Raw genomic sequence first — 115,343 nt, forward strand, 5'->3', positions numbered from 1 at the left:
CTAAAGTAAATCCGGTTGCTGCATTTTCTATCCAATTGACCAGACGGATGATGGTCTTCAATTGAAATGTAATGCTCTGATAGATGAAATTTGCATAATCAAAATTAATCACACCTTCCATCAGATCTTCCATGAGTTCCAGAAACATCTCACCGTATTCTACTTTATTATCCGAAATATTTTTCATTGCAGATACTGCTTTAAAAATAAAACCTATTATGGAAAAAAGCCCTGCAATGATGTCGATAATACTGTTGTAAATACCACATAAAAAAGCATTGGCAATTTGAAAACTTCTGTAAATAACATGTTGCATACCGGTTAAAGGATCAACCAGAAATTTTTCAATTTTATCAATCTGTCCAAAAAACAGATTAAGTGCCTGATTCATTCTTTTGAAAATAAAATCAGGAAAGAAGCTTTCTGCTGCATTCAACAGATTTTGAAAAAATGTTTTTGCTTCATCTATTTTTTCAAATAAAGTTTTTACAATTTTTGAATTGATTTTCTTTTGTCCTTCTAGATTTTCATAAGGATTTTTAGAATTTTCATGTTCATAGAATTTTTTAAGTTCCTTATAAAGTATCTCAGGAATAAAAATAGGATTGTATTCGCCTTCTTTCGGAGACGGATTCCAGCTGTTTTCAACTACTTTCAGCCCCGAAATTCCCGTTGCGATACCATTGAAAAATTTTTCTGCACTTACAAATATCTCTTTAGTGAAAAAATTAAAAACCCTACCTACGGCAGCATCTTTTAATCCCAAAAACCAGCTGATAAGACTTACTTTATTTTTGTAAATTCCCTGTTGAATCAGCTTTTTAAGCGCGTCAGGTGTTACTGTTACTTCATGTTTTCTTGAGAAATCAAGTATATCTGCAAAAGGAATATCTTTTTTATTAGTGAGATTTGTACCTGCAACTGACCGAAGTACAGTATTGTAATTATATTCATCATTTATTTCCAAAAAAAGAAGTAATTGATTACTATCAGCAAGAGCTTCCATATAGCGTTGAAGAAGAAAAGCTCCATTTTTACTTGCGAAAAGAATAATATCGATCCCTCCAATGGTCTTTGCGAATTTGTTATTATAAACCCTCACTTCCTCTATGTCTCCTCCGAAGATGGGTTCATCAGAATAGATTTTAAATCCGTTACCTTCTGCTACAGGTTTGCCATCATAATAAGTATTGGCGATTTGTTTTGCTGTTTTTTGTTTGGATTCTGTTGGAGTTTTTAAAACAGGGGAAGGTGGGGGTGAAAGATTAGGGCTATTTCCTCCCAAAATCTTATCAAAAGAATTTCCAAGAAGAGGATTATTTAATATTTCTAAACTCATTGTGTGATTTTTTGGTGTTAGATAAAAGGCAGAGTTTTTAGGCTCTGCCATTACTATTTAATGAATTAACCTTTATGGTAATATCATAGATTTACAATTTTACATACTGAGTACTTATAAAAACAGTAACATTAGTGCTAGCCGGGAGAGAATCCATTAAACTAATTTGCCCATTGGATGCTTCTAAAAAAAATGATGTAAGTTTGCTAACCCATTGGGAATTTTCAATATATCTTATTTGCCCCATAATGAGGGTATTATCTTTGGGTCTGTATTCCGAAGGTATAATTCCCAACATATAGGCAGAATTGCTACTTAGACTACCTATCGATAAATCTAGATATAATGCAATAAATGAACTTTTCTTGGATAGCATGTTTTTGTAGGCATAGATGTTCGGATAGGATGTTGTATTTAATGAAACAATATTCTTATCTATAACTGAATTCGATGTATCTTCCCATCCTATTGTACCATCGGGTCTTGCAACTATATTTTTGGTAAAAGAACCGTCTCCTGAGACATCTGGTAATCCTGCAATGGAGTAATTAAATCCGGATGTATATACTGCCCAGTCAGCTCCTAATGTAAGGGCTGCTCCTTGAACAGATGTTAAAGAGGAGTTTGCAATATTTTTCCCTAGATCTTCAACAGAAAGTTTAGCTGTATCTCCGTAAGCATTAAGAGCGATAATTTTGTTATACTCCTGAATATTTCCATCAAAATAAGGTTTATCTAGTTTATTGTTTAGTTTGTCTCTTGTGTTGACATTAAAATTTGCCTGAGTTGTAATTCCTTCTCCAATTAAATTAAAATCAGAAATACTTACATAACCATCAACTACTGCATGGGTTTTTAAATCTCCATTGGCATCAATCGCGTAGTCTGTGTAAGTAGCTGCACCTGGTGCAGCTACTTGGTAAATTACATTTAGTTCTCTTTCTCCAGCCGGAGGCAATGCATTTACTCTTATAATTTTTCCTATGTTGGACATTTTATTGTTTTTTAGTTAATGATTTTATTTAAAGCCAGTCTCCGGTAATTATTTTTTCTTCCTCACCAGGTTGAATGCCAAGAAGGTTTTCATTCGTTTCAAAATTGAATTTATCTTTAGTGATCACTTCTGAAGGAACTTCAAAATCATTAGGATTTTCTGTTGTAAATGGTAAAGCGTGAGCTACTTTTAGTCCGATACTTTCTGCCTGAAGAATATTTAATGTTGTTGGAAGTCTTGTTAACCATGCTTTTCCTTGTTTAATACCTTTTGGTTCTTTCATTTCATCAACAATAGATAGATACAGTTCATCACCAATTACAGGAACTTCGCCACCATTCCAAATTTTACCTGTTGCCAGATAGAATTGTACGACATCTTCAAAACCTGGTCGAACGGTTGCTACCACTCTTGCCATACCACTTTGTAGAAAAGCTCGGAATAGAGGATCTGTATTTTCTGATTGGTATAGATCCGTCCAGTTTTGTTTATTCCCCCAATAATAAGGGTACAGATAATAAGAAAGGTTTTCCCATTCAAATGCCTGTTCCATGAATTTCACAAAAGCAGTGTATTTATCTAATTTAGAAGTTAGGTTAGTTTCATAATCTGTAAACGTACTTCCTTGAGTTAATCCTTCTAAACCATATCCATGAGTAGAACCAACAGCTCTATCTGCCATATAAGAAATACAGTTTTTACGTAATACTGTATTTTCAATCTGTCTGTAGAAGTTAGGGTTTGAGTCCTTGATTACTACGGCTTTGCTTTGTTCTTCGGATATTTTATTATTGTATTCTACTAATGCTTCTTCATAGGCATCGATGATGGCTTTGAAAATCTTTTGTTGCCATGCGTTTTTTGCCTCTTGAGTTAATTGGAGATCTACTACACAATTGGCAGTTCCTGAAAATAAATCGTAAAAAGTAGCAGAGATAGGAATCGTTTTTGAATATGGTTTTTTAAACTGTCTATCCTGTTGTGTTCCTATTTGAGACCAACGTCCCGAGAAATGAAAAATTTCATCCCCAATTATGATACCGACACCACTAACAGCTCCATCATTAGCCGCACTAAACCCCGCAGAACAGCTGGTTGCTACATAATTATCAGGAACCTGGATTTCATCTTTAGTTGCAAAATTTTCGATACCATTGAGAGCATCGGAATAGTGCCCGCTCATTGATTTTCCAATGCTATAATTTAGTGCTGGCTTATCTTCAATATCAATATTATATTTACTTGACCAATATTTTAAGACCAACTCATCTGTTAATGATGAATAATCCTTCATTTGAAGATTTTTAGAAGTTCTAGGATCTTCAGGCTTTGCGATGTTAACTTGATCCACAGCTTTAATATTTGCCATTCCTAAAAGATGCAATTTGGCAGGTTCAGGAATCATAAACTCAAAAATCATACGTTTACCATAGTCGTAAATCTGATTTTTCATCAATTTATCAACCCATCTGTAAACTCCAACTACGTGCTTATCGCCTTTTCTGTTATCAAATCCGTGAGAATTGTTTTCTTCAAATTCTTCAATGATTTTCTCAATTCTTTCTTCGTGTACTTTAGTTACAATTCTGTCCATTGCTCTTGAAGTAATATCCTGAGCTTCAGTAACTGCTTTTCTAGTACTTTCTTCCTTAGAACTGTGGCTAGCATAATTTGCACCCGCATTTAATGTAAATGATTTATTAGGACCATTATAAGTTGCATTTGCATAGGCACCGAAATCTTTTGCTTCCTGCATCATTTTTGAAATCTCACTCTGCATTTCAAAACGATTAGCAGTAGTAGTATCGTTGATTTGCTCTCTTTCAGTATCAGAAGATGTAGTTGAGGTGTTTTCACTTCTCCTTAATCTTCGTGTAGATTTTTCACGATACTCTCTGGCCATCACATTTTCGATGTGAGCTACTTCACCCTCCACATAGGCATGAGTGCTTTGCTCTACTTTTAAATAATCGGCGATACCAATTTGCTTAAAACCAAATCCTGATGGGATGAAGTCTTTTCCATCATCAATAATTTCCGGGTTTTCATTTTCGTCAACCTGAAGGGCAAAATCTCCGGTTACACAATATCTAGTACTGATTCCAGATGTTCCAAACTCCGTAACTTGACCATTTGTAAAGGCAACTTTAATTCGAATCGCTGAATCCTGAATAGTATTAAAATCTAAGCCCTGATTATACATGTCTTTTAAAAAGATCGTATTGCCGGTTTTGGATTTTACATAATAATCTCCAAAAATCTCTGAATTTGTATTATTTGGTGTTAAAGCATACGAAACATAGCTAATATCCCAAGATGCATCCGGAATAGTTAATGATAAATCAAGGACGTATGATTTGTAGAACGGTCTCGTACAGATCTGATAAATAAACGGAAAGGTTACTGTTTTTGCAGTAGGTATAATTATTCCTCCAATACTTGTATAGCTTTCTTCATTAGCTGGTGTATTTTCAACAATAATATTATTTAGCTTTTCTACATTTTCATTGATAACAGATGTTAGCTCTAAAAATGTATTTTTGCCTTCCAATAGATCATCTAGATCGCTTATATCATCTCCGGCAGCACGTCCTGCAATGTTTTGTGGGTCAAATTTATGTCCTAAAACATCAAGAAGTGTTTCAACGCTCTCTGGTTTTAAAGATGTGACGAGGTTTTCTGCGCTTACTTCGTCTCTAAAGTTAAAATCAAATTTAGGAAGTGTAGGGTAGGGAATTGTTTTAGGTTGTTGGCATGGATCTTTTGGATCGTACTCTGTTCCCGGAGGTCTTACTCCGCAATATTCCTCCCTAGCTGCTTCAACGGCTTCGTTGTAGGCGGTGATAATAGGGGCGATTTGTCTCTGATAAGCTTCATCCTGAGCCTGGTATTCTGCCTGATATTCTTTATTATACTTTTTTTCTGTGGCAGATAAGTTCTTTTTTAAGCTTTCAATTCTACTCAATTTTATTTTTGCAGAAGAGATTTCCTGCTGTTGTCTCATTTCCTCGCTCGGATAGCTTTCTTTAGGCTCGTTGGAAGCCATTCTTGAAACTGACTGAGAAACAGGAAGCGTTTCTTCATCCAACATTAATTCTTTGGGAAGAACAACTCTTGCATTTAATAAAATTTTAGTTTCATCTTCATTGGTTGAAGGATTGCGAAGAGTATGCAAAGCTAAAATGACCTGCATCATGACTTCTTTAATGTAGAAATCTTTTTGAGTAACAACTTGATAAATAAGGTTATTCCATAATACAACATCACTTGGAGCGGTGTATTGGGCTGCAAGTACTTCGTCTCTTTTGCTTACAAATTCCTGATATGTGCAAGTGCTCTTATTTCTGGCCAGCCAAGATGCGAAATCATAAATAACTTTATAAGATCTTTTAAATGAATCTAAGTTATTGGTTGGTTTATCCTTAGAAATACATTCTGTTGTTGGTTCATAAGCGGTTGCGCGTTCCTGTAAAAGTTTTCTTTTAGTTCCGGTTCCTTCTGTAACAGGTTTATAAAATTTGGTATCATCTTTTAGCTCTTCAGGAAGAAGTACAAATCTTTTGTCTTGTCCTTTTTCATCTGAAAGCTGAGGACTTCTTAAGCTTACAAATCTAAATAAAGTTTGTGTTGGTGTGTTTTCTGCCGGCTGTCCGGTAGGGTTTTCAATGTCTGCCATTCTGCAATTTTGGTTTTGATTAATTAAAAGAATATTAGAAGACTCTTTTTATTAGAGTTACTTCAGATTTTCGCCTTATTTTTAGTGGTTTCCGGCGAAATTTTCCACACGGATTTTTAATTTTTCATCTTTATTGTAATTTTTAGTTGATCGGGATTTTTTAAACACAGTTCTGGCTGTTCAACATTTTGTGAATGGTGAATTCAAAGGTGTTTTGCGAACTTTAAATGATTGTTTGCTTGTGTTTTATTATTACTTCAAAAGTAGTGTTGAGAAGCGACAGAACTTGACGTGTTTAAAATTTTTATTAATAAATTTCTTCTTCTAAAATGTCATTCTCGAAATCTTCTCTGAAAAAATTTTCAATATCATCGAGATAGTTTTCATAGTCTATCTCTGCATTTTCGATGTCGCTCCATTCTACGGTGTAGAGCTCTTCATCAAAGGTTATATCTGGATTGTGATTTGGTGCTTCCATGTCTTGTGTTTTGGTAATTTGGTTAAAATTTGAACATGTTTCTGGCTGTCCAGCATTTATAAATGTTGAATTCAAAGGCGTTAAAAAGTTTTTAAATGATTATGTTTTGTGTCTTTGTTTATATATCAAAAGTAGTACTCAAAAGCGACAAAACTTGACGTGTTATTTAATCTTTTTTAAATTTTTAAAATATAATTTAATTTGCTTATATTATACAATTATAAGTAAAAAAGCTTATATTTTATTTCTGATCAGTTTCTGAACAATTTGGTTTAAAGTTTCTCTGTTATCATCAATATAACTTAGTCCGGCTTGGATAAGATTTTCGATATTTGACCTTCTTACATTGTCCATTCCCGGAGAAGCATTTTTTAAAGATGGATTTAATCGGTAATAGTTTTTCTGATTTCTTAAACCTAATGTTTGGAACATCTGGCAAAGTTGATAATCAACGGTTTCTGCATTAGCAGACATTAAGATGTCAATAATTGGACTTACCCAACCTATTTTTCCTGCCTTTTCCAGTTTTTTGAAAGAATAGGGTCTTGCTTCAATTCCTGTCCCGATAGACACGAAAATCATGTCATTTACCATCGGATGATTGGCTTTCTGGTGATTTTTCAAAACTTCTGCAAACGGTATTTTTCTCGCTTCGGCATAAGCGCAAAGAGCAGGATTATTGGCGAACATTCCGCCATCAATTAAGCTGAATATCTGCCCGTACATCGATTTTATCTGAACCGGACTGAAATAAGTCGGTGCCGCTGAGGTTGCTCTGCAAACATCTTTTACATAAAAATTATCTGTGCTGAGATTGGCTTCCCAAGAATTAAAAAGTTTGGCTCTTCTGTTTTCTATGTCATAACTTGTTATTAAACAGGGTTTTATTAACTCTTTTAATTCAAGGTGGCCAAAAAAGTCATTTAAGTTTTTTTCAAGAGCTTCCTGAGAGATCTTTTCATTAAGCAAACCGAATGGATTGATCAATTTCTCCCAAAAAGAAACCTGAAATATGTCACCACCTTTTTCTGCATATAATTCCAGCCCTTTTTGGATAGAATATTTTGCTTTTCGGTGTTCATCGGGGCATAGAATAATAGACGCAATCAGCCCCCCTGTACTGCTTCCTGCAACAAGATCAAAATAATCTCCAAGTTTTGCGCTTGGCTTATCATAATACTGAAGCTGCTCTTCTATGTAGCGTAGAATAATACAGGTGATAATGCCTCTTATTCCACCTCCGTCCAAAGAAAGAATTGTTGTCTTTTTCATGATGTTTTTGGTTGTTTTTTTTAAACTTATTTACAATTTTAGATAACGAAACCAACAGTTTTTTATAATTAACTGTTGGTTTTTGGCATTAAAATATGATTGCTTTTAATGTTTTTCTTGTAAAGTAAAGGTAGACGGAGTAAGCGACAGAACGTGTCGTATTAAAAATTAATTTCAAATAAAAGAGAATTAAAGTATGATATAATTTGATTTATCCCGAGCCATTTTAGCAAGCATTCTCCAGCTCGTTTTTACAATGCCTTTTTTAGTGGAAATGTTCTTTTTTTCGAAGTGAGGAAGGTCTTTGAAGGTTTTCCAGTTTCCGCCCCAATCCCAGCCGTATTTGGCGAAAATTTTCACACACTCGTACCAATCGGCTACCTTGTCGTTATCCCAGTCTTTTACGGTATCCCAACTTGCTGTTTTTCCGTCGATCATTAAGCAAATATCAACAGCAAGACCATAATTGTGAATACTTTGTCCGGCTTTGGCGTTGGTTACTTTTTTCCCGCTTGTAATTCTTCCGATAGCGTATAGTTTTTCCTGTTCTTCAAAGCTTCTTAATCCTTGTGTGATTCTTATTTTTGCTCTTCCCGTAAGGGCTTCATCGCATTCTTTAATGATTTGTTTTACTTCCTCTTGGACGACGGGGTGAAGTTTTTCTATTCTCTGTAAAGTCACTTTATCCATAATGTAAATTTTGTGGTTTTGAAAAACAAAAGTAGGCTTGAGGTACGACAAAACTTGACGTGTTTTTTATAAATATTATTTCATTGAATTGGTATTAAAAAGAAAAGGCTACTCAACCGAGTAACCTTTTTTTGTATAAATTAATATTAAATATCTTTTACAATGAGGGTCGTTTCATTTGTTGTAGAGTCGTAGTACCATTTGGCTTCTATCAGCACTCCATGTACGTAGTTAGTATTAGAACTCCAGCTGCAAAAATTTTCACCCATCGGAAAATCAGAATCGGGAGTTACATTATTTGTTCCGGCATATCTTGCCTGAAACCAATAGAAATGCCAGCGTGTAAGATTTCCCATGGTAATAAGTAATCCCGAAGGTACGGTTTGATTTGTACTTCCTCCACTTGCAGAGGTTCCTACTGACCATACGTTAATCGGCGGATAGCTTAAATTACTTGTATTAAATGATTTTATATCCACCAAAGTTCCTGCGGGAACATTATAAGACGTAAAAACTGTTGGAAGGCAGTTTGATGAGCTTGGTGCATTAGCAAATAATCTGCCTGCAAGATCATAACTGGAATAATTGTAAATATGCAAAGGACCTTGCGCGAAACTTGTAAAACCTAAGAATAATGCAACAAGATATATTAGTTTTTTCATATAAATAAATTTAGTAATTATTGATGTTTTACCTTCTGAATTAATGTAAAACGTTTGATGTGATTGATAAATTAATTTTCAGATTTAATTTTTTTCTGAATGTCATTATACTTTTCAAAGTATATCTTTTGGGCTAACGAAATTGCTTGTTCTTTGCTGTTGGAAGTTCTGGAAGCGAGTTCCTGTTCGGAAATCCCGTTGGCGGAGATTAATTTTTTTGAAGCTAAATAAAGGATCTCTTTGCTTCTTTCATTAAGCTCTGTAGAATTTCCATTTTTGGCTTTCTCTTCCGGAGTAGACAGGTTTTCTGGGTTCATAAGACTTTTCATAGCTTTGTCGAAGTTTACCATTTCATCAGACTTCATACTTTCAACATTGTTCACTGCCATATTCTCAGTTGAACAGGAAAGTATGCAGAATCCACATAGTACCAACGATAAAATTTGTTTTTTCATAATTATTTTTGATTTTGTTTAACAAGTCTAAAATTAATATATTTTTCATCAAATGGTGATATTTTGTGATTGTTTTTTTTAATAAATTATTAATGATCTTAAAATTTTACATTTGGTGTAAAGAGTGTGTAGATAAGAGGTACGACAAAACTTGACGTGTTTTTTATAAATATTATTTCATTGAATTGGTATTAAAAAGAAAAAGGCTACTCAATCGAGTAACCTTTTTTTGTATAAATTAATATTAAATATCTTTTACAATGAGGGTCGTTTCATTTGTTGTGGAGTCGTAATACCATTTAGCTTCTGTAACTACGCCGTGTATGTAATCCTGAGAAGTTGTGTCGCCACAAAAATGTTGGTCTCCCATGTTAAAATCAGGATCACCGGAATCGAGTGAAGTTCCTGCAACTTTGGTTTTAAACCAGTAAAAATGCCAACGTGCAAGATTGCCCATAGTTATTAATAAACCTGAGGGTGCATTTACATTTATTGCGGTTGAGGTAGTAGACGTTCGAACTGCCCATGAATTGATTGGTGGAGTAGCCAAGTAGCTAAGATTAAATGATTTTATATCCACCATGGTTCCTGCCGGAACTTTATAAAAAGTAAATACTTCAGGAGTGCAGTTCGTAAGAGAATTAGCAAATAATCTGCCTTCAATATCATAACTGGAGTGGTTATAAATATGCAAAGTACCTTGCGCAAAACTTGTAAAACCTAAGAATAATGCAATAAGATATATTAGTTTTTTCATATAAATAAATTTAGTAATTATTGATGTTTTACCTTCTGAATTAATGTAAAACGTTTGATATGATTGATAAATTAATTTTCAGATTTAATTTTTTTCTGAATGTCATTATACTTTTCAAAGTATATCTTTTGGGCTAACGAAATTGCTTGTTCTTTGCTGTTGGAAGTTCTGGAAGCGAGTTCCTGTTCGGAAATCCCGTTGGCGGAGATTAATTTTTTTGAAGCTAAATAAAGGATCTCTTTACTTCTTTCATTAAGCTCTGTAGAATTTCCATTTTTGGCTTTCTCTTCCGGAGTAGACAGGTTTTCCGGGTTCATAAGACTTTTCATGGCTTTGTCGAAGTTTACCATTTCATCGGACTTCATACTTTCAACATTGTTCACTGCCATATTTTCAGTTGAACAGGAAAGTATGCAGAATCCGCATAGTACCAACGATAAAATTTGTTTTTTCATAATTATTTTTGATTTTGTTTAACGAGTCTAAAATTAATATATTTTTCATTAAATGGTGATATTTTGTGATTATTTTTTAAAACAAATTATTAATAATGTGAAAATTTTACCTTTTAACAAAGTGGATGCTGATGAAAAGCATTTAGTCTAAGCGTAATTTTTAATACTTAAAAGCTGTATTTTATAGCTTATTAAAACCATAATAATTTTTTATTATAGAAATTAATTGATGGTCAATATTTTATATTAAATTTTCCTTATTTTTTATAATTAATGTTGAAATTTTTTTAAATGCGACAGGTTTTGACGTTTCCCATATTCATCTTTGCTTCAAGAAAAACATGAGGTCTTATACACAGGATAGACGAAAACAGATACCCATATAATTCTGGAAATTTCTATTAAAAAACATAAAAAGCACCTTACAAAATACCTTATCAACACAATATTAATCTGAATTTAAAAAAACATGGAAGTCATTAATTATGAAAATTCTACCCTCGCTTTAGACAGCATCTATAATGTCTTAAGCTGGTACGACAGGGTATCGTTACATACCTATATGCAAGGGAAAACTTTAGTAACACAAAAAGCTACAAAACTTTTAAAATTTGTCAAAAAAACCGAATGGTATTCTCCAAAGATGAGGTACAATCAAAATAATATGTTAGAATATTACGATGCTAAAACCGAAAATTGGTTGCTCGCTTCACAATATATTAAAAATCATCCGAGATTAACCACACAAATACAGGAATACCTCAATCATTAATTCTTATAAACTAAAAACCTAGTTATCAAAAAAAATATAAATATGAAAGGCACAAAACAATCTTTGGGAGCGCAGAGAAATAAACTACTTCGATATCAGCAGGTCATGGATGAATTCAACAAACATGACTGCAGATATACTCCCATTACCGTTATCTGGAGGGAGTTTATTTATCCTAAGTTTCACATTAGCAGAGATACCCTGTATCGTATCCTGAATACTCCAATAGAAGAGGAGCTTGAAAAAACAAATGCTCCTCATTCTTTTTCCTGATGAATTAAACATTAGTCACTTCAAAAGTATAGATTATTTTATATACAATCATTCCATTCGTGCGTTTTAAACGTTTATAATTCTTTCTTTTAAGAACGGAACAATTTTCAGCAGGGGAATAACCGTGTAATAAAGTATGTACTTTTTCCATAAGATCATGCTCGTTCCAGTTTTCAGCAGTTACATCCAGTCTTGGATTTGCGATGTTGAGTTTCAGTCTAAACATTCCGGTTTGCCTGTTTTTAGGTGTTTTCGTTTGGTCTCTACCGAGGTCATTATAAAATGCTCTTGATAGATTGAACAGGCAACAAGGCCAAGTCATGACCACCTCCGGATCTGTATTTAATTGTCCCCAATCTTCTCCGATATAATTGAATTCCGTGATGGTGGAAAGGCGAGTCTGAATGCTCTTTAAAATTGTCTTCATAATATATATGTATTGTTTTGAATGATGCAAAGCTCTGCTAATTTGATTCGGGATAAAATATTGAATATGAGAATCGTACAGCTACGTAAGAACGTCTTACAGATGTGTCTGCAAATCTGACAACTCTTTCCATATGAAGATTTAACGTCGCAACTTTGCCTCAGAAAACAAGAGATAATTATCAAAATTTAAATTTTTAAAAATGCTCAAATTTCAAAACGCAACTGTAAATAAGTTGCACAATTCTGTAAATAATAATTTAAAAAAACTCGTAAAAACAAAGTAAATGAACGGAGTAAAATTTGTAAGAGAAAATGGAGGTCTAAACAGATTATTATCTGGTGAAGATCACATTTCAGGATTAGTAGTTATCGGCGAAGGGGCTCTTGAAAGCCAATTAATACTATCAGTTGAGGAGCTGGCCGAAAAAGGGATCACGGTTGAAGAAATGCCGGTTACCTTTTATCAGATCAATGAATTTTTCAGGATCAACCCGGGATCAAAATTGTATGTAAAAGGAGTAGCGACTTCCGATGGAACGTACTCAGAAGTAAAACAATTACAAAATTTTGCCGAAGGTAAACTGAGAAGAGTTGCTGTATGTGACTTTAAAAGAGCAGCTTCAACACTTTCTGCAGCAGTAGGCAGTCTTAATCAGGTTGCAAAAGATCTTAGAGCGCTGAATATTCCTTTAAGTACTTTCTTGTCTGTAAAAGTTACAGATCTGGATATGCCAACATTGCCATCTTTACATACACTGAATGCTGAAAATGTAAGTGTCGTATTAGGTCAGGATATGGGAGGATTAGGACGTTTCTTATCAGGTACAAATCCTTCTTTAAGTGCTATCGGAGCTGTATTGGGAGCTAGTTCAAAAGCAAAAGTGCATGAATCTATCGCTTGGGTAGAAAAACAAAATCTGGTTTCAGCAGCATATTCAAAATTATTGGCTGATAATAACGAATTGGCAAGAGAGATGGATGTTTTAGGATTCTGTGACGGATCTTTATTAAGCTCTTATACGCCCCAGCAAATTCAGGCAATGAATGAGAAAGGATACATTTTCGGTATTAAATATTCAGGACAAGCGGGATCTTATTTTAATGACAGCTTTACGGCAACCAAAATGGATGAAGATTTTGCCTATATCGAAAACAATACGACTGTTGATAAGGCTATCAGAGAGATCAACAGAGTTTTAACACCTAAAATTTCTTCACCGGTATACATCGATCCGGATACCGGATTCCTGGAAAACTCATCTGTATCTGCTTTGGAAGTATTGTGTGACGACGTTCTTGACCAAATGGTAAGAGACGGAGAGATCAGTGGATATAAAGTATACATCAATCCTGCGCAACAGGTTTTGAGAGATTCAAAACTCGAGGTTGTACTAAAAATTGTTCCTGTAGGAACGCTAAGAGAAATTACTGTAAAAATAGGTTTAACATTAACAACTAACTAAAAATGGCATTAGAATTAGAACCATTAATCAATGGAAGAGAATATGGCTGGAGTGATATCGTAGTAAATATCGGCGGAGTGCCGGTAACAGGTATCAGAGCTGTAAAATATGAAGAGGAACAGGAAAAAGAAAACATTTATGGTGCAGGCAGAAACCCCGTAAGCAGAGGATACGGAAGGGTAAAAGCTACAGCATCTATAACATTACTGTCGGGGACACTTTTCGCCCTGAAATCTAAAGCTCCCAAAGGACAGCTTCACAGAATCGCACCATTTAGTGTTGTGGTAAGCTATCAGCCGGAAGCAGGACCTGTTGTAACGCATGTATTAAAAAATGCAGAGTTCAAAAAAACAGCTTTTGACTGGAAAGAAGGAGACATGAGCAAAGAAGTAGAATTAGAACTTTTAATCTCTCACATCGTAGATAAATCTTTATAAAAAATGAGTACAGAAAAATTAATTTGTGGGCTTACAGAAGCTCAAATTACCGAATTAAAAGCCCAACACGGGCTTTTAATTGAGGGAACAGTGAAACAAGGCGATAACGAATACAAGGCGATTTTCAAAGAGCCCAATTTCAAAACACTGGAAGCAACAGGTGCAATCGCAAAAAATAACGAAATCAAAGGAACAAAAGCTCTTTTTGACAATTGTATTGTTGCTGCAGATGACGCTATTAAACAAAGAGATTTTCTTCAGTTGAAAGCGGTGGAGTGTGTAGCCAATCATATGAATTCTTTTAGTGTTTCAGTAAAAAACTTATAAGCTCGCTAAATGGCGAGCAAAGTGAATACGAACGCTGGAAAGGGGATGCTCTTATACGATCCAATTTTCATATGGATCCTGAGGAGCTGAAACTTTCTCAATGGGCAAAACTTTACGCACAAGCTATGTGGCTGGAAAAATGGAAATTAGAAAATCAGGCTGAAATTTTAAGCAGCCTGTTTGGTAAAGAATAATAAAAGAATTTATGATAAAAAAATGGATACAATATTTAATTTAGAGTTATTACGGAGCGTATATGTTTTTAAGGACTTAAACAGTTCTATTAAAGATGTCAATACTTCCCTTGAAAAAACTACAAGCAGCATTCGGTCTTTATCTGATTCTTTTTCTTCTTTTACCAAATCTTCTGTTGAAAAAGTAAAAGATCTGTCGACTGAATTCCGAAAGTTAACAAAAAATATAACTGAACCTAAGATTGCTAAAATATCTTATAATACTACAGGGGCAATAAGTGAGATTACAAAGGTAAGTGCTGCTGCTCAGAATTTTTCTCAGATATCATATAAGGAGAATCTTAGTAAATCTACAAAGATTACTCAGCCGAATCAAGATGCTTCAGGACAGGAAAAAGATACAAAGGAAGAAGGCGATTCGTCTTTCTTATCTAAAGCTCAGGAAGTTATGTTGAAAATAAAAGATGTAGCAGATACTTTTAATTCAGTTTATGATGTTTTAGACAAACTAAAAATTATAAACAGACAAACTGCTACTTCATTAATTCCTGAAATGTTACCTGCCGCAGCGGAAGGAGGAGGACTTACGCTGATGCAAAGAATCTTACCTAGAATTATGCCCATGATTACGTCGATAAGCACGGGGTTAGAAGGGATAATGGCGTCTGTAGGTGTAGCAGGAGAAGCATTATTGGCCATTCCGGGTGTAAACGTAATCGTTGCTATTGCGGCAGCTATTATAGCACTGATTATTGCGGTGAAATTACTTATGGAGCATTCACGAAGTTTCAATCAAATGTTGGGATATATCGGAGGTGCAGGAAGAGCTGTTTTCCATAATATTGGTGTATATGCTACCAGAATTTGGCAATTGGTAATTAAGCCGATTATAGAATTTATTGTTTCAGGCTTCCAGTCGATATTTTCTACTATATGGGAAGTCATAGTTGCTATTTGGGGAGGTATTGTTTCTATCGTTAGCGGTATTTGGGAATTTATTGTGGGAGTTTACAACGCTGTAGTTGAGTTTACAAAAACAATTTGGGAAGTATTTGTTTCTATATTCCAGGGTATTTGGGATTTTATTGTGGGAGTCTGGGGTAATATTACAGAACTTTTTTCAGGATTTAAAACATGGATATATACCAATTTGCTCGAACCTCTTATGGATGCATTCAGCGGTGTTTGGGATTGGATTAAAGGCCTTATAGATGGAATTATTAATCGCCTTAGTAGCTTGTTTGAACCTGTGAAAAAATTGTTGAGACAAATATTCTCATCAAAAGGCACTCTGAATATTCATCAGGAAGGATTGAAAGGCGCTGAAAAGGCAGAAAAAGATTTCGATGTCAGAAAGGGCAAAAGAGATGCGGAGAAGCTTCTTGAAGAAAAAAAAGATGCTGAGAATAAAAATAGTAAATCTAAAACAGATAAAACTGCTGGATCTTCCTCTGTTTTCAGTAATCATACAAAACAACTGGATTTCAAAAACTTTGGAGCTTCTGCTTTAAGTAACGTTCAGTCTAGAAATTCTGCCTTCGGAGGAAAAGGAAGCATGAGCGGAGACTCAGGAATGGGCGGACAAAAATCTGTAGGAAACCTTAACATCACAAAACTAATTGAGAACATGAATATCTACAACCAAAACAGTACGATGAGCAAAGATGCAATCATCCAAATGGTAAGAGAAGCATTATTAACAGCGGTTGCAGATTTTACACTGGCTCAAAAAGATACTTATTAATATGGAAAAGTCAATATCATTTCAGTTTCCACCATTGGAACAAACGGTTAAAAGTGCAGGCGTAAATCTGGCCTATAAATTTGGGATGCAGACCTCAAAGCCTCTTATCCCAAAAGATAAAATGGAACCTTATTTCAGTGAGATTTCTGATAACATGGGAGTTCCTACATTATCCAGTCTTATTATTACGAATAAATCCGGAAAATCATTTGAGTTTGTAGACTGCATTATTACTGTAAATCAGGAAAAAAATATTGTATCAACAGCTTTACAGGGTAGAGACGGAACCATTAAAGAATATATAAGTAAAGGTGATTTTAATATAAGTATCATGCTTGGTATTGTAAATTATGCCGATATATACATTCCTAATGTTATTACAGGGCTGGCTACGGAAGCAACATACGCATCAGCAGAATATCCATTAGAGAGAATAAGAGAATTTCATGAGATTTTGGCATCAGATGAAACGCTTAGTATTTCTTCAGCTTTTTTATCAATTTTTAAAATAGAATCTGCTGTTGTCAAGTCTTATGCTTTAGAGCAGGAAACTTTTGGTAACAGGCAGAGTATCAAGATAGAAATGCTGTCTGATTATCCTTACGAAATACAATTAAAAGAGCAGAAGGATGTTGAAGTTAAGCAGTAAGATTACAATAGAAGGAGAAAAGACATGGGAATTTTATTCTCTTAATAATTGCTCTATCGTTCAGGATATTACAAGTCTTACGGATACCTGTGAACTTATCTTACCTAAAAAAATAGTTTGGCAGGGATTAGCGAATGATAATTTCAAAACACCTCTAAAAAGAGGAGATAAAGTAACGGTTGAATTGGGATATGACGGAAAACTGAAAACCAGATTCACCGGATTTATCAAAACAGTGGATGCCAAAACACCTGTTGTCATAAAATGTGAAGACAGTATGTTTCTTTTAAAACAGAAAAAAGTAATTCCAAAAGCTTTTAAAACAGCTCTTTTAAAGGATGTTATGAAACATATATTGGCAGGAACAGGAATCGATTTTAAATTGGTTGATGATACCCTGAAAGTAGGCAATTACAGAACCTCAAAACCAACCATCGCCGATGAGTTGCAGGAATTGAAGGAGAAATATATGCTTAATTCTTATTTCAGAACAATTGACGGGAAAAATGTTTTGTATGTAGGATTGATTTATCCGCTGGATAATCGTGAAAAATACAAATTCGTTTACGGAAAAAATATTATTTCCGAAAACTTTGAATATCAGGATCGAGACGAAATAAAAGCTAAAGTTGAAGCTATAAGTTTCGATGCCAAGCATCTGAAAAAGACTGTAGAATTGGGAGACAAAGATGGAGACGTCATTAAGATCAGAATTGACGGATTAACCGAAGCGGAACTCAAAAAATACGCACAGGAATCGCTGGACAGATATAAACAAGGAGGTTTAAAAGGATCTTTTGAAACCTTCGGCCAGCCTGAAGTCAATACATGTGATATCGTTGAAATATTTCCCAGTGAAGAAAAAAACGGAGTTTATTTAATTAAAAAAAATGAGATCTCATTCGGTGTCAATGGCTATCGCCAGAAAATCGAATTGGGACAACCATTATCACCATGAAAGATATAATTCAGGCTTTGGCCGCGACAGGAGATGAGGTATACGCAAAAATCTGCGAAGTACTTGAAGTTGATGAAGAAAATAAAACTGCAGATCTGAGACCTTTAGACGGATCTGCAGATATCCTGGACGCCTATCTGGTAACCGACGACGCAAACGGATCAATGTATCTTGAGCCCGCTAAGGGCTCTTTAGTTTGCGTTGTCTTTATCAGCAAGCAGATTGCATGTGTTGTGAATCCTTCTGAGCTTAAACAGTTTAGAGTTAAAATTAAAGGCGTTGAATTTCAGATGGATAAAGGAGGTTTTTTACTGAAAAAAGAATCCGAAACATTAAAAGCATTAATGACAGATCTTATCAAAGAGATCCGAATGATGAAGTTCACCACCAATACAGGAAGTACGATACAGCTGATCAACGAACCTCAATTATTAACCATTGAAAACAGATTTGCAAAATTTTTAAAAGATTAAAAAATGGCTATTTCAGAACAAAGACTTAAACAAACCATAAAAGAGGCAATGGAAACATGTCAGCTTGAAGAAAACGATCCCAACGGTTCTCTTGATAAAATAGCCGGAGCAATTGCAAAAGCTGTTATCGAGGAATTAAAAGCAGCGATCGTTACAGGTACATGTCCTTCCGTCGGTGGCCCATTAACTCTAGGAAAAATAACATAAGATGAAGGATTTTATTTTAGAAGACTATGATCTCAACATATCAGGAGGAGATTTTGAGATTGGCGAAAGCGACTCTCAAACCGTAGAGTTTGTATTGATGAGCAAACAGGGTGAATGGAAGCAGTATCCCGAAACAGGATGCGATATCGCAAAAGCCCAACACGGAAGCATCAATGTACTGTTGGAACGTAACATCAGAGTACAAATGCAGGCAGACGGATTCAATATAGAAAAATTGAAAATAATAGAAACAGGAATAGAAATTAATGGAAAATACAGCTGATTTTAAAGTATACGATCAACAGATCTGGGAAGATATTTCTATCTATCTGTACGGAAGGGCAGATTATGCAATGGACTTGGCAATATTAAACGGAAGTTCTGTTACTGATGATATTATGCCCGGAAAAACGATCAAAATATTTACAGATAAAGAACTTAATAGGTTGGTTCTGTATAGTTTGCAGAGTAATAATTCTATTCCCGCCACTGCGGTAGACGTTTCACAGATGGTCGTTGAGCCCGAAGGTATCGGATATTGGATAATCAAGAAAAATTTTATAGTAAAATAATGGCACGTAAAATAGAAGAAATACAACAAAGCATCCTTTTTGCCAAAAACACAGAAAAGGAATTGGATGATCTTACAACAAATAGTAAAACGGCTATCTGGCAACTTTGGATCTATATCGTATCTGTTGCTATATGGACTCTCGAAACACTTTTTGATAAACATAAAGCTGAGGTTAATGATGCATTGGCTCAATTAAAGCCACACTCTCCAAGATGGTATCGCAACAAAGCGTTGGCATTTCAGGATGGGTTTGATTTGATTGAAGATAGTGATATTTTCCGAGATGATTATTACGTTGTTCAAACAGATTCATGGGTAAAAGCAACAGAAGAGCAGATAAGAAATTCAAAGATCATAAAATACTCTGCAGTGACGGAGTCTACGGTTGAAAGTAGATTAATTATCAAGATCGCCACAGAAATAAACAATGAACTAAGCCCGATTTCAAATGACAAGAAAGATAATTTTGAAAAATATATCAATGAAATTAAGGACGCCGGAGTTAGAGTTACCGTTGTGAATTATGAACCGGATATCTTAAAACTTCAATTAAAAATATACCGAAATCCTCTTGTATTAGACGGAAACGGAACTCTTGTATTAGCCGGAGCAGGAGTAGGAGGCAATCCTGTAAAAGATGCCATCAGGCAATACATGAAGGATCTTCCTTTTAATGGAGAATTGATTTTAGCTCATTTGGTTGATAAACTACAGAAAATAGAAGGGGTAGAAATTCCTCACATCGAAGGAGCTTCCACGAGATGGATAGATTCATCATCAGGAGTTTATGGGAATTTTACAGGAGTAGATGTCAAGAAAATACCTAGTTCAGGGTACTTCAAAGTAGTATTTGCAGATGAACTGAATCCTGATGATCCGGAATATCCACAAAAATTTGAAAACTCAAGTACAATAGAATATGTGGTATAATGTAGATTTTGAGAAATTACCTGTCCGCTTTTTACCAACGTTTTTACGTAAAGCGAGAATGGTAGCTTGGGTAAAGTCATTATGTTATCCGATTGAAGAATTATATATTTTATGGAGTACTAATCGTAACGATAATTTATATAAACTCGGACATAATGGGCAGATCTGTTATTTACGGGGAGCGCTTAATCTAAAGTTTGATACCGAACAAAAACGTATAAGAATTGTGGAAGGAAACCAATATAAGTATCAATATATTTATTTGGATAACATCCAGCCTCGATTTTTAGGAACAATGTTTCTCTATCAGGACTCAGATTACGGAGATACAGGAGTAGATTTTATTGTAGAAGTTCCGATTGGATTAAAATACGATGACTACTCGATGAGAACAATGATAAATTTTTATAAACTGGCGTCTAAACGCTATAAAATTCAGGAGTACTAATGAATAAATTTGATTTTAATCAGATAGGAGGATTTCCTCTTTCAACAAATATATTGGATGGCATGCAAACAGCTTATTCGTTGTTTAATGCCTTGGGCGAGATTGCGGGTAATTTTGCCATTATTTCAGGATGTAATATCAATGGAAGCACAGTTTCCGATGGGGTAGTATACATTAATGGTGAGGTATTGGCTTTTAAAGGAGGACTTTTAGGCAGTACCGTTATTATTTCAGAAGACACGGAAAACAGGTTTTTCGAAAGTGGAGAAAGCAAAACGGTCTTACGTAAACGATTTGCTACTTTCGGATCAAGTGTGACAAACTATCCGTGGGTAGATTTTAAAAGAGTTTTCCCTTCTGTGCAGATACAAAGCTTTAAAGACAGTTTTGAGGCGAGATTAGTAGCTCTGGAAAACAGACCATCGCCAATTCCTGCCGGAATGATCGCTATTTGGAATAAACCGGAAACAGTACCAATCCCTACAGGCTGGCAAGAATGTGTTGACCTTAAAGGACGTGTTCCGGTAGGTTGGGATAATAATGATAACGATTTTGAATTTGTAGGGAAAATAGGTGGAGAGAAGAAGCATAAACTATCTGTTGCGGAAATGCCAAGCCATTCCCACAGTTTTGTAAGAAATTATGGAGAATCCAGAGGTGGTAAGTCTGATGGAACTACAGCACCACGAGATGGTGGAGGAGTTCTGCAATTAAATCCAACTGGTGGCGATCAGGCTCACAACAACCTTCAGCCTTATCGTGTCATTCGTTTCATTGAATATGTAGGATAAAAACCATGAGTACAGATAAAACAATATTAAAAAGCTGGTTCGTTACAGGCGAAAAACCTACACAGGATCAGTTCTGGGCGTGGATGGAAAGCTACTATCATAAAAACGACCAACTTCCCATGAACGCTGTTTATGGACTGGAGAATGCTCTGGCTAATAAAGCAGAAGCTTCATCTTTACAATACTTTGCCATTAAAGATGGAAGTAATATCACAAACATAGAAGATTGGAAAGATAAATTAGATATCAATCAATTAGATTTAAAAAAAGCTAATAAAGATGCTTCAGAATTATCGCAAGACAACATAAACGCGTGGAAAAGCGCCCTTAATGTAGGAGAGCTACCTGAAAATATTGCAACCAACGATGGAGAAGATGAGAATGGTGATCCCATTTCAGGAACATCTTACACCAAAGACCAAAGTGACGAAAAATATTATGAAAAGGTAGATTCTCAATATTTTAATTCAAATTATGTTCTGCTTGCAGATGGAACTCCAAAAGCAGCGGGAGATCTTGGGAAAAACATTGCCAATTCATCTCTTACTTCAATTGCTGGAGCAGGAATGACATTGGGTTCTGCTTATACGTGGAATACGGCAGCTCAGAATTTCAATATTACAGGTCTTGCCAATAAAGTGAATGACTCTTCTTTTACGAATATGTTGGTTCAAAACAACTCCGGACAGGTAGGATATGCAAATCTTTCTCAATTGTTTATGAAACTTCCTGAATATATGACTGTAACACAGAGAAATGATTGGATTTCAAAAATGAACGTTGATATTGCCAATACTTATCTACAGCTGATTACAGTAATTGACGGAAATTTTATTAACGGGACTCAAGATCATGTCATTACAATTTATGGGTTAAACATTAACAAACTTCAGGGGCTCGATCAGGTTACAATGGAATTAATAGGACCAGACGGAAATCCTGTTCCTGATAATATGTTTGATGTTACATCTTATTCTGTAAACAGTAACAGTGAATTGGCTGTAAGTTTTCATTTTGAGCCTTCTTACACTTTTATGACAGGAGAATATACTTTAAAAGTTATTCGAAAGCTTATTGTTCTTGGGGAAGTTGGCATTATAGCTTATAATAGTTTTTCAGATCAGGTAATTCCGGATGATGAGTTTATCTTAACGAATAACGGGATGGTAACTGCCACTTATGCAGGTGGAACATTTACTGTATCAGGTGTAAATTCTGGAAATACGGCGAAAATAGTAAGTACAAATCCACTTTCAGCATCTTCAGATTATGATATACGATTTACTGTCTCAGGGGTATTTACGGGACAAAATTCAGGTGCATCATTCTTAAACCGAGCAATTATATTTGGAGCAGGACTGTCTCTGGATGGCACCAATGTTCATGTTGGTGCTGGTGGCGGAGTTCAAAGTGAAGGTCTTGGGTTCATATATGGTAATGCTCTTAGAATTATGACGGGTGCTGCCAATACTGTTGGATATACTGTTTATTCAGATTCCGGACAACAGCAGTCGGTAACGGTTAAAGTATCATTGCAAAAACGAGGAAACAGATACAAAACTATTTTATATAAAGCGTCTGATAATAGTTTATTGTATGCGGGAACATTCAATAATTCTTCTATGGATCCTTTAAAGATTTTAATCTCATTTACTAAAACGGGAGTTGGTTATGGTTTAACAACTACAGCAACGGGAATAGCAAGGAGAACTTATATCTAAAATTTTCACAACAAAATATCTAATCAATACATCTGATTTAATTTTTATCATCCGTTGCTTAATGTAAAGTAACGGATGATAGATCTTACATTTTAATAAAAATAGGAAATCAGAGTATAACATAAATAAAAAAACATGAGTACAGATAAAACAATATTAAAAAGCTGGTTCGTCACCGGAGAAAAACCAACACAGGATCAGTTTTGGGCTTGGATGGACAGCTACTATCACAAAAACGAACTTCTTTCCATGAATGCTGTTTATGGATTAGAGAACGCTTTAGCCAATAAAGCAGAAGCTTCATCCTTACAATATTTTGCTATTAAGGACGGAAGTAATATCACGAACATAGAAGATTGGAAGGACAAATTAAATATCAATCAATTAGATTTAAAAAAAGCAAATAAAGATGCTTCAGAATTATCGCAAGACAACATAATCGCTTGGAAAACTGTGCTTAATGTAGGAGAACTTCCGGAAAACATTGCCACCAATGACGGAGAAGATGATAATGGTGATCCTATTTCCGGAACATCTTACACTAAAGAACAAAGCGATGAAAAATATTACCAAAAAGTAGCTCCTCAATATTTTGATTCTAATTATGTTCTGCTTGCTGACGGTACCCCAAAAGCGGCAGGAGATCTGGGAAAAAATGTTGCGAATTCTTCTTTGACTTCCATTGCAGGAGCCGGGCTTACGTTGGGTGCCGATTGGGCAATGAATACGGCTGGATTACCATATTCAATTACAGGCTTAAGTGATGTTTCAAATAATTCAACTTTCAATACATTATTGTCTCAAAACGCAGCTGGACGTATCGGAAAAACAAATGGAAAACAACCTTTCTTAAATCTTCCTACGATGCTTTCTGATGCAGAAAAAACAGCATGGAAAACAGAAATGAACGGAGGATGGACGACCAATACGATGAGTGTTGCCAATGTATTTCCAAATGTAATTAAATCAGTTGATTATGGTATTTTTGTTACCATTAATGGGGCTAATCTTAATATCAGCCCTAGTTCTGCCATAATCAGTCTTATTAATACTATTTCCGGGGCCGAAACAATTATTCCAAACTCGCAGATTACATATGGTGACCCGAATTTAATTTCTATTTGGTTTAAGCCTAATACTTTTGCAGATGGTGAGTACAGCTTTAAAATATTTAATGGAATTGCTACGGTTCAAACGAGTGGACTCAACAATATTATCATCACCAATAATGCTAATTCAGTTGATGTAAATGCACTTGTATGGGATAGAATGGCTTATACACAGTCAGAAGTAGGAAATGTAATCCAAGTTAATGGAGGTACGCTAGATTTTTTAACAAGTGCAAACAACAAACCCTTAACCGGTGATTTGCTGGTAGTAGGGTCAGCAAAATCAAATCAAATATTTGCAGGGACAGATAATTTTTCACTTAAAGGATATGTTATTTTAACTGGAAATTTACACTTGATTGGAGGAGGTTTAATAGGATTAGTGAATGCCAATAATAATAATAGCTTAACGATTGACGCTTTATCGTCCTTGAAAGTTACGATTGAAGGTAATAGCTGGGCTGATGTTAGAAAGTATCTTAATGAGCAGTCATCAAGCCGTATTTATGAGCTCCCAGGTTTTAATCAGGTGCGTGTAGATTTTGTGATTTCAAAAAGAAACAATATGGTTAGTATGAGTATAAATCATGGTACTGCTTATAATAATACTGCTCAGATATATCAAACCATTCAAAAAGTAATTCCGGAAAATACACCTTTATCAATTGCTTTCAAAGGGCTTAATGCTAATAGCTCAGGAGTGACAATAAAAGTAGTGCTGGAGGAAGCCTATAAATTTTAATTGAATAAAAAAATAAAACTATAATCAAAAAGCCAATCTATAATAGTCTCAGTATTACTGGGGCTTTTTTACTGAAATTATGTTATAAAAATAAGCAAAAATAAATTATTAATACGACAAAACTTGACGCATTTTAAATTTTTAATACTTTGAAAATTAATAATTTATATCTTGTGTTAAAGTCTCAATTAAACATAATATTCCATTTTAAAAGTTATAATTTTGTGTATTCAAATGTTCATTATTAAGTCATGTACGCTTTAGTAGATTGCAATAATTTCTTTGTTTCCTGTGAGAGAACTTTGGATCCTTCACTTGAGAACAAACCCGTTGTGGTGCTTTCCAACAACGATGGATGTGTTGTATCTCGAAGTAAAGAAGCGAAAGATTTGGGAATTCCAATGGCTGCCCCGGCGTTTAAGTACAAAGAGCTTTTTAAGAAATATGATGTTAAAAGTTTTTCTGCGAAATTTGAGTTGTATAATTTTAAAAGCCAGCAAGTTATTGAGGTTGCAACCTCTTATGTTGATAAAATGGATTTTGAAGTTTATAGCATCGATGAACTTTTTTTGGATCTAAAAAACTTTAAATACATTAACCTTTATGATTATTGTCTAGAAATCAGAAATGACATTAATAAAAATGTAAATATCCCTGTAAGCATAGGGATTGCACCCACAAAAACTTTGTGTAAAGTTGCCAATAGAATTGTAAAAGATTTTCCCGAAAAATTTAATGGAGTTTATGTTATGGATACTCCCGAAAAAATTGAAAAAGCCTTAAAATGGCTCAATATTGGAGATGTTTGGGGAATAGGAAGAAAACTTACTGCAAAAATGAATGACAGCGGAGTTTATAAAGCATGGGATTTGCTTCAAAAGCCTGAAATGTGGGTTCGAAAAGTAATGGGAATTCATGGTGTGCGAATGATTAACGAGTTGAAAGGAATCCGTCAGCTTGAGCTGGATTTTCCTTCTCCGAAAAAATCAATCGCGGTTACCAGAAGCTTTATGGAAATGCTGACGAAAAAAGATGAGGTGAGAGAGCGTGTGGAAACATTCGGGATGCATTGTTCGGAAAGATTAAGAAAACAAAATACCTGCTGTAAAATGGTTACGGTTTTTGTCCAGACCAATCGTTTCAGAAAAGATTTGCCGGAGTATAGAAATGCAATCACCAAAATTCTTCCAAATCCCACCAATTCTTCCATTATTATCGGTCGCGTTGTCAAAGAACTTTTCGAAGCGATTTTTAAAGAAGGTTTTCATTATAAAAAAGCCGGAGTTATTGTTAATGATTTTGTTCCTGAAGATCAAAGGTTGATCAGTCTTTTTGAGGAAGATACTCAAAATCAGCATTTGCCCGTGATGAGGGCGATGGATGCAATGAATAAAAAATACGGAAAAGATAAAGTTCGTTTGGGAAGTATGAGTGGAGAAAATACTTTCGGACGCGCACAATTATCTCCAGAATACGAAGCTTTCTTAAAAAATAATACGTTGAAGGAAGCCAACTTCAGATTCCACTAAAATTTTAGTTTTAGAAGTGTTTAAGTTATATTGTCTGAAATAATTTTACAGTTTCATTCACAAGAAATTTCGCCTGATCTGGTCTTCCTCTGTCATTTTTCGGATTATTGTTGAAGCTTCCCGTTCTTACGATCACCATATCATGTTCAGGAACCATAATAATGTATTGACCTTGAAGTCCTAAGAAATAATAATGTTTAATAGGATTGTCATGATTAATCCAAAGTCCCATTCCGTAAATTTCTTTAGATTTTTCAGTTGGAGTTCTCATTAAATTAATAAAATCTAAATTTAATAACTGAACATCCCCAATCTTCCCGTCATCCAAAAATAACTGCCCCAATTTTGCAAAATCTCTCGCATTGGAATGAATACAGCAATAGGTTTTCTCCATTCCGCTGTCGTCAACGCTCCATTCGGCATTTTGTTCCATTCCAAGAGGGATCCAGAATTTTTCGGATAAATAACTTGATAAAGACTGATCAATAGCTTTTCTAATTGCAAAACCTAACAATTGAGTCGATCCGCTTTGATACTCATATCTTTCTCCAGGTTCTTCTTTAAATCTTCTAGAAAAAACCGCTTTGGCGAGACTTCTTCCGTAGTACGCTTTAGCATTTGGACGAAAAGGATTGGCATAATCCTCATCCCAATCAAGCCCCGCTTCCATCTGAGCCAGGTTTTTTAGGGTGACGTTATTTCCAAATTCTTTGGTTTTAAACTCTTCATAGAAATCTGAAAATTTATCATCGATATTCTTGATCTTTCCTTCTTCTAAAGCTTTCCCTAAAAGCATCACCGTTACAGCTTTGGCCATCGAAAAAGAATTGGTTTTTGATAGCTGATCGTATCCGTCCCAATACTGCTCGTGAAGAATTTTCCCATGTTTAATGACTACAAATGCTGCGGTGTGGGATTGTTTTAAATCTTGAACGATATTTTCGGGTAACTCTTTTTTATTGTATTCCGAATCTTCTTCCCAAAGCTTGGGTTCTTCTGAAGCAATCGTATTTCTCGGGAAGAGTTTTCCATCATCAATATTAGCACTCGTTTTTCCTTTCAGATACGTTTTGGAAATCCCGCTGAATAAGTAATCATATCCGAAAATATAGGCTGCAGCTACTGTAATGGCTGCTCCGCCAATGATATATTTTAGTGCTTTCATTGTGAATTGGTCTTAAACAAATTTAAAATAAAATTGATAAGAAAATAAAAAAGCCTTGAAAAAATCAAGGCTGTATTTAAAAAAAGTAATAGCTTACTTATTATACTCGGTAAGGAATGTGTGCGAATTTGTAGGAAATAGTGTGCTTGTATAAGTTGTAACCGTTTTTGTAGGGAAATTGTTACTATTATAAGTGTGCACTGATGTATTACTAGTTTGCCCGTTGGTTGGACCACTATAAATACTACTTACTTTTAAAAGATTGTTGCTGGCAACGTCTCCCTCAGGTGATAACAGAAGATTTATCTTTAAAAATCCTTTTATATTTTTAGTTGGATTATTTTGCCCGTCATAAGTGTAGGTGTAGTTTCTTATATGTCCTTCATAGTTGGATGTTCCAGTAATAAGATTACCATTATTGGAAATGTAAACATCATACTGAGTAGATTTTATATCTGTATGTACTCCGGTTGCAGGATTGTATGTAGACGATGTGTATTCATTGTATTTCACATGATTATCACTTAGATACTGGAAGTTTTTTGTATAAACCAACGTTCCTCCAGAATGTTTGTTTGTTATTTTTTCAGCAGTAACTCTTCCGTTGGTGTAAGTGAATTCTCTTGTGTAAACTATCGCAGTACCCTCAAAATCCTCAGTTTTTACGATATTGTCTCCACTGTAAGTATACACTGTTTTTTCATTGGTACCGGCATCGTTTGTTTCTACTAATTTTGTTCCGTCATATTTAAAATTAACCACATAGGTTTGGTTATCCTGAGTAATTTCGGTAAATTTTGTTGGAAGGATGGTTGTTGGATCAATTGGTTGGTTTTCTTCTACAATATCAACCGAAGAGCTACAACTTGCCAGGGCAAATAATGCCAAAGACGAAATAATTAATTTTTTCATAGTTATTATTTAGAGTGTTAAAAAATTTCGCCAAAAATAATAATTTCTATGAGATAATTAGTGAATGTGGTATAAAAATAAAAAAGCCCTGATTTCTCAAGGCTTTCCATTTATATTTTTGAAAGTAAATTTCTAAAATTCGTTTTCTCGTCGATAATTCGTCTTAGTTCTGATACCGGAACTCTTTCCTGCTGCATCGTATCTCTGTCTCTTATCGTTACTGTGTGATCTGTTAGAGAATCGTGGTCTACAGTGATACAGTAAGGGGTTCCGATCGCATCCTGTCTTCTGTAACGTTTTCCGATCGCGTCTTTTTCTTCATAGAATAGGTTGAAATCGTATTTTAAATCGTTGAAGATATTTTCTGCATATTCTGCCAAACCGTCTTTCTTCATTAATGGAAGAATAGCTGCCTTAATTGGAGCTAAAGCCGGAGGTAGAGATAGAACAGTTCTTTCTGAGCCATCCTCCAATACTTCGTCTTTTAGGCAAGTTGAGAATATGGATAGGAATAATCTGTCTAAACCTACAGAAGTTTCAACAACATAAGGAACATAGTTTTCATTTCTTTCAGGATCGAAGAACTGTAGTTTTCTTCCTGAATGTTTTTCATGAGCTTTTAAGTCGAAATCTGTTCTTGAGTGAATACCTTCCAATTCTTTAAATCCGAATGGGAAATTAAATTCGATATCAGCCGCAGCATTCGCATAGTGAGCCAATTTCTCATGATCATGGAATCTGTAATTATCATTTCCTAACCCTAAAGCTAAGTGCCAGTTTAGACGTTTTTGCTTCCACTTTTCGTAGAATTCAAGTTCAGTTCCGGGAGCAACAAAGAATTGCATTTCCATTTGTTCGAATTCACGCATTCTGAAGATGAATTGTCTTGCAACGATCTCATTTCTAAATGCTTTTCCGATTTGAGCGATACCAAAAGGAAGTCTGTGACGTGAAGTTTTTTGTACGTTTAAGAAATTAACGAAGATACCCTGAGCTGTTTCTGGTCTTAAATAAAGATCCATCGCAGAATCTGCAGAAGCCCCTAATTTAGTTCCGAACATCAGGTTGAACTGTCTTACCTCAGTCCAGTTTTTAGAACCGGTGTCAGGATCAGCAATTTCAAGCTCTTCAATTAAAGCTTTTACATCAGCAAGATCTTCATTTTCCAATGATTTTGCCAATCTTGAAAGAATAGCCTCTCTTTTTGCTCTGTATTCCAAAACTTTTGGATTTGTAGCTTCAAATTGAGCCTTATTGAAAGAATCACCGAATCTTTTCGCTGCTTTTTCGATTTCTTTGTTCTCTTTATCTTCAATTTTCAAACAGTAATCTTCCACCAAAACGTCTGCTCTGAAACGTTTTTTAGAATCTTTATTATCAATCAATGGATCGTTGAAAGCGTCTACGTGGCCCGATGCCTTCCAAGTTGTTGGGTGCATAAGGATCGCCGAATCGATACCCACAATATTTTCGTTAAGCTGTACCATCGCTTTCCACCAATATTGCTTGATATTATTTTTTAGTTCGGCACCGTTTTGTCCATAATCATAAACTGCGGATAAACCGTCGTAGATCTCACTAGAAGGGAAAATAAAACCATATTCTTTAGCGTGAGAAATCACTTTCTTGAAAACATCTTCTTGCTTTGCCATAATTTTTTTAACGTCTGAAGTGCAAAAATAATGTTTTTTATTGGGAAAATATTAATATCGGTAAGAACCTACATTGGATATAGACATTAAAAAGTATCCGCCCAAACCGGCAATCAACAAAATACCGGCAATAATCAATAATAATATTCTTATTGTTCGGTGTTTTTTAGGATCTGTAGAGGCTAAGGTAAGGGCACCTGCAATGATAGAGATGATTATCAGTGATTTGAAAAAGCTAAAATAGTCTATCATAATTTGTAAACTTCCTGTTTTACGAATGTAAAGAAATTTGATGAAGGTTTTATTAAAAATTGGGTAAGAAGTTTTTCAGGAGCCGGGAACCTGCTTTCTCTACTCGCTATTTTTTGTAGTTTCGGGGCGGCGGCTCCGCCGCCGCCCCGAAACTACAAAAAATGAGCTCAAACATGCCGTTCAATCAGGGCTAAAATCAGTCGAAAATTTCTACTTTTGTCCCATGTTAGAAATTCTTTATCGCGACGAACATCTTATTGCCATCAACAAACCCAGCGGATTATTGGTTCATAAATCTTTTTATGCAGGAGAAGCCGATACTTATGCTATTCAGGAATTAAGAAACCAGATTGGACAAAAAGTTTATCCTGTGCATCGTTTAGACCGAAAAACTTCTGGTGTTTTGTTGTTCACTCTAGATAAAGATACATTGAGAATGATGAGTGATCAGTTTGCATCACGAGAAGTCGAAAAGAAATACATCGCAATTCTTCGTGGCTGGGCAAAAGAAGAAGAAACCATCGATTATGATTTAATTAATGAAAATGAAGTCAGGCAAAACGCAGTTACCTATTATCGACGTTTACAGACTTCGGAAATAGATTTGCCTTTTTTAAAACATCAGACTTCAAGATATTGTTTAGTAGAAGCCATTCCTGAAACGGGAAGATTTCATCAGTTGAGAAAACATTTTAAGCATATTTTACATCCGATTTTAGGCTGTCGAAAACATGGATGCAATAAACAGAATAAATTGTGGCTTCAAACATTTGAAATCACAAAAATGACGCTTCACGCCCATCAATTGATATTTAATCATCCTATTTCTAACGAAAGAATTATGGTAAATGCCACTATAGATGATGAATTCAAAAGAATAGGAGATATTCTGAAGTTTGATTTGAGTGCGTATTCGTAGTTTTTACATTTTTGTTACCCAAAAGTTTGTCATCCTGGAAGGATCTAAGCATAGTATTAGAAAATCAGATGAAAAATTTGAGTCTAGATTCCTGCGGAATGACAAAATTTGTTGTTATTCACAATGTTGAAATAAACGACTGTGACCCTAGCCCCGATTGAAATGAAAATCCTTTTTTACAAAAAAAGATTGTAATGGAAAGCGGGAAAAAGCTCCTTAAAATTTAAAATAAAAACTTCGTGTCAAAAAATTATCTCACTGATTTTACATTTTATAGATGATAGTTATAAAACATTTTTACATAAAATATCATACGTTAATCAACCATTAATTTTAAAATGAGTATTTTTGTAAAACTTTTTTTCAATGTACAAATCGCTTATTCGTCCGATTCTTTTCAAATTTGATCCTGAAGAAGTTCATCACTTTACTTTTTCGATGCTAAAGAATTTCGGGTTTCTCACTAAATTATTTTTCCCTAAACCTATTGAAGATAAACGTCTGGAAAGAGAAGTTTTCGGATTGAAATTTAAAAATCCAGTAGGATTGGCAGCCGGATTTGATAAAAATGCAGTGTTGTTTAACGAATTGGGAGATCTAGGTTTTGGATTTGTAGAAATCGGAACAGTAACCCCAAGAGCGCAAGTCGGAAACCCTAAGAAAAGATTATTTCGTCTGATAGAAGATGGTGGAATCATCAATAGAATGGGTTTCAACAACGATGGTTTAGAAGCAGCGATTGAAAAACTGAAAGGCAACAAAGGAAAAATCATCATCGGTGGAAACATCGGAAAAAATACAAATACAAGCCCGGAAAATTACACACAGGATTATCTTGATTGTTTTGAAGGTCTTCATCCTCACGTAGATTATTTTGTACTGAATGTAAGCTGTCCGAATGTTGGAAGTCATGCAAAACTGGAAGATGTAGAATATTTACGAGAGCTAATCACAGAAGTTAAAAAAATTAACCAGTCAAAATCTGTACAGAAGCCGGTATTACTGAAAATTGCTCCGGATTTGAACAATCAGCAGCTTGATGAAATTATAGAATTGATTGCAGAAACAAAAATCGACGGAATTGTAGTTTCCAACACATCGGTAAACAGAGAAGGACTGAAAACTTCGCCTGAAGTGTTAGAACAAATAGGAAATGGCGGTTTGAGCGGAAAACCTATTCGTGAGAGAAGCACAAAAATGATCAAATATCTTTCCGAAAAAAGCAACAGAGCATTCCCAATCATCGGCGTTGGCGGAATTCACTCTGCAAAAGATGCGATCGAAAAATTAGATGCAGGAGCGACTTTAATTCAATTATACACAGGATTTATTTACGAAGGTCCGGAATTGATCAACGAAATCAACAAAGAAATTTTAAAAAGAGCAAGCAGATTGCCGAGATAAATTAAAAGAGAGTTTTTAAAGCTCTCTTTTTTATTTTGACTTTCTAACAGATGCATTTTTTATATCAACCGTAAAAGTATAAGCTGATGTAGATTCCGTTTTGTTTATTGTAAAAGTTAACATTTTTCGGTCTTTGGATTTTGTTTCTTTGGTGTCATACATGTTTTCAAGACAGCTTTCTGTGAGAAATTCTTCGTAGTTTTTGTAATTCCAATCTTTTGTAAAGTACAAAACTCGGTAACCTTTCTCGCCTTCACTTGCGCCACATCTTCCACATGCATTGAAATTTGATGATTCTTCAAAATATAACAAAACACGATTCCCGTTTACTCCGGAAGCGTAAGATATTAATTGATTTCCGCCATGTTTGTTAATAAAATCAAATGTGTTGATCTTTTTGTTATTAGGCAAAATCAGGTAATTATTATACCGATAAATCATAGTATTACCGGTGAATAATTTTGCAGGCTGAATTTTTTCATTCAAATAAAAATTACCCAAAATAGGATTTTCTTTATCTTTTTGCTCAAAAAGAATAGATTCTTTAGGTTGTAAATTTTCTGCGATTTCTGTAGTTTTTTCTACTTTTTGGGGAGAAGTAATTTGATCTCTGAAACTTTTAGAATTCTGCTTTTGCCTGGTTCCAAAATTATACAAAGACAATTTTCCATAATCGTAAATGCCTGTTAAAGCAATTTTCTTTTGATATTTATCGTAATAATACCATCCGTCCACAAAATATTGATAGAGACTGCAGTCCGCAATTCCTGCAAAATAAAGTTGCATCGTGACAGGAACTCCCGCAATTTCTCCCTTGAAAACCTGAGATGAATCTGTTACTTTTTTTAATTCAACTTTCTGACAGAGAAATAATGGTAAGCTTAAAGAAAATAAGAGCGTTAAAAGTTTTTTCATGGTTTGGTTATCATTAGTTTAATTTTTTCAGAGGAAGAAGTGTGAGATCGTATAGATGATCAAGCCTACGAGTCCGCCGACCAATGTTCCGTTGACACGAATAAATTGGAGGTCTTTTCCAACTTCTAATTCCAGTTTTTCACTTAATTCTTTACCTTTCCAGTTACCAACGGTTGAACTGATGAGGTCTCCGAATTGGTGGGTGTTTTTAAGAATGTATTTGTAAGCGGTGACACGAACCCAGTGATCGATCTTATTTTGAAGATTTTCGTCAGTTTTTAAATTTTGCGAAAATTCATTCAGGTTTTTAGAAAGGTAGTTTTTTAATGAAGATCCGTCATCCTGAAGTTCTTTTACCAACGTTTTTTTAATAGAAGACCAGATGTCATTAGAATATTCATCCAGTTTATCATTTTTAAGAAAATTATTTTTAATGTCTTTAAATTCATCTTCCCATTTCGGATCTTCTTTTAAGTCTGTAGAAAATTCATAGATCTTTTTTGTGATCAAAGCTCTGATATCATGTTCAGGATCTTCCTCCACTTCTTTGAAAAAGTCTGCAAGTCCGCTTGCAATCTTATCTGCAATTTTATTGTCAACAAAAGACGGAATAAAAGAATAACTTCCTTCTTTTACGCGTTTCTGGATCATTTCATCATTTTCAATGATATAATCTTTAATCTGTTTTGATAGGTTAGTGATAATTCTTTGATGATCGTTTTTGTCTAAAAGATAATTGATTCCGTTTCCGATGATCTTGTTCAGTTTAATATCATCTGTCATTTCAGAAACCTTTTTACTGATGAAACTGCTTACGGTAGAATCATCTAATTTATTGAGAATGTCCAAAACAATATCCGAAAGATTTTTAATTAAAACTTCCTGGTTTTTCTCCTTATTAAGCCATTCTCCGACAAAATTGGAAACTTTTAATTTTTGAATATAAGGACGTATATTTTGAGGTGATAAGAAATTAGAAACCACAAAACTTCCCAAATTATCACCCAGTTTTTGCTTACTGTTTTCAATCAAATTGGTATGTGGAATAGGCAAACCAAGCGGATGGCGGAATAAAGCGGTCACCGCAAACCAATCTGCCAACGCACCAACCATTGCTGCTTCAGAAAAAGCACGGACATAGCCTATCCAATGAGAATCATTTGATTTTTGTAATATAGTGGTAATAATAAAGACAATGGCCATCAACACAAAGAGTCCTGTGGCAAATGCTTTATATTTTCTTAACTGTTTTCTTTTTGCTTCATCATTCATATTCTCAAATTTACTAAATTTGGTTATGAAATTTTTAATTTCAATTATATTAATCATTTTTCTGCAATCATGTTCGCAGAATCATCAACCTATCAAAAAAACTCCTATGGAAAATACAGAAGCAAAAAACAATCCATATTACTCAAGAACAGATACTACAAAACTTGATATTTCTAATGACGAATGGAAAAAGATCCTCGCTCCGGATTTATACGCCATCGCCAGAGAAGCCGCAACAGAAAGAGCTTTTACCGGAAAATATAATGAATTTGACGAAATGGGAGAGTATTATTGCGCCGTTTGCGGAAACCATTTATTCCGTTCTACTTCAAAATTTTCGAGCAGTTGCGGATGGCCAAGTTTCTTTGAAGCAGATAAAGAAGGCGTATATTATAAAAAAGACAACGCATACGGAATGGAAAGAGTAGAGGTGCTTTGCAAGAGATGTGACTCGCATTTGGGTCACGTTTTTGATGATGGTCCAAAGCCTACAGGACTGCGTTATTGCATGAATTCCGTAAGCCTGGAATTTGTTCCGGATTCACAAAAATAAAGCCTTTAATTCACGAAATCAGGAAGTTAAAGTTTCTTAAATTGAGTTAAACTTCTTTCATTTTTAACTGCTTGGTAATTATGTTTTTATAAATTTGTCTACTAATTTGAATTTAACATAATATTGAATGAAAGGATTTTATAGCGTATTAGGTATTGTTTACATGGTTACGACTTCATTTTATCTGTCTCCAAAAGAAGCGGTAGTAAAGAATGAAATCAGTACAAAAATTGAAAAATTAAACGACACTAAAACTGAAAAAATCACTACAGTATCTTCATCAGAAGCATTGTACAAATCAATTACATTTGAAGCGGGGCACGAACTTAACGAAGAAGTTTTCTTTAAAGCTTTAACAGGTTTTGAGAATTTAAAGAAAGCTGGTTTGCTTAATCAGGATGCTCACTTATTAACGGTATGCGATTTTTCTATGTCTTCTAACACGAAAAGACTTTGGGTGATTGATACAGAGGAGAAGAAGGTTTTATTTAATTCACTTGTAGCTCACGGGAAAAATACGGGTGAAGAATTTGCCACCAACTTTTCGAACACCAACAGTTCGCTTCAAAGCAGCTTAGGATTTTATATCACAGATGCTACTTATAACGGAGACAACGGGTATTCTTTAAGATTGCTTGGAATGGATAAAGGCTTTAATGATGCAGCTTACAAAAGAGCCATCGTAATGCACGGAGCAGATTATGTAAGTGAAGATTTTGCGGCAACACACAAAAGGATCGGAAGAAGTTGGGGATGCCCAGCTGTTCCAAGAGATTTGACACAACCGATCATTAATACAATAAAAGGAAGAAATTGCCTTTTCATTTATTATCCCGATCAGAATTATCTTTCAAAATCGGAATGGTTAAAAGCATCAGTTTAAGATGATTGATGCTTCGGAATTTGTTTTTGCAGTAAGATTAATGAATAATCCTGATGGGGAAAGTACGTTTGAAAATGGGAAAATTCCTGTTTTAAAACCTATGAATACAACCACTTTTTGGATAAGCAATAAAACTGAAGAATGGGAAAAGGCTGATCATCCGGCTCCAAGAAGGCAATATGTAGTGACTTTGAAAGGAAAAGTAAGATTTAAGGTAAGTGATGGTTCAACATTTCTTATAGAACCCGGAATTATACTCTTGGCGGAAGATGTAGAAGGAAAAGGACACAGTTGGGAGATAGAAGAAGGCGAAAAATGGGAGAGGCTTTACATTCCAATTGCTGAAAATGCTGAAAGCTTTTTTATTCCGGATCCGAAGTAGAGGATTATTTCGAATTAATTTTATCTGAATTAATATTATAATGCAAAAAGCAGTCAAAATTTGACTGCTTTTTTATTTTGGTTAAAATTTTCCAACATATCTGTCATTCTGACGAAGGAAGAATCTAAACCATTATCTTTAATCTGCGAGAGAATTTTACGAAGTAAACTTCTTAAAAACCAAAGTAGCATTATGTCCTCCGAAACCAAAAGCATTGCTTAAAGCGAATGTAATATCCTTTTCTTTAGCTTCACCGAAAATAATATTCACCTCTTTCGGGATATTCTCATCAATATTATGAAGATTGATCGTTGGTGGGATAATTCCATGTTGAATAGCTTTGATAGAAAGAATCGCTTCCGCTGCGCCGGCTGCTCCCAATAAGTGCCCTGTCATCGATTTCGTAGCGCTGATGTCCAGGTTTTTGCTTCCTTTGAATAATTTATTAATACCTTTTAATTCAACCAAATCTCCCATTGGAGTAGAAGTTGCGTGAGGATTTAAATAATCAATATCTTCTATATTCGCTCCTGCTTCATTAAGCGCCAGTTGCATCGCTTTAATTGCTCCAACACCATCAGGATGAGGTGCTGTCATGTGATACGCATCGGCCGTCATTGCTGCTCCGACTAATTCTGCGTAGATTTTTGCACCTCTTGCTTTGGCGTGCTCATATTCTTCAAGAATTAACGCTCCTGCACCTTCACCCATGACGAAGCCATCTCTGTTGGCGTCATAAGGACGGCTTGCGGTTGCAAAATCATCATTTCTGGTAGACATTGCTTTCATGATAGAGAAACCTCCCACAGAAGCCGGAGTAATGGCTGCTTCGGAACCACCACTAACGATTACCTTCGCTTTTCCTAATCTGATATAATTAAAAGCATCCATTATCGCTGTATTTCCTGTAGCACAGGCTGAAATGGTCGTATAATTGATACCCTGAAGGCCAAATTTCATAGAAATCATTCCTGATGCCATGTTGGCAATGAATTTCGGAACGAAAAACGGATTAAACCTTGGCGTTCCGTCGCCTTTTGTGAATTCCATCACTTCACTTTCGAAAGTCCACATTCCGCCTTGTCCTGTTCCCCAGATAACGCCCGTGTCAAACGGATCCATATTTTCTAATTCCAGCCCTGAATCTTTAAGCGCTTCTGCACTAGAATACATGGCATATTGTGAAAATAAATCACTTCTTTTAATTTCCTGATGAGTTAAATGTGCTTTTGGATCAAAATTTTTAACCTCACAAGCAACATGTACTTTAAATTTTTCTGTATCGAAATGGGTAATTAAGTTGGCCCCACTGACACCATTAATACTGTTTTGCCAAAAATCTTCGACATTATTCCCCAAAGGTGTAACTGCACCTAGTCCTGTAATGACAACTCTTTTCATATTAGTTATTGATTTTAAATAGATTAGAGGTTCCTCTTGCAATTAAACGCGTCTTGTCTGCGTTCCATATTTCGCATTGTGCATTTACAAATTGCTTACCTCTTTTAATGATTTTCGTTTCGGCTACAATATTATCATTTTCTTTTGCTGTGGAGAAATAATCTATGACATTATTGATGGTTGTGATAAAAGAATTTTCGTTTAAGGAAAACATCGTGGCTCCGATAATGTCATCAACAATTGCTGCGGTAACTCCACCATGAAGATTTCCTATCGGATTCAGCCATTCGGGTCTTACTGTATATTGAAACTCCAACTGTCCTTCCTCTACAGAAAGAACGGTGGGGTTGAGCCATTTCATAAAAGGAGAAGGAGATTGTGTAAATTCCTTTCCGATGAATTGTTTTAGTTGTTCTAATCTATCCATACTTTTATTTTTCTAAGATCATCGTTACGCCTTGTCCGCGTGCGGCGCAGATTGAAATAAATCCTTTGCCGCTTCCTTTTTCATTGAGTAATTTCGCTAAAGTTCCAATGATTCTTCCGCCGGTAGCGGCAAAAGGGTGAGCTACAGCAAGACTTCCGCCTTTTACGTTTAATTTATTTCGATCGATTTTTCCTAATGCTTTTTCTAATCCGAATTTCTTGGCCAGATCATCATTTTCCCAGATTTTTAATGTTGCTAAAACCTGTGCTGCAAAAGCTTCATGAATTTCATAATAATCAAAATCCTCCAAACTCATTCCTGCCTTTTTAAGCATTCTGTCTGTTGCAAAAACAGGAGCTAGCAATAGGTTTTGTTTATTTTCAACATATTCAATTCCTGCGACTTCTGAAAAAGTGATATAAGCTAAAATGGGTAGATTATTTGCTTTTGCCCATTCTTCACTCGCTAATAAAACCGCAGATGCTCCATCGGTAAATGGAGTTGAATTTCCGGCTGTTAGCGTTCCGTTTTGTTTATCAAAAGCGGGTTTTAATGAAGCTAATTTTTCTAAACTTGTGTCTCGGCGAAGATTATTATCCTTATCTAAACCAAAAGCCGGAGTGATCATATCATCAAAAAATCCTTCATCATATGCTTTTGCCATATTTTGGTGACTTTTAAAAGCTAATTCATCCTGATCTTCACGGGAAATTTGATAATATTTTGCGGTAATTTCTGTGTGACCACCCATTACCAAGCCTGTTTTCGGTTCCTGACCTTTGTAAGGAATCGGCATCCAGTCTTTCAGTTTTGGACTTAACAATTGTTTTAATTTTCCAAAAGCTGATTTTTCTTTGTTGGCCTTTAATAAAGCTTTTCTTAATCTTGGTGAAGATTCAAAAGGAATATTGCTCATGGCTTCAACACCGCAGGCAATTCCGCTTTCGATCTGACCTAAAGCGATTTTGTTTGCGATGTACACTGCTGCTTCAATTCCTGTGTCACAAGCTTGTTGAAGGTCACATGCAGGGGTTGCAGGATCTAGTGAAGTGTTCATAACGGTTTCTCTGATGAGATTACTTTCAGAAATGTGTTTGATCGTCGCGCCTCCGGCAACTTCACCGAGAAGTTTTCCTTTAAGGTTGTAACGATTGATCACGCCATCCAGAGCGGAAAGCAATAAATCCTGATTTCCTTTGTCTGTGTAAGCGGTATTCATTCTGGCAAAAGGGATTCTGTTGGATCCTACAATTGCCACTTTTTTTGTTTCCATATTGATGAATTTTTATGATGGAAGGTGTTTTAGTTCTTTATCAATAATTAATAATATTCTGTCTAAAGCTAGATTGAGATATTTCTCGTCGCCTGTTGTTTTGGAAAGCAAAATTCCGCCCTCAACAAGCATAATAAATAACGATCCGAATTCATCAGCATTAATATTTTCATGAATTTCACCATTTTTTTGACCTTGAATAATGACTTCTGATATATTTTTTATCCAGCCTTCGAAAGATTCTGTTACCCTTTTTTTTAAAGTAGGAAATTTGTCGTCGGCTTCGGTTGCAGCATTCATCAATGGACAACCACCAGTTTCAAAAACAATTTTCCAGTTTTTTCGATAGAAATTAACAAATGCATTGAGTTTATCTATGGTTGTTGAAAATTCTTCACCAAGAGACCGCGACATACTTTTCCCCAATATACCTGAATTGTATTTATAAACTTCAAGAGCAACTTCATCTTTATTTTCAAAATTCCCGTAGATGCTTCCTTTCGTTAATCCTGTAGCTTCCGTTATGTCAGAAAGCGACGTAGAAGTATACCCTTTGGTGTTAAACAAAGATGCCGTTTTTTCGATAATAAATTGTTTTGTCTTTTCTGCTTTTGACATTTCTTTTAATGAAAATAGGGTACAAAGATACAAAAATATACCGATTGGTATATTTTATTTCAAAATTAAATCTGAACTGTTGAATAAGCTCAGATTTAATTATTTATTTAATACTTTCTATGCATCCGCTTTGTCATTCCGTAGAATCTAAACAAGGATTTTTACAATTCTATATCTACAGAGAAAGCATAGATTCTTTCAGAATGACAAAAATGGTGTTTTACTTTTGGTAAATGCTTCTTGCGGCTTTTTAAGCCAAAGTAGCATTCAAAGTAATCTCAAAATTAAAAGCTGCACTTACAGGGCATCCTTCCTCTGCAATTTTAGCATATTTTTGAAAATCTTCTTCTGAAAGTCCGGGAACTTTTGCAGTCAACGTCAATTCAGATTTTGTAATTTTTCCGATGTTTGGATCTAAAGTAATTACTGATCTTGTAGTCAATTCTTCAGGAGTAAAACCAGCTTGAGAAAGTTCTGCGCTTAATTTCATGGTAAAGCATCCTGCGTGAGCTGCTGCCAATAATTCTTCTGGATTTGTTCCTACTCCGTCTGCAAAACGGCTGTTGAAAGAATATTGAGTTTCGTTCAGCGTTGTGCTTTGAGTTGTCAAGTGTCCTTTTCCTTCTTTAATGTTACCGTTCCAAACGGCTGTTGCGTTACGTTTCATAATGTTTTGTTTTATTTAATGTTATTTGTTTTTTATGATACAAAGATATGTCGGTTATAAGTTTAAATAAATAGATAAAAAGACTTAACTATTGTACTTTTTTCCCGAAGTGTAATTTTTCTTGAAATTTACAGGAGTATTTCCAATTTTATTCGTAAAAAGTCGGTTGAAATAAGCCGGATCTTCATAGCCCAAATCATATGCAATCTCCTTGACAGGTTTATCAGTGTAAAATAATAGTCTTTTAGCTTCCAGTAAAATTCTGTTGATGATAAACTGATTGGGCGAATCTAGGTTTAAGCTTTTAAATTTATGGGTTAATGTTTTCGGAGCGATATGAAGCATTTCTGCATAATCTGCAACATTGTGCTTTTCTCTGTAATGAATTTCCAGATACCTGCTGAAATCTCGGAAAACATCCAATTCATTACTCGGAATTTTTACGGTGTCATTGTCGAGGTTTTGCTTCTTCCATTTTCTGGTGGCGCGGATGATGATCTGTTTTAAATAGGTTCTTATCATTTCTTCGCTGGAAGATTCTTTCCATTCAAGTTCTTCGTTGATGTTTTGAAATAAGTTTTTAATAATAATTGTTTCAGAATCATCAAGGTCAACTTTTGGAATTTCAAAAATATTATGAAAAAGCAAACCGTCACAGGCGACTTCTTTATCATGAATCTGAATACAGTAAAAATCTCTGTTGTAATAGAGAAGAGATGCAGCGTCAGAGTTTCCATTTTTAATATCAAAATATTGATAGGTAAGAAAAAATAGAGTAGGAGCTTCTGTTTTGTAATGATTAAAATCTACGGTAATTTCGTAATCTGCAGGAACAAAAAGTATTTTTATATAGGGTTGAGACTTTATTTTGTTGACGGTTTCGAGGTTTTCATGAGAGAATACACTGACCCCGCACTTTTTATAATTGTCTTCAAAAACAAGCTCTTGTAATCCCATACCTTAACTTTAGTTTAAAGATACAAAAAAGCATGATTTCAAGATATTAAATTATTGAAATCATGCTTGGATTTTTAATTTGAATGAGATTCGTTGCTTTACTCAAACTCTATAATTCTCAAATTCTCAAACTTAGAATGTAACATCCAATCCAACGTAAAAATTAGCTTTCATGATTGGAGCGTACACCATTCCGCCATCAAAATAATTTCCGAACGGATTTTTGAAATCTACGATTGCATTTTTTTGATAATAAGAAGTCAAATTCTCACCACCCAAATACGCTCTGATCTTTTTATTGAAATTTCTTGAGATCTGAGCATTCAATACCGCGTAAGATTCTGAATATGTAGGTAATTGAAACGCTTCAGGATTGCTTGATGTATTGGGAAGCCTTTGTTTTCCGACCCAATTTAAAGTGGTATCAAAACTCCAAAATGCGCCATTGTTATTTTTATTGGTTGCATACGCCAAATTCACAAATCCTCTGTGTTTCGCCATAAAAGGGATTTCTCTTCTTCCATCAAGATAATCAGCCTGAACATCATAATATTTATAAGCCAATCTTACATCAAAGTTCTTAAAAGGCGTAAAATCCCACTGTGTTTGAAAAGAATTAGCGAAAGATTTACCTTCTAAATTATAGAAAGTTAATTGTTGAGGTGAACGGTCTAGATCCACCAAAACCTGATTCTGGAAATCTGTTCTGAAGAAATCAGCGATAATCGAGGATTTTCTTCCAAATAACTTGAATTCCTGCTGTAAACTTACTCCGTAATTCCACGCAATTTCTGGTTTTAAACCATAAATATCTCCATTATTTTGTAAGATCTGAATACTTCTGTTAGAAGCAAAATACTGTTGATTTTCAGCAAAAACATTCGCAGTTCTGAAACCTCTTCCTGCAGAAAGCCTAACAATAGTCTGTGGTGTGAAATCATATTTAAAATTCAATCTCGGCGTAAACTGAGTTCCTGCCAAATTATGGAAGTCTGCTCTGGCTCCGGCAACTAAAGTATATTTTAAACCTGTCAACGTATATTCAGCAAAAATTCCCGGAACGATTTCATTTCTTTTGAAATTATCAGTCAAATAAGTTTCATCGTAACCGTCGTACATAAAACTTGCACCCGCTTTATATTTGTGGTTGGTATTCCCTAAAATACTTTCAAAAATTAAATTAGAATAATACGTATGCTGTTTTCCCGAATAATTTCTAAGACCGAAAAAACTGTCCTGCTGGTGATAAACATATTGGTTCATCCAGCCTAAACTTTGGTAAGGTTTTCCTTTAAAAACGTATCCTGTTTTATTCCAAACTTGAAATCTTGAGATGTCAATTCCAACGCCATAAGCGGTTTGTTTGTCTTGCGCCAATTGCTTATTGAAATCAGTTTGTCCTGCCGTTCTTTCGTCTTTGATGAAATTAATTCCAAAATGCGAACCGAATCCTGACTTATCTAAATCGTTGTAATTCAACAAATAAGCTGCGTTAATCTGCGTTCCCTTTGGCCGGTCAAGAAAACCGTCATCATTCATATCGGTATTACCGAAAGTTCCGTTTCCGTGAAGTAAAAAAGTCTGAGACCATTTTTCATTGATCTTAGAAACGCTGGTAATATTGGCTTCGGCTCTTCCATTAAAATCAGAAAAGAGATTTAATGAAGTTTCAGGTTCTTTAGCGTTTTTTAAAAGCTCCGTATTGATCTGTCCTGTAATGCTTTCGTACCCGTTGGTAACGGTGCTTCCTCCTTTGGTTAACTGGATGCTTTCAATCCATCTTCCTGGAATGAAGCTTAATCCATACGCAGAAGCCAAACCTCTAATTTCGGGCAATAATTCTTTAGTTAAGCTCGTATATTTCTGATCTAAGCCTAACATTTTCAACTGTTTTGTTCCTGTAACGGCATTGCTGAAAGAAACGTCAACCGTTGCATTGGTTTCAAAACTTTCGGATAAATTACAACAGGCTGCTTTTAATAATTCTTTTTTATCAATATTAAAAACCAACCCCGCTTCTTTTTTGCTTAAAGAAGTTGCAGCTTTTCCGCCTGTTACAACAACGCCTTCAATGTTTTTTTCATGATCGTCGTGACTTTCATGGTTTTCATTTGAGGCATTTTGATCAGCGTGTTCTGAATGTTCAGATGTTGTACCTTCTTCATAATGTACCTTAGGATTCTTTTCTCCTAAGGCGATTTCTCTGTAATACAGACAACATGAGGGCAAGTTTTTATAAGTGCTGTCATTGGATTTGTATTTTTCGTTATCATGACCAACGTCTGCAATTTTCTTTAAAATTTTGTCAGCTGAGGTTTTTGTTGAATCAAAGTCTAATGTAACGGTTTGTTTTTCTGCATTCCAATCCGCAGAATTGGCGCCAGCGTCTTTGGCTGCTTTTTCAATTCTTGCTTTACAAGACGCACAGTTTCCTTTTACATAAAATTCATTATCTTTTTTGTGCTGATGATCGTGGGCTTCTGCAGTTGATGGCTGAGGATCTCTTTCGTAATGACAACATCCGGGAAGACTTTCATAGGTCTCATTTGATGCTTTGAATTTTTCATTGTCATGTCCCGCTCCGGCAACTTTCTTCAAAATTTCATCAGTTGAAACGTTGCTGTCAGTTTCTAAGGTTAAAGTTTGAGAATCAATAGAATATCGTGCTTCTTTTGCACCTGCTTTTTTAGCGATTGTTTCAATTCTTTCTTTGCACATTTCGCAGTTTCCTTTAACTTTAAACTGACTTTTAGAAAGATTTTGAGCGAAAATAATTTGGGTAAATAGCAAGAATGCACCAAGAATTACCTTGGAAATATATAATTTCATTTTGTTTAAAATTTAGATTAATTAAAAATCAGTTCATCATAAATAATGAACTATTTGATAGATAATTAACCCAGTTTGGGCGGCTGCCAGATATCTTTTAAACTATCTGAAACATAAGGATCAGAATATTGAAACTGTAAGTTTTTAGTAAGATTAAAATTTGAAAAGTCTAAAGACAACAAGCTTTTAGAAGAAGTGATTTCTAAAAATGGTGCGCAAGACACGCAAAAAGTGCAGCAGTCATCGTTACAAGATGATTTACTTTCTTTAGAATGATTGTCTTTTGATGAAGTGTGGTGATTTTTACAGCAATCGTCTGATTTAGACTCCTTTTTGCAGCAATTTTCCTGTGAAGCCTGAGCATAGAAATTATCCTTAGGAATCAAAAAAATCCCAAGGCAAAAAATGATCGTCAAAATCTGAACTAGCTTCACGAGTGCAAATTTACAAAAATTATGGCAAAGGATCTCCTACTTTTAACGAACAGCTGTGAAAAGGCTGGCCGTGAGGAGGATTCAATTTTGGTTTTTCACCAGTTGCCAAAGTTTGTTGAGGTGCCGGAGCCGGAGTAGGTTGAACTACATTAGCTGGCGTTGTTTGTGGCGCAGATTTGCTGTTTAAAGGTTGTCCAACAGGGATGTCGCATCTATGTCCGGGTTCTCCGTGGGGAGGATTCATTCCTGGAGCTGTTTTTACTGCTTGTTTCTTGTCGGGAACAACAAATTGTCCTGCAGGTAAAGTATTCGGATCGATCTGAACAGCATTTGGAACGTTATTTACAGGCGTAGTTGGAGCTGTTGGCATAGGTTTACTATTCAAAGGTTGTCCGACAGGGATATCACATCTGTGACCGGGTTGTCCATGCGCAGGATTCATTCCGGGTGCAGAAGCTGTTGCTACATTTTGATTGGAAATTCCTGCTTGATCTAAAAGAGATGTTTGAGGGGAATTAGCAACTGCGTTCGATTGTACGCTAGCTTCCTCTTCTATATACGTTGCTCTTTCGTCTTTTTTACAAGAAACGATTACTATGGAAACGGCAATTAAACCTAAAAATATATTCTTCATATCCAAAATGGTATGAAGCAAAATTAGCAAAACATTTTTAATTGTTTTGCTAATTTTATATTTATAATCTTAATCTGGAATTAATTCTTAACTAAAAGTCTGAATCCTTCTCCGTGAACGTTGATAATTTCCAATCCTTCGTCGTCTTTTAATAATTTACGAAGTTTTGCGATGTAAACGTCCATACTTCTTGCGGTGAAGTAGTTTTCTTTTTTCCAGATCTTTCTTAATGCTAAGTCTCTCGGCATGAAATCGTTTCTGTGGATACAAAGAAGTTTCAGCAATTCGTTTTCTTTTGGAGAAAGTTTGTATTCTTTATCACCAACTCTCAATTGTCTCAACATGGAGTCAAAGAAGATATTGCTGATTTTGAATTGCTCCTGTTCTTCATTTTCCAATGTAGAACTTCTTTGAAGAATTGCCTTTATTTTGTATAAAAGTAATTCAGTATCAAATGGTTTCGTGATGTAATCATCAGCTCCCAATTGATATCCTTTCAATATATCTTCTCTCATATTTCTTGCTGTCAAGAAAATGATTGGTGTATTTTTATCAATTTTTTTAACATCTTCTGCCAAAGAGAATCCGTCTTTTTTAGGCATCATGACATCGAAAATACAGATATCGAATTCGTTTTCTGTAAATTCTTTTAATCCCTGTTCTCCATCTACAGCCAGCGTAACTTCAAAGTTGTTTATCGTTAAATAATCCTTCAACACTGCGCCGAAACTCTGATCGTCCTCTACTAATAATATTCTGTTGCTCATAATTTCAAGTAATTAATAATTAATAAATTAAGAATGAACTAGCTATTCCTTCTTTTTTTGTCCTATTTTATTTTGTGATTTAATATTTATTTTAACTCATTGGAAGTTTGATTGTAAACGTGCTTCCCAATTCTTTCTGAGAATCTACAATAACCTGTCCTTTATGTAGTTCTACAATTTTTTTAACGTAAGAAAGTCCTAAGCCTTGTCCTTTCACATTGTGAATATTTCCGGTTTCCTCTCTGAAGAATTTGTCAAAAATTTTCGTTTTATTCTGGGTTTCCATTCCCATTCCTTTGTCGGAAATTTCAATAACGTAGAAATTGCCTTCGTTTCTTGTTTTTACATGAATTTCAGGGGTTTCCGGAGAATATTTGTTGGCATTATCCAATAAATTCACCAACATATTTGAAATGTGAAATTCATCAATTTTAAAAATATATTTATCTGCGTTGAACTCTTGTGTTAATGAACCGTTTCTTTGTTTCACGATCAGGTTAAAAGATTCTGTAGTTCTTTTGATTAATTCTCTTACGTTTGTTTCTCTTAGGAATAAGTTGACTTCGTTTCTCTCCAGTTTAGACATGTTGAGAACGTTTTCTACCTGCTTTTTCATCCTTAGATTCTCCTGTTTTATCAGTTCTGAATAATATTTAACCTTATCAGGATTGGTGGCAATTTTATCATTCGCCAACGAGTCTGTTGCTACCGAAATTGTTGCAAGAGGCGTCTTAAATTCATGCGACATATTATTGATGAAGTCTGTTTTTACTTCAGCCAATTTTTTCTGTCTCATCATATAATTAATGGAAATAATATAAATTCCCAAAATCGTCAATAACGAAAGGAAAGTCCCTAAAAGCATTGGCCAGTTGTTCATCGCCAAAGAATATTCTTTCTTAGGAAAAACTAAGGCTAATGAATATAAAGTACGTTCTTTATTGTCCGTAAAAAGAGGGTAACTGTAAGGCGTATTGTCTTTTTTCTCTTTATAATCTTTGTTTACAATGCTTGTGAGGTTGTTGTTTTTGTCTGTGATTCCATAGCCAAACTTCGCCGAAATACCTCTTATTTTAAGCTCTTTAGAGATAATAGAATCAAGCACTTTATCATCAACTCTTTTGGTGATGGGTAAATTATTACCATAAATTTTTGCAAATTCTTTTATGGTATAATCTCCGTTTTCAATCTCATTATTAAGTTCTGAAGTAAGCTGTTGAGGTTTTGTGGTATCTCTTTTTATCTTGTAAGCAGCTTCATCGCTGTAAAGTGTCGTCCATTTTATAGAATCTCCACTTTGAGAAATTGGAAGCTGACTTCTTTCAATAATATTTTTAGAATAAATAATTTGTCTTTGAGTACCGGAATCTTCTACCTGCTGAATCGTAGTAAGTGATGGCTGCTTACCGTTGGCAACGATATTGTTTCGAAAATTTTTATTGTTTTCATTCATGTATTTTTCCACCTCGATCTCTGAAACGCTTTTTGCGGTGCTTTCTAAGGCTGTATATACTTTGTTTGAAAAATCCTGTTCAAGAGCACCGTAATAACCTTTCAGCCAATAAAATTGGAGCGTAACAAAGACAATCAGTGAGATTGTCATAAACACTGAAATTATTGGGATGAATTTATTATTCATTATTTTATTTTAAAAATTTTAGAATTATGAATGTTAAAATTAATTATTTTAAGACTTCATAAACAAAAAACGAGCCAAAAAATTGTGTAATTTTTCTTAAAACTACGTTTTTTAACATTTTATTATAAATATTTAAATATTTGTCATTGGAAAATCCGTGTCAGAGATTAATACATTAAGTTTGTTAAAAATAATTACTTATGAAATCTAATATCGTTTTTAACAAAGATTTTGACTCAAACACGGTTTATGTGATGAAAATTTTTAACGCAGATGTGTCAAAAGTGTGGGATTATTTTACCAAAGCAGAATTGTTGGATCAATGGTGGGCTCCCAAGCCTTGGAAATGTGAAACAAAAAGTCAAGATTTTAAAGAAGGTGGAATTTGGTTGTATTCAATGGTCGGTCCGGAAGGAGAGAGACATTATGCTCAAGTAAAATATGGGGAGATTATGGAGCATCGAAGCTTTGATGGAACGGATACTTTTTGTGATGAAAATGGAAATGTAAATCCGGATTTTCCAGAAGCGAAATGGCTGTTTGGCTTTACAGGAGTGGAAGAGGGCTTGAAAATTACCGTTAATATTCATTTTCCTACCACGGAATCTTTAAAACAACTGCTGGAGATGGGTTTTGAAGAAGGTTTCAAAATGGGTCTGAATCAGCTTGAAGAAATTTTAAGATAATTTAACTATTAAAAGTGAGGTAAGCTGTTAAAAATATTAAGTATAATTCGTTTAAGGCTTAAAAATTAGAATTATTTTTCTTCATTAAGTTTAATTCATAAATTAACCTTGATAGTTTAAAAAGTAAAAAGCTTGGAAAAAATTATCCAAGCTTTATTTTTATATCAATTCTTCATCCTGAAAATATTGAATAATCGCCTTTTTCATAAGCAACGATTGCTCGTTGGGTCTTAATTCCGGCAACCCTTCCAGTTTTTCAAAATGAGGCCATCCATCTTCGTAATGCGTGAATTTATAGTACCCAAAAGGCTCTAATAATCTGCAAACAGCGATATGAAGAATATTTAATTTGTCGTCTTTCGTATATTTTTGTTGACCACTTCCAAGTTCCTGAAGACCAATCAGAAATAATATCGTCTCGATTGGCGGATTTTTTTCAGTCTCAAAGTTGTCCTCGAAAAATTGTTCTACTTTTTTCCAGTATTCAGCTTCGTTGATCATCCTTTTTCATTTTCTAATTTTAATAGAAACGCATATTCCAGCGCATCTTCTTTTAATGATTCAAATCTTCCGCTTGCGCCTCCGTGTCCGGAACTCATGTCGGTTTTGAATAATAAAAGATTGTTGTCTGTTTTTAACTCTCTTAATTTCGCGGTCCATTTTGCAGGTTCCCAGTATTGAACTTGAGAATCATGAAGACCTGTTGTAATCAGCATATGAGGATATTCTTTCGCTTCTACATTGTCGTAAGGCGAATATTCCTTCATATATTGATAGTATTCTTTGTCGTTCGGATTTCCCCATTCGTCATATTCCCCTGTGGTTAATGGAATGGTTTCATCCAACATGGTTGTCACCACATCCACAAAAGGAACCTGAGAAACAATTCCGTTGAATAGTTTTGGTTCGTAATTGATAACGGCTCCAACCAATAATCCTCCGGCACTTCCGCCCATCGCATATAAATGCTTTGATGAAGTATAATTTTCTTTAATTAAATATTTTCCGGCATCAATAAAATCAAAGAAAGTATTTTTCTTAAACAGCATTTTTCCGTCTTCATACCATTCTCTTCCTAGATATTCTCCGCCTCTGATGTGAGCGATCGCATAAATGAAACCTCTGTCTAAAATTGACAATCTTACATTCGAGAAACTTGCATCAACTGTGTGTCCATAACTTCCATAGCCATATAAAAGTAGAGGAGTGTCTGCAGATTTTTTTGTGTCTTTATGATAAACTAAAGAAATTGGAATTTTTGTTTCTCCATCTCTTGAATCTGCCCAAATTCTCTCAGAAATATAATTTTCAGCGAAGAATTTTCCTCCCAAAACTTCTTGTTGCTTTAATAATTTTGTGGTTTTGGTCTTCATGTCATACTCATAGGTAGAACCTGGCTGAGTTAATGAAGTGTAACCGTAACGCAAAATTTCTGTGTCGAATTCTAGATTGATTCCGATATAAGCGGTATAAGTAGGATCAGAGAAAGGTAAATAATAAGATTCTTTCGTTTTCTCTTCGATTATTTTTATCTGTAAAAGACCTTCTTCTCTTTCTTCAAGAACAAGATAGTTTTTAAATATTTCAAAACCTTCCAATAAAACTTCTGCACGGTGTGGGATTACGTCTACCCAGTTTTCCATTCCGCAATTGTCGATTTTTGCCTTTACAATTTTAAAATTGATGGCGTCGTCAGCATTGGTGATAATGTAAAATTCATCTTCGTAATGTTCTACCGAATATTCAAGATCATCGATTCTTGGCTGAATGATTTTCCATTCTGCAAAAACATCGTCAGCAGGAATAAAACGGTGTTCGTCTGAAATAGTGCTTGAGCTTGCTAAGAAAATATATTCTAATGATTTTGTCTTAAAAACATTTACATCAAAAGTATCGTCCTCTTCATGGAAAATTAAAATATCCTCCGAAGGATGTGTACCTAATTTATGTCTGTAAACCTGAAATGCACGTAAACTTTCATCTTTTCTGATATAAAAAACATGCTCGTTATCATTCGCCCAAACAGCTTTACCTGTGGTATTTTCTATTTTATCAGAAAGAATTTCTTCTGTTTCAAGATTTTTGAAATTGATATCATAAATTCTTCTTCCAACATTGTCAGATGAAAAAGAAGTCAGTTTATTATTCGGACTTACCGCAACGCTTCCCACTTCGAAAAATGTTTCACCTTCTGCAAGAATATTTACATCAAGAATGATCTCTTCTGTATTGTCTAAACTTTTATGTTTTCTGCAAAAAATAGGATATTCTTTTCCGTCTTCATAACGTACAATGTACCAGTATTCGTTGAAGAAATAAGGTAGAGACTCATCGTCTTTTTTGTAGCGGGCTTTCATCTCTTCGTAAAGCTCTTCCTGAAGCTCTTCGGTATCTTTCATCATAAATTCTTCGTAAGCATTCTCTTCTTCAAGATATTTTATGACTTCGGGATTTTCTCTTTCATTGAGCCAGAAATAATTGTCAGTTCTTTTGTCTCCGTGTATTTCTAGTATTTTTTCTATTTTTTTTGCCTGTGGAGCTTTCATTCAATATTAATTCTTGTTCAAATTTAGTTAAAAAAAAGCCATCTTTCCTTGAATTGAAAAGACGGCTGATTTATATTTTATATCAAGGGCTATTTATGAAGAGCTTTAATATACTTTTCAAGTGCCATTGTCATTGATGGTGTTTCTTTTGTAGGTGCCATTAGATCTACTCTTAATCCTGCTTCCTCGGCTGCTGCTAATGTTGTGTTACCGAAAACGCCAATATTAGTTTCATCCTGTTTGAATTCCGGGAAATTTTGCTGTAAAGATTTAATTCCTTGCGGACTGAAGAAGATCAGCATGTCGTAATCTTTAATCGTGATATCCGTTAAATCACTACAAACTGTTCGGTACATGATCGCTCTTGTCCAATCTATGTTTGCCGTATCTAAAGTTTTAACGATATCAGGACTTAAAACATCTGAAGACGGTAATAGATACTTCTCAGTAGGGAATTTTTTGAAAAGCGGAGCTAGATCCGAGAAGTTTTTCTCCCCAAAACTGATCTTTCTTTTTCTGTACACAATATGCTTTTGAAGATAGTTGGCTACAGCTTCCGACTGGCAGATGTATCTCATCGTATCCGGTACGCTGAAACGCAATTCTTCTGCAAGTCTGAAATAGTGGTCAATTGCATTTTTGCTGGTAAAAATAATCCCAGTGTACTGCGTTAGATCTATTTTCTGTGTTCTAAGTTCTTTGTTGTCAACTCCTTCGACGTGGATAAAAGGACGGAAATCAATCTTTATTTTTTCCTTCTTCGCTATTTCCAAATATGGAGAAGACTCACTAGGCGCTGGTTGAGAAACCAATATAGACTTTATTCTCATCATTGACATTTATTAAAAAAATAATAGTTTCCAAAGCAGCAATAAAGGTGCGATTTGGAGGGTGCAAATATACAAAAATTTATAATACCATTTTTCGGGTAAGACATTGTTCTTGTGAAATAAATAGAAAAAAACTTTGAAAATGAATACAAAAGAAAAAAAGAACAAGTAGTACAAAAATATTTTATTTCTGTCAATAGGGAAATAGTAGTGGGTTACACAGAAAATTATCAACAAAAATGACAAAACGAAATAAAATTTAGTAGAGGTAAAGTAAAAAATAAGCAATTTTTTACCATCACCTATACTTTGATAGAAAATAAATCCTAAAGTGGTTTTTGTCAAATAAAATAAGATAACTATTATTAAACTATACCCAAATTTGTTCAATTGATAGCCCAAAACACTCAAATCGGCTACATATTTAGGAACGACAGGGATGTATTGTGAGATCAAAACGGCCAAAGTAAGGGACATTACGCAGGAGGTAATGATCCAGCTAGGAAGGTTATTACTTGCGTCAAAATATTTCTGAAGCAGAAAGTCTTTCAGGTTGGCGCCTCTTTCTATGATATTCATCATAAACAGGTATAAAAATATACAGCCCAACAATATAAAAATAACCCAATCGTTGTTCTCGGGTATTCTTACATTATTTATAAAATTTTGAGATAATGGCAAAGGAATGTTTTTTGCAAAATTATAGATTATTTTGTATAAAATAAAAAGGTTAAATAAACTATCTTTGCAAATTGAAATGAAAAAACTCGTCATCATCCCAACTTATAATGAAAAGGAAAATATAGAAAGTATAATTTCCGCGGTTTTTGCATTGGAAGATGAATTTCATATTTTGGTGGTGGACGACTCGTCTCCGGACGGAACTTCCAACATTGTAAAGGATCTTCAAAGAAGATTTCCTCACACTTTACATTTGTCAATAAGACATGTGAAAGACGGTTTAGGGAAGGCTTACATTCATGGATTTAAATGGGCAATTCAAAATAATTATGATTATATTTTTGAAATGGATGCCGATTTTTCTCATAATCCAAATGATCTTCCTAAATTGTTTGAAGCTTGTTTAAATGCAGATATGGCGATCGGTTCACGATACTCAAAAGGAGTAAATGTGGTAAACTGGCCAATGGGGAGGGTGTTACTTTCTTATTTCGCTTCAAAATATGTGAGGTTTGTTTTAGGACTTCCGATTCATGATACAACAGCGGGTTTTGTCTGTTTTTCAAGAAAAGTTTTAGAAGAGATCGGGTTGGATAACGTAAAATTAAAAGGTTACGGTTTTCAGATCGAAATGAAATTTAGAGCTTTTAAAAAAGGCTATAAAATTGTAGAAGTACCGATTATTTTTACAAACAGAATATTGGGAGAAAGCAAAATGAATGGCGGGATCATTCATGAAGCGGTTTTTGGTGTTTTAAATTTAAAATGGAAATCATTAATCAACAGATTATGAAAAAGCTAATCTTCATTTTCGTTTTATCATGCATATTTTCATGTAATGATTATGTAGATAAACCAAAGAATTTGGTAGATAAAGATACAATGGCCGAGATTCTTGCTGATCTTTCAATCAACGATCAGGCAACTTTCATGTATCAGAATAAAAATCTGGAAGCCGGGACAAGATATGTTCTTAAAGCTCACAACATAAAATCAAAAGATTTTGTTGAAAGTTTTAAATATTATGTTGTAAAAGATCAAATGAAGACGATCGCAGACGAGGCTCAAAAAAAGCTGTTAGAAAAAGATCCAAAAGCGGATCAATATATAAAAGACAAATTAAAAAAGGATGGTAATGTGCCGTCTTTTGCAAGATAACAATGCAGAAACGTGTTCCATTAGGCAAAAATACAACTGCCAATGGCGATGATTTAAAAGTATACGAATGAAATTTTTTAATATAGAAAAAACCTCTGAAGGTAAGGCAAGAGCGGGAGAGATCATGACTGATCACGGTAAGGTACAAACGCCTATTTTTATGCCTGTAGGAACTGTTGCAAGTGTGAAAACAGTTCACCAAAGAGAATTAAAAGAAGACATTAAAGCCCAGATCATTCTGGGAAACACTTATCATTTATACCTTCGCCCCGGCATGGAAACGATGCAGAATGCGGGAGGTTTACATAAATTCATGAACTGGGATCTTCCTATTCTTACAGATTCAGGAGGTTTTCAGGTTTTTTCACTTTCAGGAAGCAGAAAAATGTCTGAGGAAGGAGTGAAATTTAAATCTCATATCGATGGAAGTTATCATTTATTCACTCCAGAAAAGTCTATGGAAATCCAAAGACAAATCGGAGCGGATATTTTTATGGCTTTTGACGAATGTGTTGCTTATCCAAGTGGATATAATCAGGTAAAGGCTTCCATGGAAATGACGCATCGTTGGTTAAAAAGATGTATCGATTGGAATGAACAAAATCCTGAATTATACGGTCATAAACAAAGATTTTTCCCTATTGTTCAAGGTTCCACCTATTCAGATTTAAGAAAAATTTCAGCGGAAGTAATTTCAGAAGCGGGGGCAGAAGGAAATGCGATCGGCGGACTTTCCGTTGGTGAGCCCGAAGATGAATTGTACAGAATTACCGATGAGGTAACCGATATTTTACCAAAAGACAAACCAAGATATTTAATGGGAGTTGGAACTCCGTGGAATATTCTGGAATCTATTGGTTTAGGAATTGATATGATGGATTGTGTAATGCCTACAAGAAATGCCAGAAACGCAATGTTGTTCACTTGGCAAGGTGTTATGAACATGAAAAATGAAAAATGGAAGAACGATTTTTCGCCTTTGGATGAGTTTGGAACGAGTTTCGTTGATAGAGAATATTCAAAAGCGTATGTGCGTCATTTGTTTGTTTCTAAAGAATATTTGGCGAAACAAATTGCATCAATTCATAACTTGGCATTTTATTTAGATTTAGTGAAAGTGGCGAGAGAACATATTGTTGCAGGAGATTTCTATCAATGGAAAAACTCTGTGGTGCCGATTCTTAGACAAAGACTTTAAAATATAGAGCATGCTTAAAATTATAGACAGATATATCATTAAAAAATACCTTGGAACTTTCAGTTTCATGTTGGTATTGCTGTCTGTAGTGGTTTTGGTGATTGATGTTCAATCAAAAATCCCAAGAATTCAAAGTGCTACATTGATAGATCCAAAATTAAATGTAACTTATTTTCTAATCCATTTTTATCCATTCTGGATCATCAATTTGGTGATGACATTTTTGTCCATTTTGGTGTTTATTTCTGTGATTTATTTTACTTCCAGAATGGCAAATAATACGGAAATTGTTGCCATTATCAGTAGTGGGGCAAGTTTTCATAGATTCGCAAAACCATACTTGATTACGTCTTTATTTATTGCTGTTTTATCATTGGGAATCAATCACTTTGTGCTTCCTTGGGCAAATATTCAGAAAAATCAGCTTGAGGCGTATACTTATAATGCGAGGAATAAAGAGAAGGTTTTAGGTACGGCCCCAGCTTCCGCTCAATTGAGCAGAACGGAATATATCTTTGTTAATTCATGGAATAAGGCAGATAAAAGAGGTTCAGGTTTTGTGTTCCAAAAGTTTGATAAGAATAGAAAGATGACCTACGAGCTTAAAGCTTCTGATGTGCTTTGGGATAAGGTTAAAAAACAATTTGTATTAAATAATTACCTCGAAAAAACCATCAATAAAGACGATACAGAAAAACTTGCAAACGGTGTTGAATTAAGAAAAAGCTTCGGTCACGATCCTGAAGAGCTTTTCCCGAACGAACTTTTAGGTCAAAATAAAACAACGCCTGAACTATTAAAATTCATTAAAAGAGAAACAGAAAAAGGTAACAGTAACCTGAATGCCCATCTTAATGAGCTTCATCAGCGAACTTCAATGCCTATTTCCATTGTTATTTTGACGTTCTTGGCGCTTTCTCTCTCTTCTCAAAAGAAAAGAGGAGGATTGGGAATTAACTTAGCAATAGGAATTTCCTTAGCCTTCTTATTCGTGTTTTCATTCGAAGCTTTAAAGGTTGTTTCGGAAAATAAAAGTATGTCGCCGGCTTTGGCCATGTGGTTTCCGAACATCATCTTCTTCCCGATTGCATTGTATTTATACCTGAAAAGAGCGAATCAGTAAAGCAATTTTATTTCCTTGTGATAAAAAGATTTTAGTCCGTCATTTTCAAGGTCTATATATAACTCGCCTTTTTCATCGGCATATTTTATAATGCCATTTTGTCTCTCTCCATTAATTTCAAAAACTGAGATCTCATCTTTTCGGAATAGATTTTCATTAAATTGATCCATTATTTCCTGTTCAGACGGAATGTTTTTTAATCTTTCAATTAAGAATTTGTGATAGTTTTCCGTGAATTCTTTTAAGTCAAATAGTATCCCCGTCTGGGTTAGAAGTGATCCGGCCTTCGAAATATCATCAAATTCTTCCTGCAAAATATTAATACCCGATCCAATAATATAATAATTGCTTTGGTTGATTTTTTTCTTCTCAATTAAAATTCCGACGATTTTTTTATTTTTAAGAATGATGTCGTTCGGCCATTTTATTTTCACTATATTTTCAGTCAAATTGGCAAGGAAATCCCTGATGACAATTGCGGTATAATAATTGAACAAAAAATCAGTAAGCGTGAAATTTTCGGCTTTAGCGGCTAAAGTGTAAGCTAAATTTTTTTCAGCTGTTGAAATCCATGTATTTCCATACTGTCCGCGACCTTTTGTCTGGTTGAAAGTATGAAGACCAATAAAATCCGAATTATCATAAAGTAAATACTGAGATATTTCGTCATTAGTAGAAAGAGACTCTTTTTGATAGAATAGTTGACCCATTAAGAAAACTTTAAGACTTTAAAAGGCTAAAAGTAAGGCTAAAGTAAAAGAAAAACAATAAATTTGCAGATTATAGATATTTTAATGAATAAAACAGCAGAAAAGCAGGCACTAATAGATAAAATTGTTGAAGCCATCCAAGACGTAAAGGGTGAAGATATCATGATTTTTGATCTTTCGAAAATTGAGAACTCTGTAGCGGAGACTTTTATAATTTGTAGCGGAAACTCAAACACACAGGTATCTGCATTAGCAGGAAGTGTTGAGAAAAAAGTGAGAAATGATCTTCAGGATAGGCCTTGGCATGTAGAAGGTACCGAAAACTCTATGTGGGTTTTGGTAGATTACGTTACCGTAGTGGTTCATATTTTCCAGAAAGAAACTCGTGAATATTATGACATTGAGGAACTTTGGGGAGATGCCGCAATCACAAAAATTGAATATGAATATTAAATTTTAAAAAGTATAAATGAACAATAAAGGATTTAACTGGTTTTTTCCGATTGCGATCATAGCTCTTTTGTTATTTTTCGGTTCCAATTTTTTAGGAGGCGATAGTGCAAAATCTATTGATGAAGATGGTTTCTTCAGAGAATTGCAGACGGGGAAAGTTCAGAACATTATTATATACAAAGACACCGAAAAGGCTGATGTTTTCTTAACTAAAGCTGCAAAAGCAGCAATGGTAAGTAAAGAAGCCAAAGACAACAATCCGTTATCAGGGTTTGATATGGCTCCAAAAGCAGATTATTCTGTGAAATATGGAGATCTTCAGCTTTTCCTTCAAAAATTTGATCAGGTAAAAGCAACAAATCCGGCGATTAAAACTACCAAAGATTATGGTGCGGGCAAAAATCCTTTCATGGATATCTTGTTTTCAGCATTGATTTGGATCGCGATTTTAGGATTATTCTATTTCCTTCTTTTCAGAAAGATGGGAGGTGGCGGAGGTCCTGGTGGACAAATTTTCTCTATCGGTAAGTCTAAAGCTAAACTTTTTGACGAAAAAGAAAGAATTCAGGTGACATTTAAAGATGTTGCAGGTTTAGAAGGTGCAAAAGAAGAAGTACAGGAAGTTGTAGATTTCTTGAAAAATTCTGAAAAATATACAAAACTGGGAGGTAAAATTCCTAAAGGAGTTCTATTAGTAGGTCCTCCGGGAACGGGTAAGACATTATTGGCTAAAGCCGTTGCGGGTGAAGCTAAAGTTCCGTTTTTCTCACTTTCAGGTTCAGATTTTGTTGAAATGTTTGTAGGAGTAGGTGCTTCAAGAGTTAGAGATTTATTTGCTCAGGCAAAAGCAAAATCTCCGGCGATCATCTTTATTGATGAGATTGATGCTATCGGACGTGCAAGAGGTAAAAACAATTTCTCAGGCGGAAACGACGAAAGAGAAAATACATTGAACCAACTTCTTACAGAAATGGACGGATTTGGAACAGACGTGAACGTAATCGTTATGGCTGCAACCAACAGAGCTGATATCTTAGATAAAGCTTTGATGAGAGCAGGACGTTTTGACCGTTCAATTTATGTTGACCTTCCGGAATTACACGAAAGAAGAGAGATTTTTGATGTTCATTTGCTTAAAATTAAGCTTGATGATACCGTTGACAGAGATTTCTTAGCAAAACAAACTCCTGGATTCAGTGGGGCAGATATTGCTAACGTTTGTAACGAAGCAGCATTAATTGCAGCTAGAAACAGTCATACTTCAGTTACTAAACAGGATTTCCTTGATGCTGTAGATAGAATCATCGGAGGTCTTGAGAAGAAAAATATGGCTATCAAACCTTCAGAAAAGAAGAGAGTTGCTTATCATGAAGCTGGTCACGCTACGATATCTTGGTTGGTAGAACACGCCGCTCCATTGTTAAAAGTAACGATTGTGCCGAGAGGACGTTCTTTAGGAGCAGCTTGGTATCTTCCTGAAGAAAGACAATTGACGACTACAGAACAGATGTTGGACGAATTATGTGCAACATTAGGAGGTAGAGCAGCAGAACAGGTTATTTTCAATAATATTTCAACAGGTGCATTATCTGATTTGGAAAGTGTAACGAAAAGAGCTCAGGCAATGGTTACTGTTTACGGATTAAGCCCGAATATTGGTAACATTTCTTACTACGATAGTTCAGGGCAGTCTGAATACAATTTCGGAAAACCATATTCTGAAGCAACAGCTAATAAAATTGATGTTGAAATAAAATCAATCATTGAAAATCAATATCAGAGAGCGGTTCAGATTCTTACTGAAAATAAAGATAAGCTTGATGCTTTGGCGAATAAACTTTTAGAAAAAGAAGTAATATTCCGTGAAGATCTTGAAGATATCTTCGGAAAAAGAGCATGGGATCCTGAGTTAACAGAAAGACCTGTTACCAGCACGATTGCTTCTAAAGAACCGGATGAACAAATTATCATTAAAGATAAAGAAGAAGAAAGTGAAATTCAGGCTCCAGAAAGCCCGACACAACTTTAAAATACTTCAAAAACATAGTGTAAAAAACCTGACAACGCAAAATTGTCAGGTTTTTTCATATTTAAGACTACATTTTTAGAATCTATTGTAATTAATTTTCTATTTTTGTATAAAGTTGACTAAAAATAAATTAAGTTGAGTTTATTCAAGAGAATTGTAAGCAAACTTACCAACCAACCTGAGGAAGAAGACAAACAGAGTTTGGAAAAGCTAGGGGATTCGCTTAAAAATGCGGATCTCGACTATAAGTTTGCGCAATTATTTACGCATTCCGGAGGCTTTTTCAATTACTGTGCAGATGAAGCGGAAGCTCTACAGACTTTAAATCAAATTGTAAAGATAGAAGGGATCAAAAATATGTTTTGTTGGGATAAAGAACTTCAGAATTTTCTGAATGTTGTGAAAACTCCTTATACTTCAGATTTTGAGCATTCCAATGATGCCGCTTTCATCACTTGTGAGTATCTTATTGCTTACGATGGAAGAATCATGCTTTCTCACAATAATATCCTGCATTACCATTCTTCAAGACTGCCGAATAAGATCATTATTATGGCCAATGTATCACAGATCGTGAATAATCTTAATGATGCGATGGGAAAAATTAAAAGGAACGGAAATATTAAAAACCTTACTTCCATCAGCGGAAATCAGTCAAAATTAGATACTTCTTCTAATGCCAATACAAAACTGTTTTTATTGCTGCTTGAAGATTAGCATCAACTTCTAAAATTTAAATCTTGGACAAAAATCTTATTCAAAGAACCCTTTCCGGAATTGTTTACGTTGCAGTTATCATTCTTTGTACCACTCCGCTTGGAGCTCAATTGATCAACAGTATTTCTCCGGATCTCGTTAAACAGCAATATTTATATTACGGTTTGATCTCTTTTCTAATGATCGTAGGATCTTGGGAGTGCGTGAAGATCATGAAATTTGGAAACGGATATGAAAAATGGGTGGTATTTCCTGTTATCCTTGTTATTTTTTACATGTTTTCTAAAAGATATTTCTACCACGACTTTTATTTTAATTTCAGACTGAGCGAAATATTAGCTCTTGCCTTGATTTTAATAGCTGTTATTACTTTATTCAAATATGCTAACGAATTATACTTCGATAGTGGAAAGCTGATTTTTACGGTCATTTACGTGGCTCTTCCTTTTAGTTTTGCATTAGGATTACCAAAGTTCTCTACCTACGACAATACATTCTCTTTAGAAGTTCTTTTCTTGTTTGTTCTGATATGGAGCAGCGATACTTTTGCCTATTTAACTGGAAAATTCTTCGGAAAACATAAAATGGCACCCAAAATTTCTCCTAAAAAAACTTGGGAAGGATATATTGGTGGAGTAGTATTAACATTGGTTTTATCATACTTCATCGAAAAATATCAGCACGATCTTCGTGGAAACTGGATGGTTGTTGGATTCTTAGTGGCTGCATTTGCACCATTGGGCGATTTGGTAGAAAGTCAATTGAAAAGAAATTTCGGTGTTAAAGACAGCGGAAACATCATTCCTGGGCACGGAGGTGTATTAGATAGGCTGGATAGTTTTTTAATTTGCGCGCCTGTCGTATATTTGTACTTTATTTTAGAAAAATTTATTTAATCTCATGAAATTACATAAGGAGTCAAAAGGGACGATCACTGTAGCAACGATACTATTTATTATTATTAGTGTATTGGCTATTTATTTTCTTGAAATGTGGTCGCTACTGATCATTATGCCATTATTGGTGGTTTACAGTTTGGTATTTTGGTTTTTCAGAGTTCCGGAACGTGATATTTTGGAGCACAGAGAAAACGTTATTGCTCCTGTTGACGGGAAAGTAGTAATGATTAAAGAAGTAGAAGAAGATGAATTTATAAAAGGAAAGGCAATTCAGGTTTCTATCTTTATGTCACCTTTGAATGTTCATATTTGTAGATATCCAGTTTCAGGAAAAGTGATTTACAAAAAATATCATCCGGGAAAATACCTTGTTGCCTGGCACGAGAAATCTTCTACAGAAAACGAAAGAACAACCGTTGCTGTTGAAAGTATGACCAATCATAAAGTGGTTTTCAGACAAATCGCAGGATATGTTGCCAGAAGGATTGTTTTCTATTGTAATGAAGGAGATCAGGCGAAAGCTGGACATGAATTCGGTTTTATCAAATTCGGTTCAAGAATGGATGTTTTCTTACCTTTAGATACAGAAATTATCTGCAAGATCGGTGACATCACGAAAGGTGGATTGGATGTGATCGCAAGAATGAAAGATTAAGATGTAATCAAAAATATATGTAAGACTGTTTCGAAAGAAGCGGTCTTTTTTTTGTTTAAATAAAAATGGCACGAATGCTTTTCACAAATGAACACGAATTATAGTAAAATTTAAACACAATGTTTTTCATCAATAGGAACGGCTTTATCCAAAACATAAAGCTTATTTCACCAAACACCAAACACCAAACACCAAACACCAAACACCAAATACCCAAATACCAAACACTAAACACTAAATCCTGATATACTGTTTTACCTCATTAATTAGACTTAAAATAAACTGCACAGGCAAGTCCTCTTCCATATCAATCAAAAGGATTTTAAACTTCTTTCTGCCTTCCTGAATCAGCTCCGGGTAATCTAATCTGTCGCCATGATAAAAGCTCACATAATGTTTCTTATGTTTTTTGCTGTAATATAAATAACAGAGCATTTTCTTTTTATACTTAAAAAACGGAAGCCCGAAACTCAACGTTTCAGTAATATTTTCTGTGTCAGATTCTAAAATCTTTTGCCTTAAAAAAAGAAGAGTACTTCTTTCAGGCTCTTTAATTCTGTAGAAGTACTCTTGTATTGGGTTCATTTTAAATAAAAATTTAAAAAGATTTAATCAAAATTCTGTAGCTCGACAAGTTTGTTATAAACTCCTCTTTTTGCAATAAGTTCGTGATGAGTTCCTTGTTCTACGATATCGCCTTTTTCCATTACTACGATCCAGTCTGCTTTTTGGATGGTTGAAAGTCTGTGGGCAATAACTAAAGAAGTTCTGTTTTCCATCATTTTTTCAAGGGCATCCTGTACAAATTTTTCAGATTCAGTATCCAAAGCTGAAGTTGCTTCATCCAAAATCATAATTGGAGGGTTTTTAAGAACCGCTCTTGCGATAGAAACCCTTTGTTTCTGACCTCCGGAAAGCTTGCCTCCATCATCTCCAATATTAGTATCATACCCATTAGGAAGCTGAGTGATGAAGATATCTGCATTAGCAATCTTAGCTGCATTAATTACTTCTTCTTTCGTAGCATCGGGTTTACCCATCAAAATATTATTGTAAACCGTATCATTAAATAATACCGATTCTTGGGTTACCATTCCTAAAAGTTCTCTAAATTCTTTTAATTTTAAATGTTTGATGTTTACACCGTCAATTAAAATTTCACCTTCTGAAACATCATAGAATCTAGCTAACAGATTGGCAATAGTCGTTTTTCCACTACCACTTTGCCCTACAAGAGCGACTGTTTTTCCTTTTGGTATTGTAATAGAGAAGTTTTTAAGAATAACATTGTCTTTATCATAGTAAAATCCAATGTCATTAAATTCGATGTTATTATTAAGCGTTGAAATTGAAACAGGGTTCGCAACTTCATCAATTTTTACATCTGCATCCAGAATTTCCAATACTCTCATCAAAGAAGCTTCTCCTTTTTGAATGTTAGAAATTGAGTTTGATAAACTTTTCGCAGGAGGTAATATCTGGAAGAACATTCCTAAGAAAACCAAGAAATCAGCAGGTGAAATGCTTTGCTCTACGATAATCTGCTTTCCTCCGTACCAAGCGATGATCAAAAAAGTAATTGATCCTAAAAATTCGCTCATTGGAGATGCCAATTCTTTCTTTCTTCCCAGACTTATTGAGCTGGAAAGCCATCTGTTCATGGATTGCATAAATCTGTTGTCCATTATTTTATCGGCATTAAAAATCTTGATCACTTTTGATGATTTCAGAGTTTCATCTACGATAGAAAATAATGTTCCCAATTCATGCTGAGCTTCGTGGGAATCTTTTTTAAGACTTTTCCCGATCAAAGCGATCATCGTTCCCATTACAGGTAAAACCAATAGGGAAAACATAGTCATTTCCGGGCTTAAAAAGAATAAAGTGACCAATGTACTGATCAACATAAACGGAGCATTGATAAGCTCAATTAAGCTTCCCAAAATGTTACCTTCAACTTCTCCTACATCATTCGACATACGAGACATCATATCTCCTTTTCGGCTGTCTGTAAAAAAAGAAACAGGTAAAGACAGTATTTTGCGGTACATGGAGCCACGAAGGTCTTTGGTAACACCTACACGATAATTAATTAAAAGAAAAGATCCGAAGTAACGGAAAGCGTTTCTCAAAAAAAACATAAAGGCAGTAATGATACAAAGCCAGGCAAGTACATTTAGTGAACCGTGTTCACTCACTAAACTTTGTACATAATAGTTGGAATAATTCTTTAAATAAGAAAAGAAATCTAGAAATTCTCCTGAATAAACAGGGGGTGATTTGTATTCCTCAGGCTTTATGGTTCCGAAAAGCATTCCCAAAACCGGTAAAATGGTTCCTAAGGAAGCAATCTGGAATAAAGAATACATTAAATTAAAAAATAAACTTCCGTAAATGTATTTTTGGTGCGGCCTCGCGAACTTTAGTATTTTTTTATATTCGTTCATTCAATGAAAAATTGGATAGCAAAATTAATTAAAATATAATGATAAGACGTTCTAAATCCTATTTTACTTTAAGTAATATGTACCAATAGAAACTTTTTTGTTACAGTGTATTCTTAAATAAGGTATGGATTCTAATAAAAAGAGTGCTACCTTTATAGGGTAACACTCTTTTATTTTTATTAAAACTTCACTTTATCATTATATTTCGGAGCAAAGTTCTTAGGAGTTAATTTTTCCAATGTCTTCCCAAAATTATTAATAATTTGACTCATATTATTAAAATCAACAATGCTTACATCGTCATTCACTTGGTGGTAATGTTTAATTTTCGTCATATCAGCTGTTGAAATTGAGTGAGCGATAATTTTCTTTTTCACAAAGTTTACATTATCTGATCTGTAAAATAATTGTTCAGAAGCATAAGGATCAGCATTGATCTTTAATCCGTTCACTGCATTTTTATTGAAAAGTTCATCAAGATCCGAAAACTCATCACCCGTCATGAATACTGCATTTTTCCCGAATTGAGATTCTGTAGCTACCATTTCAAAATTGAATAGTGCATATAAGTTATTATATATTTTATCTAAATTTTTATCATCAGCGATTGCTGTAGAGCCCAGCATCCCTTTTTCTTCACCGTTAAATGCCATAAAAACCATTGAGAATTCAGGTTTTTTATTTTTGAAATAGTCTGAGATTCCGACTAAGGTTGTAATTCCGCTTGCATCATCATCAGCTCCGTTATAGATATTATCGCCGCTTTTATTGTTCATTCCGATGTGATCGAAATGTCCAGAGAAACCTAGATATTTATCTGTTTTTCCTTTTTGAACACCGCAAACATTATAAGCCGTTTTTCCTTTGTAATTAAATGGAACCAAGTAAGAATTACCAGTACAGTATTCTAAATTATTTTCTTCAAAAAGCTTTGCGATGTAATTTGCTGCATTCTCATTCTCAGGAGTTCCGATTTCACGGCCTTTCATTTCATCTGAAGCCAAGGTGGAAATTATAGTGTTTATTCTTTCCTTAGAAACTTCCTGTGCGAAAGCAAATGCTGAGAAAAGGGATAGTGTAAGATAAGCTAGTTTTTTCATGGATAGATAAATTTTAATAATCTGTCGCAATTTAAAATAAAATGTTGCAATAATTTGTATAAAATTTTAGCTGGCTTCTTTTATCACAATGCTGGACAAATATTTTCTTTAATTCTCTATTTTTTTTAAGGTAAACTAAGGCGTAAACTTATTAAAGTAATACAATTTGATGATTATTTAGTTTTCCCAAAATAAGCTAAGAGGCTTTGTTTTATTTTAAAATATTCAAATAAATAAAAAATCTTGTCTAGCCTTACTATAAATTAATACAATAAAAACATAAAAAAACAGCTCCCAAAAAGAAGCTGTTCCTACTCAAAAAATCGTTGTTTAGGTTATCGAAGTCTGTCTACAGATTTCACGAGCCTCTCATCTTTGCGGATATATATGTTTGCAATAAGCAGACAAATAGTCGCGATTAAAGGAAAAATCGGCTCAATACCCTTCTCAGGAAGTTGAATTCCTCCGGGTAAGTTTAGTATCCAGTACGCCAATACACCAATCAACAAAACGTTTATAATGATGCTGATATTATTCAGCAAAATTTGTCTTTTTCTATTTTTAAAGCTGAATATACTCAGTAATCCAACCAAAACAAGTACCACACTACCAATATTTATCACAGGAATGGTACCGAAAACGGCAACATCTTGTCCTGTAACGAATAGAAAAACAGCAGCTAAAACTGCCAGAAAAACCCATATAGTCTGTATTCTTTGTAGCATTGAATATTTAATTCTAGGCAAAAGTAGTATAAATTTTGCACAATTCAAAAATAAGTGTAGATTTGCATTATACAATGTACTTGAAAACAATAGTCACCGGACTTACTTTTCTTACTCACAATTAATTACATTTTTACATTAAATATGTTTAACATAGAAACGTTAAGGTCAAAATCCGTAACGGAACTGACTAAAATCTTAAAGGATTTGGGCGTTAAAGTTGCAAGAAACAGCAATGAGAATGATAAAATCTTTGCAGTTCTTGATTTTCAGGCTTCTAACCCTAAAGTTGCAAAAGATTATTTCAACGCCACAGAAAGCAGTATGAATACTGAAGAAAATCCGCCAGAAAAAGAAGCGAAAGCTCCTGTAAAAAAGGCTGCTCCGAAAAGGACGCCGAAACCAAAGCCTGAAGCTAAAGCTCCGGTAGAAACAAAACCAAAAGAAGAAGAAAAAGCTGTTGAAAAAGAAATTGTTTCCGAAGAAGTAAAGCCACAAGCTCCGAAAACTGAAACTGCAGATGATGATGCGGCAGCGAAGGCAGAAGCAGCAAGGAAAAAAAGAAAAAGGCTTCCTACAAATACAAGCAATGTAGAAAACCCTGTTCAGGAAAAAACACAAGCTCCTAAAAACGCAGAATCTCAGGAATCTGCTCCAGCCGCCGAAGAAAAGCCTAGTAGCCCTCAACAACAACAGCAGGCTAGACCTCAAAAAGGACAAAACCATCCACAGAACAGTGGAAATCAGCATAAAAATCAAAACCCAAACCAAGGTCAGAGTTCCAATCAGAATCCTAATCAAGGTCAGGCTCAAAATCCTAACCAAGGGCAAAACCAAAACCAAAACCAAAATTCGAATCAGAATCAGAACCCTAATCAAAATCAAAACAGGAATTCTGACAGAAGCGAAGATCATCAAGAACACCATAGAAAGGAGTTCAATTTTGATGGAATGGTTAGTATTGAAGGGGTTTTAGAAATATTACCAGATAACTACGGATTTTTACGTTCTTCAGATTTTAGCTATATTTCTTCTCCGGATGATGTATATGTTTCTACTGCACAGATCAGAAATTTCGGATTGAAAACTGGTGATACCGTAAGAGGTATTGTAAGACTTCCAAAAGAAGGAGAAAAATATTTTTCTTTATTAAAACCAGTAGAAGTCAACGGCCGTGATCTTGCATTTATCAAAGATCGTGTTGCTTTTGAATATTTAACTCCGCTTTTCCCTGAAGAGAAATTCAACTTGGCAGGAGATAACTCTACAATGTCTACAAGAATTGTTGATTTATTCGCGCCAATAGGGAAGGGACAAAGAGCAATGATCGTTGCACAGCCGAAAACCGGTAAAACGATGTTATTGAAAGATATTGCTAATTCTATCGCATCCAATCACCCGGAAGTATATATGATGGTTCTTTTGATCGACGAACGTCCTGAAGAAGTTACCGATATGGAAAGAAGTGTAAATGCGGAAGTTATTGCATCTACATTTGATGAAGCAGCAGACAAACACGTAAAAGTGGCCAATCTTGTTTTAGCGAAAGCTCAGAGAATGGTTGAATGCGGACACGATGTTGTGATTTTATTAGACTCAATTACAAGATTAGCAAGAGCTTACAATACGGTAACGCCTGCATCTGGTAAGGTTCTTTCGGGAGGTGTTGATGCGAATGCTCTTCACAAGCCGAAAAGATTCTTCGGAGCGGCAAGAAAGATTGAAGGTGGTGGATCTTTAACGATTATTGCAACAGCATTGATCGATACAGGTTCTAAAATGGATGAAGTTATTTTTGAAGAATTCAAAGGTACCGGAAACATGGAGCTTCAATTAGACAGAAAAATTGCTAACAGAAGAATTTATCCTGCTATTGATCTTATTTCTTCAAGCACAAGAAGAGATGATTTATTGCTTGATGAGGTTACTTCTCAGAGAATGTGGATCTTCAGAAAATATCTTTCTGAAATGAATCCTATTGAAGCAATGGAATTCGTAAATAAAAACATCAGAGGAACTTTAAATAATGAAGAGTTCTTGATGTCCATGAATAAATAATTTAATTTAATATTGTTAAATGAGAAGCACAGGTTTTATATCTGTGCTTTTTGTTTTGAATTTTTCTAAACTTAAATTTTTTAATTAAAAGTATGATAGAATCTAGTCTATCAATGTTAAAGATTTATTAAAATAATCCCCAATTTTTGATAATCGGTCATTTATTGGCTAACTTTGAATTATAACATTAAAAATAAAATTATGTCATTTGAATTACCAAAATTAGGATATGCTTACGATGCATTAGAGCCAACTATTGATGCAAAAACTATGGAGATTCACCATACAAAACATCACCAAGCATATATCGACAATTTAAATAAAGCAATTGAAGGTACAGAATTAGCAGGAAAAACAATCGAAGAGATTTGCCAGACTGGAACTGACAAGCCTGCAGTAAGAAATAACGGTGGAGGTCACTTCAACCACTCTTTATTCTGGGAAGTTTTAACTCCAGGAGGAAGCAATGAGCCTGTAGGAAACGTAAAAGCTGCTATTGAAGCTTACGGTGGTCTTGAAAAATTCAAAACTGATTTTTCTGAAGCTGCTAAAACAAGATTCGGTTCTGGATGGGCTTGGTTAGTTAAAAATGCTGATGGTACTGTTTCTGTTTCTTCTACTCCAAACCAAGACAACCCATTAATGCCTGTTGCAGACGTTAAAGGAACTCCGGTTTTAGGATTAGACGTTTGGGAGCACGCTTATTATTTAAACTACCAAAACAGAAGACCTGATTATGTTTCAGCGTTTTTCTCTGTTGTAAACTGGGATAAAGTTGAGGAATTATTCAACAAATAATCTTCAGGCGATATAAAAATAAAAGGTTCAGAATTTTCTGAACCTTTTTTATTGTCTTGTAACTTTCCTGATCACTTTATGATAAACAACTAAAAGGAATCAGTAGGCTGAATACTATTAGAATTAAATTTTCATACTCATAAATTTAAATAAAAAAAGCACCCTGATCGAGTGCTTTATATTTTAAGGTTCTTTTTGAAGGATCACAAATGCCGGAAAGTGGTCACTGTAACCTCCTGTAAATTGATCGCCGTTCCAGGATCTGAAAGGATAGCCTTTATAATTTCCTTCTTTATTGACTAAATATGCCGGAGCATAAATTTCAGCTTTAAAAACAGAATATTCTTTAGTTACCTGATCAGAAATCAAATTCTTAGAAACAATAATCTGATCAAACAAGTTTGGCGCATCCTGATAAGCCAAAGACGCAATTCCTTTTTTGTATAAAGGATACATTAAGTTAAGATAAGGATTTGCATCGCTTAAATCTTTAGGACTCGCCTGAGCTTTTAAATGATTTTTTAAACTTGAACTTACAGGGTCATCGTTAAAATCTCCCATGGCAAAAAGTTTCGTTGATGGATCTGCTGTTCTTATACTGTCCATTTGCTGTTTCAGTAAAGCTGCAGCTGCATTTCTTTTTGGTAAAGAAATAGCCTCGCCACCTCTTCTTGAAGGCCAGTGGTTCATGAAGAAAGCCACTTTTTCATTATCAAGGAAGCCTGTAACAACTAAAATATCTCTTGTATATTCTCTTTTTCCGTTATCTCCGTAAACCTTCAACTCTTTTTTTAGAGAATTTGTTACGGTAAATCTTCTTTTCTGATAGATCAAAGCAACATCAATTCCTCTGTAATCATAGGAGTTGTAATGAATAATTCCGTAATCGAACTTTGCTAAAGCAGGTTGTTTCACAAGGTCGTCAATTACCTGTCTGTTTTCAACCTCAATCAAACCAACTACTGCAGGAGCCGTTTTTGTATATTGTGAGCCAAGTTCAGAGATTACTTTAGCTTCATTAGCCAATTTTGCTTTATAAATTTTAGTATTATAATTTTTACCGCTGCTTGGTGTAAATTCTTCAGATCCACTTTGGTATCTTACAGCTTTTTTACCCTTTAAAGCAGTGTCGCTCCAAGTTCCATCATATTTTTCAGCTTCTAAAAATTTAATAGAATCTAAAGGAATGCTTCTGTGAAAAGCCGGATTTTTTATGTCTTTTGTGCCATCTATATAATCTGCAGAACGTATCGTATCCCATAAATTTTCTACATTCAAGAAACCTACTGCGGCAACCTTTCTCAACTTACCACCTTGCTGTTGTGCGAAAGCCATTACCGAAAAAATCACGGCAAAAAAACTTAAAAATTTTCTCATTTAAAATTAAAATTAATTAATCGACAAATTTACTTTTTTTTAACTCTTTCGGTTTTAATTATTTGTAAATTTATAATAATTTAATGAACAGCTGCAAGCTTTTGTCTTAAAAGCTTGCAATGTTAAGAAAAAATATTGTTAAAAAAGTTGTTAATTATAAATTTTGACTAAATTTGTGCCCCCAAGTTTTAACTTATTGATAATTAAGGTAAAAAGTATTTAAAAAAATAATATACTCATGATTAAAAAACTATCATTAGTCTCTTTATTTACTTTACTTCCCGCTTCATTTTACTTTGCGCAGACTACAGTTTTTGCGTATCTTAAAGATGCTGACGGGAAACCCGTTGAAAGGGCGGAAGTAGATCTAAAAGGGAACGACAATGATGTAACGGCCGATAAAATTGGATACTTCCAGTTTGTTGATTTGCAGCCGGGACATTACCAAATTATGATTGCGAAACCGAATTACGAAACAAAAGTAATGGAGTTTGACGTAACCAGTGAAGAGAAAAGAAAGGATTTAGGAGCTATTATTCTTTATCCTACTCTTACAAACGCAGATCAGGGATTGGCGATCATAGACAGCGATGACGATGATGATGGCGGCGGCAGTCAGGCTTCTACAGTAGGTTTGCTACAGTCTTCTCAGGATGTTTTCAGTCGAATTGCTGCATTTGATTTAGGATTTTACTGGTTTCGTCCAAGAGGAATTGACGGAAGATCGGGAGAATCTATGTTGAATGGTGTTTCTATGGTTAAATCTGATAATGGTAATGTTGATTTTGGAAACTGGGGTGGTCTTAATGAGATCACAAGATACCCTGAAATTTCGGCAAATCATTCACCGTCAGAATATGCATTCGGTGGAAATAGTTCGGTTGTTTATAAAAATACGAAGGCTAGTGAGTATAGAAAAGGCTTCCAGTTCACTCAATCTTTAACGAACAGAAATTACAGAAATAGAACCTCTCTACGATATACCTCAGGAATGAGCAAAAAAGGATGGGCATTTACGGTAATGGGAGCCAGAAGATGGGCAGAAGAAGGAATTCAGGAAGGAACATTCTACGATGCTTACGGTGCGTACGTAGGCATAGAGAAAAAAATTAACGATAACCATACCATAACATTTAATGCTATTGGTGCGCCTTACAGAAGATCTACCGCGAGTCCGAGCACTCAGGAGGTTTATGATTACAGAGGTGTACATTATAATTCTTATTGGGGATATCAGAATGGCGAACAGAGAAGTGAAAGAGTAAGAAAAGGCTTTCAGCCTTTATTCCAGCTTCAGGATTTCTGGAAAATCAATAAAAAATCAAGTCTTTGGACGTCCGTTTCTTATCAGTTTGGAAAAGACAAAGGTTCTCGTTTAGACTGGCAGAATGTACAAAACCCATCGCCAACTTATTACAGAAACTTACCAAGTTATTATGATTCTTTAGATCCTAATGCTTCAGTTTTAGGTCCAAATGGAGTTACAACGACGTCTCAGGATGCGTATCAGACTTCTTTGGCAGGATGGCAGTCGGGAGACCCAAATGTTACTCAACTAAACTGGGACAGATTGTACAGAAGAAATATGCAGCAGCCTATTGATAATTATTATGGTCAAACAGGAAAAAGAGCTTTGTATTATCTTGTAAATGACGTAAGTGATGATAAAATATGGAATGCTGCAACGCATTTTATTCACAATTTTAATGATACAACTAAATTTTTATTAAATGTATCTTATCAAAACTACCGTTCTGAACAATACAGAGAAGTAAATGATCTTTTAGGTGCTGATTTTGTACTGAACAGAGACCCATTTGCAGCAACAAACCAACCAGGGAAATCTGGTTTATATAATGAAGGAGAACAAAATGTGACAAAAAAAGTAGGTGATAGAATGACTTACGATTACATTTTCAGAAGACAGGAAGTAAAGGTAAATCCAGGATTGAAATTTTCTACAGGAAAGTTTGATGTATTTGTTTCTGTGATGGCAGGGTATTCTACTTCAAGCAGAGAAGGATTATTCAATCATTATTTATACAAAGATTCTAAAGGAAAAGGAGCTGATTATAACTTCTGGACTTATGGAATGAAAGGGCAGGCTGTCTATAAAGTGAATGGTAGAAACTTCATTGTATACAACGGAGCATATTATTCTCAGGCGCCATTCTTAGAGGATTTATTCATTAACCCTAGGGTAAACGGATCTACCGCTCCTAATGTTAAGAATATGGTTGTTAATGCTAATGACCTTAGTTATGTGATCTCTACACCATTCTTAAAAATGAGATTAACAGGTTTCTTGGTAGATACAAACAACGAAACGACAGTACAGAGATTCTTTGCTGATGGTATTCCTTTGGAAAGTGTAGATGCAGATGGTAACCAAACCAACGTGCAGAGTGCTTTTGTAACTCAGGTGATGACAGATGTAAAGAAAAGAAATATGGGGGTAGAATTAGGATTTGATGTTAAAGTTATTCCTACTTTATCTTTACAGGGATTAGCAAGTTACGGACAGTATACTTACAAAAATGATCCGATGACTTACTTTGCATCTGATGCTGCGGGTGTTTTTGCCAACGGACTTTCTTATACAAGCGTAGGTAAATCTTATATTAAAAACTATCGTCAGGGAGGAACTCCTCAACAGGCTTTCTCATTAGGTTTCCGTTACAACAACCCTAAATATTGGTGGGTAGGTGCCAACTGGAATTATTTTGATGATAATTATCTTGATCCATCTTCATTAATCAGAACAGAGTCGTTTACTCAAAACAGTACGACTTCTACACCGTTTTACGGTTTAACGGAATCTGATCTTAGAAGAGTTTTAGAACCCAATAAATTACCTTCTTCATTCTTCTTCAACGCTAATGCAGGAAAATCTTGGGTGATCGGTAAATATTATGTTCTGATTTCTGCATCGGTTAATAATATTTTAGATAACAAAAGATATATTACAGGAGGTTTTGAACAAACAAGAAATGCTAAGTATCCTACTTTTTCTCAGGATCTGGACAGAGAATTTTCATTGTTTGCTCCGAAATACTGGTACACTCAGGGAAGATCATATTTTGTGAATTTACAGTTTAGATTTTAAGAAAAATACGAATAACTACTTTAAAAATTATTAAAATGAACATAAAGAAATATTTTAATTTAGTAACAGGAATTGCATTTGCCGCAATTTCTATTACATCTTGTGTGCAAAAAGATGAGTGGGAGACACCACCAATCAAATGTGAGAATAAATTTGCTGCGACCAACATAACGATGGCAGCTTTCAAAGCACAGGCTCCGACTACAGGATATATTTTAATTAATACAGACCAAATTTTTGACGGTTATGTAGTTTCTTCTGATGAAAACGGAAATTTCTATAAAACAATTTCATTCCAGGATAAACCTGAAAATCCTACAGTAGGTCTTCAAATTGAGGTTGACAGAGCGAGTAACTATGCAGATTTTCCTGTAGGAGCGCATATTAGAATTAATGCTAGAGGTCTTAGACTAGGTACAGACAGAGGGGCTGTGAAAATTGGTTCAGTAGATCAAAGTTTTGATATCGGAAGAATTCCGGGATCTTTAGTTAGCAGATATGTTTCAGGTGTTTGTACAGGAAACGGTCTTGATATCGCTGCAATGAAGCCTTTGGAATTAGCAACTCTTAAAATTGCTCAGGACGAGAAATACATCAACATGCTGGTTAAAGTTCCGAATGTACAGTTTGCAGCAGGAGAAATAGGTAAGAAATATCTAAACTATGTAGCAGGAGCAGGAGTTGATACAGATAGAAATATTGTTGACCAATCTGGAAATACTACAATAATCAGAAACTCCGGTTTTGCTAGTTTCGGTTCTACTTTAGTACCTGAAGGAAAAGGTGACCTTACTTTCGTTGTAAGTCGTTATATTACTTCTTGGCAAATGCTTATAAGAAGTACTAAAGATGTAAACTTTGGAGGAAAAAGATTCTTCTTTGAAAGCTTCGATGGTACTCTTACAGATAATTGGGATGCAGTAAGCGTTACAGGAGCTCAGATTTGGAATATCCAACAGTTTGGAAATCCTAAACCTTGTGTTGTGATGAATGGTTTTGCTGGTGTTAATAATTCTAATGAAGACTGGTTGATCTCCAAAGATATTTCGTTACAAGGATTTACTTCAGCATCATTATCTTTTGAAACAGACGTAAGATATGCAGGAAACCCAATTGAAGTTTTTGTAACAGATAACTACAGTGGTAACCCTACTACAACTACTTGGACACCTTTATCAGCGATTTTAGATCCTAATAATGCGCAATTCAATACTTGGACATATTCAGGTGATATCAGCTTAAATGCTTTTGCAAACAAAAATGTTCGTATTGCATTTAAATATACTTCTACAACAACAGCTGCTGCAACTTGGGAGCTTGATAACGTAAGAGTAGTTGGTAACTAATAAAACATAAATACCAAATATATAAAAACCGCTGAAAGGCGGTTTTTTTGTTAGTATGAATTAATTCTACTACTTAATAATAAGTTATCTTCAAAATTATCTGGTACGAATTCTTTTAATTCAATGGTTTGAATTAAAGGATTTTGGTAATAATGCTCAATTTTCATTGTTCTTTTCAGGTCTTTTCTTGATATTTTTGAACCCAAGACATTATTGTAAAATACTGCTATATCTATTCTTAATTTTTCCATTTGTATAGTGTAATTTATCTCATTAGATTTAAGAAATTTATCAAATAATAATAGAAGATTCTTGAAATATTCAAATTCTTCTTCTCTTAATCCTTTTTTGAACAAAAACTTAAATTTATTAATTCTTGTTATTGATTTTTCTTCATAAGAGATATTGTTTAAATATTTAATAATATGTTCTGGAGAAACTTTATCAGAGTAATAATATTGTAAATTTTTGAAAGATGTCCATCTAGTTCTATCTAATGATAAATCGATTTGCCTAGAAAATGCGTAAAAGAATATGATCTGTTTATTGTTTAATAGATAATATTTCATGCTTTAAATTTTACTCAAAAAAAACCACTGCAAAATACAGTGGTCTATTATTTAAATTAAAGTTTCTCTTTTTAAAAAGAAACTTCATTCACTTCTTTTCCTCGTTGAAAGTTCATTGTTTTTTGACTTCCCTTGTAAGCAATATTAACCAAGTTAATCTGCTTCGGAAAAGCGCTTAAAAGTATTGTATTTTTAATTTTCAAGGTACTTATGTCTGAAACTCCGCTGGTTTCAAAATATACCCAAACTGTTTCCCCGCTTACCTGGCTACCTGTGAAGGTAATCGTCTTTGGAGAACCATTAACGTACACGTCAAAGTTATTATTTACATATTTCTTTACTTCCGCTTCAAATCCTGCTGTATTAGGATTTATTTTTATGGCATCCGAAATATGGTTCGTATTCATCTTTGTGGTAAACTTCAACGTCTTGCTTCCATCAATATAATCAACTTTAGTCATTGAAGAGAAAAAGTCTACATTCATGAAACTCATTAACACAAAAAATGTTAATAATCCTGATATATATAAAAGTTTTTTCATCTTAATTAATAGATTTTCAATCATATGATTGTTGTTTATAGTTCACAAATAATATGCCAATTAAAAATTCACGTTCACAGAATACTTATCGTAAAACGCTTTGATATGTGCAACTGCTTCATCAGCAGTGTCTACCACTCTGTAAAGATCAAGATCATCTTCTGCGATCATTTTTTCTTTTAACAAAGTTGCTTTAAACCAGTCTAATAATCCGCCCCAAAATTCAGATCCTACCAAAACAATCGGGAATTTCCCTATTTTGTTGGTTTGAATTAACGTCATTGCTTCCGTAAGCTCGTCCAAGGTACCGAATCCTCCCGGCATTACGACAAAACCTTGAGAATATTTTACAAACATTACTTTTCTTACGAAGAAGTAATCAAAATTCATGGAGTAGGACTTGTTGATGTAAGGGTTGAAATGCTGTTCAAAAGGCAGATCAATATTTAAACCGATCGATTTTCCTTTAGCATTGAAAGCACCTTTGTTTCCGGCCTCCATAATTCCGGGGCCGCCTCCGGTGATGATTCCGAAACCTATTTTTGTTATTTTTTCGGCAATTTCTACCGCCATTTCATAATACTTACTTTCAGGCTTTAGCCTAGCAGACCCAAAAATAGATACACAAGGACCAATTTTAGCCAGTTTTTCATAACCGTCCACAAATTCTGCCATCACCTTGAAAACCATCCAGCTATCCTTGGTAACGATCTCGTCCCATGCTTTTTGCTTTAAACTGTTGTGAAGTTTTGTTTCGTTAATATCAAGTTCCGGATTTACTAAACTTTCATCCCTTGTGCCATCAAGTTCCATCATGAAGATTATTTAAAATGTTTTTCGGCTTCTATTACAGATTCTGGTCTTCCTACATCTATCAGGATGCTGTCGTGTACAAAACCGTGTATTTTTTCGGTCTGCATCAGATCCAGATATTCTTCCATAACAGAAAATTTGCCTGTTCTTTTTATTTTGTTAAAAATGATAGGGTTGATACAATGTACACCGCTAAAAGCTAAAGCCTTGAATCCCTTATTGAACTCTGCCAGCCTTTGTTCGCCGGTTTGTACATTGAGCCAGCCTCTTAAAACCAATTCATCGTTGAAAAGCAGTTTTCTTGAACTTTCCCTATCCGAAACGGCTAAAGTAGCAAAATCTTTTATCTTTTTGTGGTACTTCACCATATCTGTAATATTGATGTTGGTTAAAATATCAGCATTCATGATTAAAAAATCTTCCCCATGATCAAGGAATTTTCTAGCAAAAATCAAACCACCGCCGGTTTCCAGCAGTTCATTGGCTTCATCCGAAACTTCAATATTGCAATTGAAATTATTGTTTTTCCTTAAAAATTCAACTATCTGATCTCCAAAATGATGGATGTTAATGACAAAATCATTGATCCCGAAACTTTTTAAATAGTTAATATTTCTTTCTAAAAGCGGAATACCATTCACCTTAGCCAAAGCTTTTGGATGATGATCTGTAAAGGGTTTCAGACGGGTACCTTTTCCTGCTGCAAAAATTAAAGCCTTCATTATTTATAATTGATAAGTGATGAATGATAATTGATAAAAAATAAATGGTTTAAATTAATCATTTATAATTTATGGCTTATCATTTATGAATTCAGTTGGTGTTGTTCGTCATGGTGAAGGCTGATCTCAACTTTATCGCCATATTTTTCTTCAATAAACTGAGCAATTTTGATCGCAGAATAAACCGATCTGTGTTGTCCACCCGTACACCCAAAATTGATCTGTAGGTTTTCAAATCCTCTTCCCAGATAATTATCGATATTGATAGAAACCATGCTTTTTATAAGTTCTAAAAATTTGGGCATTTCGGTTTTTGTTTCAAGATATTCCTGAACGCCGATGTCGTTTCCTGTCTGAATTTTATATTCTTCAACTCTTCCGGGATTCAAAATTCCTCTGCAGTCGAAAGTGAAACCACCTCCGTTTCCTGATTCGTCTTTAGGAATTCCTCCTTTTTTGTATGAAAAACTGTGGATGTCTATGTGTAGCATTTTCTTTATTTTTTAAATTTTGAACAGTTAAGTTCATTGTTTATCATTAATTTTTTCTGTCTCTTTTGTCATTCCGTAGGAATCTAAGCTTAGTTTTTTGTTTAAAGAGATCGTTCGGCTTTATGTTTTTAAAATTTCATCAATTTTCAATTTCGTTTTATCTAAACTCAATTGTTGTATCACTTTTTCAAGCTCGGGATAATCTTTCATATTTTCCCAAGTCTGAGCAAATTCTGTAATATTTTCAATCCCTTTTTCTATGCTTGCAATGAAATGTTGTTTCCTTTGAATTAATCCTCTGAAACCATAAGCTCCCAAAACCTGTAAAAATCTCATCAACTGAATTGGTTTAACCGAGTCTTTTAGTTGAAGTTGGGTTTCTTTATTTTCAAATTGTTGAATATAAAATTCCAGCATTTCATTTTTAAAATCTTCAGGAAAATTTGCTTTAGCCTGAAACAGAAAAGAAATAACGTCGTACATCAACGGCCCTTTCATCGCAGACTGATAATCGATGAATGAAACGTCATTATTTTCATTCACCATCAAATTTCTCGCCTGAAAATCACGGATCATTAATCCTTTTGGTTTAAGATTTTCGATGAGGTTGACGATATTTTTAAATTCTTTCAATAGAGTAGACTTGTGATATTCAAGTTCCAGAACATCGGCCACGAAATTTTTAAAGTAATATAAATCGTGGATGACAGGAAGTTCATCATAACTTTCATATTCAAAAGTTTTGTTGAAATCTATTTTCCCCTGCGTCTGAATTTGAAGCTGAAAAAGTTTTTCCAACGTCTGTTTTACCAAAGATTTTACATTCTCGGATAAACCTTCTTTTGAAATAATCTCAGAAAGTGTATTTCCACCTAAAAACTCCTGAATATATATTTTCCGGTCATCAGAAATGTTGAAAATAGTAGGAGTATTAAGGTTTAATTGAGAAAATATTTCTGAAAAATAAAAAAAACTTTCATTCTCCGGAAGATTCTCATTGTAAGTGATAATGTACTTTTTGTTATCGGATTTTGCCACGAAATTTACCCTTGCAGAACCGCTTTGGGCTAATGTGATGAACTCATAAGATTTTTCACCGATATAGTTTTCAAAAAATCGTTTTGCGTTTTCGGAAGTCATAATATGGAAACAAATATACTAAATATCAGTTGATTTTTTATCTTTGCGATATGCTAAAGGATTTTAAACCAGTTTTAAGCATTTTATTGCGTTTCATCATCATCTATTTGGTGTTGCTTTTTGCGTATCAGTTTTATCTGAATGGTTTTAAAGGAATGGGTCTCGATTCTTTTTCAAAAATGATCGCCGATCAGGTAATGTCTGTTCAGAATGCTATGAATTATCCTACAAAATTATATGATGATGTTGCAGGAGAGTCGGTTTGGTTTCATGTGAAAACGGGCTATGCAACAAAAATGGTGGAGGGTTGTAATGCTGTTTCTGTCATGATTTTGTTTGCGTCTTTTGTTTTTGCTTTTTATAAAGGCTTTAAAACATTTGTTTTTGTGTTAATTGGTCTTTTGCTGCTTCATGTTATGAATGTCCTTAGGATCGCAGGTTTGAATATAGTATTTACGGATCATAAAGAATACGGAAAAATGGCACATGATTATGCTTTTCCGGCTGTGATTTACGGAACTGTGGTTTTACTTTGGCTTGTCTGGATTAAATTCTTTGCTTTAAAAAATGAAAATTCTTAGTTGGTTTCTCGTAATAATAGGAGTGTTCGGACTTATAGGTGTAAGAGCTCTTGAAGACAGGATTTTCTATGATCCTTTTCTCAACTATTTCCATGAAGCCAATAAAAATATTCCTTTTCCTGATTTTGAATGGGGGAAATTAATTATCGGGCATCTTTTCAGGTTTATTTTAAACTTATTTTTCTCGTGTGTGATCATTCATTTTATATTTAAAAATAAAGAATGGACTATTCAGGGAGCTTTTCTGATCACCATAATTTTCTTAATTACGTTCCCGATTTATCTGTATTGTATTTCTGACAGATTTGAAATTGGTTATCTGTTTTCCTTTTATATGAGAAGGTTTGTGATTCAGCCTTTGATTTTGCTTTTGATTATCCCGTTGTTTTATTATAGAAAGCAAATTGGGAAAGAAGTTAAATAGGGTTTTAAACACAAATTTCACTAATATTTTTCACGGATAACACTAATTTTTTCATCAATAGGAGCGGGCTTTAGCCCGTTTAAACAAAATAATCCCATCAATTGGCTTTAGCCAAAACTTAAAAACATTTTACCTGAATTGAAATTATTCAACAGTGTGTTTGACTTCTCTTGTTACATTTTCGGCCGTCCATTCCACTCTTTTTACAAATTCTCTTTCGCGAACAGGGCAGTCTTTGATCTGACAGACAGGACATGAAACAGTTCTGCAATCATCCATGTGAAAATTAAATTCCACGGTTCGTTTTGTATTTTTAGCTAAAAGAATAATTACATTTTCCATTTCTTTATGGGCATCCCGAAGGGTGTAATACCAAGGAAGTGTGATATGAGCATCGATATGTAAAGAGGCTCCAAATTGTTGGATCTTCATGTTGTGGATGTCAATCCATTCTGTTTTTTTGTTGTTTTCAAGAACTGCAACGATTTGATTTAATAAGTCAGGATCTTGTTCATCCATAATCCCGCTTAACGATTTGCGGACGATTTTATAGCCTACAAAAATGATATAAATCCCGAAAATTAAAGCAACAGCAGAATCTATCCAATAAATTTTAGTAAAATAAACGATCACTAAACTGAGTACAACACCCAATGTTGTAAAAGTGTCCGACTGCAGATGTTTTCCGGAAGCGATAAGAACTAATGAATTTTCATTTTCCCCTTTTTTAATGGAAATATAGCCGAGGAAATAATTTATAATTGCTGTTGCGGCGATGATCCAGATTCCCCAATCAAGTTTGTTTAATATTTTTCCTGTTATTAGGCTGTTTGCTCCTTCATAGATGATCATAATACCCGCAATGGCGATCAAAGCACCTTCTATTCCCGATGTTACGAATTCTACTTTTCCGTGGCCGTAAGGGTGGTCTTCGTCCTTTGGTTTTGCTGCAAGATGTAAGGAGTACAGTCCCATAAACGCACTGATGACATTAACGATACTTTCCATTGCATCAGAAAACACGGCATCGGAATTAGTTAATTTCCATGCAATGATTTTACCGATGAATAAAATAACTCCAAAAGCAGCAATCCATTTTTGAAAGCCTATTTTATCTTTATTGATATTCTTCTGAACGTTCATAAGTTTGATAAAAAAAAGAATCTCAATTTTGAGACTCTTTTTTATTTTGTTAGTTTATACTAAGTTGTTTGCTACCAGGTATTCTGCGATCTGTACTGCGTTGGTTGCAGCGCCTTTTCGCAGATTGTCTGCTACAATCCAGAGATTCAGTGTTTTGGGCTGGGAGAGGTCTCGTCTGATTCTTCCCACAAAAACCTCGTCTTTCCCTTCTGAATATAATGGCATTGGATATTCGTTGTTTTTAACGTTATCCATTACAATTACTCCCGGAGTTTCAGATAAGATTTTTCTTACTTCATCAAGTTCAAATTCATTTTCAAATTCGATGTTTACACTTTCAGAATGTCCTCCCTGAACCGGAACTCTTACTGCAGTTGCCGTTAAATTAAATGTATCGTCACCTAAAATTTTCTTAGGCTCTTTCATTAATTTAATTTCTTCCTTCGTATAATCATCATCAGAAAAGACATCACAATGAGGCAATGCATTTTTGAATATCTGATAAGGATATACTTTTGCAACAGACTCATCTCCGTTTATTTCTCCGTTTAATTGATCTACAGCAGCTTTACCGGTTCCTGTCACAGATTGGTAAGTAGAAACAATTACTCTTTTTAAATCATATCTTTTGTTTAATGGACCTAAAACCATCACCAACTGAATCGTAGAACAGTTCGGATTTGCAATGATTTTATCTTCCTTCGTCAATACATTTGCATTGATTTCCGGAACCACTAATTTTTTATCAGGATCCATTCTCCAAGCTGAAGAATTATCGATCACTGTAATGCCTGCTTCAGCAAATTTCGGGGCATATTCAAGAGATGTTGAACCTCCAGCCGAGAAAATTGCGATATCAGGTTTGGCAGCTATAGCGTCATCGATGCTTACGATAGTGTAATCTACCTGTTTATACTTCACCTGTTTACCAATAGATCTTTCCGAAGCTACCGGAATTAATTCTGTTACAGGGAAATTTCTCTCTTCGAGAACTTTAAGCATCACTTGTCCAACCATTCCTGTTGAACCTACTACAGCTACTTTCATTGTTTGATTAAAAAATTTAAATTAATATATAATTAAGCTCCAAAGACTCTTGTCCATGGAAATGCGAATGCAAATAGACCAACTGCAATTAATCCCATAATTACAATTTTCAAAGAAATAGTATCGCTAGATTTTACTTTTTTATTGATGATCGTCATCAATACCGCTGCAATTAGCATAGAAAATGGGTGTTCTACATATTGAAATCTTAAATCAGCGTTTTTCATTACTGATCCCATGTCCAAACCTTTTGTAAAATTAGTAATCAACATAATGATTCCAATTAAGAATTGAACGTGAAAGAAGATCATTGTGAAAAGGGTAGTCTTCTTTAAAAATTTATTCACTTTACCGCTGAAACCGAACATGGTAGCCAATAATGCAATAATAAATAATGTTACTAATAGAAGCTCTAAATACCCAAATCCCTTGTGGGCACTCAATAAAATCTTGTAAAAATCCATAATCCTAATTTTTCTTTTTTTCTAGTACACAAATATAGCAAAAATCCCGGCGATAAGCCGGGATTGATATTTATAAAATCTAATGTTTTTATATAATTAGAAGTTGAATGATAATGTTGCAGCCCATGTTCTTCCGAATCCGAATAATACTCTGTTACCGGTGGCAATACCGTCATACATATATCCAAGATCTTGGTAAGATTTCTTAGCTGTATTTGGTGTTACTCCATCAGCTAATGTTGTAGGAACATCTGTTGGAGCAAGATTTGTAGAAGCATCAGAAATGTAAGTTGTATCAAACAAGTTGTAAACGTTTGCTCCCACTGTGAAGTATTGAGCAGCATCTTTTAGTCTGATCTTGTAAGAAATTCCTAAATCAAATAAGTTGAAATCAGGTAATTGCATTACGCCCTTTTCTTGTGCAGCTTGGTTAGAGAATGTTGCAATATCAATTGAAGAGTACAATTTCCCAACATATCTCCAAGTTCCAAAGATACTAAGATCTTTTACTGGTTTTACAGTAGCTCCTAATGACGCTGTCATTTGCGGGATACTGTTGTTGCTCGTTCCTCCAACTTTTACTTTATCTAAATAAAGAGTTGTAGATGTAGAAGAACCGGATAAAGTAAGTGGGTTGTTGTTGTCATCAAATGCAGCTCCTGTTGCATTACCTTTATAATAGTAATCTCCCCAAGAGAACATACCTTGAAGCTCCAAGAAGTTTGTCACTTTATAAGTTGCATCAAACTCTACTCCTTGGTGAATTTCAGTAATACCACTGATCTCAGCATATCCAGTAGCTGTAGTGTTGTCTGGTAATGTGAAAACTTGGTTAGTTCTTCTTAACCATCTGTCTCCCCAAGAAGTTCTGTATACGTTAACGTTAGCACTAAAGTTTGAGGATCTGAAACCATAACCAATTTCAGCAGAGAAAATTTTCTCATTAGTTAAAGTTGGATTAACTACTTGGAAGTTACTTGGATAAACAGAATTGAAGAAAGGCTGTTTGCTATAATACCCAACGTTTGCAAAAACGTTATGATTTTCATTGATGTTATAGTTAGCTCCTCCTTTAATGTTATATCCAAAAAGGTTTTTGAATCCTGTTTTAGTATTAACAGTTTGGCCTTGTTGTTTTGTTACTCCATCCTGAATGAAGTTATCAATTCTTTGATATCCTTGGTTAGATACTGACCCTTGTAAGAATGCTGATAAATTGTTTTTAGAATATTCAACTTGACCAAAACCACTGTACCAGATTACTTCTCCGTCATTACTGTATCCTATTTGATCTTCAATTGGAGCTGTTTTTCCTCCAAATGGATTCCAAGAAAGTTGTTGATAATCATATGTTTTACTAACAACCTTTGGAGCAATATTTTTATTAGTAGAATCTTTATATCCTGAAGCTCCATAAAGGTCTGAAACTACTTGATAGTGATATCCATAATAATATCTGTCATCAGTACCAATTGAGAAATTCCAATTGTCATTAATTTTATGTTGGAAGTTAGCCAAGATACCATACCAGTTGTGAGAGTTAATACTTGATCTACGTACTAAAGTACTTGAAGCAGCTGCAGTATTTACATTAACAGCTTGATTCGCTGCAAAAATAGCATCATAATTAAAATGTCCGTTGGTGTCGTAAAAGCTAGTTATTCCTTTTCCTCCAACTCTTCCTATTTCTCCGGTTCCACCACCTCTACCATTAGACATGTATGCAACTGTACTTAACTTTGATTTTTCATTAATGTTAAAATCCCAGTTTAACATCATTACTGGTTTAGAGTAATAATTTGCTCTGTTAGCTAATGCTACTTTATTACCACTACCATCAGTATAGTAACCATAATCAGAATTGTATTGTCTGTATGGTGATCCGTCACGATCTGGATTAAAATTAATGTAGTTTTGAATTGTAGATGAGTAAGTTCTTTGATTGTGCCACTGAGGTGCAGATGTCAAAGTAAACTGGAAGTTATGTTTTTTGTTTGGTTCCCAACCTAAAGCAAAATAATAAGCGTAAGACTCATAATCAGTATTTTCTATATAAGTACCTCCTGCCTGTCTGCTCATTAAGATAGATGAAGACCATCCATCGTTAGATTTACCTGTGTTATATGCAAAAGATGTTTTAAAATAGTCGTCGTTACCAACACCTAATCTTATTACACCTCCTTTTTTCATATCTGCAGATTTTGTTAAGAAGTTCATAGTACCTCCAACAGAAGCAATAGCTAATTTTGAAGATCCTAAACCTCTTTGTACTTGTAGAGTACTTGTAACGTCAGATAATCCAGTCCAGTTTGAGAAATAAACAGTACCACCTTCCATGTCATTTACAGGCATACCGTTTACCATTACTGCAATGTTTCTAGATTCAAATCCACGCATAGTAATCTGAGAGTCTCCGAAACCACCACCACCTTTTGTAGCATATACAGATGGCGTTGTGTTTAGCAATTCTACAAGCTCTTGGTTTCCTTGTCTTTCAAGAATTTGTGCAGCTTTAATTGTAGAAACTGCTACTGGAGTTTTTCTATCTTTAGCGATATCAGTAACTCCTCTTAGGATTACCTCCTCAATATCTTTAGACCTAGTTGAGTTAACAGTGTCTTTAGTTTCTTGAGCGTAATAAACACTAGCTGTAGATAACGTAATAGCTACAGTCAGTATCGATTTGTTGATTAATTTCATAATCGTTAGTAATAGTTAGATTTAATTTTCTGCAAAATTGGGGAAATAAATTTTAACTAATATTAACTGTATGTTAATTTTTATTCAATCTTAATAACTTGTAAGCTCTTGATTGTTAGAAATTTAAACTAAAATCGAATTTTCGCATGAAAAAAATCATATTATTGAATTTTTAACAAATAGGGGTTGTTTTTGTTAAAAATACAACGCTATTTCACCGCTTTGAGACTCAAATCAATATTCTCTGCAGAGTGAGTAAGGGCTCCTGCTGAGATATAAGTAACGCCTGTAGCAGCGATTTCTTTTAACATATCGCGGGTAATTCCTCCGGACGCTTCCGATTCGCAAGCACCATTGATGAGTTTTACGGCCTGCTTCATCGTTTTTACATTCATGTTATCAAGCATGATTCTGTCAACTTTTGCTTTGATAGCTTCTTCAACTTCTTCAAGATTTCTGGTTTCAACCTCAATCTTTAATTTCTTTTTATTTTTCTTGATGTAATCTTTTGCCATTTTTACGGCATTGGTGATGCTTCCGTTGTAATCAATGTGGTTGTCTTTCAGCATGATCATGTCGTAAAGACCATATCTGTGGTTGGTTCCGCCACCGATTGCAACTGCCCATTTTTCGCAAACTCTGAAATTAGGAGTTGTTTTTCTAGTGTCCAACAATTTAGTTTTTGTTCCAACCAATCTTGAATCCCAATCATTAGTAAGGGTTGCGATTCCGCTCATCCTTTGCATGCAGTTTAAAACAAGTCTTTCTGTGGAAAGTATAGATCTTGCGCTTCCGGTAACGATAAAAGCTATGTCTCCAACCTTCGCGGGAGTTCCGTCTTTAATGAAATTCTCGACTTTTAAGTTTTTATCAAAAGTTTTAAAAATGATTTCAGCCAATTCTACACCTGCCAAAATACAGTTTTGTTTTACTAAAAGTTTCGCACTTTGTTCCAAATCTTTCGGAATAGTGGAAAGGGTAGAGTGATCGCCATCCTGAATGTCTTCTTCTAAAGCATTTTTTATAAATTGTTTTAAAACTTTATCTGTAACGTAAGCTGGTCTTTTCATATTTTTAATTTTAGTAATAAAAGGAAGATCGTTTTCCGAACAATAGATCGTGAATAATAAAAAGCAACAGAACTTCGTTTTCTCGTGCATTTATTTTTTCAAATTCTATACTGTCTTTTATTTTTGTATTATTTTGATTAATTCCTTCGAACTCTAGAACTTGTTTTTCGTATCGTCCTTGAGGTATGAGTTTATAACTCCATTTAAAAGTTTCCCAATTATATTCTTGAGTATAATAAATGATTTTATTATTGTCGAATCTTAAAATTGGATATTGGTGATTATTAACATAGTATAATGTTAATCTTAACTTATTATCTTTAATGATGCTATTTAAATCAAATTTTAAACTTCCATAATAATCCGGCTTGCCTAGACCATTCATATTACATAAAAGGTTTAGTACTAAAGGATATTTTGATCGTGGAACTAAAATTTTCTTCATGATTGTAATTCCATATAACCCGCAAATTGCAGCTATAAGAATTAATCCCATCATAATAATCCCATCCAAAATATTATTCACTTTAAAATCTCTACCTGAAAAAAAATACATTAATATAATACCACAAATCAATGAAATTATCATTCTTGAATAAAATAAGATATTGATTGTTGTAAGAATATTTAAATTCAGAGTTTTCATTAATTGATGAAATTAAGCTAAGTCTTTATTATAAAACGCTCCTTTATTCTCGGTCATTTCGATAGATTGAGTGATGATGAGGTGAGCAACGGTTGTTAAATTTCTCAGTTCAGACAATTGTGGTGAAAGAATAGAGTAATGGTATATTTCGTCAACGGCGGCGGCAATTTCCTGATGTTTTTGTAGCGCCATAGTTAAACGTTTGTTACTTCTTACGATTCCGACAAGGTCACTCATCATTTCCTGAAGTTGTTTTCTTAGATATGAAATGATCACCATTTCATCCATGATCTTCATACCTTCTTCATTCCATTCCGGAACTGCTTTTAAATCATCAAAGTTGAAATTATTTTCATTAAGCAATGCCATCGTTTTCATCGCAGCATTGTGTCCGAAAACTAAACCTTCAAGTAAGGAATTGGAAGCAAGTCTGTTAGCTCCATGTAGGCCTGAATTTGTACATTCTCCAACTGCGAAAAGGTTTTTGATGGATGATTGTCCATCTTTATCAACTTCAATTCCACCCATCAAATAATGGCAAGCCGGAACTACAGGAATAAGCTGTGTGAAAGGATCAATGGCTTCTTCTCTGCATTTTTTATAAATATTCGGAAAATGTTCCAAAAATTTTTCGTGATCCATATCGCGACAGTCTAAGCCTACATATTCATCACCTGAAACTTTCATTTCGTTGTCAATAGCTCTTGCGACAATATCTCTTGAAGCTAATTCTTCACGTTCATCATATTTCTGCATGAATTTTTCGCCTCTTTTTGTTCTTAATTTTGCTCCATCACCACGGACGGCTTCAGAAATTAAAAATAACATTCCATCAATTTTGCTATACAAAGCTGTAGGATGAAACTGGTAATACTGCATATTGGAAACCTGACCTTTCGCACGGGCTACAAAAGCAATTCCGTCGCCTGTTGCGATTTTTGGGTTGGTGGTGTTTTTGTAAACATGTCCCGCTCCGCCTGTTGCCACTAAAGTGATTTTGGAAGTGATTTTTTTTATCGTTTTAGATTTTTCATCTAGAATGTAGGCTCCATAACAATGGATATCCCCTTGATTTAATTCTTTGCCTGGAACATGGTGCTGTGTAATGATATCGATTACATAATGATGATCTAAAATCTCAATATTTGGGCTTTTATTGGCTGTTTCCAAAAGAGCTCTTTCGATCTCAAATCCTGTAATATCTTTATGATGAACAATTCTGTTTTCGGTATGGCCGCCTTCTCTTCCTAAAGCAAATTCTCCATTTTTCTTGTCAAAATTAGCGCCCCATTCTACGATCTCGTTGAATCTTGCGGGAGCTTCCCTTACGACCATTTCTACAACATCGCGTTTGTTTTCACCGTCTCCGGCACGCATGGTATCCTCGATGTGTTTTTCGAAATTATCATTTTTAGAATCTGTAACTACTGCTAAACCGCCTTGTGCATATTTGGTGTTGCTTTCGTCTTCATCAGATTTTGTTACTATGATTATTTTGGCATCAGGAAGTTGCTCAGAAACTTTTATGGCATAAGAAAGTCCCGAAATACCGGAACCAATTACTAATACATCCGCTTTTATCATATGCTTGCTTTAAGTACAATCGTCTAAATAATTAAATAAATTTAAACAATTTTTCGTTTGGTTTTCTTACTTTTTTCATGTGTTGGAAATGATCTTCCTCAGAACGGTAACCTAATGCCAGAGTGACAGTCACTTTTTCTGTTTCAGGATCGATGTTTAGAATTTCTTCAATCAGATCCTGGCGGAAGCCTTCCATGGGGCAGGTGTCAATATTTTCGATAGCCGCAGCATACATTAAGTTTGCTAAAACTATATAAGACTGTTTTTCTGCCCAGTTGAAAATTTCATCATTGTTTTGTCTGTTAATATGTTGATTGATACTGTTTTTGAAAAGATCGAGGTTCTCTAACGGAACATCTCGTACCTCAGAAATATGATTAAAATAACCTTGAATATAGCTTTCTCCAATTGTCTTTTTTGAAATAATGACAATAAGATGAGAGCATGTAGAAATTTGTGATGGGTTGTAAAATGCCGGAATTAATTTTTGCTTCATCTCTTCACTCTCCACCACGATGATTTTGTAGGGTTGGAGACCAAGAGAACTTGCAGACAGCTTTCCTGACTCAAGAATGTTGTGAAGGGTTTCCTGAGGAATGATTTCGTTGTTAAATTTCTTTACAGAATATCTTCTGCTTAAAGCTTCCAAATAATTCATATGACAAATTTAGGAATTGGATGTGAATAAAATAAGCTTAAAACGAAATATCTCTTACTAAATTATACAAAAAAGAATCACTCCAAAAAAATGAAGTGATTCTTTTTATGATCTTAAATGTTTATTGTCTTAATCTCTGTTCTTAACCAATACCCAACCTGAATATTTGAAAGGCGTGTTTTTCTTGTCATTTTCATTCCATGTTACAGAATACCAGTAGCTTCCTGTAGGAACTTTTCTTCCTGCGATGGTTCCATCCCATCTGTATCTTGTGGATTTGTCGCCTTGATGGATCTTAGCTCCGTATCTGTCGAATACATTAAACACAAGATTTTTCTTATTAGCTAATGCAGAATAATCAATAGCGTCATTTATTCCGTCTCCGTTTGGAGTGATTACATTAATAATATTCGGAACAACAATCGTGATGTCGATAGGCTCACAATCGTAAGCATCTTTTACATAGACTTTATTATCGCCTCTCGGCACATTTTTAAAGATGTTAGAATCCTGCCAGTTAATATTATCCATTGAATATTGATAAGCCGGAGTTCCTCCCATCACATTGATCGTAATTGTTGTGCTTGAAATATCAACATTAGTAATAACAGGCTGTTCTGCAGGGAAAATTGTTACTTTTTGAGTTGCTATACAATCTCCTGTTTTAATTTTCACCCAATAGGTTCCAACTCCAACATTGCTGATAGATTGAGTGGTTGCTCCTGTGCTCCATTGATATGAACTAAATCCAGGCCCTGCATCCAAGGTGGTTTTGTCTTCCATACATATTGTTTTATCCTTCAAAACAGTTGAATAAACCGGAGCAATTACGATTAATGTTACTTTTGCTATCGCATAACATCCGTTTCCGTTTATTACTTTAATGTAAACTACGCCATTTGGAGCGATATATGCAGCTGCCGCTGTGGCGCTGATTTCATTTGTACCGTTTTGTGCATCGGCTAAAGATGGATAATATTTTTTAGTAATTCCTCCCTGTGTTGTTACAGAAGCATTAGTAAGATTAAATAAACCTGTTGAAGGATTTGTTTCAATGAAACAGGCTCTTAATGTTGTGTCATTCACTGTTACAACCGCGAAATGATTTAATGTAATTTTTGCATTAGATACACAACCTTGAGGAGTCGTTACTTTTACATATATAAAACCTGGAGCAGAAGAATATGTAGTTGGGTTTAGAATTTCGTTGGTCCCCGCGTTTAGGTCTGCTAATGTAGGATAGAATTGCTTAGTTACTCCGGCAACCGTTGTTACAGCAGCTGTTGTAAGATCGAATATTGCTACACCGGCATTATTGTTATTACATCCAGTTAACGTTTTGTCAACCGCTGCGAAAGGAGTGGGGTTTAATTGAATGACACCATCACCGTTATCGCATAATGTAGATGATGGATCTTTAACAACTACGGTTATCGTTGTATTCCCTGAATATGGAAAGTTGGTAGGGTTTGTAATAGGTACTCCGCCAGGTCCAAAATAGGTGATAATATAATTGGCAGGATTTGCTACAAATTGAGTGTTGTATGATGTTAAATCAACTGTTCCCGTTCCTGTTGCAGGGTTTACGCATACAAAAGGAGTAATCGTATTTGTTAAAATTGGAACTTTATCGATGAAAATTTTTGCATTTTTAATTGAGTGCCTTGCACTGGCACCCCCTGTTGCTGCTGAAAATCCGAAATATCCGGTTGTCATCCCTATTGCTCCTCCTGATGGTGCAAACGATTGATCGGTAATTAATACACCGTCGATTCTGATTTTGATAAGCCAGTTTGCAGGATTTGCTGGATCTGTTTCTCCATTTACTTCAACGTGTTTGTAAGTTGGTCCTACAAACGGCTGAGTTGCGATAAGATCCGGAGAATGGAAAGTACTTCCAGGAGTCGTATTATATTCAATGTTATTATTAAGGCCGTTGTTTGTTCCGTATAAAACGTGAACCTTACTCATTTGCCCTTCAGTAGTGTTGTTAAAAATATCAAAACCTACCATAAGACCATTGGCGTTTGCAGGAATTCCAAGTCCTCCTCCTGATACAAATCCTGCCGGAGGGTTGGCAAGGTACCAGAAAGTAAATCCGTCTCCTCTTCCGAATGCAGTAGTTCCGTTTCCATCGATTCTGAAATCGAATTCCACTTTCCATTTGTCGCAATATTTCAAATTTATGGGAGCTGCCAGTTTTATTGCGCCATAAAGGCCTCCCTGATCTGCAGTGAGCTGTACAAAATCACCACCAGCAATGTTGGCGCTTGAGACCAAGTCCCATCCAGTGGTTACTATTGGGTTTCCTGTAAGCTGATAAGTCTGTGAAAACATTTTTCCAGACAAGCATAGTAAAATGATGTAAAAATAAGTGAGTAAAGTTTTTTTCATTTGAAGCAAGTTGGTTAGGTTATTAATGTTGTAAATATATTGAATTTCTATTATTTAACATTCTAAAAATGTTAATTATGTAATTTAATTTGATGGTATTGTAAAGAAAATTGATTTATATAGTTAAAAGTGTAATTTTTATTAAAAATATAAACAATAAAGTTTTCAAATTGATTTTAGATTAGTCAAATGTATAGTTCATAAAAAACTCACTCCGATTATGGAGTGAGTTTTAAAAATATTATTCTCTATTTTTTACAAGTACCCAGCCAGAATATTTTGTTTGAGTATTGTTTTTATCATTTTCATTCCATGAGATGGTGTACCAGTAAGTAGCTGTAACTATTTTCTTGCCGAAAGCAGTTCCGTCCCATTTGTAATTTTTGATTTTATCAGCTTGGAAAAGTTTATTCCCATATCTGTCGAATACTGTAAAAACTAGGTTTTTCTTGTATGCAAGTGCAGAATAATCAATAAAATCATTAATGTTGTCTCCGTTTGGAGTAATTGCATTGATCAAATTAGGAACAGTGATCTGTACCTGAATCGGCTCGCAATTGTAGAAATCTTTAACATAGACTTTTACTTCTCCTCTTGCAAGATTTTCGAAATAATTAGAGTCTTGCCAAGTGATTCCATCCAGAGAATACTTGTAAGGAGGCGTTCCTCCGATTACATTTATCGTGATCGTATTGTTATTAATATCAATGCTTGAAATTACAGGCTGAGTAGAAGGATTCACTTTTACAATTTGAGTTGTGATACAACCTCCTGTTTTTAATTTTACCCAATAAATTCCTACGGGAACATTCGTGATGGACTGAGTCGTTGCTCCTGTGCTCCATTCGTATCCGTCAAAACCGGCACCTGCATCCAGGGTAGTTTTAGCATCTATACATATGATTTTGTCTTTTAAAACAGATGATACGACCGGAGGTAAAACAACAAGATTTATTTTCGCAAAACTGAAACAGCCGTTAGCAGTAGTGGTGACTTTCACATATACCGTTGCGTTGGCTGAAATGTATGTTGTAGGATTTACAATTTCGTTGGTTCCTGCTGTTGCATCTGCTAATGTTAAGTAGTATTTTTTTGTAGTACCACCAAGAGCTGTAACGTTTGCTGTTGTTAAATTAAATAATGCCGTTGTCGGTGCAGTTTCAATAAAACATGAGCGTAAAGTAGCATCAGTTACAACAACAAGCGGGTGGAAAGCCAGTGTAATTTGTGCTGAACCAGTACATCCTTGTGGAGTGGTTACTTTTACAAAAACAATTCCTGCTCCGGAAGTATACGCTGAAGGATTGGTGATCTCATTGATTCCCGCGTTGAGGTCTGCCATTGTTTTGTAGTACTTTTTAGTAACTCCAAGAACGCCGGTTACATTGGCTGTTGTAAGATTGAATGTTGCAGATCCTATATTATTATTGTTACATTCCGTCAGTGTTGCATTGTTTGCACTGAATGGTGACAGTGACAACTGTATTTTACCATCAGCATTATCACACAATATTCCTGCGTTATCTTTTACAACAACTGTTATGGTTGTGTTTGTATTGTATTGATAGGCTGTTGGGTTAGCAATTGGAGTTGAGCTTCCTAATACATAATAAGTAAATGTATAGTTGCTTGGAGTAGCAACAAACTGATTGTTATATGATGTTAAATTCACTGTCGCTGATCCGGTTGTGGGATTAGGACAAAAAGATTGAGTAACAGTAGGTTGTAAAATTGGAACTTTATCTGTGTAGATTTTTACGTTTTTAATTGAATGTCTTGATCTATTTCCTCCTGTTGAGGCAGAAAACCCAAAATATCCAACCGTCATTCCAGAGGCAGCTCCTGAAGGTACAAAAAGCTGATCGCAAATGATGTTTCCATCAATTGTAATTTTGATCTTCCAACCAGTTGGAGAGTTGGGATCTACTTCCGCTGTCACTTCAACATGTTTGTAGGTAGCTCCCTGAAACGGTAAAGTTGTATTCATATCCGGAGAGTGGAAAGAACTTCCTGCGGTATTGAAAAACTCTATGTTATTGTTGTCCGTTGTATTTGCTACCTGCCCGTACCCAACGTGCACCTTACTCATTACAGCCGTAGTTGTGTTGTTGTAGGTGTCAAATCCTACAATTAAACCAACTGCATTTTGGGAAACTCCAAGACCTGAGCCTAATACACTTGCTACAGGCGGATTTGCCAGATACCAGAATGCAAGACCATCTCCATTGGCTGTTTGGTTGGAGTCCATTCTGAAATCAAATTCAACCCTCCATTTATCGCAGTATTTCAAGTTGATAGGATCGTTCAGTCGTATGGATCCCGATTGGTTGTTCGTATCCGGGGTAAGCTGAATGAAATCAGTGTTTACCTGTGTGGGAGAAACCATCGTCCATCCTGTTGTAGAGACAGGATTTCCTGTGAGCTGATACGTTTGAGCAGAAGTTTTTCCAAAAAAGCAGGAAAAAACAATAGTAGAATAAGCGAGTAGTTTTTTTATCATTTAGTAACGCACTTTAAATTAGACGCGTAAAGATATTAAATCCTAATCAATAAATATGTATTCAATGTTAATCTTGCAGAAAATAATGATTATTTTGTAATAAAAAGTAGTTTGAGTGGTGAAATAATTAATATTGTTAACTTAAATTTAGATTCATTAAAATTAAATTAAAAAAGAGAGTTGTTTTCAAGAGATTCAAAATAGGCATCAATCTCCAAATTTCCTGAAGCAGCAGCTGCAACGGCTAATTTATCACATAGCTCATTTTCAAAATGTCCTGCATGTCCTTTTATCCAGTGCATTTTGGGTTTATGAGTATTATATAGCTCAATGAATTTTTTCCAAAGATCCGGGTTTTTTACATTTTTCCAGCCTCTTTTTACCCATCCTGCGATCCAGTTTTGATTGATCGCATCAGATACATATTTGCTGTCTGTAAAAATATGGATGTCGTTGTCCGGAGATTTTAATTTTTCCAATGCCGTAATCACAGCAAGAAGTTCCATCCTGTTGTTGGTGGTTTTACGAAAGCCTTTTGAGAAAGTTTTCTGATAATTTTTTTCAGGGACGCGCATGACGATTCCGTAACCTCCTTTTCCGGGATTTCCGCTGCAGGCGCCGTCTGTGTATATTTCGATTCTCAAAATTTTATTGAATTGTTTAAACTTAATATTAAACTAAGAAGTGATAAAAGATATATTAATTTTATATAATTGAGATCCTTCGGCTTCGCTCAGGATGACATCTCTAATACTAGCTGTCATTTTGTAGCGTTGTCATCCTGAGCGAAGTCGAAGGATCTGTTTATATTTAAATTTTATTATTTAAAATTAACCTTAATTATTAAAAAGGAAAATCATCTTCATCATCAAAATCATTCATTGAAGAACCTGAAAGCTTAGAACTATCCGGTAGATCAAATGCTGCGCCCGGTTGAATCGTTGTTTTAATTTTATCAAAACCACTTGGTTCAGGCGAACCGAAATCAGAAGGAAAACCTCCGCCGGTTGCATGTTCAATATCTCCAAATTTAGCAAAATGTTTTAAGAAAGATAATCTAACGTCTGCTGTAGCACCATTTCTGTGCTTTGCAATGATAAGCTCGGCTTGATTTTCAGTTGTCGTTTCCTGTCCTTCTTCATCATTATCCCAAACGGTAATTTTATAATATTCCGGTCTAAAGATAAATGATACAATATCCGCGTCCTGCTCAATCGCTCCGGATTCCCTTAGATCTGAAAGCTGAGGTCTTTTTCCGGGGCGGGTTTCCACACTTCTTGAAAGCTGTGAAAGGGCAATTACAGGAACATTTAATTCTTTTGCAATCGCTTTTAATGAACGTGAGATCATCGAGATTTCCTGTTCACGGTTTCCGCCGCCTTTTCCGCCACCGCCGGCTGTCATCAGCTGGAGATAATCGACCATGATTAGCTTTACATCATGTTGCATAACCAGTCTTCGGCATTTTGCACGGAAGTCGAATATTGAAAGGGAAGGAGTTTCATCAATAAAAAGAGGAGCATTTTCCAGCTCGGAAACGTTGGAGAATAGTCTTTGCCATTCTTCATCGTCCAAAGTTCCTTTTCTTAATTTTTCAGATGAAATTCTTGTTTCAGAGGCAATCATTCTGGTGATCAACTGTACAGATGCCATCTCCAGGGAGAAAAGTACCATCGGAATTTTATGTCCTACAGCGATATTTCTCGCCATCGAAAGAAGAAATGCTGTTTTTCCCATCGCGGGACGGGCAGCAATAATGATAAGGTCGGAATTTTGCCAACCTCCGGTTTCTTTATCGATGTCTCTAAATCCTGAAGGTACTCCGGAAATTCCTTCTTTGTCTTTTAGAGATTTAATGGTTTCAATTGCCTGTTTTACTAATGAGTTTGCGGTGTCGAAACCTTTTTTGATGGTTCCGTTGGTGATCTCAAAGAATGACTGTTCTGCTTTATCTAAAAGTTCAAAAACGTCGGTAGATTCTTTGTATGAAGAATCGATCACGTTGGCAGAAACATTAATTAAACTTCTTAAAATATATTTTTCAAGAATAACACGAACGTGGTATTCAATATGCGCAGATGAACTAACCCCCATTGTAAGCTCCACAATATAATGATCCCCACCTGCCAAAAGAAGTTTTTCTTCCTTTTTAAGTTCCTGAATGATGGTCATAAGATCTACAGGATGGTTTCCTTCGTATAATTTCAGAATGGTCGTAAAAATCACCTGATGTCTGGGGTCGTAAAATACTTCAGGGGTAAGAAGGTCAATAGAATGATCTAGTCCTTTTTTATCAATTAAAAAAGTACCAATAACCAATCTTTCAAAATCTACTGCATTAGGAGGCATTTTTCCATCAGCAATTGACAACTCTTTCGCGAAGTTTCCGTGGGTAAGAGATGATAATGTTTCTTTCTGCGCCATTGTGCAAAGATAGGTTATTTCGAAAATAATCTGAAAATAGTAACTAACATTTTCATGCTGATTTGTTTTAAAATACCATCAATAAAAGGAGGGTTGTGTTAATAAAAAAATCACCCCAAAATTGAGGTGATTTTTTTATGTATAAGAATTAAATTATTCTCTGTTTTTTACAAGTACCCATCCGCTGTATTTTGTCTGAGTATTGTTTTTGTCGTTTTCGTTCCAAGAGATACTGTACCAGTAAGTTCCTGTAAGAATTTTCTTGCCGCTTGCTGTACCGTCCCATTTGTAATCTCTGGTTTTATCGGCTGTGTAAAGCTTGTTCCCGTATCTGTCGTAAACGATAAACTGTAGATTTTTCTTGTAAGATAATGCAGAATAATCTATATAATCATTTTTGTTATCTCCGTTTGGCGTGATCGCATTAAGAAGATTAGGAACAGTTACCTGTACATCGATAGGGTTACAATCGTAGAAATCTTTTACATATACTTTTACTTCTCCTCTTGGAAGATCTGTAAATACGTTAGAATCTTGCCAAGTGATACCGTCTAAAGAATATTTGTAAGGGGCAGTTCCACCGTTAACGTTGACTGTGATAGTATTGTTTGTGATGTCAATTGTTGATACAACAGGCTGTTGAGTTGCATATACATGTACTACCTGTAATGTATAACATTTTCCTGTTTTCAGTTTTACCCAATATTCACCAACTCCTACATTTGATATTGATTGTGTAGTTGCTCCTGTGCTCCATTCGTATCCATCAAATCCGGCACCTGCGTCTAAAGTTGTTTTGTCTTCAAGACATATTGTTTTATCTTTAAGAACAGTTGATTTTACTGGAGGTAAAACTTTAAGATTAATTTTAGCAATTGAATAACATCCATCCGGACTGTAAACTCTTACATATACAGAACCTGTTGTAGTAATATAAATCGTTGGATTGCCTATTTCATTCGTTCCACTTGTTGCGTTAGCTAATGTTGGATAGAATTTCTTAGGTGGATTTGTAAGCGAAGAAACGGTTGCCGTTGTTAAATTAAATACCGCTGTTGTAATAGCCGTTTCAATATAACAAGATTCAAGGCTTGCTTCAGTAACTATTACAAGAGGATAGAATTTTAATGTGATCTCAGAACTGTCAGAACATCCATCTGTTGTTGTTACTTTTACATATACCTTTTTCTCTGCTGAAGTATAGTTTGCAGGGTTTGTAATTTCGTTAGTTCCGGCATTCAGATCATTCATCGTCGGGTAATATTTTTTTGTAACGTTACCTGAATAAACATCTGCTGTTGTTAAATTAAATAATCCTGTACCTATATTGTTGTTGTTACATGCATATATTGTTGCATCCCGGGCAGTAATATTCCCTTGAACAAACTTGAAGGTTCCTGTTTGGAAGCATCCGTTAATAGGATTCGTAGGGTTTGCGGGATCGGTGTATTTTATTCTATAATAATATATTATTCCTGCATTTACTGTAATTGGAGCTGTAATAGGGTTATCGCCTGTTACAGCATCATTACCTGTAGTATGATAAGTAATCGTAAAGTTTGGATTACCGTTTAGAATAGCATTAGTTAAAGTGCTAAAATCAAATGTAGTAGGGAGCGCACATCTCAAAATCTCGCGCGGTGCATCTGGCGTTGGTCCTGCTTCACCAGGAGGTACAAAAGGATTTGGCGTTAATGCTGGATCTGTAAATGCTGAAGTTAAAGTAGCCGTTCCTCCCCATGTTAAAGAAAATCCGTTTGTACTACCATCCCAGTTGTCTACTACAAGATAGTAAGTTTCGCCTGCAACTACGTTCATAAAGCCACTGAATCTACCAGTTACAGTAGGGTGAGTTATCGATAAGCTTAATCCTGTAGGTCCGTCTGTACCATCGTAGTTACATCTGATAGGAGGGCTTAAGGCACCACAAGTCTGGTTAGGGCCGTATACTCCAAAATCATAATCCGTCGCATAAACGTTTGGAGTTATCTCGAAAGTTAAAGTTCCGGAAGTTGCAATAGTAAATGTATACCAAACTGAGTGGTTTTCATCAGAGGCAAGGCATCCCATAAGATCTTCCTCAACGTCACCATGACCTAAAGATGTATAGGACAGGTCTGAATTTCCACATACGGGTATAGCTGAAATACAATCCGACTGTGAAAAATATAATTGCGAAAAAAATAAGATTAAAAGAAGTAGGTATTTTTTCATTTTTAACTGACTTTTATGAAACAAAAATAACGAAAATATTAACAAAATATGAATATAGTATTCTTTAAGTAAAAAAAACCGCTTGAAAAAGCGGTTTTTTTTAAATATTGTTAATTATTCTCTGTTTTTAACCATTACCCATCCTGTGTATTTGAAAGGAGTACTTTTTTTATCAGTCTCATTCCACGTCACAGAGTACCAGTAATTTCCTGTAGGAACTTTTTTACCACCATTGGTAGTACCGTCCCATTTATAGCCATTAGTCTTGTCAGCCTGGAAGATCTTAGTTCCGTATCTGTCAAAAATATTGAATATAAGATTTTGTTTACCTGCCAATGCAGAATAATCAATCACATCATTTACACCATCTCCGTTTGGAGTGATCACGTTGATAAGATTTGGAACTACAATTTCAACCTGAATAGGCTCACAGTCGTATGAATCTTTTACGTACACCGTATTGTTACCTCTTGGTACATTAGCGAAAACATTAGAATCCTGCCAGTTGATATTGTCCATTGAATATTTGTATGGAGCAGTTCCGGCAACAACATATACTGTAACGTTATTCGTTGAAATATCAATGGTAGAGATTACAGGTTGCTCAGAAGGATAAATTTTAACTGTTTGAATTGCTGTACAGTTTCCTGTTGTCAATTTCACCCAATATGTTCCAACACCTACATTGCTGATGGATTGAGTCGTAGCTCCTGTGCTCCATTCGTATGCACCGAAACCAGGACCGGCATCTAGTGTAGTCTTGTCTTCCATACAAATGATCTTGTCTTGTAAAACCGTAGAATAAACCGGAGGGATTACAATTAGAGTCACTTTAGCTATAGCATAACAGTTGTTTCCGTTTGTTACTTTGATGTATACAACACCATTTGGAGCGATATATGCAGCAGCTGTTGTTGCTGGGATTTCATTTGTACCGTTTATTGCATCTGTTAAAGATGGATAGTATTTTTTAGTTGTACCTCCCTGTGTCGTAACCGAAGCGTTGGTAAGATTAAATAGACCTGTTGAAGGATTAGTTTCAATAAAACAAGCTCTCAATGTTGCATCATTTACAACTACAACAGGGAAGAAGTTCAATGTGATCGTAGCTGTATCGGCACAACCCTGAGGAGTTGTTACTTTTACATAAACTACACCTGTTGAGGATACGTAGTTGGCCGAATTTATAATTTCATTAGTTCCTGCTGTAAGATCAGCCATTGTAGGATAATATTTCTGAGTTGCAGTAGGATCATTCAATACCGCCAGAGCAGTTGAAGTAAGATCAAATGTTGCAATACCTGAGTTATTGTTGTTACAAGCATTCATTGTAACATCATTAGCGGTAATATTTCCTAGCTTAAATTTAAACGTGCCAATCTGCCTACACGAGTTGATTGGGTTGGCAGGGTTTGTGGGATCCGTATAATGGATGCTGTAATAGTATGTTGTTGTTGTATTAACCGTTTGAGGTGTTAAAATTGGGCTCGCTCCAGACAATGCATCATTTTGAGACGTATGGTAGCTTACCGAAAAGTTTGGATTGTTATTGATGATACCAGCTGATAAAGTACTGAAATCAAAAACTGCAGGACTTGTACAAACAATTACCTCATTTGGATTTGCAGGATTTGCGTTAGGCGTTCCCGGCGGTATAAATGGATTTGGTGTAAGGTTGGGATCATTAAATGGAGAAGCCAAAGTGGCTGTTCCTCCCCAAGTTAAAGCAAATCCGTTAGTATTTGCCGAATAGTTATTCACTAAAAGGTAATACGTCTGGCCTGGTAAAACATCCATATACTTTGCCCATCCATCAGAATTTGAACCCGGTTGTCCGAAATAATCATAAGGATCTGTAGATGTTAAGTTAAGACCAGTTGCTCCTGCAGTATAAGGACTGGAACATCTTATCGTGTTACCTTTGTTGTTGCAGTCAACATTTGGTCCCCAAACATAGAAGTCATAATCTACGGCTCCTGTCTGTAAAGGTGTTATGGTAAATGTTAGAGTTCCTGCTGTGGCAATCGTAAATTTATACCAAACAGAGAATTTTTCTACATATGAACCGCAGTTTCCTTCAGGAAGCTCTTGTACGCCGGCTCCGGAAGGTGTGTAGGAAAACCCTGAGTTTCCACAAACAGCTAAAGCTGTAGCACAATCTTCTTGTGCATAAAATATCTGACATAGAGGTATCAGAAAAATTAGTAGAAATTTTTTCATAAAGGGGAAATTTTATAAGGCAAATATAAAAAATTATTAACGTTGAATTGAAGTTTTTGTCATTTATTTAATAAATTGAAGGAAAACGCTTTAATATTGCATTTTTCTTAGCTTGGGATTGGTGCTGGCTACAAGAAGCGCTACAAGCACAGTCATTGTTCCTCCAAAGACCACGGAGCGCACTACTCCGAGTAATTTTGCCATAACTCCGCTTTCAAACTGTCCCATTTCGTTGCTCGACATGATGAAAATTGAATTCACACTTAAAACACGTCCTCTGATGTGATCAGGCGTTTTTAACTGAACAATTGTTCCTCTTATCACGACTGAAATTCCGTCAAGCATACCGCTTAATACCAAAAACATAAACGAAATCCAATATATATGTGATAATCCGAAACCGATGATACACAATCCGAATCCTGTTACAACAGCAAGTAAAACCTTTCCTTGATTCTTCCTTAACGGAATAATTGATAGAATTGTTATAATACACATCGAACCAATATCGGAAGCTGCATTTAATAATCCGAAACCTTCGGCTCCAACTTTCAGAATATCAGTGGCAAATACCGGGATCATAGCAACAGCTCCTCCGAAAAGAACGGCAAACATATCAAGGCATAAAGCTCCCAATATTTCTTTAGTTTTAAATATATAAGAAATTCCTTCACGCATACTTTCAACAACGTTTACATCTTCTTTTTTATGTTCAGAATATTGTTTTTTTAATTGCCAGAAAAATACTGAGGCGAAAATTATTAATGAAATAATAACAACCAAAGTCCATTTTACCCCAAAATAACCGATAAGAAATCCTCCGACTGCATGTCCGCAAACAGATGATATCAAGAAAGTTGCCTGATTTAAAGTAACAGCATTGGGAAGATTCTCTTTTTTAACAATAGTAGGAATCATCGAAGGCACAATCGGTCCGATAAAAGCTCTTGCAATCCCCGTAAAGAAAATAACAGCGTAGATAAAATAGGTAATTTGATGTCCTGTGAAATGCATTTGTACATTCAGGAAAGCCGGAATAAGCAATAATCCGATCAGAAAAACATAAGCGTAATTACAAATCAGTAAAAGCCTCTTTTTTTCATTCATATCAATAACGTGACCGGCGTATAAAGCACAGCTTACGGCCGGAATAACTTCCGAAAGACCGATCAACCCGATCGAAAAAGGATCTTTTGTTAATTGATATACCCACCATCCCAATAAAGTAGCGAGCATTCTAAAGGCTAAAACAATAAAAAATCTTCCGGTAAGAAGATTCCTGAATTCAACATTTTGCAATGTTTTTAGCGGGGTAAACGAAATCATTCACAAAAATAGCCCTAAATATTCATTTAAGGCTATTGATATTATGATTTTTTAAATGATAAATCAAATAGAAGCTGAAAGATAAAATCTATTTTAGTCAGCTCTTGAAGAACTTAAAACCAATGCTGCAACTCCTGCTGCACCAATCACAACAGCTCCTGCAGTAATTCTGGCTTTTCTGCTGTCTCTTACTGAAGCTACATTAGATTTTGGAATGATAACTTCTGCGCTGTCTTTTTTTCCGGCTGTACCAATAAGGTTGTCGCCATCTACGTTACGGAACAACATTTTTTGATTTTTAGAACCGTCTTTCATTTTAACCACATACATTTTTCCTGCTTCAAGGTTAGAATAATTATTCTTAGAAATGTCTTCTGAGTATTTTGTAGTTGCACAAGATGAAATTACAAATAAAGACGTTAACAAAGATGATTTTAAAAGTACAGATGCTTTCATTCTAATTTTTTAGTTTTTCAAATTTATAATTTTTTTCGAATAAACGTTTCCTGAATTAAAAAAATGTGTTTAAAATTTATAGATTTCTAATAAATCTGCGATTTTTCTGTCATTTGCCAGTCTTGGAGTTTTATTTTGTCCGCCCAATTTCCCCTGAGATTTTGCATATTCATGAAAAGCATTCTTTTTTAAGTTGCTGATATAAAGTTTTTGAAGAATATTTCCGGAGATCAGATCATCATAATACGTATTGCGTTTTCTGAGCTGATCATCAAGTTCATTTTTAAATATCTCTAAATTTTTCGGCTCTTTTTCAAATTCTATGAACCATTCATGATAGGGAAGTCCTTCCGCGGGATTCACTTGTGGAGCAAGATGAAATTCTGTAATCTGAGCGGGATATTTTTCTAAAGTTGCTTTAAGAGCTTCTTCAACTTCAAAAGCGATCACATGTTCCCCGAAAGCTGAGGTGAAATGTTTCGTTCTTCCACTTACTAAAATTCTATGTGGATTTTTATCAATAAATCTTACCACATCACCAATAGAATATGCCCACAAACCTGAATTTGTTGTTAAAATTAAAGCGTAATCTTTATTAAGTTGAATCTCTTTTAAGGTTAATCTTTTTGCGTTAGATTTTCCATATTCTTCCAAAGGAATAAATTCATAGAAAATCCCATGATTGGTTAAAAGTAGCAATCCTTCTTTTGTATAATCGTCCTGAAACGCAAAAAATCCTTCCGAAGCTGGAAATGTTTGAATGATATCAACTTTCCCACCCAATAATTCTTCCATTTTGTCGCGATAAGGCTCATAATTTACTCCACCCGTAACGATAAGTTGAAGATTCGGGAAAAGCTGTTTGATCTTTTTACCGTTTCTTTCAATTAATTTTTCAAAATACATGATCAGCCAAGGCGGAATTCCCGAAATCAAAGTCATGTTTTCTTTTTCGGTTTCCTCAACGATTTTTTCAACTTTGGCTTCCCAGTCTTCCATAATATTGGTTTCCCAACTTGGCAGACGGTTTTTTTGAAGGTATTTTGGAATGTGATGAGCCACAATTCCTGAAAGTCTTCCTGTTTTTATACCGAAAACTTCTTCCAATTCCGGACTTCCCTGTAAAAAGATCATTTTTCCTTTTACAAAATCGGCGTTGTTTTTCTGAGCAATATAATGGAATAACGCGCTTTGAGCTCCGGCAATTTGAAACGGCATTCCTTCTTTAGAAATAGGAATGTATTTTGAGCCTGAAGTTGTTCCGGAAGTTTTTGCGAAATATTCCGGAGTCTCTGTCCATAAAATATTGGCCTGACCTTTTTTTACTCTTTCGATGTAAGGTTTAAGATCTTCATAATCTGCAACAGAAACTCTTTCCTGAAATTCTTTAATAGACTTGATGTTTTCAAAATCATGCTCTCTTCCAAACAGCGTCTTTTTGGCTGTTTCTATTAAAGATAAAAGCAAATCTTCTTGGTTTTTTTGTGCATTTTTCTTGAATTCTTCAGCCTTTCGGACGTGCTTTTTGGCCCAAGACAGTGCTATATTTTTCTTTAGGAAGTTTAACATGGTTCAAATTTATAAATAACTAAATAATTTGATGCAATTTTAATGAAATATGAAATAAAAAAACCGATGAATGAGTATCACCGGTTCTTCGAAATTTGATTATGAAAATAACAACTATAAGTTGAGTTTATTTGTTTGTTTTATACCTCTTGTCTGGAGTGCCATCTTTTTTCAGATGTTGATTGTCTTTATATCTTTTATCGGGAGTACCGTCTTTTTTCATTTTAACGGCTGTTGTTGATGTAGATGCAGGTTTTGCTGTTTTAGTGTCTGCCACTTTTGCAGCTTTGTTATCAACCGTTTTAGCTGTTTTTGTTACCTGATGGGTTTTCGTAGCCGTTGCGGGAGCAGTCTGTTGTGCCGTTGCAAGTCCTAGTCCTAATACTATTGACATTGCTGATAATAATTTTTTCATATGATTTTGTATTGTTTGTTTTTCTTGAATCAAAGTTATACAAAAATCAGGCTGAGAAACTCACTTTTAGAAACTTAACTAAAGTTTATTACAGCTTAAAAAAATATTAAAAGGATTGAAATTATAATTAATAAAAAAAACAAAACCTGCTTCCGTTTCCGAAAGCAGGTCCTAACATATGTATGAAAAGTTGGTTTAACGAGTACAGTTGGCTGTCCAGGTTTTACCATCCTTGATGTATAAGATTTTTAAGTCGTTATTATCAATTCTAATATATGATGTTCCGTTTGATCCTATCATTACTAATGTGTGATCTCCTTCCTGATTAAATTCGATTCCGTTAAGATCAGGGATACTGTTTGAGAATGCAAAGTTATACTTTGTACCACTCGCAATTTTTGTTACAAATACGCTTCCACTGTTGGTGTTGATATCTGTATCGCCATCTTTGTAAGATACAGTTCCTTTATAAGTTCCTGCAAAGAAGTCGTTGTTTGTTGGGTCGTCGTCATCACTACAAGATGCAAACGAAGTTGCCGTGAAAAGTACCAACATAAAGATACCTAAAATTCTAATTGCCTTTTTCATAATATTATTTCTTTAAGAGTTTGTACTCATAATTAGCCAAATACTATGCCGCATGATAATTATAGAATTTTTTTAACTTTAAATTAAAATTTTTAGGAAAATATTAAGATTTGATGATTTTTTACTTATATATTTCACTTTTTATGTAAATCATAATATTTTTTTGTTTTAAACTGTTTAGAAAACTCTTGAAATCGCTTTTGTTGTTTTCAGAGATTGGAAAACTCAAATTATAATTACTGATCCCTTAAATTTATATATAAATAAAAAACCTGCTTCTGTTTCCAAAAGCAGGTCATAATATATGTTTAAATAATGAGATTATCGTTTACAAGTGGCATTCCATGTTTTACCATCCTTTGTATACGCAATTTTCACCTCGTTGTTTTCAACTCGTACGTATGCTGTTGCATTTGAACCTACCATGATTAAAGCATTATCTCCAGTTTTTTCAACATCAATATCGTTAAGAGCAGGAATGTTATTAGAGAATGCGAAGTTGTATTTTTTGTCACTAATTACTTTAGTTACAAAGACACTTCCTTCGGTTGTACTGATGTCTTGATCTGCATCTTGATATGAGACGCCTCCTCTGTAAACTCCGGCAAAAGAATCATCTTTCATTAGGTCTTCTTCGCTATTATCACTACAAGATGAAAAAGAGAGTGCTGTAAAAATAACCAGCATAAAAATTCCTAAGATCTTAATTGTTTTTTGCATCATATTTCTTTTAAATGTTAGGTGGGATAACTCTCAAACATTATGCCGTGGATAGGAGCTTTTCATGGTTTAACTTTTAATTAAAATGTTTTGGGAATTATTGTGATTTAAGGGTTTTTCATTGATTGTTCTTAAATTTTATATAAATCGCAATCATAATGTAAAGAAAAAAATATCCCTATATTTGTTTTGTCTTAAACGGTTTCGGAAACTCCCGAAATCGCTTTTGTCGTTTTACACCATTACTATTTATGCAGTTAAAAACAATCAACGAAAAGTTTCTTCCTGATCTGTTGAAAAAGGAATTTGGAAAAGAGATTTTTACTCAACTGGAAAATAATCAACACATTTCTGTAAAAGGAAGTGCCGGATCTTCGACCTCTATTTTTGTGGCTGAGCTCTTCTTAACCCAAAAACATACAATTCTTTTTGTAATTGATGATAAGGAGGATGCTCTTTATGTAAATACAGAAATGGAAGATCTCTTGGGAAAAGAAAAAGTATTGTATTTCCCGGCAACTCACCTTGAACCTTATCAGGTTGAAAAAACGCAGAACGCCAATTTGGTTTTAAGGACCGAAGTTTTAAATAAAATAAATTCAAGTAAATCTCCGAAAGTGATCGTTGCTTACGCGGGGGCTTTGTCGGAAAAGGTTTTGAAGAAAGAAGATTTCAAGGCTATTTCTCATCAGATCAAAGTAGGCGACCAGCTTGACTTTGATTTTGTGGATGAGTTGCTTTCTCATTACAGTTTCCAACAGACGGATTTTGTGTCCGAACCGGGAGAATTTTCCGTGAGAGGCGGAATTGTAGATGTTTTCTCTTATTCTTATGAAAAGCCTTACCGTATTACTTTCTTTGGAAATGAGGTTGAAAGCATAAAAACTTTTGATATTGAAACTCAGCTTTCCATTGAAAAGGTGAAAGAACTTCAATTGGTCTCCAATATGAATTTTTCTGTAACAGGAACCAGAGTTTCTTTACTTCAATTACTACCGAAAGAAAGTTTTATTGTTTCTAAAAATGGAGTTGTTGCAGTTCAGAAAATAAAAACATTTTACGAAAAGTCTTTAGAAAAATTTGAAACTTTAAGTAAAGATATTGCTCACAGAGCGCCGCAGGAATTATTTATTTCTGATCAGGAATTTTTATTTGATTATAAAAAATTTAAAACAATTGATTTCAGTAGTGTTTCCATTGAAAGCTTAAAAGATATTGTTGATATTAAAATTGAGCAAACCTCACAACCCACTTTTCATAAAAACTTTGAATTATTAATTGAAGATTTAGAAGAAAAGCAAGGTGAAGGTTTCGAAACCTGGATTTCTTTCTCCACAGAAAAACAAAAAGAAAGACTTGAATCTATCTTTGAAGAATTAGAACATGAAGTTCCTTTTAAAAGTTTTAAATCTGAGCTTCATGAAGGTTTTGTAGATAACGACAATAAGCTTTTGGTTTACACTGATCACCAGATATTTGACCGTTACCAAAGATATAAAGCCAAAAATAATTTTGCAAAATCTGAACAGCTTACCTTAAAAGATCTGATGTCTCTGAAAATCGGAGATTATATCGCTCACATCGACCACGGAATCGGAAAATTCATGGGATTGGTAAAAGTGAATAATGATGGTAAAATTCAGGAATGTTTTAAACTGACCTATAAAAACGGTGACTTATTATATGTAAGTATTCATTCGCTTCATAAGATTTCAAAATTCAACGGTCCGGATGGAAAAGAAGTTGTTCTAAGCAAGTTGGGATCGCCAGCCTGGAAATCTTTAAAACAGAAAACTAAAGCCAAAGTAAAACAAATTGCTTTTGACCTTATCAGACTGTATGCTGAAAGAAAAACGGCAAAAGGTTTTGCTTTTACACCGGATTCTTACCTGCAAAACGAGTTGGAAGCAAGTTTTATTTATGAAGATACTCCTGATCAGGAAAAAGCAACCATTGATGTAAAAAAAGATATGGAAGCCGATACCGTGATGGACAGATTAGTCTGCGGAGACGTAGGTTTCGGTAAAACGGAAGTTGCTGTGCGTGCTGCTTTCAAAGCGGCAACCGACGGAAAACAGGTTGCAATATTGGTTCCGACCACGATTTTGGCCTTTCAACATTATAGAAGTTTTAAAGAAAGATTAAAAGATTTTCCGGTAAATGTAGACTATGTTAACCGTTTCAGAACGGCTAAGCAGAAATCTGAAACATTAGCTGCTTTAAAAAACGGAAAAGTAGATATTATCATTGGAACGCACCAGTTGGCAAGCGCAAGTGTTAAGTTTAAAGATTTAGGTTTATTAATTATTGATGAAGAGCATAAGTTCGGAGTTTCAGTAAAAGATAAATTGAAGACTTTAAAAAGTAATGTTGATACGTTGACATTAACAGCAACACCAATTCCTAGAACATTACAGTTTTCATTGATGGCAGCACGAGATTTATCGGTAATTAAAACGCCACCGCCAAACAGACAGCCTGTGGATACGCAACTTGTTGGCTTTAATGAAGAAATAATTCGTGATGCAGTTTCTTATGAATTACAAAGAGACGGACAGGTTTATTTTATTAATAACAGGATTGAAAACCTAAAAGATATTGCAGGATTAATCCAAAGATTGGTTCCTGATGCAAGAGTGATCACCGGTCACGGTCAAATGGAAGGAAAACAGCTCGAAAAGAATGTTCTGGACTTCATGGAAGGAAAATATGACGTTCTGGTTTCCACAACAATCGTTGAAAGTGGGGTGGACGTACCGAATGCGAACACCATTTTTATTAATGATGCCCAGCGATTTGGGATGGCAGATCTTCACCAGATGAGAGGAAGGGTAGGACGAAGTAACAGAAAGGCTTTTTGTTATTTAATCACTCCGCCTTACGATATGATGACATCGGATGCGAGAAAACGTCTTGAAGCTATTGAGCAGTTTTCTGATCTGGGAAGTGGTTTCCAGATTGCGATGAAAGATCTGGAAATCCGTGGTGCAGGAGATCTTTTAGGTGCTGAACAAAGTGGATTTATTAATGAAATGGGCTTTGAGACTTATCAAAAATTAATGCAGGAAGCGTTGGAAGAACTTAAAGATGATAAGGATTTTGAAGATTTATTTGATAATGAAGAAGACAGAAACAAGCTCTTTAAATCTGTAAAAGATGTAAATATTGATACCGATCTGGAATTAATGCTTCCTGATTCTTATATCTCAAATACCGAAGAACGATTGTTACTTTATCAGAAACTTGCTGAGATCAATAATGAGATAGATCTGCAAAAATTTGAAGTTGAATTGATCGACCGTTTTGGAAGTTTACCCAAGGAAGCCATTAATTTACTAAAGAGTGTTGCTCTAAAATGGCTTGCTTCCGACATCGGTTTTGAGAAAATTGTCATGAAGAATGGAGTGTTTTTAGGATACTTTCCCGGTAACCCTCAAGATAAATTTTATCAGACAAGTAAGTTTAAAAACATTATTAGTTACCTCACTTCAAATCCTGCAGAAGCCCAACTGAAGGAGAAAGTAAGCAAGGATGGAAATCACCTTATGATGAGAAAAGATAAGATAATAAATGTCGATGAGGTGAATTATCTATTAAGTTCAATTTTAAAGAATGAAGATTAATTCAATATAAAGAGAAAAAATCTATTGTCTAAAATTGATCAAATTTAACTTTAGATGAAATATTTCAACAAATTCCGTGTTTTCAATATTGAAATTTAGCAGAATTTGTTGAAATATTTGTTTTATAGATGATCTTCGTCATGTATTTTCAAAATGAATAAAAATTTTTATTAAAATAATATTAAATTAACGTAAGTTTTTTTTGTCCTGATTTTTAGAAAATTATAAGGATAGAGGCTCTTTTTTTCACTACTTATAGAGAAATTTTAAGATGATTTCACTTTAAAAATTAATTCAAACACATTATTTTCTATTGTTGTTAAAATGCCATAGAGGTATATCTGATGGTGAATTTGTGTATAAAATAAAGTCACTGTTTATTGATAAAACAGGAGGTATTAAATATCTTTAGGGTGAATTATTATATAAGACTGTCATAGGAGAAAATGAATTTAATTCAATATAATAGGAAATAAGTCTACTTTTTTATAGATTAAAAATATCTTGTAAATTGCTTATTTCTATTGGTTTACGGAAGGTAGGTGGATTTTTTAAGATTTTTTTTTCTTTATCTTTGCAGACCCTTATTATGAAAAAAACTGTGTATTTATGCGTAGTTGGACTATTGTCAGTCTATACTCACGCTCAGGTGGGCCTTGGGATTAGTACCCCCCAAGCTTCTCTCGATGTCAACGGGAAAACCACCTTAAGAAAAGAACTTAGAGTCGGCGGTACTTCAACCCAGATCGGAAATGCTGGAGTAAATGGCCAAGTTTTGGTTTCTCAAGGAGATGGGATTTCTCCTCAATGGAAATCATTGAACAATGTCTACTTTATGGAGGAAGGGCAATACAAATTAACCAATTCGTATTTGTCATCAGATCAAGCAGGTATTACTATTCTTTCTAACGGAGTCTTGGGCGACAGTGTTTACAAAAACAGTGTAGGCGATGATATCACCGATTTGAACAAAGGAAAATGGGTGAAAATTGCTGGTCTTGAGAATAGCTTTACTATTAAAAACGGACTCAATAGACTTACATATCAATTCCAAACAGGGGTTGAAATGAAATCTTCAGCACCAGATGCATCTCAGAATGTAAGCTTTACTTGCGGAATTTTCAGAAACAGTAAACTAGTAGCTGTTCGTCCGGACAAAATTTCTTCAACCAATAATTCTGAAAAAAACGGTATCCAGGATTATATTTTTACATTGAATTATACGGAGCCAGATGTTCCGGTAGGTGTACACAAGGTTGAGGTTGCGTGCAGGAAAATTAATGTTTCCAACTCAAGTGCTCAGTTTGCTATTGGGCGTAGTGTGGCAAGCAACAATAATCTCTCTAATGCATTCACTTTAGAATCTGCATTCAAGATAGACCTTATCGAATTTATAACCTACAAAGTAAACTAATCAATGAAAAATATATTATTTATCCTATTTTCTACAATAGGGTTGTCTCTTTCTGCTCAAGTGGGAGTAGCTACTCCTGAGCCTAAAGCGATGCTGGACGTTAACGGAAATATTAACCTTAGAGGAAAATTAGTAGTTCTGAATGCTGCAGACAGCAAACTTTCAGAAGGAAGAGATGATCAGCTTTTGGTTTCACAGGGCGAAGGACTTGCCCCTACATGGAAATCTCTTCGTATTCCTGATTATGAAGCGAATAAATTTTATTTAATTTATAATAACTCTTTTTCAGATAGAGTGGGTACAACCTTCACCTCTTCAGAAGAACCTACGATTGCATCAAGATCGGCTTCTTTTACGAAAAACAGTAGCTTTAGTACTTTTAGTCAATTCAAAAAAATTCCGGGATTATCTCAGACATTTAATGTATACAGTACGGAAAGTAAAACTTACTTCCAGTTTGAAACGGTAATTCAAGCCAATTTTGCAACTGTAGGAACAACAGATACATCAATTGATTATGCATGTGGAATTTTTGTTGATGATAAATTAGTAAATCTAAGACAAGGAAATCTGAAAGCGGTTAACTCAACAAATCCTTTTCTTACCCACAACCAGATAGGGCTTGCTCAAAACCTTGCAAAAGGAGTACACACAGTGAGTGTAGCTTGCTCAAGATTAAAATCATATAACGTACCTACAGGAATAACACTAGGTATAGGAACCAGTGTTTCTGATAATATTGATTCTTATATCTCTCAATCATCATTTAAAGTAGATGTTTATGAGGTTCCACAGGTATTTAATGCGATAACAAACTAAATCATGAAAAAACTATTATTAATAAAGTTATTTTTCCTCGCAATATTCTCCAATGCTCAAGTTGGAATAAATACATCTACGCCAGTTAATACGCTGGATGTAAATGGTGATCTGAATCTAAGAAAAGAAATAAGAATCGGAGCTTCAGAGGCTACAAAAGGAACTTCAGGTGCAAAAGGAACTATATTTCACAATAATGCAAACTTAAATGTGAACGATTGGAAGAATGTAAAAGTAGCAGACGGAATGGGAAGTATGTCTCTTTTTTCTATGAATACTGTTTTTGATAAAATTGGGGTAGCATTCTCCGGAAGTAACGGGGCTATAAGTCCTTATGCAGAAAATATGGATATTACATCAAATTGGACGGTTTTAACAGGTACTGTAAGCACTTTTTCTGTTACCAATACAACGAATAAAGTAACATTTACATTCCAGACGACTGCTCAAAAAACCGTTAATGCTAATACCACGAATGCTAATGCATCGATAAGTTTTGCCTGCGGAATTTTTGTAGATGATAAACTGAAAGCGGTAAGAACAGACGTTGTTTTAGGAGCAGATGGTACCAACAAGATCTTTAACCTGAATGCAACTCTTACTAATATTGGTATAAAAAAGGGCTACACTGTAAAAGCAGCCTGCACAAAAAGAAACTTAAATGCCGGAACATTAGGAATCGGTAGAGCGGTTAATACACAATTTCTTAATGCAGATATGTCACAATCTGTGTTAACAGTATCAGTATTGCAACCGTTTTAATTTTTCATAATAAATAATAATTGTAAATCTAAAGACGCAAGTTTTTAGATTTTTTTTTGATTTAAATAGTATTTTTTATGAATATGTTATTTTTTAAGCTATTATTTATGAAAATAAATTATATTTGGGCTCATTAAAATCATTAACCATGAGTAAAAACTTTCTATTTAAAGCTCTTCTAGGGCTTGTTTTCGGATTTCTGGTGTCTTGTGACAACACAACAGATGATCCTATCAATCAAAATAAAACAACCAACACAAATAATAACGGCGGCGGAGCCACGATTACTGGGCCGAGAATTTTAAATAAAATCATTAGCGGAGGTACTACTCAACAGGAATTTATTTCAACAGCAGGCGTTCTGGAAAAAGGAATATTTACAGACGCAAGCGCTCCTAATTCTTTCTTTACAGGCACACCAACCTATACCGGAACAAAAATTTCTAAAGTAAAATTTGTAGGTAGTGCAAGCAATAGCCCAGGCTATGAATTTAATATTACTTATGACGTGAACGGGAGAATTTCCGGAACAACATCTAATATGTTGACGGGATCTACAATTATAGGAAATAGTGATTATTTTTATACCTATGATTCTGCAGGAAAGATCACAAAGATCATCGAGAAGAAGAAAATAGGAACGGTAACACCTACGTATACTCACTTTACGGAAAATACATTAACGTATTCCGGTGATAACATTACAAAAGTAGTTTCTGTAATGGGAGTAACTGATAGTAGTGGAAATCCACAGGCGGGTTCTTCGTTGGCGACGACTTTCAATTTTACAAATTATGATGCGAAGATCAATCCTTATACAACACTTCCTAAAACATTTTTCTTGATGTATAGTTTAATACATCCTGCTAATTTCTATAACCTATCATCAAACAACGTTGGAAATATGAATTTTGCATATCCGGCACCAACACCAGCAATCTCTGTAAATTTAACGTATCAATATGATACTCAGAATTATCCTGTTTCAGATCAGACTAACTCCATAAATTATGTTTATAAAGCATTATAATAACGGTCTAAATTATTAGTTTTATTATAATGTGAGCAGATATATACTTTTTATTCAAAAAAAAATTATATTTTTGGGAAAATAAATAATCCCCCTTAAGGAATGAAACGACTTTTCTATTTTGTTTTACTATTGGCAGGTTTTTCTGCAATACATTCTTGTAAAGATATGTTGGATGAAAATGGAGATCCATTAGTAGATATAAATAACAATAGCGGCTTAATAGGCCCTAGAGCATTGTACCGAGAAATTACAGATGCCGATACAATTGCCGAATATCATTATAACGGATTGCTTTTATCAAAAGTAATTACAGACAGTGCATCTATTACAGATGTAATGTTCAGTGGTGATAAGGTAAGCACTATCAATTTCCGTGGTTTCCTTGATATGGACGGAGATGGAGACTTGGAGAAGGACAGTATCGCTTTTTCTCAATTGTTTACATATGGTAATACGGGAAGATTAGAGTCTATCTCAGAAAACCGTTCGATCTTCAGAAGAGCGGCGCCGATTCCTCCTGCAACTTTAGGAGTAAAATCTCTTTTCAAAAAAACGAAAAGTATTTTTAATTTAAAATATAACGGATCTACAGCTAAGCTTGATTCTATCATTATGAAAAATGGTGATGATGTTTCAGGAACTCCGTTTGCTTACACAAAATATACAAAAGTAGGTTACGAATATGTAGGCGATAATATCTCTAAAGCTGTAAAATATTATGGGGCGATGATAGGAACGACAGGAACAGTATTTGGAACACCAACTCAAAAATTGGGTTATGCCTATTCAAACTATGATACTCAGATAAGCGCTTATACGCTGTTGCCTACTGCTTACAAAATATCTGCACTTATATCAACAGATTATAAGGATATAAGAAGTTTAATGCTTTCGCCGAACAATCCTAAAAGAATATCGGTAACAGATCTTTCGTTGCCAATTCCTGCTCCGGATGTATTCTCTACAGACTATACTTATGATGCGCAGACTTACGTTAAAAAAGGATTTGGGATCAATTTTATTTATAAACCTTTATAAGAAATAATTTTTTTAATAATATTTAAACTCAATTCTTCACCGGATTGAGTTTTTTATTTTTTATCTCTTAATTTTGCAAAAAATTTCTC

110 protein-coding genes (1 of these 110 running past the window's edge) are annotated in these 115,343 nt (G+C 34.7%); 46 read left to right on the forward strand and 64 right to left on the reverse strand.

Annotation, left to right across the window (positions count from 1 at the left end; translation table 11 throughout):
• The 10 genes from EG348_RS07775 to EG348_RS07815 all read right to left on the reverse strand — a co-directional run.
• On the reverse strand, nucleotides 1-1,339 hold the 5' portion of the coding sequence (locus EG348_RS07775; RefSeq protein WP_123982203.1) for a hypothetical protein. It extends 929 nt beyond the left edge of the window; the window shows 1,339 of its 2,268 coding nt (coding positions 1-1,339); it begins with the start codon at nucleotides 1,337-1,339; its stop codon lies beyond the left edge, outside the window.
• A 91-nt stretch (nucleotides 1,340-1,430) separates the two neighbouring features.
• Complete coding sequence (locus EG348_RS07780) at nucleotides 1,431-2,333, reverse strand: hypothetical protein (RefSeq protein WP_123982205.1); 903 nt, start codon at nucleotides 2,331-2,333, stop codon at nucleotides 1,431-1,433.
• Nucleotides 2,334-2,361: 28 nt separating this feature from the next.
• Nucleotides 2,362-6,009 (reverse strand): hypothetical protein, encoded by a 3,648-nt coding sequence (locus EG348_RS21790; protein ID WP_185145500.1) that lies wholly within the window; start codon nucleotides 6,007-6,009, stop codon nucleotides 2,362-2,364.
• Nucleotides 6,010-6,316: 307 nt separating this feature from the next.
• Nucleotides 6,317-6,487, reverse strand: a complete 171-nt coding sequence (locus EG348_RS21645) for a hypothetical protein (protein WP_164463264.1) — start codon at nucleotides 6,485-6,487, stop codon at nucleotides 6,317-6,319.
• 234 nt (nucleotides 6,488-6,721) lie between these two features.
• Nucleotides 6,722-7,759 carry a patatin-like phospholipase family protein gene (locus tag EG348_RS07790; RefSeq protein ID WP_123982207.1) on the reverse strand — a complete coding sequence of 346 codons (1,038 nt, stop codon included), beginning with the start codon at nucleotides 7,757-7,759 and terminating at the stop codon, nucleotides 6,722-6,724.
• Between the two features lie 189 nt (nucleotides 7,760-7,948).
• Nucleotides 7,949-8,449, reverse strand: a complete 501-nt coding sequence (locus tag EG348_RS07795; protein ID WP_123982209.1) for a M15 family metallopeptidase — start codon at nucleotides 8,447-8,449, stop codon at nucleotides 7,949-7,951.
• 146 nt (nucleotides 8,450-8,595) lie between these two features.
• Nucleotides 8,596-9,111 carry a hypothetical protein gene (locus EG348_RS07800; protein WP_123982211.1) on the reverse strand — a complete coding sequence of 172 codons (516 nt, stop codon included), beginning with the start codon at nucleotides 9,109-9,111 and terminating at the stop codon, nucleotides 8,596-8,598.
• A 71-nt stretch (nucleotides 9,112-9,182) separates the two neighbouring features.
• Entirely contained in the window at nucleotides 9,183-9,566 is a 384-nt protein-coding gene (locus EG348_RS07805) for a hypothetical protein (protein WP_123982213.1), read from the reverse strand.
• Nucleotides 9,567-9,810: 244 nt separating this feature from the next.
• Nucleotides 9,811-10,323 carry a hypothetical protein gene (locus EG348_RS07810; protein ID WP_123982215.1) on the reverse strand — a complete coding sequence of 171 codons (513 nt, stop codon included), beginning with the start codon at nucleotides 10,321-10,323 and terminating at the stop codon, nucleotides 9,811-9,813.
• Between the two features lie 71 nt (nucleotides 10,324-10,394).
• Entirely contained in the window at nucleotides 10,395-10,778 is a 384-nt protein-coding gene (locus EG348_RS07815) for a hypothetical protein (RefSeq protein ID WP_123982213.1), read from the reverse strand.
• A 469-nt stretch (nucleotides 10,779-11,247) separates the two neighbouring features.
• Between EG348_RS07815 and EG348_RS07820 the strand changes: the two genes are divergently transcribed.
• Both EG348_RS07820 and EG348_RS07825 read left to right on the forward strand, forming a co-directional pair.
• The gene (locus EG348_RS07820) at nucleotides 11,248-11,550 is read left to right on the forward strand and encodes a hypothetical protein (protein WP_123982217.1); all 303 of its coding nucleotides are present in this window, start codon (nucleotides 11,248-11,250) and stop codon (nucleotides 11,548-11,550) included.
• A 42-nt stretch (nucleotides 11,551-11,592) separates the two neighbouring features.
• Complete coding sequence (locus EG348_RS07825) at nucleotides 11,593-11,823, forward strand: hypothetical protein (protein WP_072410337.1); 231 nt, start codon at nucleotides 11,593-11,595, stop codon at nucleotides 11,821-11,823.
• 4 nt (nucleotides 11,824-11,827) lie between these two features.
• On the opposite strand, the gene EG348_RS07830 is transcribed toward EG348_RS07825, so the two are convergent.
• A complete protein-coding gene (locus tag EG348_RS07830; protein WP_123982219.1) occupies nucleotides 11,828-12,250 on the reverse strand; it encodes a hypothetical protein in 423 nt (140 codons plus the stop codon).
• Between the two features lie 286 nt (nucleotides 12,251-12,536).
• Between EG348_RS07830 and EG348_RS07835 the strand changes: the two genes are divergently transcribed.
• The 17 genes from EG348_RS07835 (at nucleotide 12,537) to EG348_RS07910 (ending at nucleotide 26,548) form a co-directional block, all read left to right on the forward strand.
• Nucleotides 12,537-13,715, forward strand: coding sequence for a DUF2586 family protein (locus EG348_RS07835; RefSeq protein WP_123982221.1), 1,179 nt, complete (start codon nucleotides 12,537-12,539; stop codon nucleotides 13,713-13,715).
• A 2-nt stretch (nucleotides 13,716-13,717) separates the two neighbouring features.
• Nucleotides 13,718-14,152 (forward strand): hypothetical protein, encoded by a 435-nt coding sequence (locus tag EG348_RS07840; protein WP_123982223.1) that lies wholly within the window; start codon nucleotides 13,718-13,720, stop codon nucleotides 14,150-14,152.
• Between the two features lie 3 nt (nucleotides 14,153-14,155).
• On the forward strand, nucleotides 14,156-14,479 hold the full coding sequence (locus tag EG348_RS07845; RefSeq protein WP_123982225.1) for a hypothetical protein: 324 nt from the start codon (nucleotides 14,156-14,158) through the stop codon (nucleotides 14,477-14,479).
• 71 nt (nucleotides 14,480-14,550) lie between these two features.
• Nucleotides 14,551-14,673: a hypothetical protein gene (locus EG348_RS21990; RefSeq protein WP_262484307.1), complete on the forward strand. Its 123-nt coding sequence runs from the start codon at nucleotides 14,551-14,553 to the stop codon at nucleotides 14,671-14,673.
• A 22-nt stretch (nucleotides 14,674-14,695) separates the two neighbouring features.
• Nucleotides 14,696-16,417 (forward strand): hypothetical protein, encoded by a 1,722-nt coding sequence (locus EG348_RS07850; RefSeq protein WP_123982227.1) that lies wholly within the window; start codon nucleotides 14,696-14,698, stop codon nucleotides 16,415-16,417.
• A 1-nt stretch (nucleotide 16,418) separates the two neighbouring features.
• Nucleotides 16,419-17,066, forward strand: coding sequence for a DUF6046 domain-containing protein (locus tag EG348_RS07855; RefSeq protein WP_123982228.1), 648 nt, complete (start codon nucleotides 16,419-16,421; stop codon nucleotides 17,064-17,066).
• Complete coding sequence (locus EG348_RS07860; protein ID WP_123982230.1) at nucleotides 17,047-18,024, forward strand: hypothetical protein; 978 nt, start codon at nucleotides 17,047-17,049, stop codon at nucleotides 18,022-18,024. Before EG348_RS07855 ends, EG348_RS07860 begins: the two co-directional genes overlap by 20 nt.
• The gene (locus EG348_RS07865; protein ID WP_123982232.1) at nucleotides 18,021-18,497 is read left to right on the forward strand and encodes a hypothetical protein; all 477 of its coding nucleotides are present in this window, start codon (nucleotides 18,021-18,023) and stop codon (nucleotides 18,495-18,497) included. The genes EG348_RS07860 and EG348_RS07865 overlap by 4 nt, the downstream gene beginning before the upstream one ends.
• A gap of 3 nt (nucleotides 18,498-18,500) precedes the next feature.
• Entirely contained in the window at nucleotides 18,501-18,704 is a 204-nt protein-coding gene (locus EG348_RS07870) for a hypothetical protein (RefSeq protein ID WP_123982234.1), read from the forward strand.
• A gap of 1 nt (nucleotide 18,705) precedes the next feature.
• Nucleotides 18,706-18,987, forward strand: a complete 282-nt coding sequence (locus tag EG348_RS07875; RefSeq protein WP_123982236.1) for a hypothetical protein — start codon at nucleotides 18,706-18,708, stop codon at nucleotides 18,985-18,987.
• Entirely contained in the window at nucleotides 18,971-19,276 is a 306-nt protein-coding gene (locus EG348_RS07880; RefSeq protein ID WP_123982238.1) for a hypothetical protein, read from the forward strand. The genes EG348_RS07875 and EG348_RS07880 overlap by 17 nt, the downstream gene beginning before the upstream one ends.
• On the forward strand, nucleotides 19,276-20,208 hold the full coding sequence (locus tag EG348_RS07885; protein WP_228414845.1) for a nucleotidyltransferase: 933 nt from the start codon (nucleotides 19,276-19,278) through the stop codon (nucleotides 20,206-20,208). The genes EG348_RS07880 and EG348_RS07885 overlap by 1 nt, the downstream gene beginning before the upstream one ends.
• Nucleotides 20,198-20,656 carry a hypothetical protein gene (locus EG348_RS07890; RefSeq protein WP_123982240.1) on the forward strand — a complete coding sequence of 153 codons (459 nt, stop codon included), beginning with the start codon at nucleotides 20,198-20,200 and terminating at the stop codon, nucleotides 20,654-20,656. The genes EG348_RS07885 and EG348_RS07890 overlap by 11 nt, the downstream gene beginning before the upstream one ends.
• The gene (locus EG348_RS07895; protein WP_123982242.1) at nucleotides 20,656-21,447 is read left to right on the forward strand and encodes a phage baseplate protein; all 792 of its coding nucleotides are present in this window, start codon (nucleotides 20,656-20,658) and stop codon (nucleotides 21,445-21,447) included. The genes EG348_RS07890 and EG348_RS07895 overlap by 1 nt, the downstream gene beginning before the upstream one ends.
• Before the next feature lie 5 nt (nucleotides 21,448-21,452).
• Entirely contained in the window at nucleotides 21,453-23,168 is a 1,716-nt protein-coding gene (locus EG348_RS07900) for a hypothetical protein (RefSeq protein WP_123982244.1), read from the forward strand.
• Nucleotides 23,169-23,303: 135 nt separating this feature from the next.
• Nucleotides 23,304-25,019: a hypothetical protein gene (locus EG348_RS07905; RefSeq protein WP_123982246.1), complete on the forward strand. Its 1,716-nt coding sequence runs from the start codon at nucleotides 23,304-23,306 to the stop codon at nucleotides 25,017-25,019.
• A 251-nt stretch (nucleotides 25,020-25,270) separates the two neighbouring features.
• Nucleotides 25,271-26,548: a Y-family DNA polymerase gene (locus EG348_RS07910; protein ID WP_123982248.1), complete on the forward strand. Its 1,278-nt coding sequence runs from the start codon at nucleotides 25,271-25,273 to the stop codon at nucleotides 26,546-26,548.
• Nucleotides 26,549-26,573: 25 nt separating this feature from the next.
• On the opposite strand, the gene EG348_RS07915 is transcribed toward EG348_RS07910, so the two are convergent.
• The 4 genes from EG348_RS07915 to EG348_RS07930 all read right to left on the reverse strand — a co-directional run bounded on the left by EG348_RS07915 (nucleotide 26,574) and on the right by EG348_RS07930 (nucleotide 30,529).
• A complete protein-coding gene (locus tag EG348_RS07915; RefSeq protein WP_123982250.1) occupies nucleotides 26,574-27,713 on the reverse strand; it encodes a serine hydrolase domain-containing protein in 1,140 nt (379 codons plus the stop codon).
• A gap of 93 nt (nucleotides 27,714-27,806) precedes the next feature.
• The gene (locus EG348_RS07920) at nucleotides 27,807-28,625 is read right to left on the reverse strand and encodes a hypothetical protein (protein ID WP_123982252.1); all 819 of its coding nucleotides are present in this window, start codon (nucleotides 28,623-28,625) and stop codon (nucleotides 27,807-27,809) included.
• 110 nt (nucleotides 28,626-28,735) lie between these two features.
• Nucleotides 28,736-30,277, reverse strand: a complete 1,542-nt coding sequence (locus tag EG348_RS07925) for a glycine--tRNA ligase (RefSeq protein WP_123982253.1) — start codon at nucleotides 30,275-30,277, stop codon at nucleotides 28,736-28,738.
• A gap of 51 nt (nucleotides 30,278-30,328) precedes the next feature.
• Nucleotides 30,329-30,529, reverse strand: coding sequence for a hypothetical protein (locus EG348_RS07930; protein WP_123982255.1), 201 nt, complete (start codon nucleotides 30,527-30,529; stop codon nucleotides 30,329-30,331).
• Between the two features lie 223 nt (nucleotides 30,530-30,752).
• Between EG348_RS07930 and EG348_RS07935 the strand changes: the two genes are divergently transcribed.
• Entirely contained in the window at nucleotides 30,753-31,448 is a 696-nt protein-coding gene (locus EG348_RS07935; protein ID WP_123982257.1) for a pseudouridine synthase, read from the forward strand.
• Between the two features lie 366 nt (nucleotides 31,449-31,814).
• Nucleotides 31,815-32,852, forward strand: a complete 1,038-nt coding sequence (locus EG348_RS07940; protein WP_123982259.1) for a quinone-dependent dihydroorotate dehydrogenase — start codon at nucleotides 31,815-31,817, stop codon at nucleotides 32,850-32,852.
• Nucleotides 32,853-32,882: 30 nt separating this feature from the next.
• Here the strand turns inward: EG348_RS07940 and EG348_RS07945 are convergent, their stop codons facing one another.
• Complete coding sequence (locus EG348_RS07945; protein ID WP_123982261.1) at nucleotides 32,883-33,767, reverse strand: hypothetical protein; 885 nt, start codon at nucleotides 33,765-33,767, stop codon at nucleotides 32,883-32,885.
• A 27-nt stretch (nucleotides 33,768-33,794) separates the two neighbouring features.
• Nucleotides 33,795-35,039: a DUF445 domain-containing protein gene (locus EG348_RS07950; protein ID WP_123982263.1), complete on the reverse strand. Its 1,245-nt coding sequence runs from the start codon at nucleotides 35,037-35,039 to the stop codon at nucleotides 33,795-33,797.
• Between the two features lie 106 nt (nucleotides 35,040-35,145).
• On the opposite strand from EG348_RS07950, the gene msrB reads away from it, so the two are divergent.
• From msrB to EG348_RS07965, 3 genes are all read left to right on the forward strand, one after another.
• Entirely contained in the window at nucleotides 35,146-35,592 is a 447-nt protein-coding gene (msrB, locus tag EG348_RS07955) for a peptide-methionine (R)-S-oxide reductase MsrB (RefSeq protein WP_228414846.1), read from the forward strand.
• Between the two features lie 127 nt (nucleotides 35,593-35,719).
• Nucleotides 35,720-36,475: a murein L,D-transpeptidase catalytic domain family protein gene (locus tag EG348_RS07960; RefSeq protein WP_123982267.1), complete on the forward strand. Its 756-nt coding sequence runs from the start codon at nucleotides 35,720-35,722 to the stop codon at nucleotides 36,473-36,475.
• Nucleotide 36,476: 1 nt separating this feature from the next.
• A complete protein-coding gene (locus tag EG348_RS07965; RefSeq protein ID WP_123982269.1) occupies nucleotides 36,477-36,857 on the forward strand; it encodes a hypothetical protein in 381 nt (126 codons plus the stop codon).
• A gap of 156 nt (nucleotides 36,858-37,013) precedes the next feature.
• Here the strand turns inward: EG348_RS07965 and fabF are convergent, their stop codons facing one another.
• From fabF to EG348_RS08020, 11 genes are all read right to left on the reverse strand, one after another.
• Nucleotides 37,014-38,258, reverse strand: a complete 1,245-nt coding sequence (gene fabF / locus EG348_RS07970; protein WP_123982271.1) for a beta-ketoacyl-ACP synthase II — start codon at nucleotides 38,256-38,258, stop codon at nucleotides 37,014-37,016.
• Between the two features lies 1 nt (nucleotide 38,259).
• The gene (locus EG348_RS07975) at nucleotides 38,260-38,685 is read right to left on the reverse strand and encodes a PaaI family thioesterase (protein ID WP_123982273.1); all 426 of its coding nucleotides are present in this window, start codon (nucleotides 38,683-38,685) and stop codon (nucleotides 38,260-38,262) included.
• A gap of 4 nt (nucleotides 38,686-38,689) precedes the next feature.
• The gene (locus EG348_RS07980) at nucleotides 38,690-39,958 is read right to left on the reverse strand and encodes an acetyl-CoA C-acetyltransferase (RefSeq protein WP_123982275.1); all 1,269 of its coding nucleotides are present in this window, start codon (nucleotides 39,956-39,958) and stop codon (nucleotides 38,690-38,692) included.
• A 12-nt stretch (nucleotides 39,959-39,970) separates the two neighbouring features.
• Nucleotides 39,971-40,576: a TetR/AcrR family transcriptional regulator gene (locus EG348_RS07985; protein ID WP_123982277.1), complete on the reverse strand. Its 606-nt coding sequence runs from the start codon at nucleotides 40,574-40,576 to the stop codon at nucleotides 39,971-39,973.
• A 250-nt stretch (nucleotides 40,577-40,826) separates the two neighbouring features.
• Nucleotides 40,827-41,243, reverse strand: a complete 417-nt coding sequence (locus EG348_RS07990; protein ID WP_123982279.1) for an OsmC family protein — start codon at nucleotides 41,241-41,243, stop codon at nucleotides 40,827-40,829.
• A gap of 84 nt (nucleotides 41,244-41,327) precedes the next feature.
• Nucleotides 41,328-42,200 (reverse strand): helix-turn-helix domain-containing protein, encoded by an 873-nt coding sequence (locus EG348_RS07995; RefSeq protein ID WP_123982281.1) that lies wholly within the window; start codon nucleotides 42,198-42,200, stop codon nucleotides 41,328-41,330.
• Between the two features lie 132 nt (nucleotides 42,201-42,332).
• Nucleotides 42,333-45,029, reverse strand: a complete 2,697-nt coding sequence (locus tag EG348_RS08000; protein ID WP_185145501.1) for a TonB-dependent receptor domain-containing protein — start codon at nucleotides 45,027-45,029, stop codon at nucleotides 42,333-42,335.
• 65 nt (nucleotides 45,030-45,094) lie between these two features.
• A complete protein-coding gene (locus EG348_RS08005) occupies nucleotides 45,095-45,463 on the reverse strand; it encodes a hypothetical protein (RefSeq protein ID WP_123982283.1) in 369 nt (122 codons plus the stop codon).
• A gap of 19 nt (nucleotides 45,464-45,482) precedes the next feature.
• The gene (locus EG348_RS08010) at nucleotides 45,483-46,097 is read right to left on the reverse strand and encodes a hypothetical protein (RefSeq protein ID WP_123982285.1); all 615 of its coding nucleotides are present in this window, start codon (nucleotides 46,095-46,097) and stop codon (nucleotides 45,483-45,485) included.
• 80 nt (nucleotides 46,098-46,177) lie between these two features.
• Nucleotides 46,178-46,864: a response regulator transcription factor gene (locus tag EG348_RS08015; protein ID WP_066753598.1), complete on the reverse strand. Its 687-nt coding sequence runs from the start codon at nucleotides 46,862-46,864 to the stop codon at nucleotides 46,178-46,180.
• 91 nt (nucleotides 46,865-46,955) lie between these two features.
• Nucleotides 46,956-48,503 carry a sensor histidine kinase gene (locus EG348_RS08020; RefSeq protein WP_123982287.1) on the reverse strand — a complete coding sequence of 516 codons (1,548 nt, stop codon included), beginning with the start codon at nucleotides 48,501-48,503 and terminating at the stop codon, nucleotides 46,956-46,958.
• A gap of 200 nt (nucleotides 48,504-48,703) precedes the next feature.
• On the opposite strand from EG348_RS08020, the gene EG348_RS08025 reads away from it, so the two are divergent.
• On the forward strand, nucleotides 48,704-49,189 hold the full coding sequence (locus EG348_RS08025; protein WP_123982289.1) for an SRPBCC domain-containing protein: 486 nt from the start codon (nucleotides 48,704-48,706) through the stop codon (nucleotides 49,187-49,189).
• Nucleotides 49,190-49,348: 159 nt separating this feature from the next.
• Here EG348_RS08025 and EG348_RS08030 read toward each other — a convergent pair whose 3' ends face one another.
• The 4 genes from EG348_RS08030 to EG348_RS08045 all read right to left on the reverse strand — a co-directional run bounded on the left by EG348_RS08030 (nucleotide 49,349) and on the right by EG348_RS08045 (nucleotide 53,342).
• Nucleotides 49,349-49,690 (reverse strand): hypothetical protein, encoded by a 342-nt coding sequence (locus EG348_RS08030; protein WP_123982291.1) that lies wholly within the window; start codon nucleotides 49,688-49,690, stop codon nucleotides 49,349-49,351.
• Entirely contained in the window at nucleotides 49,687-51,735 is a 2,049-nt protein-coding gene (locus EG348_RS08035) for a S9 family peptidase (protein ID WP_123982293.1), read from the reverse strand. Before EG348_RS08035 ends, EG348_RS08030 begins: the two co-directional genes overlap by 4 nt.
• Before the next feature lie 89 nt (nucleotides 51,736-51,824).
• On the reverse strand, nucleotides 51,825-52,565 hold the full coding sequence (locus EG348_RS08040; protein WP_123985039.1) for a uroporphyrinogen-III synthase: 741 nt from the start codon (nucleotides 52,563-52,565) through the stop codon (nucleotides 51,825-51,827).
• Nucleotides 52,566-52,577: 12 nt separating this feature from the next.
• Entirely contained in the window at nucleotides 52,578-53,342 is a 765-nt protein-coding gene (locus EG348_RS08045) for a DUF4271 domain-containing protein (RefSeq protein WP_317127004.1), read from the reverse strand.
• On the opposite strand from EG348_RS08045, the gene EG348_RS08050 reads away from it, so the two are divergent.
• From EG348_RS08050 to EG348_RS08065, 4 genes are all read left to right on the forward strand, one after another.
• Entirely contained in the window at nucleotides 53,323-54,039 is a 717-nt protein-coding gene (locus EG348_RS08050) for a polyprenol monophosphomannose synthase (RefSeq protein ID WP_123982297.1), read from the forward strand. The genes EG348_RS08045 and EG348_RS08050 overlap by 20 nt on opposite strands.
• On the forward strand, nucleotides 54,036-54,404 hold the full coding sequence (locus EG348_RS08055; RefSeq protein WP_123982299.1) for a DUF4296 domain-containing protein: 369 nt from the start codon (nucleotides 54,036-54,038) through the stop codon (nucleotides 54,402-54,404). Before EG348_RS08050 ends, EG348_RS08055 begins: the two co-directional genes overlap by 4 nt.
• Nucleotides 54,405-54,471: 67 nt before the next feature.
• Nucleotides 54,472-55,602, forward strand: coding sequence for a tRNA guanosine(34) transglycosylase Tgt (tgt, locus tag EG348_RS08060; RefSeq protein WP_123982301.1), 1,131 nt, complete (start codon nucleotides 54,472-54,474; stop codon nucleotides 55,600-55,602).
• Nucleotides 55,603-55,612: 10 nt separating this feature from the next.
• Nucleotides 55,613-56,725, forward strand: coding sequence for an LptF/LptG family permease (locus tag EG348_RS08065; protein WP_123982303.1), 1,113 nt, complete (start codon nucleotides 55,613-55,615; stop codon nucleotides 56,723-56,725).
• On the opposite strand, the gene EG348_RS08070 is transcribed toward EG348_RS08065, so the two are convergent.
• Nucleotides 56,719-57,435 carry a biotin--[acetyl-CoA-carboxylase] ligase gene (locus tag EG348_RS08070; protein WP_123982305.1) on the reverse strand — a complete coding sequence of 239 codons (717 nt, stop codon included), beginning with the start codon at nucleotides 57,433-57,435 and terminating at the stop codon, nucleotides 56,719-56,721. The two genes, EG348_RS08065 and EG348_RS08070, sit on opposite strands and share 7 nt — an antisense overlap.
• 84 nt (nucleotides 57,436-57,519) lie before the next feature.
• Here EG348_RS08070 and rsfS point away from each other — a divergent pair, with 84 nt between their 5' ends.
• The 5 genes from rsfS (at nucleotide 57,520) to EG348_RS08095 (ending at nucleotide 62,188) form a co-directional block, all read left to right on the forward strand.
• A complete protein-coding gene (gene rsfS, locus EG348_RS08075; RefSeq protein ID WP_066753570.1) occupies nucleotides 57,520-57,888 on the forward strand; it encodes a ribosome silencing factor in 369 nt (122 codons plus the stop codon).
• 16 nt (nucleotides 57,889-57,904) lie between these two features.
• Nucleotides 57,905-59,917 (forward strand): ATP-dependent zinc metalloprotease FtsH, encoded by a 2,013-nt coding sequence (gene ftsH, locus EG348_RS08080; RefSeq protein ID WP_123982307.1) that lies wholly within the window; start codon nucleotides 57,905-57,907, stop codon nucleotides 59,915-59,917.
• Between the two features lie 135 nt (nucleotides 59,918-60,052).
• Entirely contained in the window at nucleotides 60,053-60,634 is a 582-nt protein-coding gene (locus EG348_RS08085) for an LUD domain-containing protein (RefSeq protein WP_185145502.1), read from the forward strand.
• A 23-nt stretch (nucleotides 60,635-60,657) separates the two neighbouring features.
• The gene (locus tag EG348_RS08090; protein WP_123982311.1) at nucleotides 60,658-61,530 is read left to right on the forward strand and encodes a phosphatidate cytidylyltransferase; all 873 of its coding nucleotides are present in this window, start codon (nucleotides 60,658-60,660) and stop codon (nucleotides 61,528-61,530) included.
• Nucleotides 61,531-61,534: 4 nt separating this feature from the next.
• On the forward strand, nucleotides 61,535-62,188 hold the full coding sequence (locus EG348_RS08095; RefSeq protein ID WP_123982313.1) for a phosphatidylserine decarboxylase family protein: 654 nt from the start codon (nucleotides 61,535-61,537) through the stop codon (nucleotides 62,186-62,188).
• Between the two features lie 234 nt (nucleotides 62,189-62,422).
• Here the strand turns inward: EG348_RS08095 and EG348_RS08105 are convergent, their stop codons facing one another.
• From EG348_RS08105 to EG348_RS08120, 4 genes are all read right to left on the reverse strand, one after another.
• Entirely contained in the window at nucleotides 62,423-62,773 is a 351-nt protein-coding gene (locus EG348_RS08105) for a DUF1801 domain-containing protein (RefSeq protein WP_123982316.1), read from the reverse strand.
• Nucleotides 62,774-62,796: 23 nt separating this feature from the next.
• Nucleotides 62,797-64,635 carry an ABC transporter ATP-binding protein gene (locus EG348_RS08110; RefSeq protein WP_123982318.1) on the reverse strand — a complete coding sequence of 613 codons (1,839 nt, stop codon included), beginning with the start codon at nucleotides 64,633-64,635 and terminating at the stop codon, nucleotides 62,797-62,799.
• Nucleotides 64,636-64,814: 179 nt separating this feature from the next.
• Entirely contained in the window at nucleotides 64,815-65,735 is a 921-nt protein-coding gene (locus tag EG348_RS08115) for a M28 family peptidase (RefSeq protein ID WP_123982320.1), read from the reverse strand.
• A 335-nt stretch (nucleotides 65,736-66,070) separates the two neighbouring features.
• Nucleotides 66,071-66,460 carry a DUF4293 family protein gene (locus EG348_RS08120; protein ID WP_123982322.1) on the reverse strand — a complete coding sequence of 130 codons (390 nt, stop codon included), beginning with the start codon at nucleotides 66,458-66,460 and terminating at the stop codon, nucleotides 66,071-66,073.
• A 144-nt stretch (nucleotides 66,461-66,604) separates the two neighbouring features.
• Between EG348_RS08120 and rho the strand changes: the two genes are divergently transcribed.
• Entirely contained in the window at nucleotides 66,605-68,518 is a 1,914-nt protein-coding gene (gene rho, locus EG348_RS08125) for a transcription termination factor Rho (RefSeq protein ID WP_123982324.1), read from the forward strand.
• 201 nt (nucleotides 68,519-68,719) lie between these two features.
• Nucleotides 68,720-69,316 (forward strand): superoxide dismutase, encoded by a 597-nt coding sequence (locus EG348_RS08130; RefSeq protein ID WP_123982326.1) that lies wholly within the window; start codon nucleotides 68,720-68,722, stop codon nucleotides 69,314-69,316.
• A gap of 183 nt (nucleotides 69,317-69,499) precedes the next feature.
• Here the strand turns inward: EG348_RS08130 and EG348_RS08135 are convergent, their stop codons facing one another.
• Nucleotides 69,500-70,693: an endonuclease gene (locus tag EG348_RS08135; RefSeq protein ID WP_123982328.1), complete on the reverse strand. Its 1,194-nt coding sequence runs from the start codon at nucleotides 70,691-70,693 to the stop codon at nucleotides 69,500-69,502.
• A gap of 238 nt (nucleotides 70,694-70,931) precedes the next feature.
• Here EG348_RS08135 and EG348_RS08140 point away from each other — a divergent pair, with 238 nt between their 5' ends.
• Nucleotides 70,932-73,799 carry a carboxypeptidase-like regulatory domain-containing protein gene (locus EG348_RS08140; protein ID WP_123982331.1) on the forward strand — a complete coding sequence of 956 codons (2,868 nt, stop codon included), beginning with the start codon at nucleotides 70,932-70,934 and terminating at the stop codon, nucleotides 73,797-73,799.
• Nucleotides 73,800-73,834: 35 nt separating this feature from the next.
• Nucleotides 73,835-75,145 carry a DUF5689 domain-containing protein gene (locus tag EG348_RS08145; RefSeq protein ID WP_123982333.1) on the forward strand — a complete coding sequence of 437 codons (1,311 nt, stop codon included), beginning with the start codon at nucleotides 73,835-73,837 and terminating at the stop codon, nucleotides 75,143-75,145.
• Nucleotides 75,146-75,195: 50 nt separating this feature from the next.
• On the opposite strand, the gene EG348_RS08150 is transcribed toward EG348_RS08145, so the two are convergent.
• The 6 genes from EG348_RS08150 to EG348_RS08175 all read right to left on the reverse strand — a co-directional run bounded on the left by EG348_RS08150 (nucleotide 75,196) and on the right by EG348_RS08175 (nucleotide 79,422).
• A complete protein-coding gene (locus EG348_RS08150; RefSeq protein WP_123982335.1) occupies nucleotides 75,196-75,714 on the reverse strand; it encodes a hypothetical protein in 519 nt (172 codons plus the stop codon).
• 71 nt (nucleotides 75,715-75,785) lie between these two features.
• Nucleotides 75,786-76,256 carry a DUF6702 family protein gene (locus EG348_RS08155; RefSeq protein ID WP_228414847.1) on the reverse strand — a complete coding sequence of 157 codons (471 nt, stop codon included), beginning with the start codon at nucleotides 76,254-76,256 and terminating at the stop codon, nucleotides 75,786-75,788.
• Nucleotides 76,257-76,316: 60 nt separating this feature from the next.
• Nucleotides 76,317-77,069: a TIGR00730 family Rossman fold protein gene (locus EG348_RS08160; protein ID WP_123985040.1), complete on the reverse strand. Its 753-nt coding sequence runs from the start codon at nucleotides 77,067-77,069 to the stop codon at nucleotides 76,317-76,319.
• A gap of 8 nt (nucleotides 77,070-77,077) precedes the next feature.
• The gene (locus EG348_RS08165; RefSeq protein ID WP_123982339.1) at nucleotides 77,078-77,791 is read right to left on the reverse strand and encodes a nucleotidyltransferase family protein; all 714 of its coding nucleotides are present in this window, start codon (nucleotides 77,789-77,791) and stop codon (nucleotides 77,078-77,080) included.
• Between the two features lie 83 nt (nucleotides 77,792-77,874).
• The gene (locus EG348_RS08170; protein WP_123982341.1) at nucleotides 77,875-78,282 is read right to left on the reverse strand and encodes an RNase adapter RapZ; all 408 of its coding nucleotides are present in this window, start codon (nucleotides 78,280-78,282) and stop codon (nucleotides 77,875-77,877) included.
• A gap of 120 nt (nucleotides 78,283-78,402) precedes the next feature.
• Nucleotides 78,403-79,422 carry an aminoglycoside phosphotransferase family protein gene (locus tag EG348_RS08175; RefSeq protein ID WP_123982343.1) on the reverse strand — a complete coding sequence of 340 codons (1,020 nt, stop codon included), beginning with the start codon at nucleotides 79,420-79,422 and terminating at the stop codon, nucleotides 78,403-78,405.
• Between the two features lie 50 nt (nucleotides 79,423-79,472).
• On the opposite strand from EG348_RS08175, the gene xrtF reads away from it, so the two are divergent.
• Both xrtF and EG348_RS08185 read left to right on the forward strand, forming a co-directional pair.
• Nucleotides 79,473-80,003 (forward strand): exosortase family protein XrtF, encoded by a 531-nt coding sequence (gene xrtF, locus EG348_RS08180; protein WP_123982345.1) that lies wholly within the window; start codon nucleotides 79,473-79,475, stop codon nucleotides 80,001-80,003.
• Nucleotides 79,990-80,427 carry an exosortase F system-associated membrane protein gene (locus EG348_RS08185; RefSeq protein WP_123982347.1) on the forward strand — a complete coding sequence of 146 codons (438 nt, stop codon included), beginning with the start codon at nucleotides 79,990-79,992 and terminating at the stop codon, nucleotides 80,425-80,427. Before xrtF ends, EG348_RS08185 begins: the two co-directional genes overlap by 14 nt.
• 144 nt (nucleotides 80,428-80,571) lie before the next feature.
• On the opposite strand, the gene EG348_RS08190 is transcribed toward EG348_RS08185, so the two are convergent.
• The 20 genes from EG348_RS08190 to EG348_RS08285 all read right to left on the reverse strand — a co-directional run bounded on the left by EG348_RS08190 (nucleotide 80,572) and on the right by EG348_RS08285 (nucleotide 106,565).
• Nucleotides 80,572-81,570, reverse strand: coding sequence for a cation diffusion facilitator family transporter (locus EG348_RS08190; RefSeq protein WP_123982349.1), 999 nt, complete (start codon nucleotides 81,568-81,570; stop codon nucleotides 80,572-80,574).
• A gap of 54 nt (nucleotides 81,571-81,624) precedes the next feature.
• Complete coding sequence (locus EG348_RS08195) at nucleotides 81,625-82,617, reverse strand: aspartate-semialdehyde dehydrogenase (protein WP_123982351.1); 993 nt, start codon at nucleotides 82,615-82,617, stop codon at nucleotides 81,625-81,627.
• A gap of 32 nt (nucleotides 82,618-82,649) precedes the next feature.
• A complete protein-coding gene (locus EG348_RS08200) occupies nucleotides 82,650-83,081 on the reverse strand; it encodes a hypothetical protein (protein ID WP_123982353.1) in 432 nt (143 codons plus the stop codon).
• Between the two features lie 96 nt (nucleotides 83,082-83,177).
• Nucleotides 83,178-85,781 (reverse strand): TonB-dependent receptor, encoded by a 2,604-nt coding sequence (locus EG348_RS08205; RefSeq protein WP_123982355.1) that lies wholly within the window; start codon nucleotides 85,779-85,781, stop codon nucleotides 83,178-83,180.
• Between the two features lie 209 nt (nucleotides 85,782-85,990).
• Nucleotides 85,991-86,851, reverse strand: a complete 861-nt coding sequence (gene nadC, locus EG348_RS08210; protein ID WP_123982357.1) for a carboxylating nicotinate-nucleotide diphosphorylase — start codon at nucleotides 86,849-86,851, stop codon at nucleotides 85,991-85,993.
• 10 nt (nucleotides 86,852-86,861) lie between these two features.
• Entirely contained in the window at nucleotides 86,862-87,497 is a 636-nt protein-coding gene (locus tag EG348_RS08215; protein ID WP_123982359.1) for a hypothetical protein, read from the reverse strand.
• Between the two features lie 12 nt (nucleotides 87,498-87,509).
• A complete protein-coding gene (gene nadB / locus EG348_RS08220) occupies nucleotides 87,510-89,081 on the reverse strand; it encodes an L-aspartate oxidase (protein ID WP_123982361.1) in 1,572 nt (523 codons plus the stop codon).
• 31 nt (nucleotides 89,082-89,112) lie between these two features.
• Entirely contained in the window at nucleotides 89,113-89,739 is a 627-nt protein-coding gene (locus EG348_RS08225) for an NAD(P)H-dependent oxidoreductase (RefSeq protein WP_123982363.1), read from the reverse strand.
• 129 nt (nucleotides 89,740-89,868) lie between these two features.
• On the reverse strand, nucleotides 89,869-92,133 hold the full coding sequence (locus EG348_RS08230) for a T9SS type B sorting domain-containing protein (protein WP_123982365.1): 2,265 nt from the start codon (nucleotides 92,131-92,133) through the stop codon (nucleotides 89,869-89,871).
• 241 nt (nucleotides 92,134-92,374) lie between these two features.
• Nucleotides 92,375-94,633 (reverse strand): lectin-like domain-containing protein, encoded by a 2,259-nt coding sequence (locus EG348_RS08235; RefSeq protein ID WP_228414848.1) that lies wholly within the window; start codon nucleotides 94,631-94,633, stop codon nucleotides 92,375-92,377.
• A gap of 167 nt (nucleotides 94,634-94,800) precedes the next feature.
• Entirely contained in the window at nucleotides 94,801-95,277 is a 477-nt protein-coding gene (rnhA, locus tag EG348_RS08240) for a ribonuclease HI (RefSeq protein WP_123982367.1), read from the reverse strand.
• Between the two features lie 199 nt (nucleotides 95,278-95,476).
• On the reverse strand, nucleotides 95,477-97,057 hold the full coding sequence (gene dnaB, locus EG348_RS08245) for a replicative DNA helicase (RefSeq protein WP_123982369.1): 1,581 nt from the start codon (nucleotides 97,055-97,057) through the stop codon (nucleotides 95,477-95,479).
• Nucleotides 97,058-97,210: 153 nt separating this feature from the next.
• Complete coding sequence (locus tag EG348_RS08250) at nucleotides 97,211-99,271, reverse strand: T9SS type B sorting domain-containing protein (protein ID WP_123982371.1); 2,061 nt, start codon at nucleotides 99,269-99,271, stop codon at nucleotides 97,211-97,213.
• Nucleotides 99,272-99,385: 114 nt separating this feature from the next.
• Nucleotides 99,386-101,491, reverse strand: a complete 2,106-nt coding sequence (locus tag EG348_RS08255; RefSeq protein ID WP_123982373.1) for a gliding motility-associated C-terminal domain-containing protein — start codon at nucleotides 101,489-101,491, stop codon at nucleotides 99,386-99,388.
• Between the two features lie 90 nt (nucleotides 101,492-101,581).
• The gene (locus EG348_RS08260; RefSeq protein WP_123982375.1) at nucleotides 101,582-102,817 is read right to left on the reverse strand and encodes an MFS transporter; all 1,236 of its coding nucleotides are present in this window, start codon (nucleotides 102,815-102,817) and stop codon (nucleotides 101,582-101,584) included.
• 93 nt (nucleotides 102,818-102,910) lie between these two features.
• Entirely contained in the window at nucleotides 102,911-103,273 is a 363-nt protein-coding gene (locus EG348_RS08265; protein WP_072407159.1) for a hypothetical protein, read from the reverse strand.
• Between the two features lie 69 nt (nucleotides 103,274-103,342).
• A complete protein-coding gene (locus EG348_RS08270; RefSeq protein WP_123982377.1) occupies nucleotides 103,343-104,842 on the reverse strand; it encodes a GH3 auxin-responsive promoter family protein in 1,500 nt (499 codons plus the stop codon).
• Between the two features lie 127 nt (nucleotides 104,843-104,969).
• Nucleotides 104,970-105,257 (reverse strand): hypothetical protein, encoded by a 288-nt coding sequence (locus EG348_RS08275; RefSeq protein ID WP_123982379.1) that lies wholly within the window; start codon nucleotides 105,255-105,257, stop codon nucleotides 104,970-104,972.
• A gap of 195 nt (nucleotides 105,258-105,452) precedes the next feature.
• Nucleotides 105,453-105,845, reverse strand: coding sequence for a hypothetical protein (locus EG348_RS08280; protein ID WP_123982381.1), 393 nt, complete (start codon nucleotides 105,843-105,845; stop codon nucleotides 105,453-105,455).
• A 321-nt stretch (nucleotides 105,846-106,166) separates the two neighbouring features.
• The gene (locus EG348_RS08285; RefSeq protein WP_123982383.1) at nucleotides 106,167-106,565 is read right to left on the reverse strand and encodes a hypothetical protein; all 399 of its coding nucleotides are present in this window, start codon (nucleotides 106,563-106,565) and stop codon (nucleotides 106,167-106,169) included.
• A 251-nt stretch (nucleotides 106,566-106,816) separates the two neighbouring features.
• On the opposite strand from EG348_RS08285, the gene mfd reads away from it, so the two are divergent.
• The 6 genes from mfd to EG348_RS08315 all read left to right on the forward strand — a co-directional run bounded on the left by mfd (nucleotide 106,817) and on the right by EG348_RS08315 (nucleotide 115,254).
• Entirely contained in the window at nucleotides 106,817-110,188 is a 3,372-nt protein-coding gene (gene mfd / locus EG348_RS08290; protein WP_123982385.1) for a transcription-repair coupling factor, read from the forward strand.
• Between the two features lie 589 nt (nucleotides 110,189-110,777).
• Nucleotides 110,778-111,602, forward strand: a complete 825-nt coding sequence (locus EG348_RS08295; protein WP_123982387.1) for a hypothetical protein — start codon at nucleotides 110,778-110,780, stop codon at nucleotides 111,600-111,602.
• Between the two features lie 3 nt (nucleotides 111,603-111,605).
• Nucleotides 111,606-112,421: a hypothetical protein gene (locus tag EG348_RS08300; RefSeq protein ID WP_123982389.1), complete on the forward strand. Its 816-nt coding sequence runs from the start codon at nucleotides 111,606-111,608 to the stop codon at nucleotides 112,419-112,421.
• Between the two features lie 3 nt (nucleotides 112,422-112,424).
• Nucleotides 112,425-113,183 (forward strand): hypothetical protein, encoded by a 759-nt coding sequence (locus tag EG348_RS08305; protein ID WP_123982391.1) that lies wholly within the window; start codon nucleotides 112,425-112,427, stop codon nucleotides 113,181-113,183.
• 148 nt (nucleotides 113,184-113,331) lie between these two features.
• Nucleotides 113,332-114,213, forward strand: coding sequence for a hypothetical protein (locus EG348_RS08310; RefSeq protein WP_123982393.1), 882 nt, complete (start codon nucleotides 113,332-113,334; stop codon nucleotides 114,211-114,213).
• 102 nt (nucleotides 114,214-114,315) lie between these two features.
• Nucleotides 114,316-115,254, forward strand: coding sequence for a hypothetical protein (locus tag EG348_RS08315; protein ID WP_072407175.1), 939 nt, complete (start codon nucleotides 114,316-114,318; stop codon nucleotides 115,252-115,254).
• The last annotated feature ends 89 nt before the right edge of the window (nucleotides 115,255-115,343 follow it).

It is taken from the genome of Chryseobacterium sp. G0201 (assembly GCF_003815655.1).
In the GTDB taxonomy this organism is placed as follows: domain Bacteria; phylum Bacteroidota; class Bacteroidia; order Flavobacteriales; family Weeksellaceae; genus Chryseobacterium.

Coding starts and splice junctions, on each gene's coding strand:
- EG348_RS08095 (WP_123982313.1), top strand. CDS start 61,535: ATGAAATTACATAAGGAGTCAAAAGGGACGATCACTGTAGCAACGATA.
- EG348_RS08040 (WP_123985039.1), bottom strand. CDS start 52,565: ATGAGAATAAAGTCTATATTGGTTTCTCAACCAGCGCCTAGTGAGTCT.
- EG348_RS08150 (WP_123982335.1), bottom strand. CDS start 75,714: ATGAAATATTATCTATTAAACAATAAACAGATCATATTCTTTTACGCA.
- mfd (WP_123982385.1), top strand. CDS start 106,817: ATGCAGTTAAAAACAATCAACGAAAAGTTTCTTCCTGATCTGTTGAAA.
- EG348_RS08140 (WP_123982331.1), top strand. CDS start 70,932: ATGATTAAAAAACTATCATTAGTCTCTTTATTTACTTTACTTCCCGCT.
- EG348_RS07995 (WP_123982281.1), bottom strand. CDS start 42,200: ATGGGATTACAAGAGCTTGTTTTTGAAGACAATTATAAAAAGTGCGGG.
- EG348_RS08280 (WP_123982381.1), bottom strand. CDS start 105,845: ATGAAAAAGGCAATTAGAATTTTAGGTATCTTTATGTTGGTACTTTTC.
- EG348_RS07795 (WP_123982209.1), bottom strand. CDS start 8,449: ATGGATAAAGTGACTTTACAGAGAATAGAAAAACTTCACCCCGTCGTC.
- nadC (WP_123982357.1), bottom strand. CDS start 86,851: ATGAAAAGACCAGCTTACGTTACAGATAAAGTTTTAAAACAATTTATA.
- EG348_RS08025 (WP_123982289.1), top strand. CDS start 48,704: ATGAAATCTAATATCGTTTTTAACAAAGATTTTGACTCAAACACGGTT.
- EG348_RS07935 (WP_123982257.1), top strand. CDS start 30,753: ATGTTAGAAATTCTTTATCGCGACGAACATCTTATTGCCATCAACAAA.
- EG348_RS07810 (WP_123982215.1), bottom strand. CDS start 10,323: ATGAAAAAACTAATATATCTTATTGCATTATTCTTAGGTTTTACAAGT.
- EG348_RS08190 (WP_123982349.1), bottom strand. CDS start 81,570: ATGAACGTTCAGAAGAATATCAATAAAGATAAAATAGGCTTTCAAAAA.
- EG348_RS07950 (WP_123982263.1), bottom strand. CDS start 35,039: ATGAATGATGAAGCAAAAAGAAAACAGTTAAGAAAATATAAAGCATTT.
- tgt (WP_123982301.1), top strand. CDS start 54,472: ATGAAATTTTTTAATATAGAAAAAACCTCTGAAGGTAAGGCAAGAGCG.
- EG348_RS07820 (WP_123982217.1), top strand. CDS start 11,248: ATGGAAGTCATTAATTATGAAAATTCTACCCTCGCTTTAGACAGCATC.
- EG348_RS08020 (WP_123982287.1), bottom strand. CDS start 48,503: ATGAATAATAAATTCATCCCAATAATTTCAGTGTTTATGACAATCTCA.
- EG348_RS07880 (WP_123982238.1), top strand. CDS start 18,971: ATGGAAAATACAGCTGATTTTAAAGTATACGATCAACAGATCTGGGAA.
- EG348_RS07985 (WP_123982277.1), bottom strand. CDS start 40,576: ATGTCAAAAGCAGAAAAGACAAAACAATTTATTATCGAAAAAACGGCA.
- EG348_RS07875 (WP_123982236.1), top strand. CDS start 18,706: ATGAAGGATTTTATTTTAGAAGACTATGATCTCAACATATCAGGAGGA.
- EG348_RS08200 (WP_123982353.1), bottom strand. CDS start 83,081: ATGGATTTTTACAAGATTTTATTGAGTGCCCACAAGGGATTTGGGTAT.
- EG348_RS08115 (WP_123982320.1), bottom strand. CDS start 65,735: ATGAAAAAACTAGCTTATCTTACACTATCCCTTTTCTCAGCATTTGCT.
- EG348_RS08145 (WP_123982333.1), top strand. CDS start 73,835: ATGAACATAAAGAAATATTTTAATTTAGTAACAGGAATTGCATTTGCC.
- EG348_RS07800 (WP_123982211.1), bottom strand. CDS start 9,111: ATGAAAAAACTAATATATCTTGTTGCATTATTCTTAGGTTTTACAAGT.
- EG348_RS07830 (WP_123982219.1), bottom strand. CDS start 12,250: ATGAAGACAATTTTAAAGAGCATTCAGACTCGCCTTTCCACCATCACG.
- rsfS (WP_066753570.1), top strand. CDS start 57,520: ATGAATAAAACAGCAGAAAAGCAGGCACTAATAGATAAAATTGTTGAA.
- EG348_RS08035 (WP_123982293.1), bottom strand. CDS start 51,735: ATGAAAGCTCCACAGGCAAAAAAAATAGAAAAAATACTAGAAATACAC.
- EG348_RS07900 (WP_123982244.1), top strand. CDS start 21,453: ATGAGTACAGATAAAACAATATTAAAAAGCTGGTTCGTTACAGGCGAA.
- EG348_RS07865 (WP_123982232.1), top strand. CDS start 18,021: ATGAAAGATATAATTCAGGCTTTGGCCGCGACAGGAGATGAGGTATAC.
- EG348_RS07815 (WP_123982213.1), bottom strand. CDS start 10,778: ATGAAAAAACAAATTTTATCGTTGGTACTATGCGGATTCTGCATACTT.
- EG348_RS07980 (WP_123982275.1), bottom strand. CDS start 39,958: ATGGAAACAAAAAAAGTGGCAATTGTAGGATCCAACAGAATCCCTTTT.
- EG348_RS08120 (WP_123982322.1), bottom strand. CDS start 66,460: ATGCTACAAAGAATACAGACTATATGGGTTTTTCTGGCAGTTTTAGCT.
- EG348_RS08135 (WP_123982328.1), bottom strand. CDS start 70,693: ATGAGAAAATTTTTAAGTTTTTTTGCCGTGATTTTTTCGGTAATGGCT.
- EG348_RS07855 (WP_123982228.1), top strand. CDS start 16,419: ATGGAAAAGTCAATATCATTTCAGTTTCCACCATTGGAACAAACGGTT.
- EG348_RS07895 (WP_123982242.1), top strand. CDS start 20,656: ATGAATAAATTTGATTTTAATCAGATAGGAGGATTTCCTCTTTCAACA.
- EG348_RS08155 (WP_228414847.1), bottom strand. CDS start 76,256: ATGAAAAAACTTTTATATATATCAGGATTATTAACATTTTTTGTGTTA.
- EG348_RS07945 (WP_123982261.1), bottom strand. CDS start 33,767: ATGAAAAAACTTTTAACGCTCTTATTTTCTTTAAGCTTACCATTATTT.
- EG348_RS07905 (WP_123982246.1), top strand. CDS start 23,304: ATGAGTACAGATAAAACAATATTAAAAAGCTGGTTCGTCACCGGAGAA.
- EG348_RS07910 (WP_123982248.1), top strand. CDS start 25,271: ATGTACGCTTTAGTAGATTGCAATAATTTCTTTGTTTCCTGTGAGAGA.
- EG348_RS08265 (WP_072407159.1), bottom strand. CDS start 103,273: ATGAAAGCATCTGTACTTTTAAAATCATCTTTGTTAACGTCTTTATTT.
- EG348_RS08260 (WP_123982375.1), bottom strand. CDS start 102,817: ATGATTTCGTTTACCCCGCTAAAAACATTGCAAAATGTTGAATTCAGG.
- EG348_RS07940 (WP_123982259.1), top strand. CDS start 31,815: ATGTACAAATCGCTTATTCGTCCGATTCTTTTCAAATTTGATCCTGAA.
- EG348_RS07960 (WP_123982267.1), top strand. CDS start 35,720: ATGAAAGGATTTTATAGCGTATTAGGTATTGTTTACATGGTTACGACT.
- EG348_RS08160 (WP_123985040.1), bottom strand. CDS start 77,069: ATGGAACTTGATGGCACAAGGGATGAAAGTTTAGTAAATCCGGAACTT.
- EG348_RS21990 (WP_262484307.1), top strand. CDS start 14,551: ATGGATCCTGAGGAGCTGAAACTTTCTCAATGGGCAAAACTTTACGCA.
- EG348_RS07805 (WP_123982213.1), bottom strand. CDS start 9,566: ATGAAAAAACAAATTTTATCGTTGGTACTATGTGGATTCTGCATACTT.
- EG348_RS21790 (WP_185145500.1), bottom strand. CDS start 6,009: ATGGCAGACATTGAAAACCCTACCGGACAGCCGGCAGAAAACACACCA.
- EG348_RS07790 (WP_123982207.1), bottom strand. CDS start 7,759: ATGAAAAAGACAACAATTCTTTCTTTGGACGGAGGTGGAATAAGAGGC.
- EG348_RS08045 (WP_317127004.1), bottom strand. CDS start 53,342: ATGATGACGAGTTTTTTCATTTCAATTTGCAAAGATAGTTTATTTAAC.
- EG348_RS08165 (WP_123982339.1), bottom strand. CDS start 77,791: ATGAAGGCTTTAATTTTTGCAGCAGGAAAAGGTACCCGTCTGAAACCC.
- xrtF (WP_123982345.1), top strand. CDS start 79,473: ATGCTAAAGGATTTTAAACCAGTTTTAAGCATTTTATTGCGTTTCATC.
- EG348_RS08015 (WP_066753598.1), bottom strand. CDS start 46,864: ATGAGCAACAGAATATTATTAGTAGAGGACGATCAGAGTTTCGGCGCA.
- EG348_RS08310 (WP_123982393.1), top strand. CDS start 113,332: ATGAGTAAAAACTTTCTATTTAAAGCTCTTCTAGGGCTTGTTTTCGGA.
- EG348_RS07930 (WP_123982255.1), bottom strand. CDS start 30,529: ATGATAGACTATTTTAGCTTTTTCAAATCACTGATAATCATCTCTATC.
- EG348_RS08185 (WP_123982347.1), top strand. CDS start 79,990: ATGAAAATTCTTAGTTGGTTTCTCGTAATAATAGGAGTGTTCGGACTT.
- EG348_RS07870 (WP_123982234.1), top strand. CDS start 18,501: ATGGCTATTTCAGAACAAAGACTTAAACAAACCATAAAAGAGGCAATG.
- EG348_RS08255 (WP_123982373.1), bottom strand. CDS start 101,491: ATGAAAAAATTTCTACTAATTTTTCTGATACCTCTATGTCAGATATTT.
- fabF (WP_123982271.1), bottom strand. CDS start 38,258: ATGAAAAGAGTTGTCATTACAGGACTAGGTGCAGTTACACCTTTGGGG.
- EG348_RS08000 (WP_185145501.1), bottom strand. CDS start 45,029: ATGAAATTATATATTTCCAAGGTAATTCTTGGTGCATTCTTGCTATTT.
- EG348_RS08065 (WP_123982303.1), top strand. CDS start 55,613: ATGCTTAAAATTATAGACAGATATATCATTAAAAAATACCTTGGAACT.
- EG348_RS08215 (WP_123982359.1), bottom strand. CDS start 87,497: ATGAAAACTCTGAATTTAAATATTCTTACAACAATCAATATCTTATTT.
- EG348_RS07920 (WP_123982252.1), bottom strand. CDS start 28,625: ATGAAAAAATTAATTATTTCGTCTTTGGCATTATTTGCCCTGGCAAGT.
- EG348_RS08235 (WP_228414848.1), bottom strand. CDS start 94,633: ATGATAAAAAAACTACTCGCTTATTCTACTATTGTTTTTTCCTGCTTT.
- EG348_RS08195 (WP_123982351.1), bottom strand. CDS start 82,617: ATGAAAGTAGCTGTAGTAGGTTCAACAGGAATGGTTGGACAAGTGATG.
- EG348_RS07965 (WP_123982269.1), top strand. CDS start 36,477: ATGATTGATGCTTCGGAATTTGTTTTTGCAGTAAGATTAATGAATAAT.
- EG348_RS07850 (WP_123982227.1), top strand. CDS start 14,696: ATGGATACAATATTTAATTTAGAGTTATTACGGAGCGTATATGTTTTT.
- EG348_RS08270 (WP_123982377.1), bottom strand. CDS start 104,842: ATGTTAAACTTCCTAAAGAAAAATATAGCACTGTCTTGGGCCAAAAAG.
- EG348_RS08070 (WP_123982305.1), bottom strand. CDS start 57,435: ATGGGTCAACTATTCTATCAAAAAGAGTCTCTTTCTACTAATGACGAA.
- EG348_RS07990 (WP_123982279.1), bottom strand. CDS start 41,243: ATGAAACGTAACGCAACAGCCGTTTGGAACGGTAACATTAAAGAAGGA.
- EG348_RS08285 (WP_123982383.1), bottom strand. CDS start 106,565: ATGCAAAAAACAATTAAGATCTTAGGAATTTTTATGCTGGTTATTTTT.
- EG348_RS08250 (WP_123982371.1), bottom strand. CDS start 99,271: ATGAAAAAATACCTACTTCTTTTAATCTTATTTTTTTCGCAATTATAT.
- EG348_RS07780 (WP_123982205.1), bottom strand. CDS start 2,333: ATGTCCAACATAGGAAAAATTATAAGAGTAAATGCATTGCCTCCGGCT.
- EG348_RS08050 (WP_123982297.1), top strand. CDS start 53,323: ATGAAAAAACTCGTCATCATCCCAACTTATAATGAAAAGGAAAATATA.
- EG348_RS07925 (WP_123982253.1), bottom strand. CDS start 30,277: ATGGCAAAGCAAGAAGATGTTTTCAAGAAAGTGATTTCTCACGCTAAA.
- EG348_RS07835 (WP_123982221.1), top strand. CDS start 12,537: ATGAACGGAGTAAAATTTGTAAGAGAAAATGGAGGTCTAAACAGATTA.
- EG348_RS08230 (WP_123982365.1), bottom strand. CDS start 92,133: ATGAAAAAAACTTTACTCACTTATTTTTACATCATTTTACTATGCTTG.
- EG348_RS08030 (WP_123982291.1), bottom strand. CDS start 49,690: ATGATCAACGAAGCTGAATACTGGAAAAAAGTAGAACAATTTTTCGAG.
- dnaB (WP_123982369.1), bottom strand. CDS start 97,057: ATGGCGCAGAAAGAAACATTATCATCTCTTACCCACGGAAACTTCGCG.
- EG348_RS08275 (WP_123982379.1), bottom strand. CDS start 105,257: ATGAAAAAATTATTATCAGCAATGTCAATAGTATTAGGACTAGGACTT.
- EG348_RS08010 (WP_123982285.1), bottom strand. CDS start 46,097: ATGAAGAATATATTTTTAGGTTTAATTGCCGTTTCCATAGTAATCGTT.
- EG348_RS08300 (WP_123982389.1), top strand. CDS start 111,606: ATGAAAAATATATTATTTATCCTATTTTCTACAATAGGGTTGTCTCTT.
- EG348_RS07915 (WP_123982250.1), bottom strand. CDS start 27,713: ATGAAAGCACTAAAATATATCATTGGCGGAGCAGCCATTACAGTAGCT.
- EG348_RS07825 (WP_072410337.1), top strand. CDS start 11,593: ATGAAAGGCACAAAACAATCTTTGGGAGCGCAGAGAAATAAACTACTT.
- msrB (WP_228414846.1), top strand. CDS start 35,146: ATGGAAAATACAGAAGCAAAAAACAATCCATATTACTCAAGAACAGAT.
- EG348_RS08205 (WP_123982355.1), bottom strand. CDS start 85,781: ATGAAATTAATCAACAAATCGATACTGACTGTAGCTATTACGTTATCT.
- rho (WP_123982324.1), top strand. CDS start 66,605: ATGTTTAACATAGAAACGTTAAGGTCAAAATCCGTAACGGAACTGACT.
- EG348_RS08295 (WP_123982387.1), top strand. CDS start 110,778: ATGAAAAAAACTGTGTATTTATGCGTAGTTGGACTATTGTCAGTCTAT.
- EG348_RS08305 (WP_123982391.1), top strand. CDS start 112,425: ATGAAAAAACTATTATTAATAAAGTTATTTTTCCTCGCAATATTCTCC.
- EG348_RS08175 (WP_123982343.1), bottom strand. CDS start 79,422: ATGACTTCCGAAAACGCAAAACGATTTTTTGAAAACTATATCGGTGAA.
- EG348_RS08055 (WP_123982299.1), top strand. CDS start 54,036: ATGAAAAAGCTAATCTTCATTTTCGTTTTATCATGCATATTTTCATGT.
- EG348_RS07890 (WP_123982240.1), top strand. CDS start 20,198: ATGTGGTATAATGTAGATTTTGAGAAATTACCTGTCCGCTTTTTACCA.
- EG348_RS08315 (WP_072407175.1), top strand. CDS start 114,316: ATGAAACGACTTTTCTATTTTGTTTTACTATTGGCAGGTTTTTCTGCA.
- EG348_RS07975 (WP_123982273.1), bottom strand. CDS start 38,685: ATGGATAGATTAGAACAACTAAAACAATTCATCGGAAAGGAATTTACA.
- EG348_RS07840 (WP_123982223.1), top strand. CDS start 13,718: ATGGCATTAGAATTAGAACCATTAATCAATGGAAGAGAATATGGCTGG.
- EG348_RS08130 (WP_123982326.1), top strand. CDS start 68,720: ATGTCATTTGAATTACCAAAATTAGGATATGCTTACGATGCATTAGAG.
- EG348_RS08225 (WP_123982363.1), bottom strand. CDS start 89,739: ATGAATTATTTGGAAGCTTTAAGCAGAAGATATTCTGTAAAGAAATTT.
- EG348_RS07885 (WP_228414845.1), top strand. CDS start 19,276: ATGGCACGTAAAATAGAAGAAATACAACAAAGCATCCTTTTTGCCAAA.
- EG348_RS08110 (WP_123982318.1), bottom strand. CDS start 64,635: ATGAACGAATATAAAAAAATACTAAAGTTCGCGAGGCCGCACCAAAAA.
- EG348_RS08170 (WP_123982341.1), bottom strand. CDS start 78,282: ATGCTACACATAGACATCCACAGTTTTTCATACAAAAAAGGAGGAATT.
- nadB (WP_123982361.1), bottom strand. CDS start 89,081: ATGATAAAAGCGGATGTATTAGTAATTGGTTCCGGTATTTCGGGACTT.
- EG348_RS21645 (WP_164463264.1), bottom strand. CDS start 6,487: ATGGAAGCACCAAATCACAATCCAGATATAACCTTTGATGAAGAGCTC.
- EG348_RS07845 (WP_123982225.1), top strand. CDS start 14,156: ATGAGTACAGAAAAATTAATTTGTGGGCTTACAGAAGCTCAAATTACC.
- EG348_RS08105 (WP_123982316.1), bottom strand. CDS start 62,773: ATGAACCCAATACAAGAGTACTTCTACAGAATTAAAGAGCCTGAAAGA.
- ftsH (WP_123982307.1), top strand. CDS start 57,905: ATGAACAATAAAGGATTTAACTGGTTTTTTCCGATTGCGATCATAGCT.
- EG348_RS07860 (WP_123982230.1), top strand. CDS start 17,047: ATGTTGAAGTTAAGCAGTAAGATTACAATAGAAGGAGAAAAGACATGG.